This window comes from Erythrobacter sp. R86502 (genome assembly GCF_042466465.1).
Classification (GTDB): Bacteria; Pseudomonadota; Alphaproteobacteria; order Sphingomonadales; family Sphingomonadaceae; genus Erythrobacter.
In genome coordinates this window covers 2,911,329-3,022,509 of the sequence record NZ_JAXHCJ010000001.1, presented here as the reverse complement: position 1 = coordinate 3,022,509, position 111,181 = coordinate 2,911,329, and the positions used below count along the sequence as shown (strand labels likewise).

The following is a 111,181-nucleotide window of genomic DNA, read 5'->3' as shown; positions in this document are numbered from 1 at the left end:
GGATTCGATTGCTGGCCGGTTCGACATGATCACTGCGGTGCTCAGCACGGTCATGGTCCGGATCGAGGCATCGCAACTGCGCGCCGAAAGCGCGTTGCTGGCGGAACTGTTTGTCGAGGACATGGATGGCCAGCTACGCGAATTCGGGGTGAACGACGTGGTGGTAGGCAAACGCATCGGCAAGCTGATGAGCGTGCTGGGCGGACGGCTTGGCGCGTATCGCAGCGCGCTCAACGCAGGCGATATGGACAAGCTGACCGGCGCCATCCAGCGCAACGTCACCTTTGCCGCGCATGTCGACGAAGCGGCCAGCGCCCGTGCCGTGGCGACGCGGATCATGAAGCTGTATGAGCGGCTGGGCCGCTTTTCGGATGAAGAGATGCTGAAAGCGAGTGCAATCTGGTGAATACGCCCCTGCCCCCTTCGGAATTGAGCCGCATGATCAAAGCCCGGCCGCTATCGGGAGAGCCTATGGCGATCGAAGCGACCGCAGCAGAACGGCTTGCGCTGGCAAAGCGGTTCGGCCTTGGCGCGGTTGACCATCTGCGCGCTGATGTCCGTCTGGAACAGAAACCCCGCGCGATCCGCGCCACCGGTCGCCTGACAGCCGCGATCCAGCAACCCTGCGCCATCAGCGGTGAAGATTTCCCGGTCACGATCGACGAGCCTGTCGATCTGCGCTTTGTCGAAAGCGATGCCCGCCCATCCCCCGACGATGCCGAAATCGAGCTGGAAGCCGATGACTGTGACGAAATCGAGTTTTCAGGCGACATGTTCGATCTGGGGGAGGCCATTGCACAAACGCTGGGTCTGGCCATCGATCCCTATGCCGAAGGCCCCAACGCCGATGCGGCGCGCAGGGCCGCGGGCATCGTGAAGGAAGGCGAACAGGATGGCCCCCTCGCCGCGCTGCTCGCAGGGCTGAAGCGCGGTTGAACGCAGCGTCCGTTTCCAGACGAGGTAATGGTTGGCGCGGATGACCGGATGAGGGTGAGATGTTGCCGCGCCGGATCGGTTGACTTCATCAGGCGGTTGCCGCCCGAACGTTTCATCGGCAATGCGCGTTCATGAAACTGCTGCGCAATCCGATCCGGCTGGTGCCGAGTCTGTTTCTCATCGCGATCGCCTTGGGAACCGCGGTGCTCTGCCTGCCAATGGCGACGGCCGACGGGGTCCGCGCTCCGTTTCTTACAGCCATGTTCACCGCCACATCGGCAGTCGCCGTGACCGGGTTGGTTGTGGTCGATACCGGCAGCTTCTGGCCCCCATTCGGACAAGTCGCCATCTTGCTGATGTTTCAAATCGGCGGCCTTGGGATCATGACCGCGGCAACCCTTTTCGGGCTGATCGCCGGTCGCGGCTTCGGCCTGCACGATCACATGGCAACACAGGTTGAACGCGGGCGGCTGGAAACCGGCGATGCCCTGTCCGTGCTCAAGCTGGTGTTCGCCATCACAATCGCGGTCGAGGCAGTGGTGGCCGCAATCCTCGCGCTGCGGATGATGGCGAGCTACGATATGAGCGTGGCCAGCGCGCTGTGGCACGGCGTGTTCCATTCGGTCAGCGCCTTTAACAATGCCGGTTTTTCCACGCACGCGGACAGCGTGATGGGCTATAATTCCGACCCGGTGATCCTTGTGCCGATCATGCTGGCTGTAATCCTGAGCGCGCTGGGCTTTCCGGTGATGCAGGATGTGCGCGACAAGCGGTTCGCGTGGAAACGCTGGTCGCTGCATTCCAAAGTCACAGTCTATGGCACAGTGGCCCTGCTGGTGATCGGTTTCGCCGCAATCCTGGCAATGGAATGGACCAATGACGGAACACTGGGGCCGATGAGTGTGGGACGCAAAATGCTTAACGCTGCGTTCCATTCGGTGATGCCGCGCACCGCAGGGTTCAACAGTATCGATGTCGGCGCGTTTCACGATCAGACGCTGATGGTCAATTATCTGCTGATGTTCATCGGCGGCGGCAGCGCGGGCACGGCGGGCGGCATCAAAGTGACCACCTTCGTCGTGCTGTTTGCGATCGTGCTGTCTGAGGTATTAGGCCGCCGCGACGCCGGCTTGTTCAATCGCCGCTTTGGCAGCGAAGTTGAAAGGCAGGCTTTGACAGTGACAGTGCTGGCGGCCAGCCTGATCTTTGCTGCAACGACTTACATCGCCTCGATCACAACGCTTGCGCTTCCGGAAATCCTGTTTGAATGCATATCGGCCTTTTCCACCGTGGGCATGTCCACGGGAATCACTGCCGATCTGCCGCCATCTGGGCAGGTGGTGATCGTGCTGCTGATGTTCATCGGCCGCGTGGGAACCATCACTGTTGCCACCGCGCTTGCTGTCGGACGGCCTGTGCGGCCCTATCGTTATCCGAAGGAGAATCTCATTGTCGGCTGACAAGCGCAAACCCGTTCTGGTGGTCGGCCTGGGCCGCTTCGGCGGCGCGGTTGCTCGCACGCTCAACAGCATGGGCAGCGAAGTGCTGGGCGTTGATAGCGATCCGCATCTGGTGCAGGAATATGCCGCAGACCTGACAAAGGTCGTTGAAGCGGATTGCACGGATGGCGAAACGCTGAAGCAATTGGGGGTTTCCGATTTCGAGGCTGCGGTGGTTGCCATCGGCACCGATATTGAAGCCAGCGTGCTGACGGTGCTGGCGCTCGCCGATCTGGGGCTTACGAATATCTGGGCCAAAGCGAGCAATGCCAAGCACGCCCGCATCCTCGAACGCATTGGCGCGACTCACGTCGTATTTCCCGAACAGCGTATGGGGGAACGTGTCGCGCATCTGCTCAACGAACGACTGCTCGATTTTATTGCCTTCGACGATGAATTCGCCATTGCGCGTCTTTGCGCGCCCGAACCGATTGTCGGCCTGCCGCTGATCACAAGCGCGTGCCGCAAGAAATACGATGTGACCGTGGTGGGTGTGAAACGCACCGGTCAGGCCTTCATCCACGCTGTCCCCGACACGATCATCTTCCCCCATGATGAACTGGTGGTGTCAGGCCGGATCAAGGATATCGAACGGTTTTCGTCGATCTGACACGATATCGCTCGGCGCAAAAGTTACGCGATGAACCCGTTGCTGCCCTTTTCTGGCATTCGCTCTTAGCGAAAATCCGGCCTAACCTGCGTCCGCGATCAGAACGGGATATCGTCGTCCAGGTCATCATAGCCGCCGCTGTTGCCGCCGGATGTGCTGCCGCCAAAGCCCCCGCCTGACGCGCCGCCGGATCCGGAGCTACCGCCCTGATCCCAGCCGCCTCCGCCGGCGCCAGCGCCGCTGCCGTAACCACCGCCTGAACGACCGCCGCTGCTGCCACCGCCACCCATACCGCCGCCGCCCGATGCGCCATCAAGCATGGTAAGCGTCCCGCCAAGGCCCTGAATCACGATTTCGGTGCTGTAACGGTCCTGGCCGTTCTGGTCCTGCCATTTACGGGTCTGCAGCTTGCCTTCGACAAAGACCTTGCTGCCTTTCTTGAGGTAGCGTTCCACCACGCTCACCAGACCTTCGGAAAAGATCGCGACCGTGTGCCATTCGGTCTTTTCCTTGCGCTCGCCGGTGTTCTTGTCCTTCCACTGTTCGGACGTGGCGATGCGCAGGTTGGCGACCTTGCCGCCGTTCTGGAAGCTGCGAATCTCCGGGTCAGCCCCGAGATTGCCAATCAGCATAACCTTATTGAGCGAACCCGCCATTGAAACGTCCCTTCCCGTCTGAAATCTGCCCACGCCGCAGCGCGAATCTGGCATGCTCCATAGGACATGAAAGCGATGGAGACGACAAGGGGGTGGGTTCCTATCCCCGATTCAACGCGCCGGGTAACGCAGCCGTCCCAGAAAGCGTGTCAGGCTGGGGAGTTCGCGGTCCCTGCCCACCAGTTGCGCTTTGACCTTTTCAAATTTCATCACGCCATCGATGCGCCGTTCGAGAAACGCATGGGTGTCCGCCTTGCCTTCGCTATCGTCGTTCACGAACACTGCCAGCGTCGCCGAATAGATACCCGCCAGGATCGCACGCTTGGTGTAGTGGTTGTAATCGGTCGCAGTATCACCGGCGAGCCGCCACATGATATCCGCCGAATGCCAGCCCAGTTTCAGCGACCGGGCAGCGTTCTGCGGCTGCGCCATGATCGCCAGCGCCCGGCGCACGGCTTCGTCGATATGCGCAACGGCATCGAGCCGGAAGGCCACAAGCACGCGGATGCGTTCGCGAATTTTCAGCGTAGCGAGCCGTTCGGCCGGCCATTCAGTCTCCATCGCCTGATCGACCGAGGCAATCCACGCCTCAATCATGTCCATCGGCCGTGCGCCCGGAAAGGCCAGCCGCGCCACATCGATGTCACAGCCCGCCATGTCAGCGGCCGCAACCAATGCGGTTTCGTTCCAGCCATCGAAGATCGCCGAGGCGGCAATATCCGGCGCAAGCGCGACGCGCAGTTCATCAAGCGTGAGATCGGCGAAATGGTGTGTCTGGTTCATATCAGAAGGAAGGCCCGTATTCGCGCTTGGTTCCCGTTTCGGCGCGTTTGGCGTCGGCATCGGTGAATTCCTGCTGCATCAGCGTATTTCCGCTCATCAATTCCATGTAATCGCGGGCTGAACGGCCCGAATTGTCGTTGTGATCGGGGTCAGCGCCCTTTTGCAGCAGCAACCGCACCATGGCGACATCGCGTGAATGCACCGCCGCGATCAGCGGGGTTTCGCCTGTCTGGTCGGAAACATTGACGCTTGCGCCGCCCTTTATCAGCGCCTCGGCCCCGTCGACAAAGCCCATCGCGGTCGCCAGTTGCAGCGGCGATATGCCCTTGCGATTGCGAATGTTCGGATCAGCGCCGCGCTGCAACAGGAAGCGTATCCACACCACATCGGTGCGCGCCACAACCAGGTGCAGCGCCGTATCACCGCTGGTGATGTCACGGGTGTTGACGATCTGCGTGCCCGGCTTGTTGAGCATATCCATCGCCGCATCGCCTTCACGTTCCTTGACCGCTTCAAGGAACTGGAATCCTTCGGACTGGAACTGTGCACTGGCAGGAACCGCCAGCGACAACGCAAGAAGCGGTGTGATCGCACTGGCAATCCTGCGCCAAGGCCCTAATTTGCGCAAAACGTCAGAAGCCACGGTTTGATCCTTTCGCATTTCCTGTCACACAATCTTGTGTGCCCATGGGCGCGGGGCGAGCCTTTTCGCAGCCGCTGCGCCTGTCGCAAGCAACCAGTTAGCAGAGCATGAACCAGATCAACAACCCCTCCCCCCTTCGTATCCTTCTGCTTGCCGGTGCAATGGTTCTGGCAGGGTGCAGCGCCGCCGCGCCGGTTGAGGAACCGCCGCTGGCTGGCGCAGCGATCGGCGGTGATTTCGCGCTCACCGGAAGCGCGGGGCAAACCGTGCGCTGGGATGATTTTGCCGGCAAATACCGCATCGTCTATTTCGGTTACGCCTTCTGCCCCGATGTCTGCCCCACCGATATGCAGCGCGTCGCGCAGGGTCTGAAGGTGCTCAAGGCCAGCGATCCGGCCAAGGCAGCGATGATCCAGCCGATCTTCATTTCGATCGATCCGGAACGCGATACGCCTGCCGTGGTTGGGGAATTCGCCGCGGCCTTTTCGCCAGATATCATTGGCCTTACCGGCACGCCCGATCAGATCGCCGCGGCTGCCAAGACGTTCAAGGTGTTTTATGCCAAGGGCGAACAGGTGAACGGCGGCGGCTATTTGGTTGATCATTCCAATATCGTTTATCTGTTCGGCCCCGAAGGCCAGCCGCTTGCGACGCTGCCCGTCGATCAGGGCCCTGATGCGGTTGCAGCGGAACTGGACCGGTGGGTGAAGTGAGGGATCGGTTCTGGGAGCTGCCGCTGGGCGCGCTTACCCGGCCCGAATGGGAAGCCTTGTGTGATGGATGCGGGCGCTGTTGCCTGCACAAGATCGAAGATGAGGATACCGGCGAAATCCTTGACACCAACATCGCCTGCCGCCTGCTCGACACCCGCACCGCGCAGTGCAGCGATTATCGCAATCGCAAGGCTTTTGTACCCGATTGCCTGCGGCTGACCCTGCGCATCGTCGAACAGGTCAGCTGGCTGCCCGCGACCTGCGCCTATCGTCTGCGCGCCGATGGTGAACCCCTGCCCAGCTGGCATTACCTGCTGTCGGGCGACCGCGATGCAGTGAGCCGCGCGGGAGTTTCCATCACGGGCCGGGTAGTGAGCGAAACCGAAGCGGGGCCGATGGAACATCACATCGTGCAATGGCCCGCGCCGCGGGATTGGCCCATCCGCGAAGACGCGGCATCGTCCAGCAAGGACGCGTGATGATCGATTGGCTGCGCGGCGACACCGAAAGGCCTGCGTTTGATACCGATATTGATCTTGGCGACCAACGCCTGCCGATCGTCCTCAAACGCCTGCGCAATGCGCGGCGCCTGACGCTGCGGCTGGCGCCCGATGGCAGCGAGGTTCGCATCAGCTTGCCCGCTTGGGCGCAAAGTCGCGAAGCGCTTGCCTTTGCGCATTCGCGTAGGGACTGGCTTGCTGATCAGCTGTCCAAGCTGCCACCGCGCCAGGTGCCCGGCCCCGGCAGCACGGTGCGCTATCGCGGCGCGGGTTTGATCGTCGCATGGGACAAGACCGCACCGCGCCGTCCGGGTGTTGCAGGAGATACCCTGCTGATCGGGGGGCCCGACAACGGGATTGAACAGCGGATCCGCCGCTGGCTCGAAGCCGAAGCGCTGCGGCTGGCCGAGGCGGATATGCGCGATTACTGCGCGGCTGCGCAGCTCGGTCCGGTACCGATTGGCCTGACCCGCGCTTTGCGCCGCTGGGGTTCGTGTTCGGACAAGGCGCGCATCCGGATCAACTGGCGTCTGGTGCAGGCTCCCGATCATGTGCGGCGTTCGGTGGTCGCGCATGAAGTCGCGCACCTTGTGCATTTCGACCATTCGCCCGCGTTCCACGCCTTGCTGGCGCGCATCTTCGAAGGCGACATCGCCGTGGCCGACCGCTGGCTGAAAGATCACGGGCGCGGGCTGTATACCAGCTTTGGGTGACGCGAAGCATTTGGCGTTCGCGCCTGCACGTCCTATATCTGAGTCATGCTTTCCAAATCGCGCTTCAACCCTGTCAACGGCTTTGCCGATTTCTGGAACGAAATCCGGCGCCCTCAACCCTATCGCTGGCCGATCCTTGCCCTGTCGATCCTGCCTGTAGCCGGGATGCTGTATTGGGGGGTCAATAGCACCCAGTATGGCGCGCCCGAACGACCCAAGGTGACGTACATCACCACGCTGGACCCGAACCGCACCGATGCCGAAATCGCGGCTGAGAATATCGACAACCAGGAGCTGAAGGATCTGCGCGCCGCAGAAGAGGCGCGGATCGCCGAGGCCAAGCGCAATATCTACAAGGCTCTGGGCCGGGCAGCAGGGATGGATGTCGAAGCAATGGAACGCGAAGCGGCAGCCGAACGCGCTGCCGAAGCCGCCGCGCCGCGTCCGGGCGAAAGCGCGCCGCGATAGCCGCAAGCCTGCCTCGCGACGATCACGAATGGATGGCCGCCGCCGCCCGTATGGCGGCGCGCGCGCGTCCGCTTTCGCGCCCTAACCCCGGTGTTGCGGCGCTGGTGGTCGCCTCTGCCCTGACCGAACGCGCGCATATCGTCGCACGCGGGTGGACGCAGCCCGGCGGGCGTCCGCACGCTGAAGCTGCGGCGCTGGCAGGACTGACGCCTGCGCAACTGGCCGATGGCACGCTGTACGTTACGCTGGAACCCTGCGCGCATCAATCAGCCCGCGGCCCCGCCTGCGCAGACCTGATCGTAGCCGCCAACCCTGCTCGCGTGGTCATCGGCCAGCACGATCCCGATCCGCGCACCGCGGGCCGCGGAATTGCCCGGTTGCAGGGCGCAGGGATTGCAACACGTTTGCTGGATGATCCGGTATCCGCCGCCAGTCTTGCCGGGTTTCTGACGCGGCAGCGGCTGGGGCGCCCGTGGGTGACGCTGAAGCTTGCGACCTCACTTGACGGCTGCATCGCGCTTGCCGACGGGACCAGCCAGTGGATCACCGGTGCACCGGCCCGCGCCCATGTGCATGCACAGCGCGCACGCCACGATGCCATTCTGGTCGGGGGAGCAACATGGCGAACCGATAATCCGCGCCTTGATGTGCGCCTGTCAGGTCTGGAGGCCCGATCGCCGCAGCGGGTCGTGCTGACCCGCAATGCAGCCCCGGCGGACGGTGTCACGGCGATTGCCGCACCCGAAGCGATTGCCGATCTTTCCGGCGTGCTGCACCTTTACGTCGAAGGCGGCGCGCAAACCGCCGCGGCCTTCGTGGCCGCCGATCTGGTCGACGAACTGCATCTCTACACCGCCCCTATCGTGATTGGCGAAGGTCGCCGCAGCCTTGGTGCGGTGGGGCTGACCAGCCTGCCCGACGCGCATGGGCGCTGGCGGATCCACGACAGCCGCCAGCTTGGCAGCGATCACTTCACCGCCTATCTGCGCGTCCGAAACTAGAAAGGAACGCCCCGCATGTTCACCGGCATCGTCACCGCCATCGGCACCATCGCCGCCGCCGAGCAGCGCGGCGATCTGCGCCTGCGTATAGCCGCCCCGCTTGATCCGGCGCGGATCGACATCGGCGCCTCGATCGCTTGCTCGGGCGTCTGCCTGACCGTGGTGGAACGCGGCGGGACCGAGGGCGATGCCTGGTTCGATGTTGACCTGTCCGGGGAAAGTGTCAGCCGGACTGTGCCCGGCATGTGGAACGTGGGCGCGCAGCTCAATATCGAACCCAGCCTGCGTCTGGGGGATGAACTGGGCGGACATATCGTGACCGGCCATGTCGATTCGGTGGGCGACGTGGTGAAGGTGGCGCAAGAAGGAGGCAGCTGGCAGATCGCGATCCGCGCGCGCGCCGACATGGCGCCCTTCGTTGCGGAAAAAGGATCCATCACGGTCAACGGCGTGTCGCTCACCGTCAACGACGTGCGCGACCGCCCCGATGGCACGTGCGATTTCCTGCTCAACATCATTCCCCACACCGCCGCCGTGACCACTTTGGGCGCGCTGGCCAGGGATGACCGGGTCAATCTGGAGATTGACGTTCTGGCGCGTTACCTGAAGCGGATGCAAAGCCTTGCCGCGATGCGCGGCCAGCCTAACTGACCTGCCCCTTCGGCGCGTATGGACCGCCAGCGCGTGCTGGCGGGAACGCATGCGACTGTATCAGACAGCGACCGCTGAAAGCGCGTTGATGAATTTGGGCAGATTGGCCGTGGTAAGACCGGCAATGTTGATCCGGCCCGACGCCGCCATGTAAATGGCATGATCTTCACGCAGGGTCGCGACCTCTTCCTTCGTAATGGGAAGCATCGAAAACAGGCCGTTCTGCGAGCCGAGCGGGGTCAAATCGATCCGACCAGCGGTGCCCGCCTTCGCCAGAGCATCGCGCACCGTGCGCATCCGGGCGCGCATATCGTCAAGCTCGCCCAGCCATTCCTTGGTCATGTCGGGATCGCGCAGGATGATCCGAACCGCCGCACCGCCATGATCGGGTGGCATCGACCACGCCGCACGGGCCAGCGCGTTGGCATTGGAAAACGCCGTGTCGAGCGTGGCCTGATCCTGGGCAAGTACGTAGAACGCGCCCACACGGTCGCGGTACTGCCCGAAATTCTTGTCGCAGCTATAAGCCACGAAGGCTTCGGGCACCGCGGCCAACACTGTGCGCATCCCTGCGGCGTCTTCGTCCATTCCCTGCCCCAGCCCCTGATACGCGGCATCGATGATCGGGAAGGTGCCGCTTGCAGCAAAGGCCTCGGCAATTTTGGCCCATTGTTCGTCGGTATAATCGATGCCGGTGGGATTGTGGCAGCATGCGTGCAGCAGCACAGCTTCGTCGTCGCCCGCCCCATTGATCGCAGCCAGCACCGCATCAAGATTGGCCGTGCCATCAGGGTTGGCGTGATCGAAGGCGACCAGCTCCATCCCGAGATCGGCAAGGATCTGCGCGTGGTTGGGCCAGCTGGGAACACCCATGTGAACCCGGCGTACGCCCGCTTTTGATGCCAGCGCTAACGCCAGGCGCACAGCACCGGTTCCGCCCGGGGTCTGCATCCCAGTAATCCGCCCGCCCATCGTCGCATCACGGCCAAAGATATAGGGCATCAGCGCGTTCACGAAGCCAAGATCGCCCTCTGGCCCGAGATAGGATTTGGATTCCTGCTTGTCGACCAGCACCTGTTCGGCCGCCTTGATCGCGGCAAAGACGGGGGTGGCGCCGTCTTCGGTGCGATAGACCCCCACGCCAAGGTCGATCTTGTCGTCGCGCGAATCGGCAGCGTAGAGGCGGATCAGGGCGAGAAGGGCGTCGGGCGCCTGCGGGCTGAGTCGGTCAAGCATCATGTGCTGCGCCATGGCGCGGAGCGAGCATCATCGCAACCAGGATCGCGCCTTACCCGATCAGAAAGGCGACCACTTCTGTTCCTTGGAGAACTTCATGTACCCTGCATTGATGCCCAACCGCAGACCCGCACCCACCCGGATCGGGATAAGCACAACGTCCCCGCGGCGCAGGTAGCTCGCATTGAGCCCGCCGACGAAATAGGCCTGCCCTTCCCCGGCCGGGAACCGCTTATAAAGATCTTCGGTGTCGTAAAGATTGTAAACCAGCACAAAGGTGTTGGCAGCATTGGCGCCTATGTCGAAACCGACCGAAGGCCCGGTCCAGTACACCGGCAGCGTGCCTTCGACCTTGTGATGCAGCGTACCTGAACCATACCGGGCGCCGACGATGAAGGCCCCGCCCGCTTCGCGCCCGACGATGTAGCCATTGGGTTCGCCCTGCTTTTGCAGCAAGTCTTCGATCAGTTTGGCAAGACCTTCGGCGCCTTTGCCAAACACGCCCTCTGCGGCGCCGATCAGGTCATCCTCGCCATAAGTCTGTCCGCTGTTTTGCGCTGCGGTGGTCACAGGCGCGACACTGTCATTGGGAACGGAGGGAGCAGGGGCGGGGTAAGTTCCGAATTCACTGTTGAACGTCGTATCGTTCTGCGGTGCCTGAGGCGGCGCAGGTTGCGCCTGCGGCGTTACCAGATCGCCATCGACCCCCGAACCGCCGTCCTGCTGGGTGTAGGCTGCATCAGGATCAAAGGTTTCCAGATCCTGCGCGGCGGCCTGCGCCGTCAGCGAAAGCGCGGCCAAGGCGCCCAGCGCAAAGCCCGCGATGCGGCGGCCCAACGTTGGAAAACGGGCGTTCATCATGCTCATCATGCAGCCTTTCGCAGCGACGTGTCTGCCCCGGATCAATGCGCACGCAGCAGAATCGCTTCCTGCGGTGCGTGCAACCGCTCGTCGTCGGGGCGAATCGGAATTGCGACGAGCCGTGCCGGGGTAGGGGGGCAAATCTGAACACGGGACGAACCGCACGCGCGCCAATGCGCCGGGCCTGTTCGCCTTTTTTTGCAAGCCACCTTGCCGCTGGCAAATAGGCCGACTATAGGCCCGCCTTCACAGCCTCGCTGTTGCCCGGAGACGTGGGTGAGTGGCTGAAACCAGTTCCCTGCTAAGGAACCGTACTCTATCAGGGTACCGAGGGTTCGAATCCCTCCGTCTCCGCCACTGGCCTTTTGATAAAACGAAATATTTCCTCTCAAGGGCTCCGGCCAGGTTGCCATTTATATTTAGGTGGTTCGCCAGCAACGCGGTTTGCTGATCAGCGCCGTTTCAAAATCAGGTACAGCGCGCCTTCCCCACCGTGACGGATGTGGGCGCGGCGCACGGCACTGATCGCGTCGGAATGACGGCTCGCGGCGAGCCAATCGAGCATCTTGGCACGGATCGCCCCGCGTTTTGTCATGCGGTCTGCCGGATCGACCGGACGTTCGCGTCCTGCCACCACCAATACCACACGTGCGCCCATCATGCGCGCCTGATCCAGCCCGGCCATGATCCGGTCATACGCCGTGTCGAGCGTGTGTCCGTGAAGATCAAGCGTGAGGTCAGGATCGAGCCTCCCCGCCTTCACCCGGCGGTCCCAGTGGGAATCGAGCCCCGGCGTGCTCGGCGGCGGCGCAACGGGCGGCGCTGCAGCGATCTTGCGTGATCGCGGCTCTGCTATAGGCGTTGCAGCAACCGTGCGAACCAATGCTGGCTGGGATGAAGGCGAGGCTGGATTGATTGCGGGCGGCGCAGGACGGGTCTTGCCGGGAAGCGGTCTCACGCTTGAAGCCAGATGCGCCCAAGCCGCCTGCTCACCAGTTGACAGGCCTCTTGGTGCCTTCATCGTGGCACCGCGCCCAGACGCTGGGCCGATGCGCGGGGAAGCAGGACATAGGCCCGGCCACGCCCGCTCATACCACCTGCAATGCGGCGCGCATCTTCGCCCGCACCCCAAAAGGTATCAAACCGGTTCGCACCCTTGATCGCGCCGCCGGTATCCTGCGCGATCCACAGCCCATTGGCTTCCGGCCGATCAAGCTGAAGCCAGACCGGCGCGCCCAGCGGCACGAAAGCCGGATCGGCCGCGACTGAATTCTCGCGCCGCACCGGCACGCCAAGCGCACCGAGCGGCCCGTCGCCTTTCAGTTCGGTAAAAAATATCCAGCTTTTGTTGAGGCGCATCAGATCGCGGCCATCGCGCGGATTTTCGCGGATATAAGCCATGATCCCCTGCATCGATCCCGAATATTTGCCCGGCCCATCACCCAGCAGGCCGCGTTCGCGCATTACGCCCCCGATGCCGACATATTCGCGCCCGTTCTGCCCGGCATAGCCAATACGGATTACCTCACCTTCAGGGGACCGCAACCGCCCAGACCCCTGTATCTGAAGGAAGAAGAATTCCACCGGGTCAGCTGCCCAGGCGATGACCGGCGCCTTGCCCGCCAAGGCGCCTCGCTCAATCGCGGCACGATCATGATACAGCACGAACCGTCCGCTTTCGTCATAGCGGCCCAGCGGAGGGCGCCCGCTGCGTTCGGATAAGGGGACGGTGTCAGGCCAGGCCCGCACCAGATCGGCGGGCATGGCATAGACCGGGACATCAAAACCCGGCCGGCGCGTGCGGCTTCCGGCTATTTCAGGTTCAAAATAACCGGTTGCAAAGGCGCGGCCATCACCGATCTGAACGGGAGAGAAGTGCTCGGCAAAGAACGTGCGCGCCTGCGCTACCGGATATGCGCGTGCGGCATCGCAAGGCACTCGCCAATCTTCACGCCGCGTCAGCCCGCTGGTGTCGTCGCGCGACAGCACCCGCGGGCATGATTCGATAAAGCTTGAAAGGGCGCTACGTGCGTCGGCGTCAGCCAGCGCCAGCGACGCGACGGCCGGGCCGATCGCTACGCCGCTCAACACTGCATTGGCGGCAAGGGTAACGGGTGCGGATACCGGCGGGGGCGTAACCCCTGTCGGGGGCGGAACACTGGCTTGCGGAACCACGCGCCCGCATGCCCCCAGTGCCAACACCATCACAAGGCCAAGCCATCGCCGCATATCGGATCTTTCAGGAAACGGGCGCAGGCCGCGCCATCATCCTTCGTCGGTTTCGTCGAGCACCCAGTTCGGATCACGCGCCGCGACATTGCGTGAGAACGTCCATACATCGCGGCTTTCGATTGCGTCATCAAGCGACCCGGCAATCACCGTGCCATCCTTGTCACGTGTAACCGCGGCAATGTCAGCTACGAACAACATTGCGATGCGGGCTGTCCGGCCGTCAAGCGACGCAGAGTGAACCCGGGTTTCTTCGACACGGATCAACTTGTTTTCCATTGTCTCGCCTGCCTGTTCGCGGGCGTCGATCGCGGCAATAAAACCGGCATAGACGTCATCATCGCACAGTTCGCGCAAGGTATCCCGATCGCCTTTCCAGAACGCTTCAAGGATCATGCGGTAAGCGCCACGCGCGCCATCGAGAAACTGTCCGAGATTGAAGCTGGAGTCCGCTGCGGCGATTTCGCGGAGGCCGCGTTCGACTGCGGGCATTACGCCTTCAAGTTCGGCAGGACGCGTCTGCGCCACCGGGGTTGGCATGGCCGCGGGGCGGATACCCGCAGGCTTACCGTCCGCTTCAAAGCGCTGCGGCACCGATTCTTCTTCTTGTTCCGCACGGCGCCCCAGCACCGAATACAGGCGCAGGCCGAGAAAGGCGGCAACCATGGCAAGGACAACGATTTCGAGCACAGCAACAATTCCGATCTTCGTACAGGACAGGGTCAAAGGACGCATCAACCAGGCCCAAGGACGCCAACACTGCCTTATGTGGGTATCGATTACAATTCGCCAACGCCCAATAGGTTGCAGCGCGGGGTGAATCTTCGCAACCCGCGATGACGTTGGCCTGCAGTTGCGACCGGGCCGCACCCCTGCTAGGCGCACGGCGAAGCGAACCTTGCACGCCGCACGTGCAAGCGGCGCACGCCCTGTTACCTTTATTGAAAGACAAGCGCATCATGGCCGACGAAGAAGGCGTCCTTACCAATCTTGACAACACCGGTGCCACCGGGCCGCAGCCCAACGGCGTTGACACATCACCCGCCGTCGGGATCGTCACGCAATATGTGAAGGATCTGTCGGTCGAAAACCCCAGCGCACCTGATGTGTTCCAATGGCCCGAACCGCCGCAGGTCGATGTTCAGTTCAACATCGGGGCGGATGCCATTGCGCCCGATATGCATGAAGTGACGCTGAAGCTGACGCTGACGGCTACGTCGCAGCGCGGCACGATGTACATTGTCGACCTGGCCTATTGCGGGCTGGTGGGTATGCGCAACGTGGCCGAAGATCAGGCCCACGCCTTCCTTTACGCCGAAGCGCCCCGCCTTCTGTTCCCGTTTGCCCGCAGCGTCGTGGCAAGCGCGGTGCGCGATGCCGGCTTCCCACCGCTGATGGTTGATCCGGTCGATTTCAATGGGATCTACGCGCAGCAGCTTTCCGCCCGCCGGGCCGAAGAAGCCGCGGGTGGCAAGCCGATCGATCCTGTAACAGGCAACGCCTGATTCCTACGTCCAGCAGGGGCGCTCGGGAATGAGCCTTCTCAGAAATGTCGGGACCATCGGCGGTCTGACGCTGGTGAGCCGGGTGTTCGGGTTTGCCCGCGACATCCTGCTTGCCCGGGTTCTGGGCGCAGGGGGCGTCGCAGATGCGTGGCAGCTGGCCTTCCAGCTGCCCAACCTGTTCCGGCGCCTGTTTGCCGAAGGTGCCTTTGCTTCGGCCTTCGTGCCGCTGTTCAATCGCCACATGGCCGAAGATGAGCACGCGGCAAAACGGTTTGCAGGTGAAGTTCTGGCGGTGCTTCTGCCGATCCTGGTTGCATTCGGCGCAGTCATGATGCTGGCGATGCCGTGGGTCTTGTGGGCTTTTGCCAACGAAGACCTGCGCGCTGACACGGCCACATATGATCTGGCAGTGACGATGGGGCGGATCGCCTTTCCCTATCTGATGTTCATGAGCCTGGCGACGCTGGTGGCAGCGATCCTGAATTCGCTGTCTCGGTTTGCCGCAGCAGCAGCGGCTCCGATCCTTCTCAATATCTGTTTGTTGACCGCATTGATCTGGGGTGCGTTCCAGCCGGGGGGTGAAGCAACCCGCGCCGCAACCGGGGTCGGCCTTGCCATCGCGGTGTCGGTTAGCGGCCTGCTGCAATTGCTGTGGCTATACTGGTTCATGCGCCGCGCAGGCTTCCGTATCCCTCGCGCCGCCCCCAAGGTTACAGCCCGCGTCAAGGAAATGGGCGTGCTGATCGTACCCGCTATTTTTGGGGCCGGCGTGTATCAGATCAGCCGCTTCATCGATCTGGCCTTTATCCGCGTTCTGCCAGACGGAAGCCTGACCTACATGGCGATGGCGGACCGCTGGAACCAGCTACCGCTCGGCATTATCGGCATTGCACTGGGCACGGCCATTCTGCCTGCCTTGTCGCGCTACATCTCCAAATCCGAGGATGATGAGGCCGTTCGTCTGCAAGCCAATGCGATCGAGCTGGCGATGCTGCTGACACTGCCCTGCGCCGTGGCGCTATTCATCACCGGCTTTGCCTTTGTCAAAACCTTCATGGAGGGGCAGGCTTTCACGGCAGAAGATGCCCGCGTCACGGGGATGGTCACATCGGCCCTCGTCGTGGGATTGCCCGCCTATGTGCTGGTCAAAGTGCTGACGCCCAATTTCTTTGCGCGCAAGGACACCCGCACCCCTGTCTACACCGCCGCCGCTTCGCTGACGGTGACTGTGGCGTTGAACTTTGCGCTGGTGCCGACGCTGGGCGTGGTTGGCCTTGCGCTGGCCGGCGCGGTAGGCGCTTGGGTCAATATCGCGTTGCTGGGCGCGGTTCTGGCACGGCGCGGATACTTCCGCCTCCCCGCTCGCGTGCTCGGGCGGATCGGACGCATTGTGCTTGCGTCGGCGGTGATGGGCGCAGCGCTTTTCGGATTGATGCGCTTCATCGCACCGTGGCTTGACGGAGCCTTTGCCACACGGCTGATGGTGATCGGTGCAATCCTTGCAGTCAGCTTGGTGACATATGGCATAAGCACCGTCGTGCTCGGAGTTCTCGACAAGGCGACGATCCAGCGCCTAATGCGCCGGACCAGTTAGGCAATCAGGATCAAACATGCGCGTCGTCTCCGGCATCCAGCCCACGGGCAAACCCCATCTTGGCAATTATCTTGGCGCGATCCGCAATTATGTCGCATTGCAGGATGACGCCTATGCCGCCGGCGGCGAATGTCTGATTTTCATCGCCGATCTTCATGCCCTGTCGATGACGCATGATCCGGCCGAACTGCGATCCTCGACGCTGGAACTGGTGGCGACGCTGGTGGCTTGCGGGCTTGATCCCGACAAGGCGATCCTGTTCAATCAGGCCCAAGTCCCGCTCCACCCCGAAATGCAGTGGCTGCTCAACGGCACGGCGCGCATGGGGTGGCTCAATCGCATGACACAGTGGAAGGACAAGGCGGGCAAGAACCGCGAAGGCCAGTCGGTCGCGCTGTTCACCTACCCCGTGCTGCAAGCCGCCGACGTGCTGTTGTATCAGGCGACGCACGTGCCTGTGGGCGAAGATCAGAAACAGCATCTGGAACTGGCCCGCGACATCGCGCAGAAGTTCAACAACGACTTCGGCACCGAAGACGCGCCGATCTTCACCCTGCCCGATCCGATCATCCCCAAGGAAGCTGCGCGGATCATGAGCTTGCGCGATGGCAGCGCCAAGATGAGCAAGTCCGACCCCAGCGACATGAGCCGTATCAATCTTTCCGATGATGCCGACACCATGGCGCAAAAGGTGAAGAAGGCAAAAACCGATCCGGAAGCCCTGCCCTCCGAAGAAGCCGGGCTGGCCAACCGGCCCGAAGCCAAGAATCTTGTCGGCATCTACGCTGCTCTCGCCGGCCAGACACAGGCCGAAGTGCTGCGCGAATTCGGCGGACAGGGCTTTGGCGCTTTCAAGCCTGCACTGGCTGATCTTTTGGTGGAAAAGCTCTGCCCGATTCGCGATCGCTTCGTCGCGTTGAAGGACGATACCGAGGCGCTCGACGCGATCCTCGCACGCGGCGCGGCGAAGGCCCGTGAACGCGGTGCGCCGACCCTGACCGCGGCTTACCGGGCTTTGGGCCTCGTACGGCACTGACAAGCCATTTTGCGTTGAAACGAGGCATGAAATCGGTGAATATTCAATCCCCGTTCATGCTAATGCAATATGTTGCGCAGGGTAAACGTCGCGGCGAATGCTGCGCCATCAACCAGACAAGGATTGTATGATGTTGTCTCCTGTGTCGCCTCTGAAGTCGCTAAGCCGCGTTGCGTTCCCGCTGGCGCTTGTGATCGGACTGTCGGCTTGCGCCACGCCTTTCAAGGCCGATGTATCGCGCTTTGCCGTTCCTCTGCCCGCACCCCAGGGCCAGACCTTTGCTGTCGTGGCCGAAGACCCCAGGTTGGCAGGCGGTCTTGAATTTGCCACCTACGCCAACAGCGTGGCGGCTGAAATGACCCAACTCGGTTACACGCGCGCGGCTACGCCCGAAGCGGCCGATATGCTGGTACGGTTCGACTACACAGTCGATAATGGGCGCGAGCGGGTGCGGACCGATTTCAACGGCGCAGCCGGCTTTGGCCCCTGGGGCCGTTGGGGCGGCTGGGGCGGCGGCTTTGGCGCATGGGGTTACGGCTTTAATGATCCGTTCTTCGGCGGCCCGAACGTGCGAAGCTTCACCGTCTATACCAGCGCCATTGATCTGAAGATCGACCGCAGGGCTGATGGACAGCGCCTGTTCGAAGGCAAGGCCGAAGCCGTTTCGCGTTCGAACCGCCTGCCACGCCTGGTTCCGAATCTGGTCGACGCCATTTTCACCGATTTTCCCGGCAGTTCGGGTGAAACCGTGCGGATCACAATCCGCGATGATGGCGAAAATACCGTGCGCCCTACCGATTGATGGTGTAGGACGGCGTTCAAGAGACCCTTGGACGGGAAAAAGAGAAGGCGGCGCAGGGGATCGCGCCGCCTTTTTTTGTGCGTCTCTCAGATGACATCTGCCGAGCGCTTACAGTCGGGCGTGACCGCCTGTCGAACCAAAGCCGCCTGTACCCCTCGACGTTGCATCCAGTTCCGCCACCTCGTCCCATGTTGCCTGGACCACCGGAGCAAGCACAAGCTGCGCCACGCGGTCGCCGCGCTGCACCACGAACGGATCGGTGCCATGGTTGATAAGGATCACCTTCAGCTCCCCGCGATAGTCGCTGTCGATCGTGCCGGGCGTATTGGGGACGGTGATGCCATGCTTCAGCGCCAGTCCCGATCGCGGGCGCACCTGAATTTCGTAGCCTTGGGGTATCGCCATCGCCAGACCGGTTGCGACCGCGTGGCGGCCGCCCGGTGCCAGCGTGACATCCTCTGCGCTGACGACATCCATTCCGGCCGCGCCACTGGTGGCATAGGCGGGTAATGGCAGGCCTGCACCGTGAGGCAGGCGTTGCAGAGCAACCGAAATGCTCACTGCGCATCCTCCGCCTGAAACACCGCAGCGATCCGTTCGGCAAGCGCCATTGCCACGGCGCTTTTGGGCATGTCGTCGAGCACTTCGATCCCTTCGCCTGTTACAATCGTGACCCGGTTCCGATCGCCGCCCATCACGCTTTGGCCGCTGGGTCCGCTGACATCATTGGCAACGATCCAGTCCGCGCTCTTGCGCTTGCGTTTCTGCCTGGCATTTTCGAGCACATTGTCAGTCTCGGCGGCAAAACCAATCACCAGCGCCGGGCGCTTGGGTCCGCCTGCGACATTGGTCAGGATGTCGGGATTTTCCGTAAGCATCAGCGCAGGCGGAGCATCGCCGCGCTTCTTGATCTTTTCGCCGCGGTATTCCTTGGGCCGCCAATCGGCCACTGCGGCCACCATCACAGCCACATCAGCGGGAAGCGCGCGCTTCACCGCCTCGGCCATGTCACGGGCGCTTTCGACATCGATCCGCCGGACACCTGCCGGAGTCTTGAGCGCGACGGGGCCTGCAACCAGTGTCACGCGCGCACCAAGCGCCGCTGCAGCGGCTGCAATGGCAAAGCCCTGCTTTCCGCTTGACCGGTTGGCGATATAACGCACGGGATCAAGCGGCTCCCATGTCGGCCCGGCCGTGACCAGCACGTGGCGACCGGCCAGCGGACGATACGATGCCGCCATTCCGAATTGAGCGCCTTCGGCCACCTCGCCCAGATCCGCCTCAATTTCATCCGGCACTTGGGGCGCGAAGACTTCGGGCGCGGATTTGCGCGGGTCAACTTGGTGATTGATCGCACCGGCATCAATGGGCGGCGCGGCGCTTGCCTTGCCTTTGCGCGCCAGCAACGGCCCGCCGAAATCTGGCGCAAATTCGGGTGCAGGCTCATCGGGCGCGGCATAGGTTTCGCCCTCTTTGTCACCCACGTTGCTATTGTCTGGTTCTGGCAGCTCTTCGTATTCGGCTTCGATCTCGTCGTGGGTGCGCTTGGCGGTCGAACGCGGGATGATACGCGACAGAAATCCGCCAAGACCCCCCGCGGGCATAGCCGCGCTCCCATCATCCTCTTCTTCGGGCTCCAGCGCTTCCACCGGGATGGGCGGAGCGGCAAGTTGGCGCGCTGGCGCTTCAAGGAGCTGGGGTTCACGGTGCTGCGGTTCGGGCACATCCATCCCGAAGTGCGCCGCGATGGCCTGCCAGATCGCTTCGGGTTCGGGCAACCGGCCATACCCGAATTCACCGCAAGCCATCGGCCCTTCATCGGGATGCAGAACATTGACGCCGGCCGCCTTGAGCAGCGCAATGTTGCGCTGGGTCGCTTCGTGCTCCCACATGCGCACATTCATCGCAGGCACGGCCATCACCGGTTTGTCGGTCGCAAGTATCAGCGTGGTCGCCAGATCATCGGCAATACCCGCCGCCATCTTGGCGAGCAGATCCGCCGTCGCCGGACACACCACCACCAGATCGGCTTCGCGGGAAAGCTGGATGTGGCCCATCTCAACCTCGTTCCTGAGATCAAACAGACTGGTATACACCTGATTTTCGCTCAACGCGGCGAGCGTCAGCGGTGTAACGAACTGCTGGCCGCCCTTGGTGACGACACAGGTTACATCGCCCCCGCCCTTGCGAATCAGCCGTACCAACTCGCAAGCCTTGTAAGCCGCGATTCCGCCGCCCACGACCAGCAGGATGCGAGGATGAAGGCCCGCTTTCGCCTCCTGTGTGGTCATGTTGCTTTCTGCCTCTCGCGCCTGCCTGCCGGATGCCCGCCATAATGCATCGGCCACCCATCGCAAAGTTTGGTTAAGTTTGCCTTGATACCCGGCCCGCGGCGCTCTGCCAAAGATCAAACAGGCTGCGCGGTGCAAATGCCAGGCCGATCCCATACGCTGGCAGCACCAATTGCGCCCAATAGAAATTCTCGGGCCGCGCAAACAGCGCGACCATCGTGAACAGCCCGGCAAACCACAGGGCAGCAAACAGCCCAAACCGACCGCCCAGCCCAACCCAACCAACCTGCGGCAGAATTGCGAGCGGCGCAGCCAGTGCCATCGGCAGCAGCGCAAGGCCTGTCAGCCGCGACACCGCCATCAGGGGCAATCCAAATCCGGCGAACGCATTCCAGCCTTGCGAAGCCGGGTCGCCCGGCAGACGCCCTGCTTCCACCGCCATGTAGTGCAGCGCCATTCCGACCGCGAAGACAGCCAACACGCCTGCAACCCCTGCCGCCTCGCGCCAGCGCCGCGCCACCACCGCAAACACCAGCCACAGCAGCACGAACGGAACCGCCAGCTCACGCACTGCCAGCGCCATCGCCGCTGCGAACAATGCAGGCCACCAGCGATCGGGGCGATAGACAAGCAAGGCCAGCGTCAGCCACAATCCCGCCCACAATTCGTGGATCAATCCGGCCAGTGGCACAATCACGGCCGCGCCCCCCAACGCGAGCAGAACCAGCGCGGCCAACCGTTCCGGGGTTGAAACCAGCGCAGCCAGTCGCAGGTTCGCTGCCCACAGACACGCGATCACCAGACCCATCTCTGCAAAGCGCACGCCGCCGACCCCGATCAGCGCCTGCAACCAAGCCAAGGAGGGCTGCCGGACTGCAACAAACGGACGCGTTGGGTAATTGCTTGCGCGTTGTTCGTCCATTGCGGCGGGATAGTACCCCTCCCCCGCAGATACGCGCGCGGCAATCCGCGAATACAGCGCAAGATCGCCCTTTGCCTTGCCCGGCTGTGTATGAACGGCCTTGGCTGTAATGCGCTGCCGTTCGGCCTGATCGACTGGCGCAGCGGCAATCGCGCTCCATACCATCAGCGCCGCAAGAACAACCAGAATGACGCGCGCGGCCCCGCGTGGCAGCACACGAAACGGACGCCCCAGCGCCTCCCAGCGATCAAGCAACGCCACACCGCCCGGCAGGCGGGCAGAGTGAGGGCTCATCCGATCCAGCCGAGCGCTGTCGCCCCCCAAACGCCGACCGCACCGGCGGCAATTGCAACCGCATAGCCAAACCAGCCGCGGCCTTCGCGCTTATCAGTAATCAGTTTGATATCGGGAAGCGGCGGAGTTTCGGGCGCGCCGCCTTTGGGGGGGTATTTTTCTTCCAACCGCCGGATAAGTCCTGGCAGACGCAGCAGCGTTTCGGTATCCTGCTTGATCCGTTCAGCCAGTGCGGCCTCTGGCCCCAGCTCGTCACGTATCCAACTGCGCACATAAGGTGCCGCTGTGTCCCACATGTTGATATCGGGGTTAAGCTGCGTAGCGATGCCTTCGACCATCACCATCGTCTTTTGCAGCAGCAGCAGATGCGGCTGGGTCTGCATGTCGAAATCGCGGGTGATGGCGAACAATCCATCGAGCATCTGGCCGACGCTGAGTTCCTTCACCGGCTTTCCGCGCATCGGTTCGCCCACCGCACGCAGCGCAGTGGCAAATTCGCCGACCGAGTGATAGCTCGGCACGTACTGCGCTTCGAAATGGATTTCGGCGACACGTTGGTAATTGCCCGTGGTCAGGCCGTAGAGTATCTCCGCCAGCCATTGCCGCGCCCGCAGATCGATCCGCCCCATGATGCCGAAATCGATCGCCACGATGGTCCCATCGTCTTCCACGAACAGGTTGCCCTGATGCATGTCGGCATGAAAGAACCCGGCACTGATCGCTTGGGTTAAAAAGCTGATGACGAGTTTTTCGGCCAGCGCAGGAAGATTGTGTCCGCGCGCCTGCAATTCGTCGATCCGGCTGATCTTGATGCCATCGATCCATTCGATCGTCATCACGCGGCCATTGGTGCGATCCCAGTCCACCGCTGGAATGCGATATCCCGGAACGCCCGCCATCTGTTCGGCAAGTTCGCTAGCAGAAGCCGCTTCGCGCCGCAGGTCGAGTTCGGAGTTGGTCCAGCGCTTGAAATTGGCGATCGTCAGCCGCGGTCGCAGCCGGCTTGCTTCGCCGCCCATCGCCTCAACATGCGCGGCAGCCCATTCATAGGTGGTGATGTCGCGGGCGAATTTTTCCCGGATACCAGGGCGCAGCACTTTGATGGCGACCTTGCGGCCACAGGTGGTGACACCTTTGTGAACCTGCGCAATCGAGGCTGCACCAACCGGATCGGGGTCAATCTCGGCAAACATCTTTTCGATTGGCTGGCCAAAGCTTGATTCTATCGCGGCCTTGATCTGGGCGAAAGGAACAGGCGGAAGGCTGTCCTGCAGGCTGAGAAGATTGTTGGCGGCATCGTCGCCGACCAGATCCGGCCGCGTCGCAAGGCTTTGGCCAAGCTTGATCGCGGCGGGCCCGATCGCACGAAAGGCATCAGCATAATCGCGCGGCCCCTTCTTGCTGGTCAGGGCGGCGAGCCGCGCCACCCGGACCAACTGGCGTAGCGCCGCTGGAGCGTTCGGATCGTTTTCGACCCCCACCAGCGCACGGCGCCGCGCAAGCGTAACGCCCCAGCGCGCAAGGCGCACCAAATGAACAGCAGAAGATGCCACGCGGCTAGATCTTCCAGCCGGAATGGATCGCCACAAGCCCGCCCATGATCGGTTCGACCTTGGTATTGGCAAAGCCTGCAGTGCGAATCATCTGTTCAAAGGCAGGCATTGGCGGAAACTTGCGGATTGATTCGGCAAGGTAGCGATAAGAATCCGCATCCCCCGCGATCGCCTGGCCCATGCGCGGAAGCAGATGTTCAGAATAGAGGTCGTAGGCCTCCTTCAAACCCGACCATTCCACCGTCGAGAATTCGAGGCAGAAGAACCGTCCTCCGGGCCGCAGCACACGCATGGCTTCGGCCAGCGCGCGGTCAATATGGGTCACATTGCGAATACCGAAGGCAATGGTGTAGGCATCGAAGGTGCCCGAAGCAAAGCTGACCTGCTCTGCGTTCTGGCAGGTAAAAACAAGGCTACCGTCGTCCGCATCGGCGCCGCGTTCCAATGCGCGTTCTGCCCCCACGTCCAGCATGTCCTGATTGATGTCGGCCACCGTGATATGCGCGCCGCGGGCCGCCATGCGAAACGCGATGTCGCCCGTGCCGCCCGCCATATCGAGGATCTGTTCGCCCGGTTGCGGCTTCACCCGCTTGACGAAGCGATCCTTCCATAAACGGTGCATTCCCCCCGACATCGCATCATTCATGATGTCGTATTTGCTTGCGACGCTGGAGAAGACCTCCCCGACCTTGCGGGTTTTTTCCTGCGGCGTGACCTGGGTGTAGCCAAAGGAGACGGTGTCATCGCTGGTATCATTCATGCCGCGTTCCCTAGAGCCAATTGCCGCCGAGGCAAAGAGTGTTAGAGGAGACTCAAATGCCTGAGCTCCCAGAAGTCGAAACAACTGTCCGCGGCCTTACAAGGTTCCTCGAAGGTGAGCGGATCACGCGGGTGGTGCTGAACCGCGCCGATCTGCGTCGCCCTTTCCCAAGCGACCTTGTGCAGATCATGACTGGCGCAACCGTGACATCGCTGTCGCGACGAGCCAAATATGGCCTGATGCACCTTGATCGCGGCGCGACGATGATATTCCATCTGGGGATGAGCGGTCGCTGGCGGATCGATCCTGACAGGCCCGAACCGCACGATCACCTGTTGCTGGAAACCGCACGCCACCGGTTTGCCCTGTGCGACCCGCGCCGTTTCGGTTCGGTCGATTTGGTGGCAAGCGAGTCCCTGGCACGCTGGCCGCCATTTGCAGCGCTTGGCCCTGAACCGCTTGGCCCCGGGCTGACTGCGAAGCATCTGAAAATCGCGCTCAAGGGTAAGACCCAATCGATCAAGCTTGCGCTGCTCGATCAGCGGATTGTTGCAGGGCTTGGCAATATCTACGTCTGCGAGGCGCTGTGGCGTGCGCAGATCCGGCCCACCAGGCTGGCGGGCAAGGTTACGGGGCCGCAGCTTTCCAAGCTGGTTCCCGCAATTCGTGATGTGCTCGAAGCATCGATCCGCGACGGAGGATCAAGCCTGCGTGACTATGCCCGGCCCGATGGCGAACTGGGCTATTTTGCGAGCTCCTTCGATGTGTATGGCCGCACGGGGGAATCCTGTCACCGCGAGGATGGCGGCACGATCATGCGGATCGCCCAAGGCGGACGCAGCACATGGTATTGCCCGGTGTGCCAGAAGTGAGGGAATCATTGACCTTGCGCGCCGCTTTGACTATGCGCGCTGCTTTCCGGCGGTTGGGCCATGAGTCCGCTCGTCCGTTTTCGAGCAAACCGTCAACCATTTCCCGGCTGCCTGAAGCAGCCCGAAGCAAACGCGAGACAGACACGAATTATGGCCAATACGCCGCAAGCCAAGAAGCGCATCCGTCGCAACACCAACCGCGCTGAAATCAATGGCGCCCGCATCAGCCGCATTCGCAGCTTCGTCAAGAAGGTGGAATCGGCCTGTGAAGCTGGCGACAAGGAAGCCGCGACAGCCGCCCTCAAGGCTGCGCAGCCTGAAATGGCCCGCGGCATTGCGCGCGGTGTGATGCACAAGAACACCGTGGCCCGCAAAATGTCACGTCTGACGCGTCGAGTCGCCGCGCTCTGATCCGATTCGCTGCCACATCGATGATCGTACGCTAGGTACGATTGCCGATGACGAAGCCTCCGAATATCCGACGGGCCGCGCTCACAAAGCGCGGCCCGTTTCGTTTGCGACAAATGCAACAAAAGTCCGCGCTACAAACGTCAGGATTCCCCGCGATTCGCACGCTTTTTAACACCTAAATTCAATTGAATCAGACACTTCAACGCAACTCTGCGGGGTAGGGTCGAGTCAACAGGATTATTTCACTTTTTTTAAAAGTCCGCGCTTGCGCAAAGGCCCTCGGCGCTCTTTACATCATAGGCATCCGGTGCGGGACAGCCCGGGTGCCTTACTAACCAGCCGACAGGGGGAACCTGGAAAAGCAATTTCCGGGGCGTGGGAAGGTATAGCCTGTCGAAGCGAATATTGATGAGTCTGCGGCCTTGGGGGGTCAGACAGGCAGCGTGTGAATCGGGGAAGAGCTTGTGCACAGAACAGACAAAGCGCGGACAGGTAGCCGTCAGGCTGACGAACATTTGATGGAAGATTCTGAAGCTGTAAATCTCGCTGCCGACTGGTCCGATATCAGTCAGGGTCTGCGCAAGGATCTGGGACACCAGCTGCACAGCCAGTGGATCAAGCCGATCCAACTTGGCGCGCTGAACCGCGAATCGGGCGCACTCGATCTGTATCTGCCGACAGAATTTTCGGCCAACTGGGTACGCGACCGTTTTCATGATCGTCTGCAGCTCGCCTGGAGCATTGCGCGCAGCGAAGTGCGCAAGGTCAATATCGTGGTTCATCCCGGCCGCCGCCAGCTGCCTGACATCCGCCTCGACGATGGCCGCCGGCCGGCCAATGATGGTGCCAGCGCGATCGCGATGGCGGCAGGCGCGCTTGGGGATGCGACCTTCATATCGTCAGTGGGGCTTGATCCCTCGTTGACCTTTGCGGCGTTCGTCACGGGCGAGGCCAACGTGCTGGCCTGCAACGCAGCGCAGCGCATGGCAGCGTTGGAACAGCCACAGTTCTCGCCCCTCTATCTCAAGGCGGCGACAGGTCAGGGCAAGACCCACCTGCTGCACGCGATCGGCCATGCCTATCTGCAAACGCACCCGCGCGCCCGGATCTTCTACTGCTCTGCCGAACGCTTCATGGTCGAATTCGTCCAGGCGTTGAAGTCCAGCCAGACGATCGAGTTCAAGGCGCGACTGCGCAGCTTCGACCTGCTGCTGGTGGACGATATCCAGTTCATCATCGGGAAGGCCAGCGCGCAGGAAGAACTGCTCTACACAATCGATGCGCTGCTCGCTGAAGGCAAGCGGCTGGTGTTCGCCGCCGACCGCGCTCCGCAGGCGCTCGACGGGGTAGAGCCGCGCCTGCTTTCGCGCCTGTCGATGGGCCTTGTCGCAGACATCCAGCCCGCCGATATCGAGCTGCGAAAGAAGATCCTCGTGTCGAAGCTCACTCGCTTTGCCGCGATCACCGTACCCGACGACGTGGTCGATTTCCTTGCACGGACGATCACGCGCAACGTGCGCGAGCTGGTAGGCGGTCTGAACAAGCTGATCGCCTATGCCCAGCTGACCGGGCAGGACGTATCGCTGCAACTGGCTGAAGAACAGTTGACCGATATCCTGTCCGCCAATCGCCGGCGGATCACCATTGACGAAATCCAGCGCACAGTGTGCCAGTTCTACCGCATCGATCGTGCCGAGATGAGCAGCAAGCGCCGCGCACGCGCCGTTGTGCGTCCGCGTCAGGTGGCGATGTATCTGTCCAAGGTTCTCACTCCGCGCAGCTATCCCGAGATCGGGCGCAAATTTGGCGGCCGCGACCATTCCACGGTCATTCACGCGGTGCGCCTGATCGAGGACCTGCGTCAGCGCGATGCCGACATGGACGGCGATGTGCGCAGTCTGCTGCGTCAGCTCGAAAGCTGACCGATCGTCTTGCTGCGGGGCCCGGCGCGAACAGCGCGGGCGCCCGCGGTTATTTTTCAGCCAAGGCCGTTCTGCGTTCAGCAACTACTTGCCCGCTGTGGGTCATAGCACACCAAGATCAGGTAAGGTCTGCTTATGACATTTGCCACTTTCCCGTTACGGGCCGCTGACCCGGCTCGACAGGCGCAGCGCAAATCGCCAAAGCACGCACCATGGCCCCTGATCCCACGCGCTACAATCTTCCAGACTCTTTCATCGCGGCGCTGCTTCGCGGAGCGCGTGGCCGTTGTCCACGCTGCGGCGAAGGCGCGGTGTTCCGCAAATGGCTGAAGCCGCACGACCATTGCGGCGTGTGCGGGCTCGACCTTTCAGTGCAGCAGGCGGATGATTTTCCCGCCTATATCGGCATTTTCGTTGTCGGCCATCTGCTCGCGCCGATCGTGATTGCCATGATCGGAACGTACGGCCTGTCGGCATGGTTGACGCTGGCGATCATCCTGCCGGTAGCGGTGATCATGCTGCTGGTCATGCTTCAGCCTACAAAGGGGGCGGTAATCAGTTTTCTTTGGTGGCACGGGATCGGTGCATTCAAGCGGGAGCGCCGCTTGCCCGAGGACGAGCCATGAGCCTGAGCCCTGCCCGGCTCGATCGGTTTGCGCGCCATATCGTTCTGCCCGAGGTTGGCGGTGCGGGGCAGGTGCAGCTGGCAGAAGCGCGAGTGGCGATCATGGGTCTTGGCGGGATTGGCAGCCCTGCCCTGCAATATCTCGCCGCCGCCGGTATTGGCCGGTTGACCCTGATCGATGACGATGTTGTCGATGTGTCGAACCTTCAGCGCCAAACGATCTTCACAACCCGCGATGTCGGCTACGGCAAGGCTGTGTCTGCGCGCCGTTGGCTGGCAAACTTCGATGACACGCTGATGGTCGACGTGTCCGATACGCGCATCACCGCAGGCAATGTCGCCGGGATGATCGCGGGGTGCGATCTTGTGCTTGATGGGACAGACAACTTCGCCACGCGGCTGGCGGTATCGGATGCCTGCGTTGCGGCAGGCATCCCGCTCCTTTCGGCGGCGGTGGGGCGCTTTCAGGGGCAGGTCGGTGCTTTTGCAGGGCATCGACCTGACGAGGCCTGTTACCGCTGCTTCGTCGGCGACGCCTTCGATGCCGAAGATTGCGATACCTGCGCGGATGACGGGATGCTGGGCGCAATGGCGGGTTGGGCTGGCAGCCTTGCTGCGCTTCAGGCGATCAAGGCGTTACTTCAGGGGCGCAGCAGCCTCGGCGATCCGGGCTGGGGGCGGCTTCATATCATGGACGGGCTTCAGCCCGGTCTGCGAACGATTCGGATTGCGAAGGATGCGATGTGCAAGGGTTGCGGCTCAGTCGCGGTCTAACGCGGGAATCTCACCCTGACCGATTCGGGCCACGGTGCGGCCCATCAATCAGCATCCGACGGAACATTGGCTCGTGCGATCAGGTCTTTCCCTGTCTGAAGAGGAGAAAGCAGATGAACGGCAATGTTGTCATGATCCTTTCGATGTTCACTCTGGGCGCGGTGTTGGTTATCGCTATCGTATCCTGGCTGCGCGCCAAGAAAGCCAAGGATCACCACGAAGACGCCGCGGCTGCGCATGGCACCCACAACGCCAGCGCGCTCGATCACGATCCTGCGCAGGATGCAGACGATGGGCGGACATGGAGTGAAGAGCGCGGCGCCAATCCGCCGACGCCTGAACACCCGATCCCTATGCCTCCGCGCAACTGAGCACGTCGTCGACCCAGGCAGGCACCAGCAGGCTTGCCGGGCCGAGGCGGCTCTCGTCAAACAAGCGGGACCCTTCGCTGGGTTCCAGGTTCAAGTCCAGCGTGTATGCGCCTGCAGCGCGGGCCTCCTGAACGAAGCCTGCTGCTGGATACACCGCGCCTGATGTGCCGATACTGACAAACAGGTCGCAACTTTCCAGCGCGGAGTAGATCCGGCCCATCTCGTAAGGCATTTCGCCAAACCACACAATATCCGGCCTGAGGCTGCGCGCCTGACACACCGGGCACGGCGGGCGATTGCGCATCGTGTCATGCCAGCGGGTGCGCACTTCGCACGATGTGCAGAGCGCGGATTGCAGTTCGCCGTGCATGTGAAGCACACGGAAGCTACCGCCGCGTTCGTGAAGATCATCGACATTCTGCGTTACCAGCAACAGTTCACCGGCAAATTCACGTTCCAACCGCGCCAACGCCACATGCGCAGGGTTGGGCGATGCCGAAGCCAGCGCGGCGCGGCGCTTGTCATAGAAACTCAAGACCAGATCGGGGTTGCGGGCGAAGCCTTCGGGCGTTGCGACATCGTCGATCCGGTGCTGCTCCCACAATCCTCCTGCGGCGCGAAACGTATCGATGCCACTTTCTGCCGAAATGCCTGCGCCGGTTAGGATGACGATGCGTTTGAAGTCTGCCATGGGGCCTTCAAGCATGATCGGCAGAGGCGAAGCAATGGCACAGCGCAAATTCGGAGTGATTGGGCACAAAGGCCGGATGGGACAGGCGCTGGAAACGGCGATTGTCGATGCCGGACATGCGATGTGCGTCGGTATCGATGCAGGTGGCAGCATTGCGCCGCATACGGGCCAGTGCGACGCGCTGATCGATTTTTCCTCGCCTGATGCGCTTGGGGCTACATTGCGTGCAGCCCAAGACGCAGGCACGCCGATCGTGATTGGAACCACCGGGCTGGAAGACCATCATTTGGCGATGCTGGACGATGCCGCGCGGACGGTGCCGGTTCTCCAATCGGGCAACTTTTCTCTGGGTGTCACGCTGATGGCGCATCTGGTGCACGAAGCGGCGGCGCGGCTGGGGCCGGACTGGGATATCGAAATTCTGGAAATGCACCACCGGATGAAGGTTGATGCGCCTTCGGGCACTGCCAAATTGCTTGGCGAAGCGGCGGCTTCGGCGCGCGGGATCGGTTTGGCCGACAACATGGAAAGCGGGCGCCATGGCATGACGGGAGCCCGCGAGCCCGGCGCGATCGGCTTTGCCGCGCTGCGAGGCGGCACGGTCGCAGGCGAACACAGTGTGATCTTCGCCGGAAGCGAAGAACGCCTGACGATTTCCCATTCGGCTGAAAATCGCATGATTTTTGCACGCGGCGCGGTGCGCGCGGCCGAATGGCTTATCGGTCAGGATGCGGGCCGCTACACCATGCAGGACGTGCTGGGGCTGTAGGGCGTTCATGACCAAAAATCAGATTTTCGAATTCTTCCGTAGGCTGGCCGAAGATAACCCCTCGCCCCAGACTGAGCTTGAATATGGCAACGCCTATCAGCTGCTCGTGGCCGTTGCGCTGAGTGCGCAGGCAACCGATGTGGGCGTGAACAAGGCGACCCGGGCGCTGTTTGCCGTGGTCGAAACACCGCAACAGATGCTCGACCTTGGCGAAGATGGGTTGAAGGCGCACATCAAGACGATCGGGCTGTTCAATTCCAAGGCCAAGAATGTGATCGCTCTCAGCCGCATCCTTGTTGAACGGCACGGCGGCGATGTTCCCGATACCCGCGATGAACTGGTGATGCTGCCGGGAGTTGGGCGCAAGACGGCGAATGTCGTGCTCAATTGCTGGTTCGGGCAGGAAACCTTTGCGGTCGATACGCACATCTTTCGCGTCGGCAACCGGACGGGGATGGCCAAGGGCAAGACACCCGAACAGGTTGAGGCCAAGCTGGAGAAGCGCGTCCCGCAACCCTTCCGCCGCGATTCGCACCACTGGATGATCCTGCACGGGCGCTACGTCTGCAAGGCGCGCACGCCGGAATGCTGGCGGTGCACAGTCGCTGATCTGTGCAGCTTCCGCAAGAAGGTGACAGAACCGCCCAAAGGTCGCACACCAGCGAGGACTGTGCCGGATTAAGGTGCGGTTCAATCGCATGACCGACACTGCGTGTTCGCTTTTCGGAGAGTTGCCATGATCACACGCGCGCTTGCCTTTGCCTCGCTGCCCCTTGCCGCTGCATCCTGCGCTCCGGCCGATCCAGCCGCCGATGCCGCGCGAGCGGCTGCGGCGATTGCTGCAGCGCCGGAAGCGACGATCACCGGGCCGGGCCAGAACTGCATCGACACCTCGCAGATCCGGCAGGCCGCGGTGCGCAGCGATCGGGTGATCGATTTCGAGATGACCGCTGCAAAGGTCTATCGCAGCGTCTTGCCAGCCCCCTGCGCGGGCCTGGGGTGGGACCGCGCCATCGCCTATGAAACGTCCTTCCCCCAGCTGTGCAGGCAGGAGATCGTCTACAGCCTCACCACCGTTGGCGGCGTGCCGCAACGCGGTGCGGCGTGTGCTCTGGGCGAGTTCGTCCCCATCGCCTACGTCAAGGACTGATTTCCGCGCCTAGACATCATCGGCGCTGATCAGCTCTGCCGAATCAAGTTCGCCCGTCATGCTGGCGACTGTCACCGCCACCGCAGCATCGCCGGTGATATTGGTGGTGGTGCGCATCATGTCCATGATCCGGTCCACCCCGGCCACAAAGGCGATGGTTTCAAGCGGCACATCCACCGCGCTGAACACCAGCGCCATCATGATCAGGCCCGCGCCGGGAATTCCCGCCGCGCCGACAGCGCCCAGCGTGCCAAGCAGCGCGATCATGCCGTAATCGCCCCAACTCAGATCCACCCCGAAGATTTGCGCCCCGAACAATGTGGCAAGGCCCAGATACATCGCAGTGCCGTTCATGTTCACCGTCGCGCCCAGGCTGATGATGAAGCTGGCGACCGAATTCGACACGCCCAGATTGCGTTCGGCACAGCGCAGGGTGACAGGCAGCGTCGCGTTGGAACTGGCGGTCGAATAACTCACCGCAATCGCATCGACCATTCCGCGGAAAAAGCCGATCACCGGCATCCGGGCGATAAACTTGATCATGCCGCCGTAAATCAGCGCGATGATCAGGAAGCAGCCGAGGTAATTCAGGAACACAAGCTTGCCGAGCGCGGCGAGCGCATCGAAACCGAGCGTTCCGGCCACCCATGCCATCAGTGCAAAGACGCCGAACGGGGTCAGTTCCATCACGATCATCGTGACTTTCTGCATCACCACAGAACCGCTCTCGAAGATCTTGAGCGCTGGCTCACCCTCTTCCCGCGCCATCAGGATGCCGATCCCGATCAGCAGCGAAAACACGATCAGCGGCAACACGTTGACGTCCGCCATCACCTGCACAGGGCTTTGCGGGATCATGCCCAACACCATTTCGCGCCAGCTGGTTTCGGTGGGTTCAGGCGCTGCGCCAAGCGTCAGCGCCGAAGTATCAACCCCCACGCCCGGCGCGATAAAGGTGCCCAGCGCCAGGCCAAGCCAGACCGACATCTGCCCTGTCACCACGAACAGCAGCATCGCCCGCCAGCCGACAGAGCCCAGTTTGCGCAAATCGCCGATGCTGGCCACACCTGCGACCAGACTGAAGAAGATCAGCGGCACCACCAGCATCTTGATGAAGGCGACAAAGACATCGCCGATGATCTTGATGCTTTCTGCCCCCGGCCCCCACAGGCGTCCGACGATGATGCCAAGGACAAGTGCGGCAATGACACGTTGCCACAGAGGTATGCGGAGCCAGGCGCCCAATTTACTGTCCTTTGTCCAATGCCAGTGCCTGAACGGCAATGCGGGTATAGATTCGGGTAAGCGCCGCCAGATCGGGGATCGCCACCGCTTCATCGCGCTTGTGCATGGTTGCATTGCACAGGCCGAATTCGATCACCGGGCATACGGCCCGCAGGAAGCGGGCATCCGATGTGCCGCCAGTGGTGGACAGTTCGGGCGTAATACCGGTCTCCGCGGCCACCGCATCGCTCACCAACCGGGAAAATTCACCAGGCTCGGTCAGGAATGGTTCGCCCGAAATCACCGGCCGCGCCGTTCCGCCATGGCGCTGGGCAATCGCCATGACCCGTTCGGACAGGCTGTGGCCGGTATGCAGATCGTTGAAGCGGATCGACACCCTAGCGGTGCCCATCGCCGGGATCACATTATGCGCCCGGTTGCCCACGTTGATATCGGTGATTTCGAGGTTGGAGGGCTGGAACCAGCGGGTGCCGGTGTCGAGTGTCAGCGCATCCAGTTCGGCCAGAATCGCCACCAGCTTGGGCAGCGGATTGTCGGCAAGGTGCGGATAGGCGACATGGCCCTGCACGCCTTCGACATCGATGAAGATGTTGACCGAACCGCGCCGACCGATCTTCACCATATCGCCCAGCCGGGCGACGCTGGTGGGTTCGCCGACAAGGCACAGATCAGGCTGGATACCTTTTGTCGCCATGTAATCGATCAGCGCGCGGGTGCCGTGCAGCGCCGGACCTTCCTCGTCACCGGTGATGATGAAGCTGATCGTGCCCGCGTCGGCAGGCACGTCGGCCACGGCAGCGACCATTGCGGCGATGGCGCCTTTCATGTCGACCGCGCCGCGACCGTGAAGCAGGTCGCCGCGCACTTCGGGGATGAAGGGATCAGTCGCCCAGCCTTCACCGGGGGGAACGACATCGAGGTGTCCTGCAAAGGCGATGTGGCGCGCGCCGGGCGGGCCGGTGCGGATGGCGAACAGGTTTTCGACCGGTGCCTCGTCGCTTCCCTCGGGTCCATCGCCCCGGGTGAAACGGTGAATGGCAAAGCCCAATGGTGCCAGCATCGCTTCAATTTCGCCAAACACCGCGCCGGTTGCAGGTGTCACGCTGGAAGCGGCCATCAGCCGCTTGGCAAGGTCGAGAGGATCAAGCATTTCTGTCTGCCTAGCAGGAGTTTGCGGCATTGCCCAAGCGCGATTGGGCGACGGGTTCCCCTTGCCCTGCCATGATGCTGCGGTGCGCGCGGCGACGGGCGTTCATTCGCGGCGCTCCGGCTCTGGCAGCGCACCCGGCGCAAATGCGCTGGCAAGCAGATCGGCGATCCGCACCCCGGCCTGCTGCACCCGGCGTTTGGCGATCGGCACACCGCGGACGATGTCATCCTGACTGAGCACAGTTTTTTCCGCCAAGGGCGCGGCGCAGACATCATCGGTGTCGAAGGCGGTGGGATAGACAAAGCTGCGCGCAATCTCCCAGCTTTCGCGGCCCCAATCGTCCGGGTTGCCTCCGCCCAGTTCGGCGCGTTCGGCAGGGGTGTAGCGCCGCACCACCGGATCGGCCGGATCGGTGATGGCGCGTTCGGCCAGCGGGCCATCCCAGATTGCATGGAGGTTGTACCCCGGCCTGATCCCGTAATCCGCCTCGCGGTCATTGCCACCGCGGTCCTCGTGATCGCCCGAATGCAGCGGCATATGCACATCACCGGTAAAGTGAACCAGAAAAGCCAGTGCTTCCAACCGGATCGGCGCGGGCAGGCGTTCATCGGCAAGCATGCGGTGCGCCCGGTTGACCTGCGCGGTGACGCAATTGCCGCCCGAACAGTTGGCGCGTGGGTTGAACGTCTGGCAAATCGGTGCGGTGCGGTAATGCCACGCGGCGGTATAGCCCCAGCGCCACCCCTCGCCGCGCACACAATCGGCCCAGACGGCGGCGTCCTGCAGCGTCTTCAGCGGGCATTCGGGCGTGCCCAGCGCCTTTTCATGGGCGAGCAGCGCACGGATTTTGGCGCGCACTTCGGGGGTCACATTCGCCTCGGCAATCGCGGCGGTCTGGCGGTGGGCGTAAAAGCCCCAGGCGTGCGCAGGCGCAGGCAGCAGCGCCAGCATCGCCATGCAGATGGCAGCAAGACGCATCATACTGCTGCTTCCCATTGTTCGATCACCCATTCTTCCTGCTCGGCGGCATCGCACCATTCGCGCATCCAGTCATGTTCGAGGATCGCTTCCATATAAGCCTGCGCAAAGCCCGGAACGCTGATGCCGTAGGTGACGAAGCGCGTCACGACAGGTGCGTAGAAGATGTCGGCCGCGCCGAACGTGCCGAACAGATACGGGCCGGTGCTGCCATGCCGGGCGCGTGCTTCGGCCCACAGGCCAAGGATGCGTACGATATCGTGGCGGGTCTGTTCAGAAAGGCCGGGCAGCTCGATCCGACGGCGGATGTTCATCGGCAGTTCGCGGCGCAGCGCCAGATAGCCCGAATGCATTTCGGCCACCATCGCGCGCGCCATGCCGCGGGCTGCGTCATCCTTGGGCCAGAACCGTTCGCGCCCCACCTTGTCGGCAAGGTATTCGAGGATCGCGAGGCTGTCCCACACCACGGCGTCCCCGTCCCACAGCACGGGCACCTTGCCACTGGAAGGTTGCACTTCGCCCATGTCCTGCTTCAGCCGATCCCACTCCTCGCCCATCAGCGGAACGGTCAGTTCTTCGAAATGCAGGCCCGATTGCTTGGCCGCAAGCCAGCCGCGCAGGCTCCAGCTTGAGTAGTTCTTGTTACCGATGATCAGTTTCATGCCGCCGCGTGCTCCACCTTGCCGGGCCGTATCCGGCACTCGCCCTAGCCGTTCATCCATGCGCTGTCGACGCTGAACGAGGTGACATGTGAGACACTGTCCAGAAGGGGAAATCGCGCTGGCGCGCAAGCCATCGAGCCTTGCAGCGAAGTCTTCGCGGCTGAGCGGCGCGGCGATGGGGCGGATGGATGGTCGGCGCATGGCAGTGTCCGGGCTGGCACAGCGACGGCGTGTAGGAAAACGCGTTCCCTTGCAAAGCGCGCCGCGCTAGTTGGTCAGGGTATGACCTTGCCTCCGTTCCATCTCGCCTTTCCGGTCGATGACCTTGCTGCTGCACGCGCGTTCTATGGCGGGGTGATGGGCTGCGCCGAAGGGCGTTCGAGCGCGGAGTGGATCGACTTCGATTTTCACGGGCACCAGATCGTCGCCCACCTCGCCCCCGGTCAGGCAGGTGACCGTGCGCGCAACCATGTGGACGGGCATGGGGTTCCGGTGCCCCATTTCGGACTGGTGCTGGGCATGGCGGAATGGCGCGCGCTGGCGCAGCGGCTGCGCGATGGCGGCGCGGACTTCGTGATCGAACCGACCATTCGTTTCAAAGGCCAACCGGGCGAACAGGCCACCATGTTCCTGCGCGATCCGGCGGGCAACGCACTGGAATTCAAGGCATTCATCGATATGGAAAAGCTGTTTGCAAAATAGGCTGGCGACAGCGTTGCAAAAGATCGAGCCGCAGGCTTACGGCCGGCAACGGCTGACTAAAGGTGTCCATTATCAATGAGTGCGCGGCTGGAACATGTCGCGTACCGTTTGGTATATGACGCTATGAACCTGCGCAGACTTCCGTCATTGCCACATTGGCTCCTGCCATCTGCGCGCCTGAGGGTCCGTCTTACCTATCTGTGGCGCCATGGCCGGCTTCCCAACCTTGGCAATCCGACGCGGTTCACCGAACTTATCCAGCGCCGCAAACTCCTGGACCGTGACCCGCGGATGGGTTTGTACGTAAACAAGGTAACGGCCAAGGCTGCGGCGGCGCGCCTGTTTGGGGAAAACTGGATCATTCCCACAATATGGACAGGAAATTCGCTTCCCGAAAACCCGGATTGGACGTTTCCTTTCATCCTGAAAGCAAGCCACGGATGCAATCAGAATGCCGTGTGTTACGACGCATCAGATTACCAGATCGCGCGCCGGCGGGCATCAAAATGGGCCGACAAGCCTTATGGCTTATGGTTGGACGAATGGGCTTATCGCGATATCCCGCGGGGTTTCATCGTCGAACCTTTCCTGGGTAACCGGGCAGCCCTTCCTGTCGACTACAAGATCTATGTATTCGGAGGCGTTGCCGCTTTCATTCAGGTGCACGTCGACCGAGTCAAAAACCATCGTTGGGTTCTTTATGATCGGCGCTGGAACCAGATTTCCAAGTTCGACGAAGCACCGGTAACTGCCCCGACAAGTCTGGACCGAATGGTTGCAAATGCAGAACGGATAGCAAGCCCATTCGACTTTGCGCGGGTTGATTTCTATGAGATCGACGGGATGCCCAAATTTGGAGAGGTCACGTTTTATCCCGGGTCTGGATTGGATCGCTTCGATCCAGAAGAACTGGACGCGCTGATCGGAAGCCGCTGGGCGGAAGCACTCAATACCCGACCCTGCCAAGCTGATGTGCCATCATATCAGGCAGCAGCGATGTGACCACTTCCCAACCATGCATCGCGATCCGCGCACAACCGTTGCAGTCGCGCAAAGTTGAGGCTTTATCCCGCCCAGTTTTCGCCCAGGGCATCTGATACAACCGCGGCACGCAGAGCGGCGATGCCCATGCCTTTTTCGCTGCTGGTCAGATGGAGTTCGGGATAGGCGGCCACGTGCTTGCGCACTTCGGCAGCGGTCGCTTCGGCCACCTTGTCCAGATCGCTCGCCTTGATCTTGTCGGTCTTGGTCAACACCACACGATAGCCGACTGCCGCTTCGTCAAGCATGGTCATCATCGTCCGGTCGACGTCCTTGATACCGTGGCGACTATCTACCAGCACCAGCGTTCGTGACAGGACTGCACGCCCGCGCAGGTAGGAGTTGACGAGCGCCTTCCACTTGTCGACCACCTTCACCGGGGCTTTGGCAAAACCGTATCCCGGCATGTCAACCAATCGGAACAGCGGCAACGCGCCATCGTCTTGCGGGCGGCCGACATCGAAGAAATTGAGCTCCTGCGTGCGGCCTGGGGTCACCGAAGCCCGCGCAATCGCACGCCGACCCGTCAGCGCATTCAACAGCGAGGATTTGCCCACGTTGCTGCGCCCGCAAAATGCGATTTCGGGCACGTCGGGGTCAGGCAGGAATTGCAGCTGCGGGGCAGAGCGCAGGAAATCCACTGGCCCCGAAAACAGCCGCGATGCCGCTTCCTCGCGGGCGATATAATCATCGTCATCGGTCACAGCGTCACTCTGCACCCTTCTTTTGTGCCGCGGCCGCCGCGTTTGCGGCCTTGAGCTGCGGGTGCTTGGAATAGAGATAGCTCTGCTGGGCCAGCGTCAGGATGTTCGATGTCACCCAGTACAGCAGCAGACCTGCGGCAAACGGCGCCATCACGAACATCAGGATCCATGGCATGATCGCAAACATCTGCTTCTGCACAGGGTCCACCCCGGTCGGGTTGAGGCGGAAGGTCAACCACATCGTGATGCCAAGCAGAATGGCCAGCGGGCCAATCGCAAGGAAGCCCACCACCTCGTAAGGCAGCAACCCGAACAGGTTCAGGATATGCGCCGGATCGGGCGCGGACAGATCGCGGATCCACAGCGCAAAGGGTTCGTGCCGCATCTCGATCGCCAGCACCAGCACCTTGTACAGCGCGAAGAAGACCGGGATCTGGATCAGCATCGGCAGGCAGCCGGACAAGGGATTGACCTTTTCATCCTTGTAAAGCTTCATGATTTCCTGCTGCTGGCGCTGCTTGTCGTCCTTGAAGCGTTCCTGGATCTCTTTCATCTTGGGCTGCACGGCTTTCATCGCCGCCATCGAGGCAAAGCCCTTTTGCGCCACCGGGAACATCAACCCGCGAATGAACACGGTCAGCAGGATGATGGCTACGCCGAAATTGCCCACCAGACCGTTGAGCGTGCGCAGCAGCCACAGGATCGGTTTTTCGACAATCTCGAACCAGCCCCAGCTGATCGCCTTGCCGAAATAGGTGATGCCGTCTTCTTCATAGAGATCGAGGATCTGGCTGTCCTTGGCCCCCGCATACAGCCGCGACTGCTGTGTCAGCGTGCCGCCTGCCGGAACAGTTGTGGCCGCGTAAAGCAGATCGGCGCGGAACAGCGTGTTGCCCAGCGAACGGAAGCCGGCATTGTCGACCCGTGCATTGCCATTGCCATCACCCGGAACCAGTGCGCCCAGCCAGTACTGATCGGTAAAGCCCAGCCACGATGGCGCGCCTTCGGGGGTTTCGCCGCCCAGTTCGGCCAGTTCGTCATAGGAATGCGGGTCCCACAATGTCCCGCCGAACACGCCGACCGGGCCGGCATGGGCCACGAACTGGTCGATCGTGGCGTTGGTGCTGGTACGTTTGATCAAGGCAAAGGGCTGCACCACCGCAGCCGCAGCGCTCGCGTTGCGCACGGTCTGCGTGGCGGTGATCATGTAGTTCGCATCAACGGCAAAGCGGATGGCATAGGTCACGCCGCCCGCATCCGTGCGGGTCAGCGTGACAGGTGTGGTCGGCGTAAGCCGGGCGCCATCAGCCTGCCACAGAAGGTTGGAAGGCTGGCGCGCGCCGTTGCTGACAAAGCCGAATTCCGCAAAATACTGTGCGGGCGTGCCTTCAGGGGCAAACAGGCGGACGGGGCCTGAATCCTTGTCCACCGTTTCACGGTAGTCCTTCAGCACGATGTCATCGATGCGCGCACCGACAAGATTGATCGATCCGGCCACCCGCGGGGTATCGATGTCCACCCGATTGGGGCTGGCAAGCGCGGTTGTCATGTCCACCTTGCGCGCGGCTGCCGCCTCTGCGCCCAGATTGCCGGTACCGGTCACCGGCGCTTCACCGGCAATCGTGCCATCGGCCGCCCGTTCCGTGGGCAGGGCCTGCGTCGATATCGCGGCCTCTGGGTAGAAATAGCGCATGCCCACGTCCCACCCAAGGATGAGCAGACCCGAAAGCACGACGGCGAGCAGAAGATTGCGATTGTCCAAGATAATGCCCTGAGTAATGCGTGACGCGGTGTATTATGGAGTTAAGACAGCGAAATTTCCAGCCCTAGGGGACCGGATCATGCCCATGCCCGCCCCACGGGTGGCAGCGCAGTAGCCGCTTAAATGCCATCCATCCACCCTTGAGCGCACCATACTTGCCAATCGCTTCGATCGCGTATTGGCTGCACGAGGGGGCATAGCGGCAAGATGGCGGCAAAATACGCGATGGGCCCAATTGCCAGCCGCGCGCGATAAGGATCAGAACGCGCTTCACCGCGCCTTGGCCCCTTGGCGATTGCCCTTGCGCGGTCGCCGTCCGCCCGACGGATCGCCGCGGCCCTCGCGCGCCCGTTCCAGCGCCTTGGCCAGTTCGTCCGCCATCACGCCAAAGTCGCGTTCCACCCCGCCTGCACGTCCGATCAGCACATGATCATGATCGGGCAGGCCCAGGGTTGGCAGCGCAGCGCGCAGCAATTCGCGAAATCGCCGCTTCATCCGGTTGCGCACCACGGCGTTGCCGATTTTCTTGGTCACGGTGATTCCGAAGCGGACGCCCTGCCCTTCGTTGGGGCGGGTGAGCAACACGAATCCGGCCCGCGCATTTCGCAGGCCGCTGTTGGCGCGCAGGAAATCGGCACGCTTGGTGATGACGGAGATCATGTTCGGTGTGGTAACGAAAACGGGCCCCCGGAGGGAGCCCGCAAGCGCGACCGCGCGCCCGCAGCGACGGGGCCTTCAGGCCCCGCGAGCGAGAATGCCGCAGCCCACAGGGGCTGCGAAAAACAAGTTACGCGCAGAGCTTCTTGCGGCCGCGGTTGCGGCGCGCACGAAGAACCTTGCGGCCACCGGGGGTTGCCTTGCGTGCAAAGAAACCATGGCGACGGGCGCGCACGAGATTGCTGGGTTGGAACGTCCGCTTCATATCATCCTCGAAAAAGCTACCGGCCGTTCGGTATCGGGGTAATGACCCATACCGCAACCGTGGCCGCGCAAACGCGACCGGAAATCAGATCGGCGCCGTTATGGGAAAGCCGCATGAGAGTCAAGCAAACCCGCGACCGGACCTGCACCAATATCGCCATATGCGATCCGCGGCGCGAGTGCGATTGCAGCATTTGTCCCGCGCGCCAGGCGCAACGGGGTGCGCAGCGCATCGACCAGCGCCCCGCCCGACCGTGCCAGCACAATGCGGAGCCCGGCTTCGATCGCAGCGGGACGCTGCGTCTTGGGCGCGACCGTCGTCGCAGGAGCTATCCAGCGCGCCATGTCCGCGCCTTGCAACCACAGCGCACCAGCATGGGGCACCGAATTGGTCATGGCGTAGAAGGCACGCGCCTGATCGCCGGGCATGCCCATTTCGCCATAATAATCGAGGTAGAGCCGGTTTTCCGGCGCGTCAGGCGCGAAATCAGCCGGCTCCCGGCCGCGTTCATCGCGCCAGGAATGCACGGCAAACAGCGCGCCTTCCTCCATCGTCCGCCGGGTGCCGGCCAGAAACAGTTCCACCGCACCCGATCGCGCAGATCCGCCTGCGGGCACATGCGTTGCCAGCCCCGCGGCGCGAATCGCCCGGCCCAGCCGCAGGTTCGCCAGATCGTGGCTGGTGCCCGGAGCATCGGCAAATTCGATTGTTTTCAGCCCCGGATATGCGGCCAGCATTGCGGCAAACGCCTGCGGGCTTTCGGCATCGGTAGACGCCACCAAAGCTGCGCGTTGCCCGTCGATCACGCGGAAGGGGCCAAACCGGGCAATCCCTGCCATCTGCGAAGGGGCGTGCGGTGCCGATGCGATAAAACGCACCGGTTGGTGATGCACGGTTTCGGTAACCGCAAAGCGACCCGATTGCAGGCTGGTAGCCACCGTATCGCCATGCGAGGCGGGGTTGTAGCTCGCGGGCGTATCATCGACACGCACCCACTGGCCCGTTGCCGGGTCCCATTCTTCGACCCAACTGACCCGTTCCACCACGCGGGCGCCCGATTGGGCATGCGCTGCCACTGCTGGAAGCAGCAGCGCAAACGCAAGCATCAAAGGGGCCCACACGCGGATCATGCCACAGGTGTGCGCCCGCGGCCTTTCCCAATTCGCAAAGATTTATGCTTTAGAAAACCCTTAACACTGTCACGCGGGCGCTCGACAAGCCTCTCTTAAGACTGCACTATCCGGCAACGGGGGACGCAAGGGTCAAGTTGATGGTCGCGCTGGTACGAACGGTCGCCTATCTCGGGCTCGAAGCGCGCGCGGTCGAGGTGCAATGTCAGGTTGCCCCCGGAATGCCGCGTTTCAGCGTGGTGGGCCTGCCCGACAAGGCGGTCAGCGAAAGCCGCGAACGGGTGCAATCGGCCTTGTCTGCGATGGGCCTTGCGCTGCCGCCCAAACGCATCACGATCAACCTTTCGCCCGCCGATCTGCCCAAGGACGGATCGCATTACGATCTTCCCATCGCGCTGGCGCTGCTCGCGGCGATGGGCGTGACCGATGCCGAACAACTGGGAGACTGGATCGCGGTGGGCGAATTGTCGCTGGATGGCCGCGTGATCGCCAGCCCCGGCGTGCTGATCGCAGCGCTGCATGCCAGCGAATCGGGAACCGGCCTGATCTGCCCTGCCGAACAGGGGCCCGAAGCGCGCTGGGCGAGCGGCGTCCCGGTGCTCGCCCCGCGCGATCTCACCAGCCTGATTGGCCATCTCAAGGGCAGCCTTGTCCTTCCGGAACCAGCCCGCGGCACGGTGGCCGACAGCGTGGCTGGCAAAGATCTGCGGCAGGTCAAAGGGCAGGAAACCGCCAAACGCGCGCTCGAAATCGCAGCAGCAGGCGGACACAACCTGATGATGGTCGGCCCGCCGGGGTCGGGCAAAAGCCTGCTGGCGTCTTGCCTTCCGGGTATCCTGCCCGACCTTACGCCAACCGAAGCCCTGGAAGTGTCGATGGTGCAATCGGTCGCCGGGACGCTGGAAGCGGGCCGGATCAGCCGGGCGCGCCCATTCCGTGCGCCGCACCATTCGGCCAGCATGGCGGCGCTGACGGGCGGCGGACTGAAGGTTCGCCCCGGCGAAGTCAGCCTGGCGCATCTGGGCGTGCTGTTTCTGGATGAGCTGCCCGAATTCCAGCGGCCCGTGCTCGATTCGCTGCGGCAGCCGCTCGAAACGGGCCGTGTCGATGTGGCTCGGGCCAATGCGCATGTCAGTTTCCCCGCACGGGTCCAGCTGGTCGCTGCGATGAACCCGTGCCGCTGCGGGTATGCCGGCGATCCGACGCGCAACTGCACCAAATATCCCCGCTGTGTCGGCGATTATCAGGCGCGCCTGTCCGGTCCGCTGCTCGACCGGATCGACCTGCATGTGCATGTCGGCGCGGTCAGCGCGATGGACATGGCGCTGCCCCCGCCCGCGGAAGGCAGCGCCGAAGTAGCCCGAAGGGTCGCCGCAGCGCGCGCGGTTCAGGTGGCGCGGGGGGTACGATCGAACGCCGAACTGGAGGGCGAATTGCTCGATCACCATGCCAGCCCCGATGACGCTGGCCGCGCGCTTTTGCTGCAAGCGGCCGAAAAGCTGCGGCTGTCCGCACGAGGATATACCCGGATGTTGCGGGTAGCGCGCACGATTGCCGATCTTTCGGGCGCTGAAACGATCGGTCGCACCCACATCGCCGAGGCGCTATCCTATCGCCTGATGACAGGTTAAAGAGCGGCCCAATCCGGGTTCCCCCTCCCGGGCGACGCAAGGGCGCATTGGCAATTCCGGACGATCCTTCAGCGATGGCGACGGCTGAACCGCGTGGTATCGCAGCGCTGTGGCAGGCGCTGCGGGATGCCCCACGTCGCCGCAAGCTGGCGAGCCTTGCAATCGCTTTGGTGCTTGAAGCCCTGATCCTGCTGCTGTTGCTGACTCTGGGAACCCGGATCGGCGGTAACGAGGACGGGCGCGCGGTCGAAACGATGACGGCGATCGAACTCCCCGCCGAGCCGGAGTCCGAGCCGGCCGAAGAGCCCGCCAGCGCCAGCGCGCCTCAGCCCGATACCCCCGTGCCGCCCGTACCAACCGAGCCGCTGGACAGCGAGCCGCTCCGCCCTACCCCACTGGTCTTGCGGCCCAGTCCTGCGGCCCAGCCTGCTGCACCGCAAACCCAGCCGCAACCACAGCCGCAGCCACAGGCCAGCGCTGCGCCGCCGCGGATCGGCGCGCGGATCAGGCCGGGACGCACCATGGGCCCTGCTGACACCGGCAATCCGCGCACCGCAGGTGACAGTCAGCGCGTCGGCACCGCGCCCAATGGCGAACCGCTGTATGCAGCCCGCTGGTATCGGGAACCAACCGATCAGGAGCTTGCCGGCTATCTTTCGACCGCCAACGGCCCCGGCTATGCGCTGATCGTCTGCAAGACCGTGCCCGATTACTATGTCGAGGATTGCGTCTTGCAGAGCGAAGGGCCGCAGGGGTCCATGATCGGCCGTGCCGTGCTGGCGGCGGCATGGCAATTCCGGGTGCGCCCGGCGCGCATCGGCGGACGCGAACAGTTCGGTTCGTGGGTTCGCATCCGGATCGACTACACGGTTTCGCGGGCGCCGCGCTAACGGTTCACGTGATCGCGCACCACGGCAATGAAGTCGGGGCCCCAAGTTTCGAGCTTCTTGGTGCCCACGCCCGCGATCGTTCCCAATTCGGCCAGCGTTTCAGGGCATTGGTTGGCCATGTCGCGCAGCACCGAATCATGGAAAATCACATAGGCCGGAATGCCGTGCTCGCTCGCAAGCGTCTTGCGCTTGTGCCGCAAGGCTTCAAACAATGGATTGCCGATCGGATTGGGCGCATCGCCGCCGCTGCGCCCCCGCCGACCGCGGCGGGCGCGGACGGGCGGTTCGGCAATGCTGACCGGCGCCTCGCCCTTCAGCACGGCGCGCGCTTCTGGGCCGAGCATCAGCCCGCCGTGTTCGGTCGCCGCCAGCATTCCGCGCGCCACCAGCGTGCGCGTCAGCGGGCGCAACAATCCCGCCTCGCCCGAACTGACGATCCCGAATACCGAAAGCTGATCGTGCCCGCGACTGGTGATGCGGTCATCGTTCTGTCCGGTCAGCACTTTTTCGACATGCCCGATCCCGAAGCTCTGTCCGGTGCGGTAAACGGCGGATAGCAGCTTGCGGGCAAGCTCGCTCGCGTCGAGCACCTGCGGTGGGTTTTCGCAATTGTCGCAATTGCCGCACTGCGCAGGCGGCTGTTCGCCGAAATGGCGCAGCAGGATCGCACGGCGACAGGTCGGTGCTTCAACCAACTGCGCCAGCGTATTGAGCCGCGCCTGTTCACCCGCCAGCCGTTCCGGCTCCACATCGCCGAGCCATTGGCGGGCGCGGGCAAAGTCGCTGACACCCCAGAACATGTGCGCTTCGGCGGGGTCGCCATCACGGCCTGCGCGGCCAGTTTCCTGATAATAGGCCTCAATCGATTTGGGCAGGCCTGCGTGGATCACAAAGCGCACGTCGGGCTTGTCGATCCCCATGCCGAATGCGATGGTGGCAACCATCACCATGCTTTCGGACGCGACGAACTGCGCCTGCACCGCTGCGCGGCGTTCGGGTTCAAGCCCGGCGTGGTAGAACGCGGCCTCTCGCCCGGTGCGGGCGATCTGCGCGGCGATATCCTCGGTCGCCTTGCGGCTGGGCGCATAGACGATGCCCGCGCCGTCCAGCCGCGTAAGGAGATCGTTGATCTGCCGTGCGCCATTGTCGCGCGGGGTAATTGCGTAACGGATGTTGGGCCGGTCGAACCCGGCAACGATCAGCCCGGCATCCGGAATGCCAAGCTGGCGTAGGATATCGGCGCGTGTCGCCTGATCGGCGGTTGCCGTGAGCGCGAGACGGGGGACATCGGCAAACCGGTCGAGCATCGGTTTAAGACCGCGATAGTCCGGGCGGAAATCATGTCCCCATTCGGACACGCAATGCGCCTCGTCGATCGCGAACAGTGACAGGCGCGATTGTTCCAGCAATGATTGGAAACCGGGTGTGGCGGCGCGTTCGGGTGCGACATAAAGCAGATCAAGCGCGCCTTGGCGAAACGCCTGCGCGGTGGCGGCATTGTCGCTGTCGGCCGATGTCATCGATGCAGCGCGGATACCGGCGGCGCTGGCGGACCGGATCTGGTCGTGCATCAGCGCGATCAGCGGCGATATGACAATCGCGGTGCCTTCGCGGGCCAGTGCCGGCACCTGATAGCACAGGCTTTTGCCCGCGCCTGTCGGCATCAGGGCCAGCGTGTGCGCGCCGGCCATGACCCGCCCGATCACCGCCTCCTGCTGCCCGCGAAACGCAGGAAAGCCAAAGGTCCGGCGCAGGACATCGTGACATTCAGGAGGAGCGGCCGCGTGCATCGCCGCCGCCCTAGCCGATACGGCGGCGACAAGGCACCCGCGCCAGGCGGGCTATCGACGGAAAAAGGGCAAAGCGCGCCTACCGTGCGCCGGTGGCTCTTACCGCGGCGAGTTCGCGCACCTCGGCGCTGGCCCGGCCCGCGTCAGGAGTTGCAAGCGTGCCATCAGCGCGTTTGCCAAGGTTTTCGGGCCGGATCAGCGACAGATCCTGCGGCCCAAGGATACGCCCATCATGCGCAAGGATGGACACCGCGCCGATCGGCAAACGGTCGCGTTCGTCGACCAGCACCGGGTCTTCAACCACGATTTCACTGCCGTATTTCTGACCCCACTGGCGCAAGGCCAGCATCGCGGGAAGCAGATCGAGCCCTTTTTCGGTGAGCCGGTATTCGATCTTGCGGCGATCATTCTCGCACGGTTCGCGTTTGAGAATGCCGTGCTCCACCAGCTTGGCAAGGCGATTGGACAGGATGTTGCGCGCAATCCCGAGCTCGCTCAGAAATTCTTCGAAGTGCTTGAGACCATTGAAACTTGCACGCAGGATCATGAACGACCAGCGTTCACCCATCACTTCGAGCGCTTGCGGCAGACCACATTCGATCAGTTCGCGCAGCGGCTCTCTCAATTCACCCATATGCCCAGCTTCCTTCCCCGTCAGGGGCTGTGTGTAACCGCTTTTTGGCAGCCTCACAAAAAGTTTCACTTATCAGTTGCAACCCGCAACCTAGTTATGTAGGTAGCGAATAGCAACTGGTTTCGAATCGAAATGTTGCGTTGCAAAATAAGATAACTGAGACCAAGGGGCCACGGCCCAAATATAAAGCAAGGCAAAGGATACCCCGATGATCAACACCCTCTCGATTCCCCGCACCGGCAAGCTTGCCATCCTCGCTTCGGCTGTTGTGTATGCCGGCCTCAGCTTCGGCGTGGTCGCAGGCTCCGCTCCAGCCAATGCAGCAGGCGCGCCCTATTACAGCGCCACGCTGTCAGCCCCTGCAAAGGACACGCGCGCCGTCGCCGATGGCGTGGCCTGGGCCTGCAAGGACGCCACCTGCGTCGCCCCCAAGGCCGCTGCCCGTCCGCTTCGCGTGTGCCGCAGCCTGAACCGCAAGTTTGGCGAAGTGGCCAGCTTCAAGGTCGATGGTGAAGATCTGGCCGCAGAAGAACTGGCCAAGTGCAACGGCTGATTTCGGCCTGAATGATGTCCCCCCTCTGTGCGGCGCCCCTCTCCCCGCCGCGACAGAGCACCGCGACCCCCGGCGCCCGCTTGTCCCGCAGCGTGCAGCCGGGGGTTTGGCGTTTTTGGGCGCGGAAAATGTACCGTGACGCGCCTGTCAGCGACCCAGGCTTACCAGTTCACAGCAGCCCGGCGGTCTGGAGCTGCGCACTCAGCCCTTCGGCATCGACAAACAGGTGCGCATCCCATCCGCGTGCGCGTGCGGCCGCAATGTTGGCGGCGTTGTCATCGGTGAAGAACAGCGCAGCGCCGCTGCGACCGGTGCGCTGTTCGACGATTTCGTAAATGCGCGGGTCCGGCTTGGCGACCTTTTCAACGCCCGAAACGATGATGTCTTCGAATGATCAAAGATCGGTTCGGAAGGGCGGAAGCCCTGCCAGAATTCATCGCCGAAATTGGTCAGGCAGAATAGCGGTACACCTTCGGCCGCAAGCCGCGATACGATCGCGTGCGTCCTAGGGACTGGCCCGGTAATCGTTTCGTTGAACCTGTCGCGATAGGCGCGGATATGTGCGGCATAGGCGGGGAACAGCGCAGCGCGTTCGGGGATCATGTCCGCCAGCGCCCGCCCGCGATCATGTTCGAAATGCCATTCTTCAGTCACGACGTGATCAAGAAACCAGTCAAGTTCCTGCGGATCGTCGATCAGCGTTTCGAACAGCGCACGCAATTGCCATTGAAACAGCACCCGTCCGACATCGAACACCACCGCCTTGCGCACGCCGCCTGCTCCTCAAATGCGTGCGGCCCGCGCTCCGGTCAGGAGGCGGGCCGCCAATTCCATCAGCTGCCGATCACCGGCAGCCGCGCCAATCAGCCCTGGCGGGCCTTGAAACGGCGATCGGTCTTGTTGATGACATAGGTGCGGCCGCGGCGTCGGATCACGCGGTTGTCGCGGTGACGGCCCTTGAGCGACTTGAGGCTGTTGACGATCTTCATGGCTCTCAGCTTTCAAATGAAAACGCGCCGGATCGGGCCCGACGCGCGAATAATTGAACTGAGCCGTTAGCGGCCTTGGCCCTTCGCGTCAATGCGCTTGCCGGGGCTTGCGATCATCCGGCCCGCAGATCGGCCAGTTTCCGTTCCCAAGCAAGCGCATGGGCCACGATCGTGTCCAGTTCAGCATGCTTCGGTGACCAGCCAAGCGTCTGCTTCAGTCTCGTAGGATCGGAAATCAGCGAATTGGGGTCGCCCGCGCGGCGGCCTTCGATCCGGCGATCAAGCTGCTGATTCGTCACCCGGTCGACCGCGTCGAGCACTTCCTGCACCGAAAACCCGCGGCCATACCCGCAGTTCATCGTAAGCGACCGCGCAGGGTCTGCCAGCAGCGCCTCCAGCGTCAGCACATGCGCAGCAGCCAGATCGCTGACGTGGATGTAGTCGCGGACCCCGGTACCATCAGGCGTGGCGTAGTCGGTGCCGAACACGCTCACCGATTCGCGAAGCCCCAGCGCCGCTTCAATCGCCACCTTGATGAGGTGCGTCGCGCCTGCGGTCGATTGGCCGCTGCGCGCCTGCGGATCGGCCCCGGCCACGTTGAAATACCGCAGCACGCCGACGTTCATCGGATGCGCGGCAGCGACATCGGCCAGCATCTGTTCGGTCATCAGCTTTGACCAGCCATAAGGATTGATCGGCCGCTGCGGCGTATCTTCGCTCACCGCGGCGACTTCGGGGACGCCGTACGTGGCTGCGGTGGACGAAAAGATGAAATGCGCAATGCCTGCCCTGACTGCTGCATCGATCAGCGAGCGGCTTTTGGCGGTATTGTTGTGATAATACTTAAGCGGGTCGGCCACGCTTTCGGGTACCACGATCGACCCGGCAAAATGCATGATTGCCGCGGTCTTCTGTTCGGAGAAGATGCGCGCGAGCAGGCTGGCGTCGGCGACGTCGCCCTCATACAGCGGCACATCATCGGGAATGGCGAAACGAAAGCCGGTCGTCAGATTGTCGATCACCGCCACGGGCCAGCCCGCGTCCCTCAGTGCCAGCACCGCGTGGCTGCCGATATAGCCTGCGCCCCCCGTTACCAGCACGGATGGTTTGCCCGATGATGTCATGCCCTTGCCCCTGTCATCCAACCCGGTTTCACCCGCAATTCACAAACTGGATCACAAACACACGGGCCTGTGCACAGCGCTTTGTGCGTCTTATATGTGCCTCTACACAAAAGGAACCCTGCCATGATGCCAACCCGAATGCTTGCCTCTGCGGCGCTTGCCGCTGCCATGACATTGTCGGCATGCGCGACATCGCCCTATACCGGCCCGGTTGAAGTCACCCGGTTTGTGGCGCCCAGCCCATCGGGTCTTGGACAGGGCACCATCGCGGTCAGCTTTCCCGAAACGATCAGCAACGAAGCCGCGCGGCGCGCCTTTGCCGCTGCAGTCGGCGGCGAATTGACCGCGCTTGGCTACACCGTGGTGACCGATACCGCGGGCGCAGGTCAGATAGCGGCCGTACGCACCAGCCGCGCCCCGATCACCGCCGCGCCCGTGCGCGATCGCGGCCCGGTGAGTGTCGGGGTCGGCGGTCAGACAGGCGGCTTCGGGTCGGGCCTTGGTCTTGGCGTCGGCGTGAACCTTGGCGGCGGGCGTGAGGATGCGAGCGCGATCACGGAACTGTCTGTCCGAATCACGCGCACCGATGGCACGACCCTGTGGGAAGGCCGTGCGCAGCAGGCAACGGGGATCAAATCACCCTATTCGCAGATCGACGCCAGCGCCCGCACGCTAGCAGCCGGGTTGTTCCGGGACTTCCCCGGTGGCAATGGCGAAACCGTTACGATCGACGTGAAAAACCTACAGGCGGCCAAATGACTTCTCTTTTTATCGATTCCGGGTTCGACAGCGGAAATATCGACGTGTTGGGGATTGATGGCGCCACTGCGCGCCTCGCGATCCGGCGCGACAAGGATTCTGAATTCTTTCAGTGGTTCCATTTCCGTGTCACAGCCCCCGCTGGCCAGGACGCGGTGCTCAAAATCACCGGGCTGAACGAAAGCGCCTATCCGGGCGGCTGGCCAGATTATGATGCCTGCGTTTCGGAAGACCGTGCCTATTGGACGCGCGCATCTTCGACCTTCGACAAGGACGAAGACGGCGGCACGCTGACCATCCGTTATACTGCGTCCAGCGGTGTGTTCTGGTGCGCCTATTTCGCGCCCTATTCGATGGAGCGCCATCAGGATCTGATTGCCGAGGCCGCAGCGAGCGATGGGGTGGACTACATCCGACTCGGTACGACGCTGGATGGTCAGGCGATCGATTGCCTCGAAATGGGCGAAGGCGATATGCGGGTGTGGCTTTATGCCCGTCAGCATCCGGGCGAAACGCAGGCCGAATGGTGGATGGAGGGCGCCTTGGCGTGCCTGACCGATCCCGCCGATCCGGTGGCGCGCGCGCTTCGCAAGCATTGCCGGATCCATGTCGTTCCCAACTGCAACCCCGATGGTTCACGCCGCGGGCATTTGCGAACCAATGCGGTTGGCACCAACCTGAACCGCGAATGGGCCAACCCCACCGCTGAACGGTCCCCCGAAGTACTGGCGATCCGGAACCGGATGGATGGAACAGGGTGCGACTTTGCCATGGATGTGCACGCTGATGAAGCCATCCCGGCGGTGTTCATTGCCGGGTTTGACGGCATCCCCTCATGGACCGAAGCGCAGGGCGCAGGCTATGATCGCTATCAGCGCATCCTTGATCGCCGCACGCCCGATTTCCAGACCAAGCTGGGCTACCCCAAAGCCGCCGCGGGTCGCGCAAACCTGTCGATGAGCACCAACCAGCTCGCCGAACGCTTCGGCGCAGTCGCGATGACGCTGGAGATGCCCTACAAGGATCTCGCCGATTTCCCCGAACCCGAACAGGGCTGGTCCCCGGAACGCTGCAAGATGTTGGGACGCGACTGTCTGGCAGCGCTGGTCGAATGGCTGGAGGGGCGCGAAGCCTAGCCGAGGTGGGAAGGCCCAAAGGCGTGCGGCAGCAGCGCGGATAGTGTCACGCGCCGCACGTCGTCGTTGCTGACACACAGCACCAGCGGATCGGTCGCGCCCAAGGCCGCAACTTCGTTCAGCACCTGACGGCAGCGACCGCAGGGGGTAATTGGCGCATTATCGGCCTTGAGGCCCACCACTGCGACCGCCGCCAGCCCGCCGCGCCGCCCTTCGCCAAGTGCCTTGGCGACCGCGACCGTTTCGGCGCACAGGGCCAGGCCGTAGCTCGCGTTCTCGACATTGCACCCAGTAATCACCGCGCCGTCATCGAACAGCAGCGCCGCGCCCACGGGATAGTCGGAATAGGGGGCATAGGCGTTCTCGGCCGCAGCATAGGCTTCCGCGATCAGCGCCTGCTCCTGTGTCTGCGTCAGGTTCATTTCTGCACCACCACCCATTCGACCGGCTCCTCGCTCGCCTCGGTAACAAGCGCGCTGTTGGCGCTCCATAGCAGCCACGGACGTCCGGCATAGTCCGGCCGCGCGCGATCACGCGCCAGCCACAGATCACGCGCCAGCGTTGCTGCGGTGCCGTGGCGATCCTGAAACGCGGGAGCCAGTTTGAGTATCGCTGGACGGCCCGCATGAATTTCGATCTGGTTGATAAGGGTCATCAACTCACTTTCGACCGCGGCGTCGCTCACCTTGGGCGCGCATCCATCGGCCAATCGGCTCAGCCCGATGGCGGGCGGCAGCAGGTCGGCATCGCGCGGCACCATCTGCGCAAACATGCCGCTTTGCGCATCGGCGCCAAGGCAGGGGTCGAAATCAAGCATCACGCCGACTTGCAGCCCCGCCGTACGCGCGCGGGCAAAGCGATCAGGAAACCCGCCGGGCGCATTGGCTGCAAGCGGCAGATACACAAATTGCGCGCCCACCGCCTTCAGTGTGGCGAAGCGAACTTCGGCGCCGCCCGCGGGCACAAACGCCCCCTGTTCCGGATAGCGGGCCGCGTCCGGCCGCCAGCCGCGCATGTCCCACCATAGCCAGGCGGCAAAGGCGATGCCGAACAGCGCCGCCAGTGCAGCGACGCGCAGCATCCACCGCCGTCGGCGTGCGCCGCGGCTACGCGACCGCTTGGCGCCTGGTGCGCGTGTTGCTGCCATGTGTCTGGTGCCCCTCGCCTAACCCTTGATGTGCAGCACGCAGATCAACGTGAACAAACGGCGTGCGGTGGCAAAGTCGGTATCGACTTTCCCCTCCAGCCGTTCCAGCAGCAATTCGGCGGCATTGTTGTGGATCCCGCGCCGCGCCATGTCGATCGTCTCGATCTCGGTCGGGGTCGCCTTGCGGATCGCCTGATAATACGAATCGCAGATCGCAAAATATTCGCGGATCGGACGGCGGAACCGGGCCATCCCGATCAGCAGCGTTTCAAGCAGCGCGTCACCTGTATCGCGGATATCCATCGCCAGACGGCCATCGGTGACGGACAGGTGCAGATGATAGGGCCCCTGGCTGCCGCGTTCTGCCGAACGGACGGGCGTGAAACTGTTTTCTTCGATCAGATCATAGATCGCCACGCGCCGTTCCTGTTCGACATCGGCATTGCGCCACAGGATCGTCGCTTCATCCAGCGTGACCTTGGCAATGCGCTGCGCCCCCGCAGCACCGGGCGCGGAAGAAAGCGGCAGGGAATCGGACGGCGGATCGGCCATTTGCCTGCCTTCGCAGATGGAGGGGCGACACTTCAAGCACTTCGACAAACTCTCCCCACTATCCACAGCGTCGCAAATAAATATTGCCCGCAAATACCCTTGCGCACAGACGCCCTCAGCGCGCATCTGACCCGCATGGCCGAACCCGAAAAAGTGACCCCGATCAAACTGCAAGCCGCCGAAGCCGACGCGGTGGCACGCAAGCTGCCCTACAATCTGGACGCCGAAGCAGCGTTTCTGGGCGCCGTGCTGATCGACAACCGCGTGCTGGAAGAATTGCAGGTGCCGATTCGCGCCGACCACTTCTTCGAAGGCCTGCATCAGCGCATCTACACCCGTGTTCTGGCGCTTTTGGAACGCAACGCCACAGCCTCGCCTGTGACGCTGCGCCCCTATTTCGAGGCGGACGAGGCGTTGAAGGAACTGGGCGGCACCAGCTATCTGGCGCAGCTCACCGCCAGCGGCGCAGGCCTGCTAGCTCCGCGCGAACTGGCGCAACAGATCTACGACCTGGCCTTGCTGCGCGAATTGGTAAGCGTGGGGCGCGGGCTGGTTGAAGGCGCGCTCGACACATCCGAAGACACCTCCCCGCTCGACCGTATCGCGCAGGCCGAAGCCGATCTGTTCCGCGTGGCCGAAGGCGCAGCGACGGGGCGCGAAGCTGCCACTTTCCGCGAAGCCGCGATGCACGCGATCAAGCTGGCCGAAGCTGCAATGAATTCGGGCGGCGGACTTTCAGGCAAGACCACGGGCCTCGACACGATCGACCAGAAGACATCGGGCCTGCACAATTCCGATCTTATCATTCTTGCCGGTCGCCCCGGTATGGGCAAGACCTCGCTCGCCACCAACATCGCCTTCAACTGCGCCGAAAAGCATCTCGAATGGCAGCGCGACGGGGGCGAATTCAATTATGGCGCGCCGGTGGCCTTCTTCAGCCTCGAAATGAGTGCGGATCAGCTCGCCACGCGTATCCTTGCCGAACAGGCTGAAATTTCCTCCGAGGCGCTGCGCAGCGGCAAGCTGACGCGCGAGGATTTCCAGAAGCTGTCCTATGCCAGCCAGCGCCTTGCCGAATTGCCGCTGTATATCGACGATACGCCAGCGCTGACCATCGGCAGCCTTCGCACCCGCGCCCGGCGAATGAAGCGGCGGCACGATATCGGTCTGATCATCGTCGATTATCTTCAGCTGCTTCAGGGATCGGGCCGCGCCAACGACAACCGCGTGAACGAAATCTCCGAAATCAGTCGCGGGTTGAAGACGCTGGCCAAGGAATTGCAGGTTCCGGTGATCGCGCTGTCGCAGCTGTCGCGTGCGGTGGAAAGCCGCGAAGACAAGCGGCCGATGCTGTCCGATCTGCGCGAATCCGGCTCGATCGAACAAGACGCCGACATGGTGTGGTTCATCTTCCGCGGCGATTACTATCACCTGCTGGTGAAGCCCGACACCCCGGACGCCAGCAGCACCCCCGATGTGCAGGAAAAATACCGCCTGTGGGAAGAAAAGTTTGAAGGTCTGGTGGGCCGCGCCACGCTGATCGTGGCAAAACAGCGTCACGGTTCAACCGGCAACGTGCCGCTGCACTTCCAGAGCGACATCACCAAGTTCACCTCGCCCAACTTCAAGGACTATTCCGACTGGGGTCAGGAATAGGGCGCCGGCTCAAACCTGTTGGCCTGCGTCAGCGCAAGTTAAACCCAGATCCGTCTCATGATCGGTCGTAGTGCGACAACATAGGCCGCAATTTTCCTGCACACGGCACATAAATGATTGCTGGATTGTAACTGCTTCTAACAATCTTCGACAAGCTGCCCCTGACAGAATTTTACGGGTAGATAGCTACGTCAGATCGGGGGTTGTGCGGCAGATACGTCCCCGTCCGTCTTGCGCCATTTAAGCAGCAGCCATGGCACACGGTCGGGTGCAAACTGCGTCCGGCTTTTCCGATCGAAATAGGGCGGCATATGGTCGCCGACGAAAAGGATGTCGGTGGGCGGAAAGTCGGCTGCGGTGATTTCGCGGACCATGGCAGCATCAATCGAATCCCATATCGCAATCTGGCGACAAATGAACGGATGTTCGTTTGCCAGCCGGGGCGACAGTCGTGCGCAATCCTCTGTGCGCAGATTGTTCTTTTCGGGCACAGGCAGATGGCTGTTGACCGTCAGCCAGTAGACAAACTGCGGCTTGTTGGCGGCCTTCAGGTGCGCTGCAAGCTGGCGCGGAACATCGCGGTCGCAAACGCCGGGAAACACCCCGCCGCAGGTTTCCGCGCCGCCCTGCAGCAGGTCATTGCGGAAGAACTGCTTGTCGAAACCGGTATTGGGATACCATTGTTCGCGGTCGAAAAAGTGTCCGCTAAAACTGTGATAAGCTGTCGTCTCATATCCCTGCCGTGATAGCTGTGCGGGCAGGCAGGTGGTGTCCCGGCGCGTCACCAGTTCATCATAATCGCCCCACCGACCGCACAATTCGCGGATTTCGCCCGACGTGGTGGAGCCGAAAAAGGTCGTCGTGCCGTGGCTTATGGCAAAGCGCGAACGTACCGCGCTGTCCTTGTACCGCGCAAAGATCAGCCGCTGCATTTCGCGGTTCGACACGGGCGCACCCAGCGACTCCACCATCACGATCAGCAAGTGCCGCCTGTCTTCGCTGGCGCCTGCGACCAAATCGGTTTGAGATACGGCAGACGAAAACACCGCATCGGCGCTATGGACCCGTTTGTAATGACCACGCGCGCCCTGCGACACGGCGACATCAAACAACATGACCACCGCCACGCAAATCGCGGCGATGGCGATAGCCCGCCAGTCATCCAGCTTTGCCGGGCGACGCAACAGCCACACGGCGGTGACCACAATCCCGGTCAGTCCAGCCCCGATCGCGACATATTCGGCCGAATTGAGTGCGTTCAATTCGCTCATGAATACTATCGAACGGCTCAGCGCAAATATCGAAAGGTTGAATAGCGAACCGACCGACAGGATCACGGCATAGGCCAGTGCAGCGATGAAGGTGAGGCAGCGCACCCACCAAGGTTGATTGCGCACCAGCAGCCCCGCCGCGCCAAATACGAAGATCGACATGACCCGCGGCGGTCCGCCTATCGCATACAGCAGGCTGAAACCGATATTGGCCAGCAGCACCCAGACCAGAAGCCAGTTTATCAGCGCTGCGCGTGTAGTAGGTGCGATGGGCCGGGACGGGAATCGGATCGGAAGGGCATGCTGCACGGTCGCTTGGCTCCTGGTCCCCAGCGCCCGGACGCGCTGCGTGCTTGGGGCCAAACGACCCGGTGCGCAGACGCGGGGACAATCCCGCCTCTGTTGCCAAAGCCATTAACCAAACAAGGTTAGGATGCGGTTAAATTGCCGCTGCTGCAGCCATAAGGGCTTACTGCGCGCTCACTCGACTGATGCGATAGTCGGCCAATGACATCCAATAGGCCAATCGCCACCGCATCCGATTGAAGAACGTGCTTTCACGTTTGTACCGTTCACGTGTGATCGGCACGCTGGATGCTTCCATGTGGTCGATCAGTTCACGCAGCTTTGCTGCAAGACCGGCATCCTCGATCCGCACCATCAGCTCCACATTGATGCGGAACGACCGCTTGTCCATGTTGGCGCTGCCCACATAGCTTGCATCATCGACCACCATCAGTTTCATGTGCAGCTTGCACACACCGAATTCGGCAATCTTGACCCCGGCTTTCAGCAACTTGCCATAAAGCAGCCGGGCCATGTCGATGGCGGCCGAAATATCGGATTTGCCTGCAAGAACCAGACGCGCATTCCCCCTGCGGCCCACCTTTCGGATCAGCCGGCGATAGCTGCGCGGGGGTGAAAAATAGGCAGAAACGGCATCAAAGCGCTGCGCCTTCATCAGATCCTGTTTGAGCACCCACGCCCAATGGCCGCGCCGCACCAGCGGGCCGCCGACCAGCAGGCGCACCGGCCCCTCCCCGCCTTCCCAATCCTTTACGATGTCACGCAGACGCCTCAGCTTTTTGCGGCGCCCCAATTCCTCATTAGCAACCCAGTCTGACAAAAGGCCGAACCACGCACTGAACTGCTCAACCACAGGGCCGTCGATCCGAACCGAAAGATCACACCAGCCATTGTCGGCGGGGATGGCGAAATAGTGGTCGGACACATTGGCCCCGCCAGTCATCACCCGCTTTTCATCCACGATCACGAATTTCTGATGATTGCGCACCAGATACCGCCGCGTGAGACGGCGTGAGAAGATCGCGAAGCTGCCACCTGCGTCGACCAACGGATCGAAGAACTCGCTGCCCGCGTCATTGCCGAAATCGTCAATGATCAACGCCACCTTGACCCCGCGCTGCGCTGCCGCGACCAAGGCGTCACGCACCATCGTGCCAGCGGTATCGCTATCGAACAGGTAATAGAACACCTTAAGTTCGGTTTTGGCACTGTCGATCACCTCGACCAGCGCCTTCAGCCGATCCCGCCCGTGGGGGTAGAATTCAAATTCGTGCCCCGCTGCCGAAATCGTGAACGGCTCCAGATCACAATAATCAGGTGCGTCCGAGTTGGAATCGGCAGCTGAGGCGAAGATTTGATCGTGGGCCATGCGCAGCACCATAGCGCCAAGGCAGCGTCATGTAACAATCCAAAAAGCACGCGGGCGCCGATTTGTCTGACCAGGCCAGCATCGGGAAACGGGGTGATGCGCGTGGTAGCCGGGTCACGTCGGCGGCCGATCACGCGTTGCCTTTCTTGACTTCCCATGCCCTTGCGCCTACCTGCGCGCTTTCGTTCCCGTCCTGATTCTGACAAAAGGCTGCCCATGGCACGCGTTACCGTTGAAGATTGCGTTGACAAGGTTTCCAACCGGTTTGACCTCGTCCTGCTTGCCGCCCAGCGCGCGCGCGAGATTTCCGGTGGGAGCGAGCTGACCATTGATCGCGACCGCGACAAGAACCCGGTCGTTGCCCTTCGCGAAATCGCTGAAGAAACCGTGGGCCCGCGGGCGCTGCATGAATCGCTGGTGACCAGCTTGCAGAAGATCCTTCCCGATGATGAAGACGAAGCCGATGAAATCGGCTCGCTCAGCCAGTCGGCCGAAGCGTTGCGGATCACCGCGTCAGCGCCTGCCCGCACCACGTCGCTTGGCGGTGATTACGACGGGTAAGCGTTTCGTAGCAATATCTTGCCTTCATCAAGGGGCGGGTCAGGCCGGGATATTCCGGGTCTGACCCGCCCCTTGATCGTTTCAGCCCTGCAATTGACTGGTTCATGACCTGCCCCAGCGGATGCTTGCCATCGGGAGGCAGCGCGCTATCCCGTGTGGTGTAACGCAAGGGTCACAAAAAGGGTTGCACGGACGTATGGCATCGATTGCGGTCTACAGCGTCAAAGGCGGGGTCGGAAAGACTACGCTTGCGGTCAACCTTGCATGGTGCGCCGCCAGCATTTCGCGGCGCAAGACGCTGCTGTGGGATCTTGATGCGGCCAATGGTTCAGGCTTCCTGCTGGGTATCGATCCGAAGAAGAAACGCAGCGCTGACAGCATGTTCGCCGACGGGAGCGATCCTGAAAGGCTGATACAGCCCACCGCCTATACCGGGCTTGACCTGTTGCCTGCCGACGAAAGCATCCGCGCGATCGACCGGCAGCTTGACCGTATCGGCAAGAAGAAAAGGCTGGCCAAGCTTACCGCCCATCTGGGGAAGAATTATGATCGGATCATTTTCGACTGCCCGCCGGTTCTGAATGAACTCAGCGCGCAGATCATCCGTGCTGCGAATCTGGTGATTGTGCCGCTTCCGCCCTCGCCCCTGTCGGCGCGAGCATTCGACGTGGTGGTCGATGAGGTCCGCGGCAGCGGCAAGGGGCATCCCCCCATTCTGCCAGTGCTCAACATGCTGGATTTGCGCCGGACGTTGCACCGGCAAGCGCGCGAAGCCAACCCCACGTGGCCCGCCATCCCGCTTGCCAGCGCGGTCGAACAATGCGCGGTGGAACGCCGACCCGTTGGCGCGTTTGCCCCGCGTTCACCAGCCTCGCGCGCGATTGCGCAACTGTGGACCGCAATTGAGCGCAAGCTGTCGACCTAAATCGCCTTTCGTGATGGCAAAGAATGCGCCAATAGCGCAGCGGTTCGGCTTCACAGAGGCGCGCAGCATGAGCGGTATTGGCGAAGGGATCGGCACGGCAATAGAAGGCGGGTTGCTTGGCCGCGCAATAGAGCCCCAAACAGGACGCGGCGACGCTGATCGCGACAGCGCGGCATCCTGCGCCAATTGCGCCGCGACATTTCTGGGACATTACTGTCCGGAATGTGGTCAAAAAGCGCATATTCATCGCAGTCTTGCCGCGATCGGCCATGACATCGTGCACGGGGTGCTGCACCTTGACGGCAAGCTGTGGGACACACTGCCGCTGCTGACCTTCAAGCCGGGCGATCTGACCCGCCGCTATGTTGCCGGCGAGCGGGCGAAATTCGTCAGCCCGATGGCGATGTTCCTGTTCACCGTGTTTGCGATGTTCGCGGTGTTCCAGATGGTCGGCATTTCGGCCCCGGCTGATTTCGGCAGCAGGTTCACCGATGGATCATCGGCCTTCCAGACCAGTATCCAGCAGCAAATCACCACACTTGAACAAGAGCGCGACCGCCTTCCGAAAACCGATGCGCGCAGGGAATCGGTCGACGGCGAACTGACCGTCCTTCGCCGCATACTAACCAACACTGGCAAACCGGAAACCGTCCGGTTTTCGTCAACCGGTATCAGGTTTCTCGACGATGGCATCATCGCCAAATGGCAGCAGAACCCCAGCCTGATGCTCTACAAATTGCAATCGAACGGGTACAAGTTCAGCTGGCTGCTGATCCCTTTGTCGGTGCCTTTCCTTTGGCTGATGTTCGCATGGCGCCGCCAGTTCAAAGCCTACGATCATGCGGTATTCGTCACCTATTCGCTCAGCTTCATGTCCTTGCTGTTCATAGCCATGTCGATCATCGGCACGGTTCCTGGCGGCACCATGTGGGCTGGGCTGTTATTTTCTGTGGCAGCCCCCCTACATCTCTATAAGCAATTGCGGCATGCTTACGGCCTGACCCGCTTTTCCGCACTGTGGCGATTTTGCGTACTCCTGTTCTGCACGCAATTCGTGTCGCTTCTGTTTCTTCTGATTTTGGGAATTCTGGGCGCGTTTTAAGGTTGAGGGGGGCGATCTTCGGGCAAGAAGCAAGCCCTACCAAGATGATAAACGCGCCACCCCAATTGCGAGGATCGCGATGCTGGGCGAAATCATCGGGCTTGAACCGTGCAAGCGCCGCGCCGTGAACCCCGCTGCCGGTGGTCGGACCAGTGCCAAGCATCGCAGATGCGCGATAAAACCTGCGTTCACCGCAGCTCAGCGTGAAAGGGGCGTTCCAAAGCCCAGGCCTCGCCGGCTTGAGCCGCGGCGCTATTTTGCAACGCGCAGATTCTGCTTGAAGGTTCTCAGCAGTGGCGGCGCGCTTTCAGCCGTGCCCCGCCGCGATCGCCAGACTTTAAGCCCGCCAGCAAGCATCCGTGATATGACATCGGCGCCGGATCTACCGGCGCCGATGATCACTGCGTCCCAGAAACACGTATTGAAGGCTTTTGAACCGAGTTCGTTCTCGCCGCGAATCGCTGTAGTTCAGGCGCCCTGCGGAGCTTCGTCACTCTTGCCGCCAAAACGCTTGCCGGCCTTCGGGATCGCCGAACCGCGAACCTGTGTCGGTACGCTGGTGCCGCGAGGTGCGTCAGGCCGGTCGATCTTGCCATTTTCCAGCAATGCGTTGATCTCGTCACCCGTCAGCGTCTCGTATTCCAGCAAGGTCTGCGCCAGCAAATGCAGTTGCTGTTCGTTCGACTTGAGAATCTCCGTGGCACGTTGATGCGCGCCTTCAACGAGGGACTTGATCTCATTATCGATCAGTTCGTTGGTCGTGCTCGAACGGAAGGTGCGCTGTGCCGCGCCCGCACCGAGGTAGCCTTCGGACTGTTCTTCGTACTGCAACGGGCCAAGCTTTTCTGACATGCCCCATTGCGTCACCATGTTGCGAGCAAGGCTGGTGGCGTACTGGATATCGGACGATGCACCCGAACTGACCTTGTCATGACCGAAGATAATTTCCTCAGCCACACGGCCGCCCATGCTGACCGAAAGGTTCGCATGCATCTTGTCGCGATGGTATGAATAGCTGTCACGCTCCGGCAGACGCATCACCATGCCCAGTGCGCGGCCGCGCGGGATGATGGTAGCCTTGTGGATCGGATCGGAGGCAGGCTCATACACGGAAACGATCGCGTGACCCGCTTCGTGATAGGCGGTCATTTTCTTTTCGTCGTCGGTCATCACCATGCTGCGACGCTCTGCGCCCATCATGACCTTGTCCTTGGCGTCCTCGAACTCCTGCATCGCGACAAGGCGCTTGTTACGGCGCGCAGCAAGCAATGCAGCTTCGTTGACAAGATTAGCCAAATCCGCGCCCGAGAAGCCCGGGGTGCCGCGTGCGATCACACGCGGGTTCACGTCGGGCGCCAGCGGCACCTTCTTCATGTGCACGCCGAGGATCTTCTCGCGCCCGTCGATATCGGGGATCGGCACCACGACCTGACGGTCAAACCGGCCCGGACGCAGCAGCGCAGGGTCCAGCACGTCGGGGCGGTTGGTCGCCGCGATAATGATGATGCCTTCGTTGGCCTCAAATCCGTCCATTTCGACCAGAAGCTGGTTCAGCGTCTGTTCGCGCTCGTCATTCGAATTGCCAAGACCGTGCCCGCGCGAACGCCCGACCGCGTCAATTTCATCGATGAACACGATACAAGGCGCGTTCTTTTTGGCTTGTTCGAACATGTCACGCACGCGGCTTGCGCCGACGCCCACGAACATTTCAACGAAGTCCGAACCCGAGATGGTGAAGAACGGTACGCCCGCTTCACCCGCGATGGCGCGGGCGAGCAGGGTCTTGCCGGTGCCGGGCGAGCCGACCAGCAGCGCGCCCTTGGGGATCTGACCACCGAGCTTCGAGAAGCGTTGCGGATCGCGGAGGAATTCGACGATTTCCTGAAGCTCTTCACGGGCTTCATCGATGCCAGCGACATCGTTGAACGTCACCTTGCCCGACCGTTCGGTCAGCAGCTTGGCCTTGGACTTGCCAAAGCCCATCGCGCCGCCGTTGCCGCCCTTCTGGACCTGACGCAGCGCGAAGAAAGCGATCCCCAGGATCAGCAGGAATGGAAGCGAATTGAGAAGGATGAACAGCAGGACATTCTGTCCTTCGCGCTGTGTGCCGGTAAAGCGGACGCCGTTCTCTTCCATAAGATTGGTAATCTCGGCATCGTTGGGCACCGGGACGGTGGTGAACGCCTCACCATTCTTGAGCGTGCCTGTAATGAGTTCATCACCCATCTGCACATCCTGCACTTCCCCTTCAGCGACAGCTGCGCGGAAGTCGGAATAACGGATAGCGGCGCCAGTGTTCTGGCCCGCGTTGCTGAACATGGTGACCACGAGCAGCAGGGCGAGAAATATCCCGCCCCAGATCATCAGCTGCTTGACCCAGGGGTTGGGGCCTTCGCCTTGCGGCTGGGGATCGGTTGGCTGACTCATTGCAGGGGATTCCTTTCGTCACCGGGCAATGTAGGATGCATGCAGTGAATGGCAAGATAATGCGCCGCCTTGCAGGTGATGCTAATTTTCGAACAGCATCATGCGAATTATCGATCTTGCGGTCGCTGCACATGTGCTGATGCGCCATAAGCGGCAAGGAACATGTCAACTGCAGCGACAATACGCCGCTCGCGCTGCTCTGCAGTAACACTCGCTCCGAACCGTCGTTCGACATCCCCCATGCCCTTGCACAGCGACACGAATTGTTCGGCGGCCATTACCGGGTCGGGGATCATCAATTCGCCCGCCGCCATTTCCTGACATAGATATTCGGCAAATCCGTGCTTCATCCGCCAGGGCCCAGCCTCCAGGAACGCCTCCCCGATTGCGGGATCGGCTTCGGTTTCGGCAGCGATACGCCTTTCGAACTGGATCATTTCAGGACGAAAGAGGAAAGCCAGTATGCCTTGGCCGATTGCTAGCAAACGTTCGCGGATCGAACCGGGCACGGCATCATCAAGGGTGAAATGCCCGCGCATTTTTTCGCACTCGCGCCCTACGGCCGCAGCGAAGAGAGCGCGCTTGTCGCCAAAATGGTTATAGATCGTGACCTTCGACACGTTCGCATCTGCGGCGATCTGTTCGATGGCGGTGGCAGCGTACCCGTGATGAAAAAACTGGCGAGCAGCCGCTTCGATGATCGCCGTCCTTTTTGCCGCATCCAGCGGCCGCCCCGCCTTGCGACGAGCGGATTTATTTTCAGGTTCAGATGAACCGCAGATTGACAAAATGAACGACTCCGTTCAGTTAAACGATACCGTTCACAAATGCGCGGACAATTCGTTTTCCGCAACCCCGCTTCCCGATAAAGGTTCCTGCCAACGTGCTCTGGATCGCTATCAGAATGCTCACCGGGGATGCCCAGAAATTCTATGGGTTATTGTTCGGAATCGGCTTTTCCACGTTACTTATCACCCAGCAGATGACGATTTTCGTCAATCTCGTCGAACGTGGTGCCAGCGGCGTCTACAACGCGCCCGAGGCTGAAGTTTGGGTGATGGACCCCGTCAGCCGCACCACCGATGTAAGCTACGCGCTCCCCGGAACCGCGCTCGACAGGGTGCGATCAGTGCCTGGCGTCGAATGGGCTGTGCCGCATTTGCGCGCGCAGGCCAACGTGCGCACCTCCGACGGGGATCTGGAAGGCGTTGGTGTTATCGGGGTGGATGATGCCACACTGATTGGCCTACCCGAACGCATGGCCATCGGCGACAAGTCTGTGTTGTTTTCACCCGATAGCGTCGTGATTGACGATGTTGGCACCACACGTCTTTTCCCAGACGCGCAGAGCGCAATGGGATCGCGCCTGGAACTGAACGACCAGCGCGCCGTGATCCGCGGCATCTCCGATGCGATCCCCAGTTTTACGAGCACCGTGGTGCTCTACACACGCTATTCCAACGCGCTGAATTTCGTTCCCGGAACCCGCAACCGGCTGTCGTTCGTGCTGGTGGGGATCAGCAAGGGCGAAACGCCTGAAGCGGTGGCGGCCCGGATCGAGGCGGAGACAGGACTCAAGGCCGAAACGCGCAACGAATTCGCCAAAGCGGGCGTCGACTTCATCATCGAGAACACGGGCATTCCGACCAATTTTGGTATTACCGTGTTTCTCGGCTTTGTCGTCGGCATTGCAATTGTCGGCCTGACGTTCAGCCTGTTCCTGCGCGACAATATCAAGCAGTTCGGCGCGCTGAAGGCGATTGGGGTGACCAACGGCAAGATCGTCCAGATGGTCGGCGTGCAGGCGGGAATGGTGGGGATGATCGGCTATGCGCTGGGGGTGATCGGCACCGTCGCCTTCATCAAGGGCTTTAGCGGAAACCCGTTTTTCAAGGGCTTTTACATTCCTTGGCAGATCCCCTTGATAAGCCTTCTAGCCGTGGTGATCATCCTCGCCATAACCGGACTGATCGCGATCCGCAGTGTGCTGAAGACCGAACCTGCCTCGGTGTTCCGGTGAGCGAAGGAATGATCATGGACCTCGCGCCCCGCGAACAGGCCGTCCCCGAAGCCGCAATCCGTGCGCGCGGCATCACCCGCGATTTTGAGGCCGGACAAACCACTATTCGTGTCCTGCATGGCATCGACACCGACATTCGCTCTGGTGAGATGACATATGTGGTGGGTGAGAGCGGGTCGGGAAAGACGACGCTGATATCGATCATGTGCGGCATCCTTTGGCCGACCGAAGGTGAAGTGCATGTCTTCGGCACCGATATCTACAAGCTGTCTGACACCGAGCTGGTCAGGTTCCGGCTTCAGAACATCGGTTTCATCTTCCAGCAGTACAATCTCATCCCTTCGATCGATGTCGCCAGCAACGCCGCAGTGCCGCTGATTGCGCAGGGCATGCCGCGCGATAAAGCGCGCGAAAAGGCCAAGGTTTTGCTCGACAAGCTGAATATCGGCAATCAGGCCGACAAGCTGCCCCGCCAGTTGTCTGGCGGGCAGCAGCAACGTGTCGCGATCGCCCGCGCATTGGTGCACGAACCGCGACTGGTGGTGTGCGATGAACCGACCGCCGCGCTCGACGCCTCATCGGGGCGCCGCGTGATGGACCTGCTGCGCGAGGTCGCCGTCGCACCCGACCGCGCGTGTATCATCGTGACGCATGACAACCGGATCTTCGATCTCGCCGACCGTATCATCGTTCTGGAAGACGGGCGCATCACCCATGACGGCACGGACATGCCCGATGATCACTGATCCCGCCACCAACGTCCCCTTTTTCACTTTTTTGACCGCGCTGAGGACACCATGTTCCGCAATCTAAGCTTCGCTCGCCAGATCCTGCCGATTGCCGCGCTGATCGGCCTTGCCGTGGGTGCGTGGCTGGTCTTTGTCGGCCTGCCCAATCGCTCCACTGCCGAACCGGTCGAACAGCCGCCAAAAGCCGTGGGGCAGCTTGCAAGTGCGCCGCGCGTTGCAGGCGCTGGGATTGTCGAACCGGCGAGCGAAGTGATCGACATTGGATCGGCACTGTCAGGCCTTGTAACCGATGTTCGCGTGCGTCCGGGCGAACGCGTGGCAAAAGGTCAGGTGCTGTTTGTGGTCGATGGCCGTGCCGCTCGCGCTGCGCTTGATCAAGCCAATGCCGCCATCAACGAAGCACGCGCAGCAATTGCAGAGGCCAGCGCTGCGCAGAAAACTTCGCGTCAGCAACTCGCATTGTACCGCGATCTGTCCGACCCGGCTGCAGTAAGCCGTGCCGAAGTGATCCGCGCCGAAGGCGAAGAAGCCGCCGCCACCAGCCGCGCCGGCGTTGCGCGCGCCCGCCTGTCCGCGGCGCAATCCGCTGCGGCGGCAGCGCGCACCGAAATCGAGCGCTTGATCGTGCGCGCGCCCATTTCCGGCGAGATCCTTGCTGTCAACATCCGACCCGGAGAATATGTCGCGACGCAAGGTGGAGGCAACGCCCAGCCCTTCATCCAGATGGGTGAAACCAACCCGCTTCATGTCCGCGTGGACATTGACGAGAACGAAGTGGCGCGGGTTGCTTTGGGCGAGCCTGCTGTAATCAGCCCGCGGGGCGCAGCCGAGCTACACGTCAACGCGACCTTTGTCCGCGCTGAGCCTTTGGTGGTTCCCAAGCGGTCGCTGACCAACAGCGCTGCGGAACGTGTTGATGTGCGCGTGCTTCAGCTGATTTATGCCCTGCCGCCATCGGATGCGTTCCGGGTGGGCCAGCAGATCGATGCCTTCATCCCGGCACGGCCTGGCTCTTCGGGTGCAAGCCCGGCCAAGCAGGAGAATTGAGGCGATGCGCCGCTTTCCTGCCGTGATGGTTGCCGCATTGCTGCCGTTGACTCTAGCGGCCTGTATCGCCAACCCCGCGCCCGAAGTCGCGACTCCAACCCCGCAATTGCCCGGTGCGTTTTTCTTCCAGCCGCAAGCTGAAACACGATCAGATCTTGCCGCATTGATGCCCGTGGGCGATCCCGCCTGGCGCACCTTGTCCGAGGCAGCGCTGGCCAACGGGCCCAGCCTTGCCGAAGCGCTTGCCCGGATCGACAGCGCGCGCGCCGGCGCCCGCCGCGCGGGGGCAGAACGGCTGCCGAATATCGCAGCCGATGGCAATGTCACCCGCAATCGAATCAATCCCGCGCAATTCGGGCAAGCCGGTCAGCAAGGTATTATTCCCGCTGAACAGACTTCGTACGGAGCGAACATCGTTGCGAGCTGGGATCCGGACATTTTTGGCCGCCTTCAGGCGCAGGAACGCGCGGCCCTTGCTCGGATTGACGCCGCAAACGCCCAGGCACAGGGCGTGCGGATCAGCCTGCTTGCAGAAATTGCTGCCAGCATCACTGACTGGCGCGTGCTTGATGCCCGTGCCGCCGCGATCGACGCCGACGCCGCTGCTGCGCGCCAGCTTGCCGCGTTGGCCAAGGTGCGTGAAGACGCAGGCCTTGCGCCCGGGTTCGATCGGGTGCGCGCCGAGGCAACTGCCAGTTCGTCAGCCGTGCGCCTCGCCGCATTGGATAGCGAAAAGGCACGGTTGCTGGGGCGGTTGGTGGCGCTGACAGCGCAAGACGCTGCAAGCGTGAGGGCTGCGCTGGCAGAACCAGCACTGTCTTTCGAATTGTCCCCTGCGCCAGCGGCCCTGCCATCCGATCTGCTTGCAAACCGACCCGACGTGGCTGCCGCATCGGCATTGCTTGCAGCAAGCGATGCGGATCTTGCTGCCGCCGCGCGCGCACGGTTTCCACGGATCACGTTGAGCGGTGTACTCGGCCTGTTGGCCTTCGACCCTGAAGACCTGTTCGATGACGAATCGCTGGTGGGCACCTTGGCCGCTGGCATTGCAGGCCCATTGCTCGACTTTGGACGGGTAAGCGCTGGTATCGACGCGGCAGCCGCCGACAAGCGTGCCGCCTTTGCCGCATACCGCGGCGCGGTCTTTACAGCATTAGGTGATGCCGAAGCGGCTTACGGCGTGGTCGCAGCCGCTGACAACGAAGCGCGCCTGTCAGTTACTGAACGCGATCAACTGACCCGCGCTGCAAGCCTTGCGGAAACCCGGTATCGTGCGGGTCTGGCAAGTTTTCTTGAAGTGCTCGAAGCCCGGCGCGCTGCCGATGCGAGCGGTGAACGCGCCGCTGCGGCGCTGGGCCGGACGCAGCGCGCACGCATTGTGCTTTGGCAAGCACTCGGCGGTGAACCTGCGCGCAGCGATCCGCCCTTTGGTCAGACAAGCCCGTGAAACAGCATTAGCGAAGTATCAGCCCTTGCGCTGGAGCAAGGCTGTCCGTTCGCAGCGGCACACAATCTCGCCGCGCTGGTTCCACATTTCATGCCCGAATGTCACAATCCCGGCATCAGGCCGCGACTTGCTGGCGCGCAAATCCTTGATCTCACTTACCGCGTGTAGCGTATCGCCGATGAACACCGGGTTGGGCGTAACCACCTTATCGAACCCGAGATTGGCGACCAGCGTACCCAGCGTGGTTTCTCCTACCGAAAGCCCGACCAGCAGACTGAAAGTGAACGTGGAATTGACAAGGATCTGCCCGAATCCGCTCGCCCTGGCCGCCTCCACATCAAGATGCAGCGGCTGCGGATTGTGCGTCATGGTCGAAAACAGAAGATTGTCGGTTTCGGTCACGGTGCGGCGTATGGGGTGTTCGATCCGGTCGCCGACGGTCCATTCGTCGAAGAATTTGCCCGCCATCAACCGGCCTCCATCCAGCGCGCAACGACATCCGCGCCGTCATCCGCGCTCGAACGCACAATACCCGGCGTGCGGCTGAACCGCGGCGCGGGCGCGGTGTGCCAGATGCCGTCATGCTCCACATAGGCTTCGCGCGCTTTCATGTGCGGATGGTTTCGTGCGTCATCCATTGCGAGCACAGGTGCGAAGCACGCGTCTGAACCTTCGAGAAGCGCGCACCATTCGGATTGTGTTTTCGTTAGAAACATCGCTGCTAGCTTTTCGGTGTAATCGTCCCAGTTGGCAGGGTTCATCTGTCCCTTCGCCAGTTCCTCCGGTGCACCAGAACGTGCAAGCATTTCAGCATAGAACTGCGGCTCGATCGACCCAAGGGAGATCTCCTTGCCATCGGCACATGCAAAACAGCGATAGAAATGCGCCGCTCCCCCCAGCATGCCCTTGCCGCGTTCCGCGCTAAGGTGCGGCATGTGACGCATGCCGAAGAAAAAGCTCATCAAGCTGGTCGTCCCATCGACAATCGCGGCATCAACCACCTGCCCCTTGCCCGACCTTTCGCGTTCATAAAGCGCGGCCATGATCCCAAAGGCGCAATACATCGATCCGCCGCCGAAATCGCCGACAAGGTTCTGCGGCGGCGTTGCAGTCTCACCTTGCTTGCCGATCGCAGCCAGCGCGCCGGTGATGGCAATATAATTGATATCGTGCCCGGCCGCCTGCGCCAATGGGCCATCCTGCCCCCAGCCTGTTATCCGGGCGTAAACAAGACGTGGATTGGCGCTGTGCAATGCGTCGGGCCCCAGTCCCAGCCGCTCCATCACGCCGGGACGAAAACCTTCGATAAGCACGTCAGCTTTTTCCGCGGCGGCGCGAACCTGCGCCTTGCCGTCATCACTTTTGAGATCGACCGCCAAGCGATGACGCGCACGTTCCACCACCGGATTGCCAGGGGCAACGCCGGGTCGTTCGACCCGAACCACGTCTGCGCCCAGATCAGCCAACAGCATGGCAACATGCGGCCCCGGACCGATCCCGCTGAATTCAAGGACTCGCAGTCCGGCCAACGGCCCTGACGGATGGCTCATATCTCTCTCCCTTTGATGACAGCCTTAAGCGTCACGCCCGATCAAGAGCAAGCGTCCTAATTGCTCTGCACCCCCAAGGCCCACCATCATTGCACAAAGCCAAATTTGCTTGTCGTGCGCCATGCAGCGTGTAGCATTTCGCCCCATGCGCAGTCTGACCCATCTCGAGCGGCTCGAGGCCGAAAGTATCCAGATCTTCCGCGAAGTCATGGCTGAGGCGGAAAGCCCTGTCCTGCTCTATTCGGTGGGCAAGGATTCTGCTGTCATGCTGCACCTGGCACGCAAGGCTTTCTATCCTGCACCCCCTCCGTTTCCGCTGCTGCATGTGGATACCACATGGAAGTTCAAGGACATGTACGCTTTGCGCGAAAAGGCGGCGCGGGATGCTGGAATGCAGCTTTTGGTTCATCAGAACCCCGAAGCGATCGCGCGGGGCATAAATCCGTTCGAACACGGCCCGCTTCACACCGATATGTGGAAGACCGAAGGGCTGAAACAGGCGCTTGATCTTCACGGGTTTGACGTCGCTTTCGGCGGTGCGCGCCGCGACGAGGAAAAAAGCCGTGCGAAGGAGCGCATGTTCAGTTTCCGCACGGCAAGTCATGCTTGGGACCCCAAGAACCAGCGGCCTGAATTGTGGAGCCTTTACAATACCCGCAAGAAAAAGGGCGAGAGCATACGTGTCTTTCCCATCTCCAACTGGACCGAGCTCGACATCTGGCAGTATATCATGAATGAAGGCATCGAGATCGTCCCGCTCTACTTTGCGGCCGAACGACCGACTTTCGAATATGAAGGCGGCTTGTTCATGGCAGATGATCTTGCCCGATTGGAAGAAACGATGGGCTATCGCCCCGAAATCACGATGCGTTCGATCCGTTTCCGCACATTGGGCTGCTTCCCGCTGACCGGCGCTGTCGAAAGCACAGCCTCCACCTTGTCTGAGGTGGTGCAGGAAATGCTGCTGACCACCACCAGCGAACGCCAGGGTCGCGTGATCGACAAGGACGGCGGTGACGCCAGCATGGAGAAGAAGAAGCAGGAGGGGTATTTCTGATGGATACGCCCTCCTCCTTCCAAACCGATGCTCTCATTGCCGAAGATATCGACGCCTATCTCGAAGCGCACCAGAACAAAAGCCTGCTGCGCTTCATCACCTGCGGCAGCGTGGATGATGGCAAGTCGACCCTGATCGGGCGGCTGCTTTACGATTCCAAGATGATCTTTGAAGATCAGCTCGCCGCGCTGGAAAGCGACAGCAAGCGCCACGGCACGCAAGGACAGGAGATCGATTTCGCGCTGCTGGTCGATGGCCTCGCCGCCGAGCGCGAGCAGGGCATCACCATTGATGTCGCCTACCGCTTCTTCGCGACCGAAAAGCGTAAGTTCATCGTTGCCGACACGCCGGGTCACGAGCAGTACACCCGCAATATGGTGACCGGCGCGTCAACCGCCGATCTCGCCGTGATTTTGATCGACGCGCGCAAGGGCGTGCTGCAACAGACCCGGCGGCATTCGTACCTCGTCCACCTGCTTGGTATCCGCCACGTGGTGTTGGCGGTGAACAAGATGGACCTGATCGGATACGATCAGGCAACCTTCGATGCGATCGTGGCCGATTACCGCGCTTTTGCTTCCAGTATTGGAATTGATGACTTTACCGCCATTCCCATTTCGGGTTTCAAGGGCGACAACATCACCACCGCGCCATCGGACCACACCCCTTGGTATGCAGGGCCCGCGTTGATCGAACATCTCGAAACGGTCGAGATCGATACGCACACAGCGCAAGGCCTTGCCTTCCGAATGCCGGTTCAATGGGTCAATCGGCCCAATCTCGACTTTCGCGGGTTTGCAGGCCAGATCGCCAGCGGCACCGTGAAGCCCGGTGACGCCGTGCGGATTGTGCCTTCTGGCAAGACCAGCACTGTCAGAACCATCACGACCTTCGATGGCGATCTGAACGAAGCTGTCGCTGGACAATCGATCACGTTGACGCTGACTGATGAGGTCGATTGCAGCCGCGGCGATCTGATCGCAGCCGCGGGTGACCCGCCGCAAGCATCCGATCAGTTCTGCGCGACTTTCGTGTGGATGGACGAAGATGCGCTCAAGCCGGGTCGCGGCTATTGGTTGAAACTCGGCACACAAGTAGTGACCGCAACGGTTCAGCCGCCAAAATACGAAATAGATGTGAACAGCCTTGAGCATCTGGCGGCCAAAACGCTGGGACTGAACAGCATCGGCGTGGCGGAATTTGCGACAGACCGGCCGATCGCCTTCGAACCCTATGCGACCAGCCGCGAGCTTGGCGGGTTCATCCTGATCGACAAGTTCACCAACGCCACCGTCGCTGCCGGTATGATCGAATTCAACCTGCGCCGCGCCGATAATGTGCATTGGCAACCGGTTGCGATCACGCGGGATGATCACGCGGGGATGAAGAACCAGACCCCGCGAGTGCTTTGGTTCACCGGTCTTTCTGGCAGCGGCAAATCGACCATCGCCAATGAGGTCGAAAAGCAGCTATTCCTGATGAACCGCCACACCTTCCTGCTTGATGGCGACAATGTGCGTCACGGCCTCAACCGCGACCTTGGCTTTACCGAGGCGGACCGGATCGAAAACATCCGCCGCGTGGGCGAGGTTGCCAAGCTGATGGTTGATGCAGGACTGATCGTGCTTACTGCGTTCATCAGCCCCTTTCGCGCCGAGCGCGAGATGGTGCGCCAGATGCTGCCGGAAGGCGAGTTCATCGAGATCTTCGTAGACACGCCGCTGGAAGTCGCCGAAGGGCGCGATGTAAAGGGGCTCTACAAGAAGGCACGCGCCGGCGAACTCAAGAATTTCACCGGGATCGACAGCCCCTATGAAGAACCCGCGAGCCCGGAGATCCGTGTCAACACCGTGGACATGACCCCGACAGAGGCGGCACGTTACATCATCCAGAAAATTCTGCCGCTAAAATGAGCGCGGCCGATCTGAGCGACGCAGCGCTGGCTGGGCAGCTGGCCGAAGCGGCTGGCCGCCTGTTGCTCGAAGTGCGAGCGAGCGGGATGTTCGATGGCAAGGCGCTGGGCGCAGCCGGGGATGCCACCGCCAACCAGTTCCTGTGCCACGCGATCCGCGCCATGCGGCCCGATGATGGCCTGCTTTCCGAAGAGGAAAAGGACAGTGCCGCGCGCCTGGACAAGGACCGGGTCTGGATTATTGATCCCGTGGATGGCACCCGCGAATATGGAGAGGCGCGGGCCGACTGGGCGGTGCATGTTGCTCTCGCGGTACAAGGTGTCGCCGAGGTTGGTGCTGTTGCCCTGCCGGGGCGTGATGGCGGCGTGGTGTTGCGCAGCGATGCTCCACGCGCCCTTGCCCCGCTGGCCGGGCGCCCGCGCTTTCTGGTGAGCCGCACCCGCCCGGCCCGAGAAGCGGAGGCGGTTGCGGCGGCGCTGGGCGGCGAGCTCGTGCCGATGGGCAGCGCCGGGGCCAAGGCGATGGCGGTGGTGCGCGGCGAGGCGGAGATCTATCTCCACTCCGGTGGACAATATGAATGGGACAGCTGCGCCCCCGTCGCCGTGGCGGCCGCGCATGGGTTGCACTGTTCGCGCATTGACGGGAGCCCGCTGGTCTACAATCAGGCCGACACCTACATGCCCGACCTGCTGATCTGCCGTCCCGAATGGGCCGAACGGGTACTGGCCGAAGTAGCCCGCTTGTAAGAGCTAGGCGACGCCCCGCCCCACGCTGACATAGGTGAAGCCAGCGGCAGCCATGTCATCGGGCTTGTAGATATTGCGCAGGTCAACCAGCACGGGCGCTTTGGCGAGCTCTTTCACGCGCCGGAAATCCAAGGCGCGAAAGGCGTCCCACTCGGTGACGATCACGACTACGTCCGCGCCTGCGATTGCGTCGTAGGCGTTGTCGCACATCGTAACGCCGGGCAGCAGCGGGCGCGCCTGTTCCATGCCTTCGGGATCATAGGCGGCCACTGCAACGCCCGCATCCATCAGCGTCTGCGCCACCGCAATCGCCGGGCTGTCGCGCATGTCGTCGGTGTTGGGCTTGAAGGTTAGGCCGAGCAGCGCCGCCTTCTTGCCGCGCGCCTGTTCGAAGCCGCCCAGCGCATCGACGACCTTGCGGCCCATCGCGCGCTTGCGGGTGTCGTTGGTCTTGACCACCGCTTCGACGATCCGCACCGGGCTGTCGTAATCCTCAGCGGTCTTGAGCAGCGCGAGCGTATCCTTGGGAAAGCACGATCCGCCATAGCCCGGCCCGGCATGCAGGAACTTCGATCCGATGCGGCCATCCATCCCGATTCCGCGGCTGACGTCCTGCACATTGGCGCCGACCTTCTCGCACAGATCCGCCATTTCGTTGATGAAGGTGATCTTGGTCGCGAGGAAGGCGTTGGCGGCGTATTTGATCAGCTCGCTGCTGCGGCGCGAGGTGAACAGGATCGGGCTTTCGTTGAGGAACAGCGGGCGATAGACCTCGCGCATCACCTCGCGGCCGAACGCGTCCTCGGCACCGATGACGATCCGGTCGGGGCGCTTGAAATCGCCGATCGCGGCGCCTTCGCGCAGGAATTCGGGGTTTGAGACGACGGCGGATTTGTGCTGCGTGCCGGTCTCGCGGATGATGCGTTCGACCTCGTCGCCGGTGCCAACGGGGACGGTCGACTTGGTGACGACCACCGCGTCATTGTTCAGCTTTTCACCCACTTCGCGCGCGACTTCGTAAACGAAGGTGAGATCCGCGTGGCCATCGCCGCGGCGGCTGGGCGTGCCCACCGCGATGAAGATCGCGTCAGCCCCGGCAATGCCTTCGCCCAGATCGGTGGTGAAGCTGAGGCGGCCCGCCTTCACATTGGTGTCGACCAGGGCATCGAGACCCGGCTCGTAGATCGGCATCACGCCTGCATGGAGCCGGTCGATCTTGCCCTGATCCTTGTCGATGCAGACCACGTCATGCCCGAAATCAGCAAAGCACGCCCCCGACACGAGCCCGACATAGCCCGAACCCACCATCGCAATCTTCATGAACCACTGCCCCTAACCGAAAAACCTGACGCCGAAATGACCCGCGCTTCTGACGCATTCGCAGCGTTTCGTGGATCACCCCCGGCGGTGAAACAAGCGTGTTGACACACCATCTGCAGCGCCCATACGCGGATTTTCTTCAATGGTGCACTGCAAAATGGATGTGAAGGAATGACGATCACCCCGATCAAGGTGCTCGCGGTCGCATCGGGCGGCGGACATTGGGAGCAGCTGATGCTGCTGCGTCCGACGCTGGCGCAATACGACATCCGGTTCGCCACGACCGATCCGGCCGTGGCCGCCAAACACGGCATCACCGATGCCGAACGCCTGCCGGACTGCAACCAGAACAAGCCCCTGCAATCGGCGCTGTGCGCACTCGTCGCCTTGCGCATCGTGTTCCGGCACCGGCCGCAGGTGGTCATATCGACCGGCGCCGCGCCGGGGTTCTTCTGCATTCTGGCCGGCCGTCTGATTGGGGCCCGCACCTTGTGGATCGACAGCGTTGCCAACGGCGAGGAACTGTCGATGTGCGGCAAGCTGTCCAAGCGGTTCGCAAACCAGTGCTGGACGCAGTGGGAACACCTCGCCGGGCCGGACCAGCCGCGCTATCACGGAGCGGTGCTGTGATCGTCGTAACCGTGGGCATGCAGCTCGGCTTTGACCGGTTGATTGCGGCCATGGACGATCTGGCGCCCCGGCTTGGGATGCCGGTGATCGCACAGACCGGCAAAGGCGATTACCGGCCGCGCAACATGGAAGCGCGGGTCAAGATCGCTCCTGCCGAATTCGAAACGCTGGTCGAACAGGCCCGCCTGATCGTCAGTCATGCCGGGATCGGCACGGTCCTGACCGCGGCCCGCTGTGCCAAGCCGATCGTGCTGTTCCCCCGCCGCGCGGATCTTGGCGAACATCGCAATGATCATCAGCTCGCCACCGTCCGCAAACTCGCCGGCCGTCCAGGGATTCTGGTGGCACAGGACGAGGCGGCGCTGGCCGACCGGATAAGCGAAGGCCTGGCGCTGAAGGATCATGCCGCCGCGCAATCCGCCACCGCGCACGCGCTCCATGGCGCCTTGGGCGCCTTCATCGAAGGCCGGCTACTCTAGCGCGTCCGTGCCGCACCATGGTGAAAAGCATGGTTAGCCTAACGCGATCTTAAGGGCTTTGCGGCCAAGGTTCCGGCGGAAACCGGGACACGATTTTACATGAATGCTCCTTTTGACGCCACGGCCACGCTCGGACGCAAGGCTTCTGATCATCCGGCGCCGGACCATCAGGTCGCGGTCATCGGGCTGGGTTATATCGGCCTTCCGACTGCGGCGCTGCTCGCCTCCTATGGCTGGAGCGTGTGCGGCGTGGATGTGTCGCAAAAGGTGGTCGACACCGTCAATGCAGGCGGCGTGCATATCGAGGAGCGCGATCTCGACAAGCTCGTCCATGATGCCATCACCGCGCAGACGCTGGTCGCTGCAACCCAGGTTCCCACCGCCAGTTTCTACATGATTGCCGTGCCCACGCCGCTCGGACCGGACAACACCCCCGACATTTCCTATGTCGAAGCCGCCGCGCGCGCGATCGCGCCCCAGATCCTGCCGGGTGCCTGCGTGATCGTCGAGAGCACATCGCCCGTCGGCACGACCGAAAGGGTGGCGCAGATCATCGCCGAACTTCGCCCCGATCTGGCGGTCCCGCGCGACGGGAGCACCGATGATGCGGACATCGCGCTGGCCTATTGCCCCGAACGGGTGCTGCCCGGGCGGATCGTCAACGAACTCGTGCACAATGATCGCGTGATCGGGGGCGTGACCGCAGCCTGCGCAGAGCGTGCGGCGGTGCTCTACACCAGCTTCGTGAAAGGCGATTGTCTCTATACCACCGCGCGCGTGGCCGAGACGGTCAAGCTGGTCGAAAACAGCTTCCGCGACGTGAACATCGCCTTCGCCAACGAATTGTCGATGATCGCCGACGTGATCGGCGTGGATGTGTGGGATGTGATCCGGCTCGCCAATCGCCACCCGCGCGTCAACATCCTGCAGCCCGGCCCCGGTGTGGGCGGCCATTGCATCGCGGTCGACCCCTGGTTTCTGGTCGCAGGGGCGCCCGAGGCGGCGCGGCTCGTAAAGACCGCGCGCGAGGTCAACGACCACAAGGCCCTGCACACGCAGAACAAGATACGCGCGCTGCTGAGCGCCGCGCCCGAAGGCAAGGTCGCGCTGCTGGGCTTGGCTTTCAAGCCCGATATCGACGACTTCCGGGAAAGCCCCGCGCTCGAAATCGCGGAAAGCCTGGCGCACACGCATGGCGACCAGATCCTGGTGGTGGAGCCGTTCACCGATGAACTGCCCCAGGCCTTTGCCGGAACCGGTGCGACACTGGTGACGCTTGACGCAGCGCTGCGGGAAGCCGAAATCGTGGTGGTGCTAGTCGATCACACCGCGTTCAAGCATCTCGCCCCTGCCGATCTGGCGGGCAAGCTGGTGTTCGATACGCGCGGCATGCTGCGACGGTGAGCGGTTCGCGCATGTCCGGCGGCCGGCTGCCCCGCATCCTTGTGACCTTCGGCACCCGGCCCGAAGCGATCAAGATGTTCCCGGTCGTCGCTGCCTTGCACGAAACCGGGCAGTTCGATGTCAAGGTCGTGGTGACCGCCCAGCACCGCGAACTGCTCGACGGGGTGCTGGCGATGGCCGGGCTGGTGCCCGACGTCGATCTGGACCTGATGCAGCCCAACCAGTCGCTCGACGCGCTTTCGGCGCGGCTCATTGCGCGTTTCGGTGCCGTCCTCGACGACTTGTCGCCCGATCGTGTGCTGGTGCATGGCGATACGCTGACCACGATGATGGCGTCGCTGGCGTGCTATTTCCGGCGCATCCCGGTCGGCCATGTCGAGGCAGGATTGCGCAGCGGCGACATCTATTCGCCCTGGCCCGAAGAAGTGAACCGCAAGGTCACCGGCGTGATCGCCGACCTCCATTTTGCGCCGACGGACATCGCCGCAGCAGCGTTGCGCGCTGAAAACGTGGATGAAAATTCGATCCACGTGACCGGCAACACGGTGATCGACGCCCTGCTGTTTGCGCGCGAGAAAGTCGCCTCTGCGCCCCATCTGGCCCCTGCGATCGCGCCGCTCAGGCAGCGGTTCGCCGGCCGGCGGATCATTGCGGTCACGGCGCACCGCCGTGAGAACTTCGGCGCTGGCATGCAGAACGTTGCCTCGGCATTGCAGACGCTGGCTGGGCGCGATGATGTCGCGATCATCTATCCGCTCCATCCCAATCCCAACGTTGCCGGCGTGATGCGCCCCGCACTGACCGGCCATGCCAACATCGCGCTGACCGATCCGCTGGACTATCTCGATTTCGTCGCGATGATGGAGGCGTGCGATCTCGTCCTGACCGATTCCGGCGGTATACAGGAGGAGGCCCCAGCCTTGGGCAAGCCGGTCCTCGTCATGCGCGACACGACGGAACGCCCGGAAGGTGTCGCAGCCGGTACCGCCAGGCTGGTCGGATCGAATGCGTCTGTTATCGTGGCAGAAACTGTCCGATTGCTGGAAGATGCCGCAGCCTATGAGACCATGGCGCGCGCGCACAACCCCTATGGCGACGGCACGGCCGGCCGCCAGATAGCGGCAATCCTTGCGCCATCGAAAGCGCAGCCATGAATCAGGGCCGCGATTTCACGATTCGTATATAGGCGACCGCCGCGAGCATCACGGCAAGGCTGGCTCCAAGGTCGATCACCCAATTCAGTTTCAGCCCATACAGCAGGGCATCGATGGCATGCAGCGATGCGAGCCTGAGAACGATCAGGAACAGCATCGCGAGCGACGCGAATCCGGCCACCAGCAAAGCGACATTCCTCCGCCCCCGCAGGCGCCGCGTCGCGCGATGCAACAGCGCCAGCACGCCAATGCCGGCGAATACCAGGATCGCGGCAACAAGCGGCCCCTGGAATTCTCGCCGCTGGTCGTAGTCGCCGCTCGCCCTCAGCGATGCGCGCAGGCTTTCGCGAAGCAGATCTTCCGCCGCGGTCAACCGCAGCGCGATCAGGACGACAAATACAGTGGCGAGGATCAACCACGTCCCGAAATGGTTTGGCGCCTGATTGAACCGTCGTGACGTGATGGCTGCAGCGACACAAGCGAGCACAACGAAGGCATAGACGCCGCTCGCCGCAAGGCTGAGCGTGCTAACGACGGCTTGCATTTGCAATCTTCCGTAAAAACGTGGGAGTAACTTGGTCCCATGCGACAAATTCTGCGGCTCTTCAAGAATTAGCGAGCAGCAGCCAGCTTGCAACGAATGGGCAGGCAAATCTCGCGCATGACGGCGATCAATTTTCCGTGCGGTTTCGTGGCAAAGCGCGCGGGCCAACGTTCATGCTTAAGTGTTGCACTGCGGTATGTCGACGTCTAAGCGCGAACGGGGATCGTTTCTACGCAAAATTGCCTATTTAAGGAGAGCGCCATGACGTCGCTGAAGGCCAAGACTTTGTGGAAAGCATCAGTGATGAGCGCCGGGCTGGTGGTATTGGCTGGTTGCGCGTCAACGCCTGAGCCCAAGATCGGTGTAGCGGCTTCAGAACCCCGTGCGGATTTGGGCCAAGACGCCTTTACCTTCGCAAGACCAACAACATATTTGCTGCGCCCGTCAGACCAGATTTCGGTCAATGTTTTCCGCGAACCCGACTTCTCGGTCGAGAGGGTGATGATCGGCGTGGAAGGCAACGTGTCACTTCCGATGCTCGGGTCCATCCCTGCTGCGGGCATGACCGCCAAGCAATTCGAGCAGGACGTCGTTCGCAGATTGGCCGCGGCGGGTATCAAATCGCCCCAGGTTAGCATCAACATCAGCGATTTCGCCTCACACTTGGTGACGGTCGAAGGTGCGGTGAACAGTCCCGGGGTCTATCCTTTCCAGCCGGGTTCGCGACTGTCTTCCGCAGTTGCCTTGGCGAAGGGATTAAAGCGGTCCGCCAAGACAGATCAGGTCGCCGTTTTTCGTGAGAGCCCGCAAGGCATCCTGATTGCCAAATTTGATTATCAGCAAATCAGTCAGGGCACCATGCTGGACCCCGTGCTCCAGCCGGGCGATCGCGTCGTGATGGGCACCGATGGCCTTTCGGTGTTCTGGGAGGACCTATTGAAGGCTCTGCCCGCCTTTGGAGTGTTCGCGGCCGCTGGTGTTGGGAACTAACTTCAATGAATGATCGATCAATAGTCCATGCGCCCGACGCTCATCGTCAGGGCGACTGGCTTGATGTTTACTCACCGGAAGGGCAGCTTGGACCGGTAGCGCCGCGAGCACAGTTTTTCAATTTTGCGGCGATCCGCGGCATCATTTACCGTCAACGATGGTTGGTGGGCACAGTTATCGTGCTGGCCTTGATAGGCGGACTGATTGTCACTTTGCTTGCGACGCCGATGTATCAGGCCAATACGAAGGTCAGCGTCAAGCCTTTCGGCCAATATGTCGTCGAGGGGCAGAATGTGGAGCAAGGCTACAACCCCAACCAGATTTACGATTTCCTCGCCACGCAGGCGGAAATCATCAAAAGCCGCAGTATCGCCGAAACGGTTGCAACTGATCTCAATCTGGCTTCGCGGTACGATTTCGTCGGAAAGGATGTCGACGAGGGTCGCGCGCCTGGCATGACCGACGAGCAGTGGCTCAAGGCGAAGCAGGAAATTGCTGTTACGGCTCTGACCAATGATGTCGTCGTTGATGTACCCACGGAAAACTGGATCATCGGGATCGGCTTTCGGTCTGAAAGCCCGATCCTCGCCGCCGAGATCGCAAATGCTTATGCTGACGCATTCGTCGCAACGGGCGCGCGCAATTCGGTTGCCGGCAATCAGTATGCCCTCGATTATCTGAAGGACCAGATCGATGAGACGCGCCAGCGTCTCTCTGAAGCTGAACAGGTTGCGAATTCCTATGCCCGCAACAGCGGCATCATTTTGGAGTCGTCTAGTTCGGGGGAGGAAGGTCAGGCACCTTCGACGTTACGCTCGGTCAATTTGTCCAGCATCAATGAACGCGTGTCTGCAGCCCGCGCGGCACGGATTGAAGCCGAGCAACGCTGGCGTGCCATTCAGAGATTGCCGGCGGCCGAGCTGCCCGAAGTGCAGTCAAGCCCGGTGCTGCAGGCACTTGTTGCGGAACGCACGAGCAAGCTTGGGCAGCTGGTCGAACTGCGGCAGCGTTACAATGATGATTTCCCTCAGATCCAGAACCTGCTGACACAGATCAGGTCGCTTGAGGCGCAGATTGAACGCAGCAGTAACGACGTCAAGGCAACCGCCCGCAGTCAATTCCTTGTAGCGCAGAGCCAGGAACAGGCTTTGGAAGCGGAACTGGCATCGCTGACGGGTGAAAGGCTGGTCGAACAGGATCAGCAGGTCGAATTGAGCGCCCTAGATCGTGAGGCACAGGCCTTGCGGGATCAGCTCAAGTCGCTCCTTGACCGCTTCAATCAGATTAACAGCGCGTCCACGCTGGACCCGGGCACCTTGGACAAGATCGATTCCGCGCTGGTTCCGCGTTCACCGTTTGCACCAAGCATCCCGCGCAATATGGGCTTGGCGCTGGTGCTCGGTATTGCGCTCGCTGCCGCCTTGGCCGTTTTGCGCGAAGTGCTCGACGACCGGATCCGCTCGCTGGAAGATGTCGAAGACAAGATCGGCATGCCCCTTCTGGGTCACACCCCGCACGTCGAGGACCGCGATCTGGAATTGCATAACACCAAACAGTTCAGCTCTCTGATGGAAGCCTATTCGTCGATACGCTCGTCGATCGATTTTGCCATGCCGCGCAATCGCAATGTGATCCAGCTGACCAGCAGTCAGGCTGGCGAAGGCAAAAGCACGACAGCGGTCATCCTGGCGGAACTCTTTGCCAAGCTGGGTCGCAAAACATTGCTGGTCGATGCCGATCTGCGGCGGCCCTCGGTTGCCAATCTGATGGACATCGAGCGGCCCAAGATCGGTCTCGTTGAGGTGCTTCTAGGACATGTCGAACTTCACCAGGCGGTGGTAAAGGGCGTTCACGACAACCTTGAAATTCTTCCCATCGGGGCAATTCCGCCCAATCCGGCCGAGCTTCTTGCATCGCAGGAAATGCACGATTTCATCGAACGGTACCGCCAGGAATACTCGCTGATCATCTTTGACTCCTGCCCCGTGCTCGGTCTTGCCGATGCCACGATCCTGGCCAATCTTGTCGATGGGACGGTTTTTGTCCTCGAGGCCAACCGTCTTTCGCTGGGCCAGGCGCGCAATGCCATCCGCAGGCTGGCCCAGGCCGGTGGCAACATGATGGGTGTGGTGCTGACCAAGTACCGTGCGCTCGAAGCCGGCCAGTCATACGGGTACCAGTACGGCTACTACGAATACGGACGAGAAAAGTAAGAATCGCATCCCGGCGCCTCACGGTCGATCACCCGATCAGCGAGGCCCGGGGGCGCCGATGGATAGCGCCAAGCCCCTGATCGGGACAGGACGGAACACAAGCGATGCTTGAGAACGGGACCTTCACGGTCATCATCCCGGCGCATAATGAAGAGTCGGTGATTGCCCGGTGTCTCGCCACGATTCAGCGTGACGACCACGATGGTCATGCCATGACCATCGTGGTCGCTGCCAATGGTTGCAGCGATCGCACCGTCGAGGTCGCACGCGCTGCTGCCCCCGATGCTCTTGTGCTTGATCTGGCTCATGGCTCGAAAACGGGCGCGATCAACGCCGCCAATCGTCACGCGCTGCCGTTTCCGCGCATCGTTCTCGATGCGGATGTCGAGTGCGGGTTTCATTCGCTTGCCGCACTTGCCCAAGTGCTTCGCCAGCCGGGTATCATGGCCGCCGCGCCCCAGATCCGGATCGATCTGGCCCACTGCAACTGGGCGATGAAGGCCTATTACAGGGTCTGGTCGCGCCAGCCATATGCCAGGGCCGGCAAGGGCGGTGCGGGCTGTTACGGGCTTTCGGCCGCCGCACTTTCGCGCATCGGCGAATTTCCTGCGATCATCGGTGATGACTTGTGGATACACACGCGCTTTGCCGATCATGAACGGTGTTACGTCAGCGAAGATACAGAGGGACGGCCCGTTTTTTCAGTGGTTTACCCCCCGCGAACGGCAATCGAACAGATCAGGATCGAGGCGCGCCGCTTCATCGGCACCGCCGAAGTGCATCGCCTGCATCCCAGTCCCCATGTCGCCATCAGCGAAGAGAGCGGCGGGCTGGCGGCCTTCAGAAATAGCGGCAATATCAAGGATCTGCTGGTGTATTTCACGATCAAGATCAGTGCCCGGCTGCTGGCGAAATGGCGCCTGATCCGCGGCCGCGGCAGGAACTGGAGCCGTGACGTCAGTTCGCGCGTGCTGGCCAAGACCGATGCCTGAATTTCCGCCCGAAACGCCCGACGTCAGCATCCTGATCGTCGCCTATAATTCGGCCCAGGTGATCACCGCCTGCATCGATTCCATCGCAATGGCCTGCACACGGCACGCCTATGAAGTGCTGATGATCGACAACGGCGACGGCACCACGGCGGCGCTGGTGGGCCAGGCCTATCCGCAGGTCCGGATCATCCCCGGTCGCGGCAATATCGGCTTTGCGGCCGGCAACAATTGTCTCGCTGCCGAAGCGCGGGCGCCGATGCTGCTGCTGGCCAATCCCGATCTCGAAATGCACGCCGGCGCCGTCGATGCCCTGCTCGACGGGGCTGCGCGGCACAGTGCGGCTGCGGCCTGGGGCGGCGTCACGCTGAACCGCGCGGGGCGCCCCGATCTCGGCAACAGCGTTCATGTCCCGTCCTTGCGCGAGATGGCCTCGCGACTGGTGGGGCGGTCGCTGGCCCGGGTCGACGCGAGTTCGACCTTCGCGCATGACGAGCAGGTGGATGCGCTGTCGGGTGGATTCGTGATGTTTTCCCGGCAGGCATGGGACGCGGCCGGCGGCATGGACGAGCGCTACTTCCTCTATTGCGAGGAAGTGGATCTGTTCTACCGATTGGCGCGCATGGGACACGTCTTCTGGCGGATTGGCGACGCGCGGGCCTTCCATGATATCGGTCACGGAGCGCCTGCGTCTCGCACCCGCCAACTCTATCTCATTGCTGGGATAATGGAGTTTACCCGTATCCATTGGAATGGATATCGCCGGTTTACTGCCTTCGCATTGATCTGGCTTGCCTCATTGATCCGCTATGTCCTTGGCAAGATGGCTGGCGTTCTCACGCCCAAAGGCAAAGAGCTGGCGAGAAAGCATGAGCTTATCGCGCTAAAGCCTGGTCATTGGCGCTACGGCTATCACCCGAGCAAAGGTCTTCTCGCCAAACTCAAGCGTGCGCCGCTCTAGCTTTGCACTAAAGGCTCTTGCGCTTGTGGCTGGCGAGCAGGTCGCTGGTAAACGCGCATACGACGAAGCGGTGGCGTCCCCAAGCTGACCGTGATTCCGATCAGCATAAAAAACCAAACCAGCGCACCCATCCAGAGCGTGACCGAGTTCAGGCCGAGCGCGAACACCGCCAGCGAAATCGCGATCCCTCGCAGCAGCCGAGCATCGTGCAGCGGCAAATCACGCGATCGCGTCACGACCATCACCAGTGCGATCAGTGTAGCTGCCAGCAGGAAGAATGCCGAAGGAATGCCGAAGCGGAGTGCCGAAATCAGCCAGAAGTGGTCGAACGACCCCCAGTGCATCCACTTTGGCCGATCCCAGTCGGCATAGCCGATCCCGAACCACGGATGCTGGGCAACGTTTTCTACGCCGAAGTCCCAGATCAGGATGCGGTTGTAAGCCGATCCCGTGTTCAAAGACGCATACTTGATCAACAATCCATAGAACCCGGAATTGCTGGTCAACTCCACGGAGACATAAAGGACAATCACAATGATCATGAACAGCCGCCAGGTCACATTGGCGATGCGCTCGGTAAGCCAGTCATAAGCAACTAGGCCCCCGCCGACCACCACTCCGAGCATCGCCGCCGAGCTCATGGAAAAAACCCCAAAGCCCCCCGCGATCACGCCCAGGATCTTGGGCCACCCGCGCAGGCCGGACATCAGAAAGATCGGCAGGAAACTGGCCATGACGATGCCTGCCAGAATCGGGTGCGGGAAGGATGCCGTGCCGCGCAGCAAGCCCATGCGGATTTCATAATTGATCGGCATGGGCTGGCCGGTCAGGGCCGATGCGATAGGTTGCAGGATATAGGCGCGGCCGAGCGCTTCGGCGGCGATCACGCTCCCGATGATGAAAATTCCCGGTGTGATCAGGACGAGCAATCGCCGCAAATCCGTCGGCGTCCGGATCGTCGCGCGCGCGAAAAAGTAGGCAAGCCCCATATCGACAGTGTGAGAGCCGCCCATTTCAAGCGCCGTCAGCACAGAACCGCTACTCATGTACGAGGCCAGCCAGATCCACGCCACCGCCAGGATGACCATGAGATCGGGCCAGGCGAACCGCAGGTTTTTCTGAAGCGCGTTCGAAAGCACATACAGGCTGCCGCCCAGCAGGAAGACGCGGAACGCCGAAAGATAGATTCCGCCAAGGGTTATGTTGAATTGCTGGGGGATCAGCAGCAGATACACCAGTACCGCCGCCAGGGTGACCGGCAGCGCGCTTGCTGTGCGCTGCGGCATGGCAAAGCCCCCTCGCCGGTGGGCGGGAACTTGGCGATAGGTGGCATCCATCCGGCTCATCATCCTTCCAACCTGCCATCCTCCATGCGGGGAAAGCGGGTCACAATGTCCCGGCATCGCCGGACACACGCCCGATAGCCGGGACTTACTACCGACGCGATTTCCGAACCGAATAGGCTGCTTCGCTGTCAGGCGGACGCGATTAGCACCGTTTCGGATGGCTTTCTACAAGGAGATGGCGAGCGGCATCGCTGGCGCCGGACTGACGGCCACGACCGCCGCGTGAAGGGCAATCACCACAAATCAGAACAAAGTGCTTTCCTACACTTTACCAATTTGGTTCATTGGCATTGAAATTCTAACGAAAGAGGTTGTGCGATGCCAGATGAATTCCAGAACGCTGTCCAATCGGCCCTGACACCGAGCGAAGACGCCTTTGCCGTTTCCCCTCACGACAATACGCCGCTGGTTGCGGTCCCGAAGTACCTTTACGTCGGCGGTGCGGGGCGGGTCACTCTGCGCGCTCTGGATTCGACCGCTGATGTCGTGTTCGAGAATGTCCCGGCGGGCGGCTATATCTATGTCCGCGCGAGCCATGTGCGTGCCACCGGCACGACCGCGACCGCCATCGTCGGCTGCGCCTGATGCTCGCGCGCATGATCATCGGCGGGCAGGCCATGCTCGCCGGTGCGGGCCAGGGGCCGGTCCCGGACGCGGCCGATTACGTCGTCAGCAATGACGGCGAATGGGACGCGGTGTTCGCTAACAGCGCCGCCACTCTTTCCGGCAAGATCGTCGAGGTGCGGGGTAGCAGCTTCACGCCGCGCACGATTACCAATCGCGACATGCACGCGCAAGGCGCGTCGCTGACACTGCGCTGTGCCGATGCCGCTTCCCGCATTCCCGCCCTGACGCTCAGCGGCACGGTGCGCGGCATCGACTTTTCCGCCTTCAACTTCCAGATGGCGGGCTGGCCAAGGCTGGCAAGCGCCTGCTTGACCTTCGGCACTGGCACCTTCGGCAAGCTGCGCTTCATCAACGGCACCAGGTTCCGTCACGGTTACGGCGCCGGTCTTGCCGACATTGATACCAGCGCGGAATTGCCCGAATATGCGCGCATCGCACATGTGCAGACCGCTACCACCACCAGCGCGACCTATCCGCTGACGTGGCAGAACCCTGCGAGCAGCGGCGGCATTATTGAGTTCTTCAATCGCGGCACAAACAGCGTTCGTGTCGCTGTAGGCGGGGATGGCGTCGTGGCTACTGGTTCCAGCCAGCTTGTTGCACCGGGCGCACGTTACCGCTTCACCGGACTGGTGCCAGCGAGCGCAACGCACTTTGCCGTGCTGGCAACCACCGGAACCAGCGAGGTCAATGCGCGCGCCGAAATCGGGTTGGGTGGATACCTTGCCGACGCCTTCGCCGCTTCGGGCGCGGCTGATGTTGAAAGCCTGTATTTCCGCAACGTGGTGATGCGCGACCTCAGCAACGCCTTCAAGAGCATGGGCCAGCCCAACTCGCTCGTCATCATGGATTGCGACATTGATCGCATCTATCAGGACATCATCGCGTCCGTGCCTCGTCCCGGCACTGGTGTTGCCTATTACCTGCGCAACATCGAGAGCCTGCCCTTTGCCCGTTCCGGTATCGGTGAAAGCGAGAACGGTGATGCAGGCGATCCGCATGGCGACCAGTTCCAAGGCTTCGCAAACGGAAGTGGTGCGGTTGGCCCGATCTATTTTGCAGGCAATCGCGTCCATCCCGGCAACCTTCGCAGCGATGTTCAAAGCCAAGGCGTGCTGATGCGTGATAACGCTTTCAGCCCCTCCTATAAGAACGCCTACTTTATTTCGAGCATGTGGGTGGGCGGCGCGCCGATCGGCATGGCGATGGGCTTCACCAAATACCCCGCCGTCGATACCCTGATTTACGGCGCGTTGATTGCCAACTGGCGCAATCCCGGCGATGTGAACACGCGCCTGATCCTCTACAGCGACGACAGCGGGAGCCTCTATGTAGGCAAGACGCTGACTGCGGAGTATCAACCGCTTCTCGGCACCATCGTTACCGATGACCTGTTGCGCATTCTCGACACCCCCGATCCCAGTGCAGTGTTGCCCGCCATTGCCGGCTTGTCCGGGGTGGCCCGCACACGCGCCGCTATCGAAGGGGTCATTGGCACGGCGGCGGAAGGCACCGGCCTTGGCCCCGTGGCAACCGCAAACGCGGTCGACTGGACCACCGGCGATCACACCGCGGTCATCCTGTGGGAAAACGTGCCGAGCGGCGCGCATTGGAACGGGTTGACGCAGCAACCGCTGGGCACGCTCACCATCCTGCCGCTGCGCAAGATCCTGAACCGGCGCGCATCGCAGGCTGTCAGCGTTGGCCCCGGCACCGAATGGCGCAGCGTCGACACGGATGGCACGACCCAATTGCAGGGATGGACGACCAGCGCGGGAACCATCCAGCCCGATCAGTTCATTCAGATCAGGGCGACAAGCGCCAGCGTCGGAAGCACGGTTGTCAGCGCCTCGGTGACGATCAACGGCTTTGCACAGAGCGTCGATATTACCACGGCCAACATTCCGGCTGTCTCGCTTGTCATGCCCTCACCCGCCGCCCGCTTTGAGGACACGGCCAACACGCCGGCGCTGACGAACCGCATGACATTCCGGGGCAAGTTCTTCTTCCCCGATACAGCGTCAATTGGGAATGGCGACCGGATCGTCTCGCAGGGCTTCAACAACTGCTATGTCGATCTGGTTGGTGGCGGCGGGCCTGTGCGTATCAATTTGACCGACAGCGCGGGAGCCTCGTTGCTGAGTAGCAGCACGCTGCGCTTCACCGGGGGTATTGTTCCTGCAACGTGGCTCGATATCGTCTTCGATGTGAACATAGCGCTGGGGCAAGCGACCCTTACCATCAACGGCGTGACGGAAACCTACCCGTTCCTGACACCGGGCAACGGCCAGTTCGCCACGGCCAAGTTCAACATGCTGGCACGCGGCGCAGGCTTGGTTGAGGTGAACCCCGGCGTGCGCTTTGCTGACCTGTCCATCGACTTCAACGGCGCGCTGCGCAAGGCGATCCCGAATGATGCCGCGGCGGCCAATGCTGATGCGTGGAAGCAGGGAACCGGGGTGTTCACGAATGCCTAGAGCCGCAGGCTGGCCCTCCGCCATCGACTCGTTCAGACGTGAGCAACTTGGTGATGGCGAGAATTCTGCCTAGCTGCTAGTCGCCCGTCGCACAGCGGTGTTGGCCATCGCCTGATCCGCTGTGATTGACCTGCGCAGCAAGGGACGTTCAATGCGTACGCTTCTCGCTAAATCAAGGCATTATCTGGCATCACGCGGACTCGCTATTCGTCCCTACACGCATCGCCTTACTGGTCATTACAGTGGTTTTTCATTATCGTGGGGACGCGACCTTGAGGGGCTTTCCCGGGGCGCGGTAAGCCGGGTGAGCCACCAACGAGGCGAGGCGTTGTTCTTTGTCGAGAACGAGCGGGACTTCATCCAACAGATGCACCTCCATGGCCGCTTTTACGAGTAAGAAGAACTCCAGATAATCGCCGAACATTTCGCAGGCGGAACCTACCTCGATGTCGGGGCCAATGTCGGCAACCATGCTGTCTTTGCCGGACTGTTCCTGCCCGTCGACCGGATCATCGCGATCGAGCCTAACCCGCGTCCGGCGAGGATCCTCGAGATGAACTTGCGCCTCAACGGCCTGTTCGCGAAGAGCGAGATCAAGCGGGTCGGCCTGTCTGACAATGCGGCCGAAGCCAGCATGATCGTCCATCTCGTCAATAATATCGGCGCAGCCCATGTCGGCGCTCCTGGGGCAGGCGACACCGCGATTCAGCTAGTCCGCGGCGATGACATTCTTGGCGATGCAACCATCGGCTTCGTCAAGATGGACATCGAAGGCCACGAACTGCGCGCGCTGACCGGCATGCGCTCGGTTCTGGAACGCGACAAGCCGACAGTGCTGGTTGAGGTCGAGGCCCGCAACGATCAGGGCGTTTTTGATTTGATGACGGGGTTGGGGTATCGCCGCGAACGGGTCATTCGGTTCGCACCTGACCGCGCCAACCAGCTGTTCATCTACCCCTGAACCTTGGCTATTGAACCTGCCTCGCGCACGTCGAGGCAGGTAATCCGCTATGTGCGCGGGACCCGGCGACGGCCCATTATCCGGCGGAGCATCCGCCGCGGGCCGTAGACCGCATCGAACAACGCCGCGATGGGCGCGCCGGCCAGGGCAATGCTGCCGAGGCCCGACCGGCGAAGCGCTGCGCCTGCGCGCGATGCCGGGGCAAGCCATGCGAAACGAAGTCCGGGCTGAAGATACTTCTCAACGAACATGATGTAGGCCGAGGTGTCCTGATAGATGGCAAACAGGCGCCCATACCACTGCCGCTGGGACGCCGCGCGTTCCACCTTCCAGGGCTTGGTGCCCTGCGCATGGATGATCAGCGGAAGCCGGCCAAAGCCGATCTGCAGGCGTTCCCGGATCGTGAAGCCGAGCGGGCCGAACAGTTGCAGGATGTGCTTTCCCCGGCGCATGAAACGCAGCTCGATATGCTGGAACGCGTCTGCGCCGAGCAGAGCGGTGAGCACGTCCTGATCGCCGATCATGTGCGGCGGACGGGTGCTCCAGTCGGCCGCTTGCGCGGCGATGTAGGCGGGGCTTGACAGCAGTTCCTGCCATGCCGCAATCAGGCCGCGATGGGCCTGGGTCACCCGCAGGACACAGGAATTGGTGGTAAAGGGCAACTGTCTGCCGGGTTCCAGCCCCCAGCCCCGCGTGCGCAGAAAATCGCTGTCGTCCCACGAACCCCAGCTGGCTTCCTCGGTGGCGATCAGCGCATCGGCCGGTGCCGCCGCCAGAAACGGGAAAAAGTCCCGTGCCACCAGCAAGTCCGCATCCAGCCAAAGCGCCTGTTCATGGCCATCATCGAGCGCCTCGGTCAGGACATGCGGCTTCACGTTCCATCCCGTTGATGCCGGCAGCGTCGCCGGTCGCCACTCGATTCCCGGGAACTGGCCGATCCAGTCGGCAAAGTCCGGGCTTGCGGGATTGTGATACAGCCGCAGCCGGGCATCGGGCATCGCCCGTTTCAGGCTGGCGACCAGCACGCGAACGCCGTCTTCGCATTCGGGCCTATTCTCGTAGCAGACGATCAGCGGGACATTACGGTGTTGCATCGCTTCCCCATTCGCCCCGCGCGGGCCCGGCAGCCCAATCGCCGACGTCGCATCGCCGAGCGGCTGCGCGGGCTTAGTCAGGAGGCTGGCGTTAGACAAGCGATGCGCTCACGCCGTTCGCATCGGCAAGCGGGACAGCAATTGCTGCCGCAGCGCGGCCGGCAAGCACGCCCATGCCCAGATCGTTGCCGGAGCGCCGAAGGCTGCGGCAATGACATAGGGCGCAAACGCATGGTCCCACATCCGGATCGCAGCGAGCGCCGCCAATACAACAAGTGCGGTCGGCACCAGTCTTGCGGCCACCCATCGGTCAAGCATCCTGGCCCGATAAAGCAGTGCCAGCAGATCGCCTGCACACCGCACCACGAAAGCTGCCGCAACCCCTGCCAAGCCAAACGCACTGCCCAGCAGCACCAGCACGGCGAAATAGATCGGCAGTTCCGCCACATGCAGCAGGCCGGTGAATTTCGGGTCGCCGCGTGCCTGGATGAAACCGAACGGCACTTGCGCGACCGCATTGGCCCACAGTCCGACCATGATGACCTGCGCGATGAGGATCGATCTTTCGTCAAGTCCCGCACCCAGCCACAGCCGCAGCAGCGGTTCGGCCAAGCTGATAACCCCGATCACCACCACTGCGTAAACGGACCCGAGCACCACCATGTATTCGCGGGCGTTGGCATGCGAGCCGGTATCGGTTCCACGCACCAGCTTGGGGAACATGACCTGCATCACCGCATAGGGGATCATCATGGTCCGGTTCGCGACCTGGAACGGGATGGTATAGACCGCGACCGCCACAGCCCCCAGAATCGCGCCGATCAGGAACCGGTCGGAAATCACCAGCAGCGGGCTGACCAGCCCTGTCACCATCACCCACGACCCGAAGCGCGCGAGATTGCCGATCTCGGCTCGTGAGCTGCGGGTTGGCTGGTTCCGCAGGAACTGCCGCCAGCACGCCGCCACAGCAGGAGCGGTCACCGCCAACCGGGCGAGAAAGGCGGCAAACACCAGCGTCGAAAGGTCGACGGCCACAAGATAAGCCGCCGCAAGCGGAAACAGGGTCAGACACAGCGAGCTCGAGAGGTGAAACGTAGCGACCAACTGCACCCGCTCGGCCCCGAGCAGCGCGCCCACCGCCACACTGTAAATATTCACCAGTGGCGTGCTGACGGCCAGCATCAGCGCGACATAGGTGAATTCGTCGGCGATTTCAGGATCGATCTTGAACGGTCCGCCAAAGAACCAGTCCACCACCACAAACACGACGAGCGCCGCGACCGCCCCGATCGCGGACGCCACCAGCAACGCCGACCAGATCGCGCGCGCCGACTGTCCGGCATCGCCATCGGCCCCGCGCAGGGCTGCCACGCGCTGCGTGATCGCGCGCGACATGCCGAAATCGGCCTGCCCGGCATAGCCCAGCACCAGCCACGCAATCGCAAGCGCCCCGTAGCGCTCCGCGCCGATCTGCGCGAGAAACAGCGGAACCGAGATGATCGTCACGATCACCACCACGGCCATGGTCGCAAAGCTGAAAGCTATGTCCTTGACGCTTTGCATTGACTACTTTCCGAGAGGAGCGCCTAAAGCGCGCGCGGGGCATCGCACATCGATGTCATCGTTTCAATGCCGACGCGGACCGCTGCGCTGCATGTTGCGTCGGCTAGGCGCAGTATGCGCTGCAGGCAAGCGTCCCCATGTCAAAGCGTGATGATGGCGGCACCATTTGCGCCGAAAGCCACGCCGCTGGATCGGCATGGCGATTGCCGCCCGCCTTACTCGTACCCGGCCTGCCGGGCTGCCTCGCTCGACACGGCAGCCAACCGCCCGCGCTCTGTCTGCGCCTTGCGGCGACGCCATTGCGTGCGCCACAGCGCAAGCGGGTTGTAACTGATCTTGCAGATGGTGGTGAAGATCGGCAGCCTGCGCCGCCACTTGCGCCGGGCGTAACGATAGCTCGCAACATAACCCTTCCCGAGCGACGAATAGGGCCGGTTATTGTGGACCACCGGCAGTTCCACGGCAAAGGCGCTCTTGCCCGCAGCCCACGCGGTCTGGACCAGATCCGCGCCATAGAGATGAAAGTCGGGCAGTTCGGGATCAAAGGTGAACCACGGCTGGCGCTTTACGATGAGCAGCAGTTCGTCGAGCGCTTCGATCGGCGTGGGTTCGAACGCTGTCTCGCCCAGAGCCATGCCCATCGCCACATCCCAGATCCGCCCGACATGAATGCCGTTCTTGCGTACGCCATAGGGGCCAGCCACCATCCAGTCCGGATGATCCTGCTCCAGCCGGCCAAGCACCTCGACCGCGCGCTCCAGCCAGCCCTCGGGCAGATAGACATCCTGATGGGCGAACAGACAGATCGGGCGATCGGTCTGGGCAAAGCCGCGGTTATAGGCTTCCGACATGGATCTGGCGTTGCGAATGATCGTCAGCGGCAACGCGCCGCTGGCGATGTCGGGCGACCGCGCCAGACAATGGTCGAGGATCTCATCATCATTGACAGCAGCGATGACGCAGAAATCGGAGGTGCTGATCAGGGGCAATGCAGGTTCCGTCGGCCGTCGGGAGGAGGTCGGCTCCCCCCTCCGCGCCGGGCCATCCAAAGTCAAGACGCGGCCGCAGGCTCCTGCCGCAGCCGCGCTGCACACGTCAGCAGCATCCGCGCGCGTTCGGCCCCCACGGCGCGGTATTCGAAGCGGCCGACCTGCCGGGTCGCCTTGATCGACATGCGCCGCCGCAAGCTTTCGTCGCTGGCAAGGCGCTGCATCGCCGCAGCGAGCGCCGGGGCATCGCCGCTGGGAACGATCGATCCCGTCCGGCCATCTTCTACCAGCCGCGCTGCTCCCATCGGGGTGGTGATGACCGGCAAACCGCAGGCTGCCGCCTCATAGGTGACCTGCGGACCTCCCTCTTCATGGGTCGGGAACACGAAGACATCGCTCGATCGATACAGCGAGGCGACATCGCTGACATGGCCAAGATGGCGCACGCGCTTTCCCTGGCATGCCTTCTCGATCAGGGGCTTGAGGCATTCCTCCGGCGCCCCTGCCAGCACGAGTTCACCGTCAAGACCGGCAATGTCCCACGCTTCGAGAAGGGTCGGAATACCCTTGCGCACATTCATCAAGCCCACGAAGACCGCCCGGAAGCCTGTCTCATCGCCTGAACTGGCAGGGCTTTCAAATCTCGGGAAGCGCGCCTCGGTCCAACCGAAGCTGGAGACAAGTATGCGCTCCTCAGCAATCCCGAGCGTCCGCAGTGCGGCATCAACTTTGGCATTGGACGAGAATACATAGTCATACAGTGCCAGCTCGTCGGTTTCGTGGGCAACCATCGCTTGCGTAATGCCGTGCGATGGCTCCAAGCCTGCGTTTTTGTAAGCACTATCCAGAATCGGCTTGGCCGTTGCTAAAGGGCTATTGATCATTTCGCGCACGCAGACGAGGCCCTTCCGCTTCGCATAATGCACCAGTTCGACAGGGGAATCCGGCCAAAAATAGGCTATGGTCCCGGCTTGCGCCTCATCGATCGCTCGCTGGAACTTTTGGTTGAGACGGAACCGTGAAACCTGCGCAATCAATCGGAACGGAAGTTTCCGCATCAAACTTCCGCCCGCTTCCACAACAGTGATGCTTGATGAAATGGGCGCCCTAGCCCGATACACAAAGACGGTTGGCTCGACCCCCTCCGCAGCGAAGGCTTCGATGATCCGGATGCAGCTTTCGGCGGGACCGCGACCCGTGTACGAGTGGGGAAGATAGACCAGACACTTCATATCCCACTCCTGTTCAATCCGTATTTTTGGATCGCCCTGCGCATTTACTGGCCCAGCCGATTGGGAAGACCGGCTGCTGCCGGGTCCGTCGCCCGAAGCTGTTGCTCGGTATCGTCAGCCTCGATGAAGCGACCATAGGTACCAACCTCGATTTCGGAGCGGATGATCTTGGCCGGATTGCCGGCGACGATCGACCGCGGCGGCACGTCCTTGGTCACCACGCTGCCGGCGCCGATGACGCAATTGTCGCCAATGGTCGTACCGGGAAGAATGATGCTTTCTCCGCCGATGAAGCAGTTTCGGCCGATGCGGGTGTGGACATAAAGGCCGCGGGTTCGGTCATGCGTCAGGATGCGGGCATTGAACGCGACGTAGGTGTAGGCGCCGATATGCACGCCCCGGGGGAAAGTCATGTCGGGCTTGGCGCTCAGCGACATCTCCACGCTGGGGTGGATGTCCATCTTCATCACCCCGCGAAAGAACCGCAGACGCGCGCCGGTCAACAGCTTGCGCAGGAACGCCAGCCTGGCGAGACTCACAGTGCTTCTCCCTCGATTGCGCCACCGCAGCGCACCGGGCCGCTTGACCCAAAATCCCCATAGGCGCAATTCCCAAAGGGTGCAGACCCGGCAGACCCTTGTGACTGGACGCAGAGCGTGCGTGCTGGTCTTGTCAATTGTGCTGGCAGGTTTGGCCAGCCTTCTCTGGCCCGAGGTGCCGGCATGGCGGATCGCCGGGACGCGCAGTACGCCGGCGTCATCGGTCAGCTTTGCCAGCGGACCGCTCGGTTGCCCGCGTGCAGGCGCGACGATCGCGGTGATCGGTGACAGTCATGTGGCCGGAAGCAGGGTGGACAATGGCGGTGGCGAACCTTTTGGGCAGGTGTTCGCGCAGGCCCTGGGCGGGCGCGTGGCCATCAGCCTGCATGGCGTTGGCGGCGACACCGCCGCCATGGGGGAGCAGAGATGGCGCGGGCGAGACCTGCCCGGTACCGACCTGGTGATCCTCGCCTTCGGGACCAATGATGCAGCGCCGCGCGGCTGGCTGCGGGAGAAGCAGCCTGTGGCCATCGCCGATTACGCTGCTGCGCTCAGCCGCCAGATCGCCCGATGGCGTGCGCGCGGGCAGACAGTGATTTTGCTGGCACCGCCACCAGGTGGCAGCCGGGCGATTACGGCACGCCTGCAGCACTATCGCCGTGCGGCGCGCGATGTGGGCCGCGCCAACGCGTTGGCGGTGCTTGATCCGGCCGACGCCTTCGCATCGTGCCCGGCCTCCCAGCCCGTATTGAGCCGCGATGCGGTTCACATGAACGCGGCAGGCCATCGATGCCTCGGATTGTGGTTGGCACGGCAATTCTGCCCCGCCGTCCGTTGAGGATCAACGCGCAAGCAGCGGGCGCCACCAGGCTTCGTTGTCGAGATACCAGCGCAAGGTCTGCCGCAGGCCTTCGTCAAATCCATGAGCCGGGGCATAGTCCAGTTCGGCGCGCGCCTTGGTTTCGTCGATCGCGTAGCGACGGTCATGCCCGGCGCGATCGGTGACGAAGGTCTTGAGGGTCTCGGTCGCCTCGCCCTTGGCGGCCGGGGCATCGGGGTAACGCTGCGCCAGACCTTCGACTTCGGCAAAAGCGCGGTCGACTTCGCGGCAGATCGCGGCGATCACTTCAAGGTTGGGCAGTTCCGCCCCGCCCCCGATATTGTAGGTCTCGCCCGGCTTGCCGTTGACGAGGCTGGCCTCGATCCCGCGGCAATGATCCTCGACGTGCAGCCAGTCACGCACATTCATGCCGTCGCCGTAGATCGGCAGGCTGCGGCCATGCAGCGCATTCAGCAGGAACAGCGGGATCAGCTTTTCGGGATATTGATAGGGCCCGTAATTGTTCGAACAATTGCTGGTCGTGACATCGAGCCCATAGGTATGGTGATAGGCGCGCACCAAGTGATCGGACGCCGCCTTGCTCGCCGAATAGGGCGAATTGGGCGCATAGGGCGTGACTTCCGAGAACGCCGGATCGTTTGGTCCCAGCGATCCGAACACCTCGTCGGTCGAGATGTGATGGAACCGGTGCGGCTGGCCGCTGCCCGCCAGCCACACGGCGCGGGCGGCCTTGAGCAGGCTGTTGGTGCCGAGGATGTTGGTATCGATAAACGCGTCCGGCCCGGTGATCGAGCGGTCGACGTGGCTTTCGGCGGCAAAGTGCACCAGCGTGTCGATGGCGTGGTCGCGCAGCAGAGTTTCGACCAGCGCGGTATCGCGGATGTCGCCTTCGACCAGCTCGGCCTTGCTGCCTTCCACGGTCGAGCGGTTGCCCGCATAGGTCAGCGCATCGAGGACCACCACCCGATCCTCGGGGTGCTTGGCGTTCCAGTAGTGAACGAAATTACCGCCGATGAAACCGGCGCCGCCAGTGACGAGCAGATTAGCCAAGCTTTGCTTCCTCTTTGAGCATCAGGCGCAGATTGGTGCGCCAATGAACCGCGTCTTCGCCCAGCGCCGCCCGGGTGGCGCGGCAATCGAGCAGGGAGAACGCCGGACGCTTTGCCGGCGTCGGGTAATCGGCGGTCGTGAGCGGCCGGAGGACGGGTATCCGCGTCAGCAGGCCAAGGGCTTGCGCCTCTTCGGCGATGGCGACGGCGAAATCGTACCAGCTGGCAACGCCTGCGTCGCTATGGTGGAACGTCCCGGTCGCCTTGTTTTCGGCCAGACCCCAGATCGTACGAGCAAGACCGCTCGCCCAGGTCGGTGATCCGATCTGGTCCGCCACGACGCCCAGCTCGTCCCGCTCCTTCATGAGCCGGATCATGGTCCGCACGAAATTGGCGCCGCCCGCTTCGTAGACCCAGGCGGTGCGCACCAGAAGGTCCTCGCTGCGCAGTTGATCCTCGCCCTCGGCCTTGGTGCGGCCATAGGCTGACAAGGGATTGCGCGTCGCCGACGGATCATAGGCGGCGCTGGAGGTGCCATCGAAGACGAAGTCGGTCGAAACATGGACGACCTTGCCACCCGTGTCGGCCATCGCCGCAACCATCGTGGCGACGGCGCCGGCATTGATCGCTCGGGCGCGCTCCTCGTCGGCTTCGGCCTTGTCGACCGCGGTATAGGCGGCCGCGTTGATGATGATGTCGGGCGCTTCGACCACCAGCCGCGCGGTCAGCATCCCGGAATCGGTCAGATCGCAGTCATCGACATCGATGGCGCTGATCTCGGCCCATTCCGGCGCAAGCCGCTGCAAGGCTCCGCCAAGCTGGCCATTGGCTCCCGTGATCAGAACTCTCATGCGAACACCGGAACCTGATCGAGGGAAAGACCGCGGGCATCCTTGTCCGAGATGAGCGGTTCGACATCACCGACCGGCCATTCGATCCCCACGGCCGGATCGTTCCAGGCGAGCGTGAACTCGCTTTGCGGCGCGTAGGGCGCGGTGCACTTGTACAGAAAGTCGGTGTCATCCTCGAGCGTGAGGAAGCCATGCGCGAAGCCTTCGGGAACCCAGAACATCCGCTGGTTCTGCTCGCTCAGTTCCACACCGACCCACTTGCCGAAATGGGGCGAGGATGCGCGAAGATCGACGGCGACGTCATAGACGGCGCCGCGCGCCACGCGCACCAGCTTGCCCTGCGGGCCGGGGTTCTGGAAATGCAGCCCCCGCAACACGCCTTTCTGCGAGCGGCTGTGGTTGTCCTGCACGAAGGTCAGGCCCAGTCCCGCGCCGGCAAAGCCAGCCGCGCTCCACGTCTCCATGAAGAAGCCCCGCGCATCGCCGAACACCCGCGGTTCGAAGATCAGCACGCCAGGCAGGGCGGTTTCGATGATGTTCATGGGAGCACCGGGGTTTCGAGGAGCTTGATCAGATATTCGCCATAGCCGGACTTGCGCAGCGGCTCGGCGATCTCGCGCAGGCGATCACCGGTAATGAACCCTTGTCGCCACGCGATTTCTTCGGGGCAGCAGATCTTTAGGCCCTGCCGTTCCTCGGTGATCCGAACATAGGTGGCGGCATCCAGCAAAGAGGCATGGGTGCCGGTATCCAGCCAGGCAAAGCCGCGCCCCATGATCTCGACCGACATCTCGCCTTCGTCGAGATACAGCCGGTTGAGATCGGTAATCTCAAGCTCACCGCGCGGTGACGGCGCAAGGTCGCGCGCCCGATCGACGACGGTGTCGTCGTAGAAATACAGGCCGGTCACGGCATAGTTGGATTTCGGATTCGCAGGCTTTTCCTCGATCGAGACGGCCTTGCCGCTTGGATCAAACTCCACGACGCCAAAAGCATGCGGATCATTGACGCGATAGGCGAAGACCGTTGCGCCGGCATCCCGCGAATTGGCGCTTTGCAGAAGGCCCGGAAGACCGTGGCCGTAGAAGATGTTGTCGCCCAGGATCAGCGCGCTCGGGCCGCCGCGCACGAAGTCAGCGCCGATGTGGAAGGCCTGCGCCAGTCCTTCGGGCTTGGGCTGGGTTTCATAGCTCAGCGAGATCCCCAGATCCGACCCATCGCCCAGAACGCGCTGGAACTGGACGGCATCTTCGGGCGTGGTGATGATCAGGACATCTCTGATCCCCGCCAGCATCAACGTGCTGAGCGGATAATAGATCATCGGCTTGTCGTAGATCGGCATCAACTGCTTGGAAACGCCGCGGGTCAGGGGGTAAAGGCGTGTGCCCGAACCGCCTGCCAGAATGATACCGCGCCTTGTCTTATCGAGTGCCATTGCGACCGCTACGCCTTTTCATTTTGTGAACTTTCGGCCACCGCGTGCCGCATTGCAGCATGATGTTGCCGGGTCAACCGCGAATTGTGAACCGTATTGCACGCCTTCCAATTTCGTCTAACGCACGAGGGACGGAGGGATCGAAGCTCCCAATTTGCAGGCGTCGCGCGTAATTGAAACACAAGATGCCGTTAACATGCAACACGATGCCAAAATTTCGCAGAACGAAGACCCGATGACCGAAGCGATTGACCGCTTTCTGGGTGCGGCATTGCGTGCGGCCATTCATGCATCCCCCCTGCCTACATGGCCTCCCCATTGGCCTTGCGCAGCTGATGTCGCGGACGCCGTTTTCAAACGGATCGCGTTTCACGGGATCATGCTGTTCCTTTTGAACGACCCGGCAAAGCTCGAAGGCTGGCCAGCATCGCTGCGCACAGCGATGGGACAGGAAGCCCGGGCGCAGACATTCTGGGAACTGGGGCATCGCCAGGTTCTCACCCGGCTCGTGGTCGCCCTTGGCGATGCGAGAGCAGGCTGCGTTATCACCAAGGGGACTGCTTTGGCCTATTCGGTCTATCCGGACCCTGCGACGCGGCGGCGCGGGGATAGTGACCTGTTGCTGCGCGATGTGCGACGCAAGGACGTGCGCCGAACCCTGGCAGCAAACGGGTTTCATCCGGTGGGCGACAAGCGCCCCTTGCAGGAAAGCTGGTCGCAAACCTGCCCGATGGGGTTCGATCACGTGTTCGATCTGCACTGGCGGATCAATGCCAGTCCCTTGTTGGCATACCATCTGGAAAGCGCCGGGGTAGGTTCGCACAAGGCGCCCCTGCCGCGCCTATCCGACCGCGCCTGGGCGATCGCCCCGGCTGACAATCTCGTGCTTGTCGCAATCAACCGCGCCGCGCATGGTACCTTTGGCTACACGTCAGGAGACGACAAACTGTTCGACCGCGAACGCCTGATCTGGGCGGTGGATTTTGATTTGATCTGCCGGTCCCTCGCCCCGGGCGACTGGGATGACTTGATCGCGGTGGTGAGGGCGAGCGGAACGGCGCCGCTGGTGCGATCGGCGCTGGCCTATGCCCAGCGGGTTCTTGGCACCCCCATCCCCGATGCCGTCAGCCGTGAACTGGAAACCATGCCGGGCAAGCGTGAAGTGATGCGCTATTTCGAGGCGCTGTCAGGGCTCGATCGGCTCAGGCTCGATTTCGCGGCCAGTCGGACCTGGGGGGAAAAGTTGCATGTGGCCCGATACACTTTTTTCCCCGGGACCGAGGTGCTCCACGAACGCTTCGCCGATGCGACGCACTGGCCGCTGCCGATCCTGCAGGTCCGACGACTGGCCGGCGGCTTGGGCCGCGTGTTGACAGGGCGGCCCTGACATGGGCCTGCAAGCGCTCTGGCGATGGACGCTGAGATATCGCAGCGAACTGACCGTGATCGGCGGTCTTTCGCTGTGTACCTCCTTGGCGACCCTGACCCTGCCCTGGCTTGCCGCGCAGCTGGCTGCAGGCATTTTCGGTTATGCGGCGTTGAATATGGGGGCCACCCTCACACTGCTGGGTGCAGCGCTCGTCGGTCTTGCCGTCACCAGCATCCTGATTGCCTTTCTTTCGGAGCAGGCGTCGGGAAAGATCCTCGCCGGGCTGCGACGCGAAGCCTATGCCCATATTCAGGCGATGCCGATCTCGTTTCATGATTCCAGCCGTCAGGACGATCTGTTTGCGCTGATGAGTTACGAAGTGCAGTATCTCAGCACCTTTCTCACCGCCACGCTGGCGCAGCTTCCCGCAATGGCGATGACCGCCGTTGGTGCGGTGATCCTGATGTTCCTGATCGACCCCGCAATGGCCTTGCTGGTTCCGGCCCTCGTCGTCGTGTTCTACGTCGGCACAAGGCTGCTGTCCCGCCGATTGCGCATAATGGGAAGCGCCGTTCGGCAGGCAGAGATGGAAGTCTTCGCCCATGCCGGAGCCGACCTCGAAATGCTTCCGGCCATCAAAGCCTTCGCGGTCGAGGATGTCCACGCCGCGCGCTATGCCGCCGCTATCGAGCGGGCCCGCAAGCTGCGTCTGACGCAATCGCGGATCACCGCCTTCATCGGGCCAAGCGTCACGCTGATCGCGGCGCTGGGCGCCATTGGTGTGCTGGTGACGGGCAACGCCGGGATTGCCGCGGGAACGCGAACGCCCGGTGAACTGTTCGCCTTCCTGTTTTATGCTGCACTGCTGACCCGCCCGGTCGGAAGTCTGGCGGGCACGTATGGCAGCTATCAGCTGGCACGGGGCGCGTTGGGGCGGCTCGAAACGGTTCTCGCCCTTCCCCCCGAGCCGGGTTATGCGCAGACGCAAAGGTTGGGCCGCGCCAACGGTGGCATTGCGTTCGAACAGGTCGACTTTGCCTATCCCGCGCGCACGCCGGTGCTCAAGGGTTTCGACCTGGCGATCGCTCCCGGCGAAATCGTCGCCCTCACCGGCGCAAACGGGGTGGGCAAGTCCACCGTGGTCAATCTGCTGCTGCGGTTTTACGAACCCGAAGCCGGGCGGATCACGCTCGACGGAATCGATATCACATCACTCGACGTGAAAGCGCTGCGGCGGCAGTTCGGATTTGTCCCACAACGCCCTCTTCTGCTCGATACAACCATTGCCGAGAACATTGCCTTTGGCTTGCCCGATCCCGATCCCGCAAAGCTCGAACGCGCGGCGAAGATGGCACAGGCGTGGGACTTCATCACGGCCCTGCCAGAAGGGTTTGCCACCCGCATTGGCGACGACGGCGTGAGATTGTCGGGCGGTCAGCGCCAGCGCATCGCGCTCGCCCGTGCGCTGCTGCGCGATCCCCCGATCTATATCTTCGACGAAGCTACCAGCATGTATGATCTCGACGGCGAAGCTGCCTTTGTCGAGGAATGCATCACCGAACTGGCGGGCCGGACGGTTATCATCATCACCCATCGCCCCGCCAGCCTTGCGCTGGCTCACCGCATCATCACGCTTACGCCCGTAAGCAGTGGCGCGATTGAACCGAAGGCATGAGCGGGATCTGCGCCGTCCTTCGGCTCGATAGCCGCCCGGCCGCAGCCGAGGATGCGGCGCCGATCCTCGCAAAGCTGGCGCCGCGCGGCCCGGATGGCGCGGCGCTCAGGGCCGATGGCCCCGCTGCGCTTGGCCATGCGCTGCTGGCAACCACGCCCGAAGCGCGTGATGCGCCATTGCTGCTGTGTCATGCCCCGACCGGATGTATCATTGCCGCCGATGTCCGCCTCGACAACCGGGCAGAGCTGATCGCGACGCTCGGGATCGATGTGGCCGGTCGGGTGGTAGGTGACGGCGAGCTGATCGTGATGGCCTATCTCAAATGGGATCGTGATTGCCCGACGCATCTACTCGGCGATTTTGCCTTCATCATCTGGGATCCGCGCCATCAGCGCCTGTTCGCTGCGCGTGACAAGGTGGGAATGCGCCAGCTGAGCTACCATTACCGGCCCGGCAAACTCTTTGCTTGCGCCACCGATCCCGAAGCCCTGCTTGCTCATCCGGATGTTCCGAAGCGGATCAACGAGCGGCGCATCGCCGACTTTCTTGAGCAGCTTGAAGCAATCGACCATGTGTCGACTTTCTATGAAGGCGTTCTGCGCCTGCCACCGGCTCATGCGCTGATCGTTGAGGAAGGAGCACTGCGGATCTGGCGCTATTGGCAGCTTGAGCCTCGGTCGCCTGTCATCCACCGGGTCAACAACGCCGATTATGAAGCCGCCTTCCTTGATGTTTTGACCGAGGCGGTCCGCGCACGGCTGCGCTCGCCCGATCCTGTCGGATCCATGTTGTCGGGAGGAATGGACTCGGGCTCCGTCACGGCCATTGCCGCGCGGTTGCTGCAGCAGGCCGGTGCACCGCCACTGATGACCTTTTCCGGCGTCGACGATGATCCGGCCTGCCGGGAAAGCGCCTGCATCCGCGATTCCATCGCGGCTATACCGCATATCGCGCCGCGCCTCGCCTCGCTTGGACAGCCCGAGGCGTTTTGCTCCGAGGTTCGGCAATACGCCGAGAACCAAAGTGATCCCTTTGATGGGAATATGACGGTCATCCGGGCGATTTATCTTTTCGCCAGCCAAGCGGGGGTGAAAGTCATGCTCGATGGAGTGTCCGGAGATACTACGTTGGGCACCGGCAGCCTGGTCGATTTTCATCTGCGCCGCGGCAACGTGCTCGCTGCTTGGCATGAGGCCCACGCGACAGAATCTTTTTGGAGCAACGGATACCGCAGTGCTGCCGCGGCATTTGGCTCCGCTGCCAAAAATATCCTCGTACCCGCGTCCCTACGCGCAATGCGGAGGAAGCGGTGGGAGATGGTTGTCGCCCAGAGAGATGAAAAGCTCAGTATCGTTCACCCCGCCCTTGCCGCGCGAATTGACATGGCTGCGCGCCGACGTGAAAATCAAGCGCACGTGGCTTTGGGGCCAAGCTGTGAACAGGGGGCCCATGCGCGACGGATGCTGCACCCCTACACCATCGTTGCGCGCGAACGTTATCACAGGGTGGCAGGGGCTTTTGCGATCGAACCTCGAGATCCATTTTTGGATGTCCGTCTGCTTGAGTTTTGCCTGACCCTGCCGCCAGAGCAAATTCATGCGAATGGTTGGGCCAAGCTGATTCTTCGGCGATCGATGGCAGGTATGCTGCCCGATTCGGTGCGCTGGAAGTGCGGCCGCCATCATGTTGGCTGGCGCTTTACCGAAGCATGCCTCCCGAACACGCTTTCAGACATGGACGAAGCGGAGTTGGTGCACCTGCGTGATTATGTTGCGTCATCGCCTGATGGAACAATATCGGTGCCACGTTCAGACATGTCCACGCTTGAACGAGAGAAGGAACTGATCTACCTGCTGAACTGGTTATCACGTTTTTAATTTTTCATGACTCGCAGGAGATTATCATGTCCAATACTGCAAGTGCCCAAAAGGCTTCCTATTCTGCGCCTAAGCTTCTGATTTATGGCGGCTTTTCCGAACTTACCGCGGCCGGTAGCTCAGCTAACGTTGAAACTCGCATGGGCATGAGAACTCCCCGCGCCTAATTTATAAAGGCGATTGGGTGTGATTGTGGCTTCCCAAGTTCCGAGCTCATTGCGCCCTTTCCGCCACCCCTTGTTAAAAGACTGGTCTGTAGCTGAAGGCTCAAACCTTTCTTTTGATCCGAACAACATGCGATACATAGATGAGGATTGGGATATTTTCCCGTCCTCATCTGTCGCTATGGGCGATCAATTCGTCATTTCGTTCAGTGGGCTGGTTAAGATCGCTGTCGATTTTGGGCGTCGGGTTATTATTCCCTTTGATCGATCGCCAAACCTGACCGCTGCCGACTTCCATCATTTTCTGTTCGACCATGTCGCGCCGCGTATCATTGCCGGGCTAGAATTCGTGGTGCTGCACGGGGCAGCTATTTCAATAAATGGTAAGCTGGCGGTGCTGATCGGGGAAACAGGCGCCGGAAAATCCACGCTCGCTGCAAGCCTGAAGTACCAAGGCTATGACCTGCTCGGGGACGACGCAGTGGTGGTGACCGAAAGGAATGGTGTATTTTATGGCGACGCAATTTATCCCAGCCTTCGCCTCTTCCCGGAGTCTTTAAAGGCCATCTACGCTGGTACCGTAGAAACATCGGAGATGGCTCATTATTCAGACAAGTTGCGGGTCGACCTGCCGCAGGAAACGGCGATAACGGGAAAATGTCTTCCGATATCGGCGATATTCCATGTTTCCAAAGATGGCATATCTGATCGCGCGCAATCAGTTAAACTGACACCGCTGGAAACTTGCATGAAATGCACCGAGCAAAGCTTCGCTATTGACCCTCACGACCCTTATGCTGCTGTACAGCGTCTAGGTCGGGTGTCGAAATTAGCGTCCCTGGTTCCAGGGTTTACGCTGCGTTACCCGCGTCAGTTCGAATTCTTGTCTGACGTTCACAAGCTTATCCAGAACTGTATGGCCACCCCCACAGCTCGGAAATCCTACAGCGACCAAGCGTAAGAGTAATGAGCGGACACCTAGCCTACAGCCTATTCGATTACGGCAAAATGATCGAGTGCGAGCCGCGGATGAGCATTTATGCCGAAGCCTTGCGCCGGGCCGTGACGCCTGGCTGCACAGTGATTGACCTCGGCGCGTCTTTCGGCATGTTTGCCCTACTCGCATGCAAGTATGGCGCGGGTAAGATTATCGCAATTGAGCCCGACCCCAGTATCGAATTGCTGATGCCGTTGGCGAAAGCCAATGGATGTGCCGACCGGATCACGGTGATCCGCGACATGTCGACAAAATACACCCCCGATGCCAAGGCGGATGTAATTGTGTCCGATTGTCGCGGAACAGTCCCGCTGTATAAGCAGCACATTGCAACGCTTGTCGATGCCCGAGCGCGCTTGCTGGCTCCCGGCGGCACGCTGCTACCGATGCGCGATACATTGCGTATCGCTCTCGTCCGATGGCCCAAAAGTTACCGCGCCACCGAGCGTCCTTGGCTTGTCAACAAGTTCGATCTCGATCTAAGAGCGGGCCATCGCTACGCCTCCAATACGGAGACCAAGGCCTATCTCAAGCCGCGATCTTTGATGTCTTCGGCCGTAAGCCTGGCGGTGCTGGATTACCGGTCGGTCACTGAGCCCAACCTTGATCAAACTGTAGAACTGTCCGGAGATCGGGACGGCCGGGTCGATGGCTTGCTGATCTGGTTCGATGCCGAGATTGCCGAAGGCCTGTCCTATTCTAACGCCCCGGGTCAGCCGGAACTGGTTTACGGCCAGCTCTATCTTCCGCTTGAACACGCGCCGCAGCTTTCAAAGGGTCAGCAGATCAAAGCGCGTATCCGCAGTACGCTGATCGACGGCGAATACATTTGGAATTGGGACTGGCAGGTGCACGATGTTGCCGGGCAGCCCATCGGCGGCCTGACCCGGCAATCCAGTTTTCTGGCAGGGGTACACGCGCCCAAGGCGCTTGGCGGAGTGTCGAATTGGCACACACCGCAACTGAACGACAGGATCGTGCTGGATCGAGACTGTCTGGCACTCGTGGGCGAAGGAAGAACGCTGGACGACATCGCCAGATCACTGCAGGAACGTCATCCTGGCTTGCTGCCGACGATCAAGGCAGCGCGCGATCATGCAGCGCGGTGTCTGAGACGCTACGCCGGCTGAAGCGGAAAGCGCCATCGGCGCAAGTCCGACGCGATTCCAATTGCCTTTTGACTTCCGGAGGAACCACAGTGTCTGATGTTCTTGAAACTCGCTGGCGCGTCAGCGATCAGGCAATTGCCAATGCCGTCGCCGACGAGACAGTTATCCTGCACTTGGGCAACGGAACCTATTACGGACTCGATCCGATCGGTGCGCTCTTGTGGAAGGCCCTGGTCGAAGGCGACGTGCCTGCATCGATCTGCGATTCGATTCTCGAAACCTACGATGTCGAACCTCAGCAGCTTGCCGCCGATCTTCGCGCGCTACTTAACGATCTGGTTGACAATGAGTTGGTGGAACCAGCCTGACCGTCAAAAGCTTGACCCGCCGTTGGGGCCAGTGGCATGGCGATAGAATGAAGGTCACGCGCTACTCATGGCCTGAAAAGCTGATACTGGCAGCCGAGGCGTTCATTGCGATGGCGGTGGCGCGGATGGCACTGCATCGCACCAAGCCCGCTGATATCCTTCGACGCAATTTCGAAGTGGGGGCCCGAGTCTGGGAAAAGGTTGAAAAGCCCGAAGGTCCGATCGCGAAGGTGGCCTTTATCATTCCTCAGATGGCCCAACGCCTTCCTTGGCGCAGCGATTGCCTCGTTCAAGCTCTGGCTGCTCAGGCGATGCTGCAGCGGCGCCAGATCGCCAGCCAAATCATCGTGGGCACAACCAAGCACCCCGATGGTAGGTTCGAGGCTCATGCATGGCTCCGGTCTGGCAGCAAAACCATCATCGGTGGCGATGTCGCCCGGTTCGAACCCTTGCTTGGATCGATGCAAAGCCCGGTTGCCCCGCGTTGACCCTTACCAAGCCCGAGCCGCATGGGCCGGCTTCGGCCCGGCAGTCCGGCCCGCAAGGAACACGCATCGACACGGCGGGTTTACCATTTTGTGCGATGCAGAGGTTGCCAAGCGTGCTGCAGTGCACTACTCACAATTGAAGAAATTTTTTGAGGACTCAGAGATGATCAAAATCGCGACCCGCATGATGGCTGCTACTGCAGCACTTGGTCTTGTTGCTGCGCCGATGGTGGCCAGCGCCAACACCCGTGCTGGCGACAGTGCTTCGGCAGTGAGCGCTGCACCGGGTCTCGGCCGTGCCGCTGGAGGTGAAGGCCAGAGCGAAGAAGGTGGTGCAGGTGTCCTCCTCCTCGGCGTGGGCGCCGCCGCAGCGATCGTCGCTGGCGTCCTCATCGCCACCGACGTGATCGGTGATGACGACGGTGATTGCGCATCGCCGGGCGCTTGCTGATCAGTTTTGACTGACGCTTAATTCTTTGAGAACCCAGTTGAACGCCCGGTACGCAGTGCCGGGCGTTTTCTATTATTCGCAGCTCTGCCCCCGCGGTGACTGCCTCCTGATGCGCGAGACAGGTTTTGGATAAGATCGCGGCAGATCGCAGTGCGCCCGCGCTGCTGGCCTTTCTCCTGCTGGTTGCCTTCGTGTGCGGCGGCGGCGGGATCGGCGCGGCACTCGCGAACCTGTCGGTCCAGTTGACCGCGCTCGCAGTCCTCGCGTTTCGCCGCGAATCCGCGGTGCGTTTCTCGGCCGACGCGCCCTGTGCGCTGCGGCTGCTGATCATCGCGACCTTGGCACTGCCCTTGCTGCAACTCGTCCCCTTGCCCGAATCGATCTGGTCCGCGCTGCCCGCCCGCGACTTGGTCAGTGGTTCGCGGGATCTGGCGAATGGCGCAGGCTGGGCACCCTTCAGCGTGGCGCCTTTGCGCACGCTTCTGGCCGCGAGCGCGCTCATAACCCCGCTCGCCGTGCTGCTGGCCGGCTGGACCCTGCCACGCGAACGGCTGATCCAATGCGCGTGGCTGGTCGTGGTCTTCGGCATTGTCACCGTGCTGATGGGCGCCGTCCAGCTTGGCAGCGGCACCGAGGTCGGCACGCTCTATGGTTCGCGATCACCAGGCAAGATCCTGCTTGGCACCTTTGCCAACCGCAATTCGACGGGCCTGTTTCTGGTTTTCGGGATGGCACTGGCCGCGCTGCTGCCAGCACCGCGGCCGCACCCTGCCATCATAGCGGCACGCCTGGCCGTCTGCGCCTTGCTATTGCTCGCCATCGTTCTGACCCAGTCGCGCACCGCATTGGTGCTCGCGCTTGTTCCGTCAGTGCTTGGCGTGCTGCGTGGCATCGAATTTGTCGATGGGAAGGCGCAACGGCGTGCGACGGGGCGCAAGGCCATGCTGGTTCTCGGGTCGCTTGGCCTGCTTGGCGCCGCAGCCGTCGCGGTGGTGGCCGCCGCGCCGGACCGGATTGCCTCCACGCTTGAGCGCTTCGAGGCGCGGGACGATTCGCGCCGGTTCATCTGGGAGGACGCAACGTACAGCGCCGGTCGCTACTGGCCGCTGGGCGCCGGGACCGGGACCTTTGACGAAATCTACCAGATCGACGAGTCGCTGGAAAACATGACCCTTCGCCGCGCCGGGCGCGCGCATAACGACTATATCGAACTGACGATCGAGGCCGGCCTGCCCGGAATAGCGCTGGCAGTGATGTGGCTGGCGCTGGTCGGCTGGTTGTCATGGCAGGCGCGCCGGTCATCCCAGCGTTGGGTCGCGTGGGCGGGGAGCGCCTTTCTGCTTTGCATCGCCTTGCAATCAGTGACCGATTATCCGCTTCGCGCTCAGACGATCCTCGCCTTTTGCGGATTTGCGCTGCTGCTGCTCAGCCGTGTTGCCAGCGATCGTGCGAGGGCACGGACATGATCGGACGGATCATCTGGTTTGCCACGCTTGCGGCCCTCGCGCTGCTGACAGCCGGACTACAGCTCGACATGCAATCCAAAGGCACCGCCCAGCTTGCCCGGGCCGTGCCTGCCCCGCTGCGCAGCTATGCCCAGACCCATATCGCACACGCCGCCCTTCAGGCCGGGGATGCGCAGCTTGCCGTGGCCGAAGCCAAGCGGCTGGTTCGCCGCCGCCCGTTGCCGGCGGAGAACCTGACATTGCTGGCCGCCGCCCATGCCAGGGCAGGCGAGGTCGATCAGGCCACGCAGGCCATCCGGATCGCAGGCCAACGCGGCTGGCGCGAAGGCGCAGCGCAAGAGGCTGTCCTGCGGCTTGCGCTGAGTGCCGGTGACGATGCCGAGGCCGCCCGCCGATACGCCGCGCTTTTCCTGCGACCGCAAACCCCGGACCGCCTGCTCGAGGAACTCGGCCCCGCCGTTATGGGTGAGGCGGGCGGGCTTGGCCAGCAAACCGTGATCGCCGTCGTAGTCGGTGGGGAACGCTGGCATCCGCAATTCCTGCGCCGCGGCGCAAGCGTTATGCCGCCGGCCGCCTTCAGCGCGATTGCCGCTGGCAGCTTGGCAAAAGGGGCACAATTCGATTGCACACAGCTCAAGCAGAGCGCCGCTGCGATCGCTCAGCGCGATGCCGGTGCCGCATCGACCCTGCGCGCTGCGGCAGCGCGGCGCTGCCCCGACATTACCGGCTGACCTGCGTCATAACGTGCGGATGATGCCGGAGAAATCCGTCGCGGCGTTATCCTTGGCAAAGGCTTCGTAGATCGCGCGGGCGTGTTCGCCCAGTTCGACTTTCGCGCCTGCTGCTTGCGCCGCTTCGATCGCCAGACGCAAATCCTTGAGCATCAAACCCGCAGCAAACCCGCCTTGGTAGTCGTTGTCGGCGGGGGTCACCGGACCGACGCCGGGGACGGGGCAATAAGAGGTCATCGACCAGTTCTGGCCCGATGAAACGCTCGAAATATCGTAGAAGGTCTGCGCGTCCAGCCCCAGCTTTTCGGCCATCGCAAAGGCCTCGCAGGTGCCGATCATGTGTATCGCCAGCAGCATGTTGTTGCAGATCTTGGCCGCCTGCCCGGTGCCCGCGGCCCCTGCATGGATCACCGCCTTGCCCATCGCATCGAGGATTGGCTGGGCGCGGGCAAATGCTTCGTCGCTACCGCCGACCATGAAGGTCAGCGTGCCGCCATTGGCCGCCGCGATCCCGCCCGAGACCGGCGCATCGACCATCTGATAACCGCCTGCCTCGGTGCGTTCGATCACGGCGCGCGCGGTGGCGACATCGATGGTCGAACAATCGAGCAGGATCGCGCCTTGCGGGGCGTGGCCGATCACGTCGTTTGCGTAAACCGCCTCCACGATCGCGCCATTGGGCAGCATCGAGACGACCGCCTCGGCGCCTTGGCAGGCATCTTTCGCCGTGTCGAAGGTGGCGCAGCCCGCCTCACGCGCAGCGGCGAGAGCGGCCTCGCTGAGGTCGAAGGCGCGCACGTCATGCCCCGCCTTGACCAGATTGGCGGCCATCCCGCCGCCCATGTTACCGAGGCCGATAAAGGCGATTTTCATTTTAAACCTGCTTTCGCAAAAAGACCGTAGGTGCTGACAGCAAGCAGCGTAAGGCCGAAAATCACCGCCCTTTCCACTGCCCTTCCCGCTTTTCGATGAAGGCGGCCATGCCCTCGGCCTTGTCCTCGCTCGCGGTCAGGATCTGGAAGATCCGGCGTTCGACGATCAACCCCTGATCCAGCGTCATTTCGAACGCCGCATTGACCATTTCCTTGTTCGCGATCGTCGCCATCGGCGGCATCGCGGCAATGGCAGCAGCGGTCTTCATTGCCTCGGCGATCAGGTCGTCATGCGGCACCACACGGGCGACCAGGTTACTGCGCTCGGCCTCTTCGGCGCCCATCATCCGGCCCGTCAGGCACATTTCCATCGATTTCGACTTGCCGATCGCGCGGGTCAGGCGCTGGCTGCCGCCCATGCCCGGCGCCACGCCCAGC

General features: G+C 62.1%; 116 protein-coding genes and 1 tRNA gene (2 of these 117 only partly in view). 65 read left to right on the top strand and 52 right to left on the bottom strand.

Annotated features, from left to right (window positions below; all coding sequences use genetic code 11):
- The 4 genes from SJY33_RS14480 to SJY33_RS14465 all read left to right on the top strand — a co-directional run.
- Positions 1–406, top strand: partial view of a ubiquinol-cytochrome C chaperone family protein gene (locus tag SJY33_RS14480; RefSeq protein ID WP_379923481.1) — the 3' portion only. The gene continues 122 nt to the left of window position 1, outside the view; the window shows 406 of its 528 coding nt (coding positions 123–528); the start codon falls outside the window, past its left edge; the stop codon is at positions 404–406.
- Positions 407–438: 32 nt separating this feature from the next.
- Complete coding sequence (locus SJY33_RS14475) at positions 439–936, top strand: YceD family protein (RefSeq protein ID WP_379923607.1); 498 nt, start codon at positions 439–441, stop codon at positions 934–936.
- A gap of 131 nt (positions 937–1,067) precedes the next feature.
- Entirely contained in the window at positions 1,068–2,396 is a 1,329-nt protein-coding gene (locus tag SJY33_RS14470; RefSeq protein WP_379923480.1) for a TrkH family potassium uptake protein, read from the top strand.
- Positions 2,386–3,045 (top strand): potassium channel family protein, encoded by a 660-nt coding sequence (locus tag SJY33_RS14465; RefSeq protein ID WP_379923479.1) that lies wholly within the window; start codon positions 2,386–2,388, stop codon positions 3,043–3,045. The genes SJY33_RS14470 and SJY33_RS14465 overlap by 11 nt, the downstream gene beginning before the upstream one ends.
- A gap of 98 nt (positions 3,046–3,143) precedes the next feature.
- On the opposite strand, the gene ssb is transcribed toward SJY33_RS14465, so the two are convergent.
- From ssb to SJY33_RS14450, 3 genes are all read right to left on the bottom strand, one after another.
- A complete protein-coding gene (gene ssb, locus SJY33_RS14460; protein WP_379923478.1) occupies positions 3,144–3,701 on the bottom strand; it encodes a single-stranded DNA-binding protein in 558 nt (185 codons plus the stop codon).
- Between the two features lie 111 nt (positions 3,702–3,812).
- Complete coding sequence (locus tag SJY33_RS14455) at positions 3,813–4,484, bottom strand: COQ9 family protein (protein ID WP_379923477.1); 672 nt, start codon at positions 4,482–4,484, stop codon at positions 3,813–3,815.
- A gap of 1 nt (position 4,485) precedes the next feature.
- Positions 4,486–5,127, bottom strand: coding sequence for an ankyrin repeat domain-containing protein (locus SJY33_RS14450; RefSeq protein WP_379923476.1), 642 nt, complete (start codon positions 5,125–5,127; stop codon positions 4,486–4,488).
- Positions 5,128–5,234: 107 nt separating this feature from the next.
- Between SJY33_RS14450 and SJY33_RS14445 the strand changes: the two genes are divergently transcribed.
- The 6 genes from SJY33_RS14445 to SJY33_RS14420 are packed head-to-tail and all read left to right on the top strand — an operon-like array spanning position 5,235 to position 9,173.
- Positions 5,235–5,840 carry an SCO family protein gene (locus tag SJY33_RS14445; protein WP_379923475.1) on the top strand — a complete coding sequence of 202 codons (606 nt, stop codon included), beginning with the start codon at positions 5,235–5,237 and terminating at the stop codon, positions 5,838–5,840.
- On the top strand, positions 5,828–6,319 hold the full coding sequence (locus SJY33_RS14440; protein WP_379923474.1) for a YcgN family cysteine cluster protein: 492 nt from the start codon (positions 5,828–5,830) through the stop codon (positions 6,317–6,319). The genes SJY33_RS14445 and SJY33_RS14440 overlap by 13 nt, the downstream gene beginning before the upstream one ends.
- Positions 6,319–7,053: a M48 family metallopeptidase gene (locus SJY33_RS14435; RefSeq protein ID WP_379923473.1), complete on the top strand. Its 735-nt coding sequence runs from the start codon at positions 6,319–6,321 to the stop codon at positions 7,051–7,053. Before SJY33_RS14440 ends, SJY33_RS14435 begins: the two co-directional genes overlap by 1 nt.
- Before the next feature lie 45 nt (positions 7,054–7,098).
- Entirely contained in the window at positions 7,099–7,521 is a 423-nt protein-coding gene (locus SJY33_RS14430) for a hypothetical protein (RefSeq protein WP_379923472.1), read from the top strand.
- Positions 7,522–7,529: 8 nt separating this feature from the next.
- Positions 7,530–8,522, top strand: a complete 993-nt coding sequence (gene ribD / locus SJY33_RS14425) for a bifunctional diaminohydroxyphosphoribosylaminopyrimidine deaminase/5-amino-6-(5-phosphoribosylamino)uracil reductase RibD (RefSeq protein ID WP_379923606.1) — start codon at positions 7,530–7,532, stop codon at positions 8,520–8,522.
- Between the two features lie 15 nt (positions 8,523–8,537).
- Positions 8,538–9,173, top strand: coding sequence for a riboflavin synthase (locus SJY33_RS14420; protein WP_379923471.1), 636 nt, complete (start codon positions 8,538–8,540; stop codon positions 9,171–9,173).
- A 60-nt stretch (positions 9,174–9,233) separates the two neighbouring features.
- Here the strand turns inward: SJY33_RS14420 and SJY33_RS14415 are convergent, their stop codons facing one another.
- The gene (locus tag SJY33_RS14415; protein WP_379923605.1) at positions 9,234–10,409 is read right to left on the bottom strand and encodes an aromatic amino acid transaminase; all 1,176 of its coding nucleotides are present in this window, start codon (positions 10,407–10,409) and stop codon (positions 9,234–9,236) included.
- Positions 10,410–10,469: 60 nt separating this feature from the next.
- A complete protein-coding gene (locus SJY33_RS14410; protein WP_379923470.1) occupies positions 10,470–11,276 on the bottom strand; it encodes a DUF1134 domain-containing protein in 807 nt (268 codons plus the stop codon).
- A 260-nt stretch (positions 11,277–11,536) separates the two neighbouring features.
- Here SJY33_RS14410 and SJY33_RS14405 point away from each other — a divergent pair.
- A tRNA-Ser gene (locus tag SJY33_RS14405) sits at positions 11,537–11,627 on the top strand.
- A gap of 94 nt (positions 11,628–11,721) precedes the next feature.
- Here SJY33_RS14405 and SJY33_RS14400 read toward each other — a convergent pair.
- From SJY33_RS14400 to SJY33_RS14390, 3 genes are read right to left on the bottom strand one after another with little or no spacing between them, the layout of a single operon-like run.
- Complete coding sequence (locus tag SJY33_RS14400; RefSeq protein WP_379923469.1) at positions 11,722–12,228, bottom strand: Smr/MutS family protein; 507 nt, start codon at positions 12,226–12,228, stop codon at positions 11,722–11,724.
- Between the two features lie 59 nt (positions 12,229–12,287).
- Positions 12,288–13,499, bottom strand: coding sequence for a murein transglycosylase A (locus tag SJY33_RS14395; RefSeq protein ID WP_379923468.1), 1,212 nt, complete (start codon positions 13,497–13,499; stop codon positions 12,288–12,290).
- Positions 13,500–13,535: 36 nt separating this feature from the next.
- A complete protein-coding gene (locus SJY33_RS14390; RefSeq protein WP_379923467.1) occupies positions 13,536–14,234 on the bottom strand; it encodes a Tim44/TimA family putative adaptor protein in 699 nt (232 codons plus the stop codon).
- Positions 14,235–14,458: 224 nt separating this feature from the next.
- On the opposite strand from SJY33_RS14390, the gene secB reads away from it, so the two are divergent.
- The 4 genes from secB (at position 14,459) to SJY33_RS14370 (ending at position 18,436) form a co-directional block, all read left to right on the top strand.
- Positions 14,459–15,004 (top strand): protein-export chaperone SecB, encoded by a 546-nt coding sequence (secB, locus tag SJY33_RS14385; RefSeq protein WP_379923466.1) that lies wholly within the window; start codon positions 14,459–14,461, stop codon positions 15,002–15,004.
- A 28-nt stretch (positions 15,005–15,032) separates the two neighbouring features.
- Complete coding sequence (murJ, locus tag SJY33_RS14380; protein ID WP_379923465.1) at positions 15,033–16,598, top strand: murein biosynthesis integral membrane protein MurJ; 1,566 nt, start codon at positions 15,033–15,035, stop codon at positions 16,596–16,598.
- Positions 16,599–16,614: 16 nt separating this feature from the next.
- On the top strand, positions 16,615–17,634 hold the full coding sequence (trpS, locus tag SJY33_RS14375) for a tryptophan--tRNA ligase (RefSeq protein ID WP_379923464.1): 1,020 nt from the start codon (positions 16,615–16,617) through the stop codon (positions 17,632–17,634).
- Between the two features lie 130 nt (positions 17,635–17,764).
- Positions 17,765–18,436 (top strand): DUF4136 domain-containing protein, encoded by a 672-nt coding sequence (locus tag SJY33_RS14370; RefSeq protein WP_379923604.1) that lies wholly within the window; start codon positions 17,765–17,767, stop codon positions 18,434–18,436.
- A gap of 108 nt (positions 18,437–18,544) precedes the next feature.
- Here the strand turns inward: SJY33_RS14370 and dut are convergent, their stop codons facing one another.
- From dut to SJY33_RS14345, 5 genes are all read right to left on the bottom strand, one after another.
- Entirely contained in the window at positions 18,545–18,997 is a 453-nt protein-coding gene (gene dut / locus SJY33_RS14365) for a dUTP diphosphatase (protein ID WP_379923463.1), read from the bottom strand.
- Positions 18,994–20,727, bottom strand: coding sequence for a phosphopantothenoylcysteine decarboxylase (locus SJY33_RS14360; protein WP_379923462.1), 1,734 nt, complete (start codon positions 20,725–20,727; stop codon positions 18,994–18,996). Before SJY33_RS14360 ends, dut begins: the two co-directional genes overlap by 4 nt.
- Positions 20,728–20,800: 73 nt before the next feature.
- A complete protein-coding gene (locus tag SJY33_RS14355; protein WP_379923461.1) occupies positions 20,801–21,943 on the bottom strand; it encodes a hypothetical protein in 1,143 nt (380 codons plus the stop codon).
- The gene (gene ubiB / locus SJY33_RS14350) at positions 21,940–23,496 is read right to left on the bottom strand and encodes a 2-polyprenylphenol 6-hydroxylase (RefSeq protein ID WP_379923460.1); all 1,557 of its coding nucleotides are present in this window, start codon (positions 23,494–23,496) and stop codon (positions 21,940–21,942) included. The genes SJY33_RS14355 and ubiB overlap by 4 nt, the downstream gene beginning before the upstream one ends.
- A 4-nt stretch (positions 23,497–23,500) precedes the next feature.
- Positions 23,501–24,256, bottom strand: coding sequence for a class I SAM-dependent methyltransferase (locus tag SJY33_RS14345; protein WP_379923459.1), 756 nt, complete (start codon positions 24,254–24,256; stop codon positions 23,501–23,503).
- Positions 24,257–24,312: 56 nt separating this feature from the next.
- Here SJY33_RS14345 and mutM point away from each other — a divergent pair, with 56 nt between their 5' ends.
- The 6 genes from mutM (at position 24,313) to SJY33_RS14315 (ending at position 29,231) form a co-directional block, all read left to right on the top strand.
- Positions 24,313–25,128, top strand: coding sequence for a bifunctional DNA-formamidopyrimidine glycosylase/DNA-(apurinic or apyrimidinic site) lyase (gene mutM, locus SJY33_RS14340; RefSeq protein WP_379923458.1), 816 nt, complete (start codon positions 24,313–24,315; stop codon positions 25,126–25,128).
- A 150-nt stretch (positions 25,129–25,278) separates the two neighbouring features.
- Positions 25,279–25,539 (top strand): 30S ribosomal protein S20, encoded by a 261-nt coding sequence (rpsT, locus tag SJY33_RS14335; RefSeq protein ID WP_379923457.1) that lies wholly within the window; start codon positions 25,279–25,281, stop codon positions 25,537–25,539.
- 518 nt (positions 25,540–26,057) lie between these two features.
- Positions 26,058–27,461, top strand: coding sequence for a chromosomal replication initiator protein DnaA (gene dnaA, locus SJY33_RS14330; RefSeq protein WP_379923456.1), 1,404 nt, complete (start codon positions 26,058–26,060; stop codon positions 27,459–27,461).
- Positions 27,462–27,673: 212 nt separating this feature from the next.
- Complete coding sequence (locus SJY33_RS14325) at positions 27,674–28,087, top strand: DUF983 domain-containing protein (protein WP_379923455.1); 414 nt, start codon at positions 27,674–27,676, stop codon at positions 28,085–28,087.
- Entirely contained in the window at positions 28,084–28,860 is a 777-nt protein-coding gene (locus SJY33_RS14320) for a HesA/MoeB/ThiF family protein (protein ID WP_379923454.1), read from the top strand. The genes SJY33_RS14325 and SJY33_RS14320 overlap by 4 nt, the downstream gene beginning before the upstream one ends.
- Positions 28,861–28,973: 113 nt before the next feature.
- Positions 28,974–29,231: a hypothetical protein gene (locus tag SJY33_RS14315; protein WP_379923453.1), complete on the top strand. Its 258-nt coding sequence runs from the start codon at positions 28,974–28,976 to the stop codon at positions 29,229–29,231.
- On the opposite strand, the gene SJY33_RS14310 is transcribed toward SJY33_RS14315, so the two are convergent.
- Positions 29,212–29,922, bottom strand: a complete 711-nt coding sequence (locus tag SJY33_RS14310) for an NAD-dependent deacylase (RefSeq protein WP_379923452.1) — start codon at positions 29,920–29,922, stop codon at positions 29,212–29,214. The genes SJY33_RS14315 and SJY33_RS14310 overlap by 20 nt on opposite strands.
- 13 nt (positions 29,923–29,935) lie before the next feature.
- On the opposite strand from SJY33_RS14310, the gene dapB reads away from it, so the two are divergent.
- From dapB to SJY33_RS14295, 3 genes are read left to right on the top strand one after another with little or no spacing between them, the layout of a single operon-like run.
- Complete coding sequence (dapB, locus tag SJY33_RS14305; protein ID WP_379923451.1) at positions 29,936–30,691, top strand: 4-hydroxy-tetrahydrodipicolinate reductase; 756 nt, start codon at positions 29,936–29,938, stop codon at positions 30,689–30,691.
- Positions 30,692–30,698: 7 nt separating this feature from the next.
- Positions 30,699–31,373, top strand: a complete 675-nt coding sequence (gene nth, locus SJY33_RS14300) for an endonuclease III (protein ID WP_379923450.1) — start codon at positions 30,699–30,701, stop codon at positions 31,371–31,373.
- Between the two features lie 54 nt (positions 31,374–31,427).
- Complete coding sequence (locus SJY33_RS14295) at positions 31,428–31,841, top strand: hypothetical protein (RefSeq protein ID WP_379923449.1); 414 nt, start codon at positions 31,428–31,430, stop codon at positions 31,839–31,841.
- A gap of 9 nt (positions 31,842–31,850) precedes the next feature.
- On the opposite strand, the gene SJY33_RS14290 is transcribed toward SJY33_RS14295, so the two are convergent.
- The 4 genes from SJY33_RS14290 to SJY33_RS14275 form a co-directional block, all read right to left on the bottom strand.
- On the bottom strand, positions 31,851–33,086 hold the full coding sequence (locus tag SJY33_RS14290; protein ID WP_379923448.1) for a dicarboxylate/amino acid:cation symporter: 1,236 nt from the start codon (positions 33,084–33,086) through the stop codon (positions 31,851–31,853).
- Position 33,087: 1 nt separating this feature from the next.
- The gene (gene dapE / locus SJY33_RS14285) at positions 33,088–34,236 is read right to left on the bottom strand and encodes a succinyl-diaminopimelate desuccinylase (RefSeq protein WP_379923447.1); all 1,149 of its coding nucleotides are present in this window, start codon (positions 34,234–34,236) and stop codon (positions 33,088–33,090) included.
- 102 nt (positions 34,237–34,338) lie between these two features.
- Positions 34,339–35,217: a S1/P1 nuclease gene (locus tag SJY33_RS14280; protein ID WP_379923446.1), complete on the bottom strand. Its 879-nt coding sequence runs from the start codon at positions 35,215–35,217 to the stop codon at positions 34,339–34,341.
- Positions 35,214–35,876, bottom strand: coding sequence for a glutathione S-transferase family protein (locus SJY33_RS14275; RefSeq protein WP_379923603.1), 663 nt, complete (start codon positions 35,874–35,876; stop codon positions 35,214–35,216). The genes SJY33_RS14280 and SJY33_RS14275 overlap by 4 nt, the downstream gene beginning before the upstream one ends.
- Positions 35,877–36,158: 282 nt before the next feature.
- Here SJY33_RS14275 and SJY33_RS14270 point away from each other — a divergent pair, with 282 nt between their 5' ends.
- Both SJY33_RS14270 and SJY33_RS14265 read left to right on the top strand, forming a co-directional pair.
- A complete protein-coding gene (locus SJY33_RS14270) occupies positions 36,159–36,578 on the top strand; it encodes a VOC family protein (RefSeq protein ID WP_379923445.1) in 420 nt (139 codons plus the stop codon).
- Positions 36,579–36,653: 75 nt separating this feature from the next.
- Positions 36,654–37,580, top strand: coding sequence for an ATP-grasp fold amidoligase family protein (locus SJY33_RS14265; RefSeq protein ID WP_379923444.1), 927 nt, complete (start codon positions 36,654–36,656; stop codon positions 37,578–37,580).
- Positions 37,581–37,642: 62 nt separating this feature from the next.
- Here the strand turns inward: SJY33_RS14265 and yihA are convergent, their stop codons facing one another.
- The 6 genes from yihA to SJY33_RS14235 form a co-directional block, all read right to left on the bottom strand.
- Entirely contained in the window at positions 37,643–38,323 is a 681-nt protein-coding gene (yihA, locus tag SJY33_RS14260; protein WP_379923443.1) for a ribosome biogenesis GTP-binding protein YihA/YsxC, read from the bottom strand.
- Positions 38,324–38,327: 4 nt separating this feature from the next.
- Positions 38,328–40,085, bottom strand: coding sequence for a membrane protein insertase YidC (gene yidC / locus SJY33_RS14255; RefSeq protein WP_379923442.1), 1,758 nt, complete (start codon positions 40,083–40,085; stop codon positions 38,328–38,330).
- Between the two features lie 64 nt (positions 40,086–40,149).
- Positions 40,150–40,359, bottom strand: coding sequence for a membrane protein insertion efficiency factor YidD (yidD, locus tag SJY33_RS14250; protein ID WP_379923441.1), 210 nt, complete (start codon positions 40,357–40,359; stop codon positions 40,150–40,152).
- Positions 40,356–40,745: a ribonuclease P protein component gene (rnpA, locus tag SJY33_RS14245; RefSeq protein WP_379923440.1), complete on the bottom strand. Its 390-nt coding sequence runs from the start codon at positions 40,743–40,745 to the stop codon at positions 40,356–40,358. Before rnpA ends, yidD begins: the two co-directional genes overlap by 4 nt.
- Positions 40,746–40,872: 127 nt before the next feature.
- Entirely contained in the window at positions 40,873–41,007 is a 135-nt protein-coding gene (gene rpmH / locus SJY33_RS14240) for a 50S ribosomal protein L34 (RefSeq protein ID WP_036801591.1), read from the bottom strand.
- Between the two features lie 98 nt (positions 41,008–41,105).
- Positions 41,106–42,137 (bottom strand): hypothetical protein, encoded by a 1,032-nt coding sequence (locus SJY33_RS14235; protein WP_379923439.1) that lies wholly within the window; start codon positions 42,135–42,137, stop codon positions 41,106–41,108.
- Between the two features lie 140 nt (positions 42,138–42,277).
- Between SJY33_RS14235 and SJY33_RS14230 the strand changes: the two genes are divergently transcribed.
- Both SJY33_RS14230 and SJY33_RS14225 read left to right on the top strand, forming a co-directional pair.
- The gene (locus tag SJY33_RS14230) at positions 42,278–43,768 is read left to right on the top strand and encodes a YifB family Mg chelatase-like AAA ATPase (protein WP_379923438.1); all 1,491 of its coding nucleotides are present in this window, start codon (positions 42,278–42,280) and stop codon (positions 43,766–43,768) included.
- Between the two features lie 74 nt (positions 43,769–43,842).
- Positions 43,843–44,658, top strand: a complete 816-nt coding sequence (locus SJY33_RS14225) for a hypothetical protein (RefSeq protein ID WP_379923437.1) — start codon at positions 43,843–43,845, stop codon at positions 44,656–44,658.
- Here the strand turns inward: SJY33_RS14225 and recQ are convergent.
- Positions 44,655–46,448 carry a DNA helicase RecQ gene (gene recQ / locus SJY33_RS14220; RefSeq protein ID WP_379923436.1) on the bottom strand — a complete coding sequence of 598 codons (1,794 nt, stop codon included), beginning with the start codon at positions 46,446–46,448 and terminating at the stop codon, positions 44,655–44,657. The genes SJY33_RS14225 and recQ overlap by 4 nt on opposite strands.
- A gap of 79 nt (positions 46,449–46,527) precedes the next feature.
- Positions 46,528–47,082, bottom strand: a complete 555-nt coding sequence (locus tag SJY33_RS14215; RefSeq protein WP_379923434.1) for a winged helix-turn-helix transcriptional regulator — start codon at positions 47,080–47,082, stop codon at positions 46,528–46,530.
- 208 nt (positions 47,083–47,290) lie between these two features.
- Between SJY33_RS14215 and SJY33_RS14210 the strand changes: the two genes are divergently transcribed.
- Positions 47,291–47,635, top strand: coding sequence for a hypothetical protein (locus SJY33_RS14210; RefSeq protein ID WP_379923433.1), 345 nt, complete (start codon positions 47,291–47,293; stop codon positions 47,633–47,635).
- 169 nt (positions 47,636–47,804) lie between these two features.
- Here the strand turns inward: SJY33_RS14210 and SJY33_RS14205 are convergent, their stop codons facing one another.
- The 3 genes from SJY33_RS14205 to galE form a co-directional block, all read right to left on the bottom strand.
- Positions 47,805–47,963 (bottom strand): hypothetical protein, encoded by a 159-nt coding sequence (locus tag SJY33_RS14205; protein WP_379923602.1) that lies wholly within the window; start codon positions 47,961–47,963, stop codon positions 47,805–47,807.
- A gap of 535 nt (positions 47,964–48,498) precedes the next feature.
- Complete coding sequence (gene ykgO / locus SJY33_RS14200) at positions 48,499–48,624, bottom strand: type B 50S ribosomal protein L36 (RefSeq protein WP_017666014.1); 126 nt, start codon at positions 48,622–48,624, stop codon at positions 48,499–48,501.
- A 113-nt stretch (positions 48,625–48,737) separates the two neighbouring features.
- On the bottom strand, positions 48,738–49,748 hold the full coding sequence (gene galE / locus SJY33_RS14195; protein WP_379923431.1) for a UDP-glucose 4-epimerase GalE: 1,011 nt from the start codon (positions 49,746–49,748) through the stop codon (positions 48,738–48,740).
- 123 nt (positions 49,749–49,871) lie between these two features.
- On the opposite strand from galE, the gene SJY33_RS14190 reads away from it, so the two are divergent.
- Positions 49,872–50,507 carry a hypothetical protein gene (locus SJY33_RS14190; RefSeq protein WP_379923430.1) on the top strand — a complete coding sequence of 212 codons (636 nt, stop codon included), beginning with the start codon at positions 49,872–49,874 and terminating at the stop codon, positions 50,505–50,507.
- Entirely contained in the window at positions 50,504–51,643 is a 1,140-nt protein-coding gene (locus SJY33_RS14185) for a M14-type cytosolic carboxypeptidase (protein WP_379923429.1), read from the top strand. The genes SJY33_RS14190 and SJY33_RS14185 overlap by 4 nt, the downstream gene beginning before the upstream one ends.
- On the opposite strand, the gene SJY33_RS14180 is transcribed toward SJY33_RS14185, so the two are convergent.
- From SJY33_RS14180 to SJY33_RS14170, 3 genes are read right to left on the bottom strand one after another with little or no spacing between them, the layout of a single operon-like run.
- A complete protein-coding gene (locus tag SJY33_RS14180) occupies positions 51,640–52,083 on the bottom strand; it encodes a cytidine deaminase (RefSeq protein ID WP_379923428.1) in 444 nt (147 codons plus the stop codon). The two genes, SJY33_RS14185 and SJY33_RS14180, sit on opposite strands and share 4 nt — an antisense overlap.
- Positions 52,062–52,790 (bottom strand): glycoside hydrolase family 25 protein, encoded by a 729-nt coding sequence (locus SJY33_RS14175; protein WP_379923426.1) that lies wholly within the window; start codon positions 52,788–52,790, stop codon positions 52,062–52,064. Before SJY33_RS14175 ends, SJY33_RS14180 begins: the two co-directional genes overlap by 22 nt.
- Before the next feature lie 18 nt (positions 52,791–52,808).
- Entirely contained in the window at positions 52,809–53,342 is a 534-nt protein-coding gene (locus tag SJY33_RS14170) for a UPF0262 family protein (protein WP_379923425.1), read from the bottom strand.
- Positions 53,343–53,477: 135 nt separating this feature from the next.
- Here SJY33_RS14170 and SJY33_RS14165 point away from each other — a divergent pair, with 135 nt between their 5' ends.
- Positions 53,478–54,998 carry a replicative DNA helicase gene (locus SJY33_RS14165; protein ID WP_379923424.1) on the top strand — a complete coding sequence of 507 codons (1,521 nt, stop codon included), beginning with the start codon at positions 53,478–53,480 and terminating at the stop codon, positions 54,996–54,998.
- Between the two features lie 191 nt (positions 54,999–55,189).
- Here the strand turns inward: SJY33_RS14165 and SJY33_RS14160 are convergent, their stop codons facing one another.
- Together SJY33_RS14160 and SJY33_RS14155 are read right to left on the bottom strand one after the other, a co-directional pair.
- Positions 55,190–56,578 carry a sulfatase-like hydrolase/transferase gene (locus SJY33_RS14160; RefSeq protein WP_379923423.1) on the bottom strand — a complete coding sequence of 463 codons (1,389 nt, stop codon included), beginning with the start codon at positions 56,576–56,578 and terminating at the stop codon, positions 55,190–55,192.
- A gap of 160 nt (positions 56,579–56,738) precedes the next feature.
- Positions 56,739–57,944, bottom strand: a complete 1,206-nt coding sequence (locus SJY33_RS14155; RefSeq protein ID WP_379923422.1) for a phosphatidylserine/phosphatidylglycerophosphate/cardiolipin synthase family protein — start codon at positions 57,942–57,944, stop codon at positions 56,739–56,741.
- Between the two features lie 216 nt (positions 57,945–58,160).
- Here SJY33_RS14155 and rpoZ point away from each other — a divergent pair, with 216 nt between their 5' ends.
- The 3 genes from rpoZ (at position 58,161) to SJY33_RS14140 (ending at position 60,532) form a co-directional block, all read left to right on the top strand.
- Positions 58,161–58,505: a DNA-directed RNA polymerase subunit omega gene (rpoZ, locus tag SJY33_RS14150; protein WP_379923421.1), complete on the top strand. Its 345-nt coding sequence runs from the start codon at positions 58,161–58,163 to the stop codon at positions 58,503–58,505.
- A 196-nt stretch (positions 58,506–58,701) separates the two neighbouring features.
- Positions 58,702–59,430, top strand: a complete 729-nt coding sequence (locus SJY33_RS14145) for a ParA family protein (protein WP_379923420.1) — start codon at positions 58,702–58,704, stop codon at positions 59,428–59,430.
- A 13-nt stretch (positions 59,431–59,443) separates the two neighbouring features.
- On the top strand, positions 59,444–60,532 hold the full coding sequence (locus SJY33_RS14140; RefSeq protein WP_379923419.1) for a DUF3667 domain-containing protein: 1,089 nt from the start codon (positions 59,444–59,446) through the stop codon (positions 60,530–60,532).
- 468 nt (positions 60,533–61,000) lie between these two features.
- Here SJY33_RS14140 and ftsH read toward each other — a convergent pair whose 3' ends face one another.
- Both ftsH and SJY33_RS14130 read right to left on the bottom strand, forming a co-directional pair.
- Positions 61,001–62,959: an ATP-dependent zinc metalloprotease FtsH gene (gene ftsH / locus SJY33_RS14135; protein WP_379923418.1), complete on the bottom strand. Its 1,959-nt coding sequence runs from the start codon at positions 62,957–62,959 to the stop codon at positions 61,001–61,003.
- 107 nt (positions 62,960–63,066) lie between these two features.
- A complete protein-coding gene (locus SJY33_RS14130) occupies positions 63,067–63,747 on the bottom strand; it encodes a TetR/AcrR family transcriptional regulator (protein WP_379923417.1) in 681 nt (226 codons plus the stop codon).
- Between the two features lie 95 nt (positions 63,748–63,842).
- Between SJY33_RS14130 and SJY33_RS14125 the strand changes: the two genes are divergently transcribed.
- Genes SJY33_RS14125 through SJY33_RS14110 form a run of 4 tightly spaced genes read left to right on the top strand, consistent with a single transcriptional unit; the run spans position 63,843 to position 68,222 of the window.
- On the top strand, positions 63,843–64,979 hold the full coding sequence (locus SJY33_RS14125) for an ABC transporter permease (protein ID WP_379923416.1): 1,137 nt from the start codon (positions 63,843–63,845) through the stop codon (positions 64,977–64,979).
- Between the two features lie 14 nt (positions 64,980–64,993).
- Positions 64,994–65,725 (top strand): ABC transporter ATP-binding protein, encoded by a 732-nt coding sequence (locus SJY33_RS14120; RefSeq protein ID WP_379923415.1) that lies wholly within the window; start codon positions 64,994–64,996, stop codon positions 65,723–65,725.
- 51 nt (positions 65,726–65,776) lie between these two features.
- Positions 65,777–66,775, top strand: a complete 999-nt coding sequence (locus SJY33_RS14115) for an efflux RND transporter periplasmic adaptor subunit (RefSeq protein WP_379923414.1) — start codon at positions 65,777–65,779, stop codon at positions 66,773–66,775.
- A gap of 4 nt (positions 66,776–66,779) precedes the next feature.
- Positions 66,780–68,222 carry an efflux transporter outer membrane subunit gene (locus SJY33_RS14110; protein ID WP_379923413.1) on the top strand — a complete coding sequence of 481 codons (1,443 nt, stop codon included), beginning with the start codon at positions 66,780–66,782 and terminating at the stop codon, positions 68,220–68,222.
- An 18-nt stretch (positions 68,223–68,240) separates the two neighbouring features.
- Here SJY33_RS14110 and SJY33_RS14105 read toward each other — a convergent pair whose 3' ends face one another.
- Both SJY33_RS14105 and SJY33_RS14100 read right to left on the bottom strand, forming a co-directional pair.
- Entirely contained in the window at positions 68,241–68,690 is a 450-nt protein-coding gene (locus tag SJY33_RS14105; protein ID WP_379923412.1) for a MaoC family dehydratase, read from the bottom strand.
- Complete coding sequence (locus tag SJY33_RS14100; protein ID WP_379923411.1) at positions 68,690–69,772, bottom strand: CaiB/BaiF CoA transferase family protein; 1,083 nt, start codon at positions 69,770–69,772, stop codon at positions 68,690–68,692. Before SJY33_RS14100 ends, SJY33_RS14105 begins: the two co-directional genes overlap by 1 nt.
- Positions 69,773–69,893: 121 nt before the next feature.
- Here SJY33_RS14100 and cysD point away from each other — a divergent pair, with 121 nt between their 5' ends.
- The 3 genes from cysD to SJY33_RS14085 are packed head-to-tail and all read left to right on the top strand — an operon-like array spanning position 69,894 to position 73,488.
- A complete protein-coding gene (gene cysD / locus SJY33_RS14095; protein ID WP_379923410.1) occupies positions 69,894–70,829 on the top strand; it encodes a sulfate adenylyltransferase subunit CysD in 936 nt (311 codons plus the stop codon).
- Positions 70,829–72,742, top strand: coding sequence for a sulfate adenylyltransferase subunit CysN (gene cysN / locus SJY33_RS14090; RefSeq protein WP_379923409.1), 1,914 nt, complete (start codon positions 70,829–70,831; stop codon positions 72,740–72,742). The genes cysD and cysN overlap by 1 nt, the downstream gene beginning before the upstream one ends.
- Positions 72,739–73,488: a 3'(2'),5'-bisphosphate nucleotidase CysQ gene (locus SJY33_RS14085; protein WP_379923408.1), complete on the top strand. Its 750-nt coding sequence runs from the start codon at positions 72,739–72,741 to the stop codon at positions 73,486–73,488. The genes cysN and SJY33_RS14085 overlap by 4 nt, the downstream gene beginning before the upstream one ends.
- Before the next feature lie 3 nt (positions 73,489–73,491).
- Here the strand turns inward: SJY33_RS14085 and SJY33_RS14080 are convergent, their stop codons facing one another.
- On the bottom strand, positions 73,492–74,808 hold the full coding sequence (locus SJY33_RS14080; protein ID WP_379923407.1) for a UDP-glucose dehydrogenase family protein: 1,317 nt from the start codon (positions 74,806–74,808) through the stop codon (positions 73,492–73,494).
- Positions 74,809–74,979: 171 nt separating this feature from the next.
- Between SJY33_RS14080 and SJY33_RS14075 the strand changes: the two genes are divergently transcribed.
- From SJY33_RS14075 to wecB, 4 genes are all read left to right on the top strand, one after another.
- The gene (locus SJY33_RS14075; RefSeq protein ID WP_379923406.1) at positions 74,980–75,438 is read left to right on the top strand and encodes a glucuronosyltransferase; all 459 of its coding nucleotides are present in this window, start codon (positions 74,980–74,982) and stop codon (positions 75,436–75,438) included.
- The gene (locus SJY33_RS14070) at positions 75,435–75,917 is read left to right on the top strand and encodes a glycosyltransferase (protein ID WP_379923405.1); all 483 of its coding nucleotides are present in this window, start codon (positions 75,435–75,437) and stop codon (positions 75,915–75,917) included. Before SJY33_RS14075 ends, SJY33_RS14070 begins: the two co-directional genes overlap by 4 nt.
- 99 nt (positions 75,918–76,016) lie before the next feature.
- Positions 76,017–77,321, top strand: coding sequence for a UDP-N-acetyl-D-mannosamine dehydrogenase (gene wecC, locus SJY33_RS14065; protein ID WP_379923404.1), 1,305 nt, complete (start codon positions 76,017–76,019; stop codon positions 77,319–77,321).
- Positions 77,322–77,332: 11 nt separating this feature from the next.
- A complete protein-coding gene (gene wecB, locus SJY33_RS14060; protein WP_379923403.1) occupies positions 77,333–78,475 on the top strand; it encodes a non-hydrolyzing UDP-N-acetylglucosamine 2-epimerase in 1,143 nt (380 codons plus the stop codon).
- A gap of 1 nt (position 78,476) precedes the next feature.
- Here wecB and SJY33_RS14055 read toward each other — a convergent pair whose 3' ends face one another.
- Entirely contained in the window at positions 78,477–78,890 is a 414-nt protein-coding gene (locus SJY33_RS14055) for a hypothetical protein (protein ID WP_379923402.1), read from the bottom strand.
- 390 nt (positions 78,891–79,280) lie between these two features.
- Here SJY33_RS14055 and SJY33_RS14050 point away from each other — a divergent pair, with 390 nt between their 5' ends.
- From SJY33_RS14050 to SJY33_RS14035, 4 genes are all read left to right on the top strand, one after another.
- Positions 79,281–80,009 carry a polysaccharide biosynthesis/export family protein gene (locus tag SJY33_RS14050; RefSeq protein WP_379923401.1) on the top strand — a complete coding sequence of 243 codons (729 nt, stop codon included), beginning with the start codon at positions 79,281–79,283 and terminating at the stop codon, positions 80,007–80,009.
- Between the two features lie 5 nt (positions 80,010–80,014).
- Positions 80,015–82,222 (top strand): GumC family protein, encoded by a 2,208-nt coding sequence (locus tag SJY33_RS14045; protein WP_379923400.1) that lies wholly within the window; start codon positions 80,015–80,017, stop codon positions 82,220–82,222.
- A gap of 104 nt (positions 82,223–82,326) precedes the next feature.
- Positions 82,327–83,214: a glycosyltransferase gene (locus SJY33_RS14040; RefSeq protein WP_379923399.1), complete on the top strand. Its 888-nt coding sequence runs from the start codon at positions 82,327–82,329 to the stop codon at positions 83,212–83,214.
- Positions 83,207–84,172, top strand: coding sequence for a glycosyltransferase family 2 protein (locus tag SJY33_RS14035; RefSeq protein ID WP_379923398.1), 966 nt, complete (start codon positions 83,207–83,209; stop codon positions 84,170–84,172). The genes SJY33_RS14040 and SJY33_RS14035 overlap by 8 nt, the downstream gene beginning before the upstream one ends.
- Here the strand turns inward: SJY33_RS14035 and SJY33_RS14030 are convergent.
- A complete protein-coding gene (locus SJY33_RS14030; RefSeq protein WP_379923397.1) occupies positions 84,169–85,509 on the bottom strand; it encodes an O-antigen ligase family protein in 1,341 nt (446 codons plus the stop codon). The two genes, SJY33_RS14035 and SJY33_RS14030, sit on opposite strands and share 4 nt — an antisense overlap.
- A gap of 327 nt (positions 85,510–85,836) precedes the next feature.
- Here SJY33_RS14030 and SJY33_RS14025 point away from each other — a divergent pair, with 327 nt between their 5' ends.
- From SJY33_RS14025 to SJY33_RS14015, 3 genes are all read left to right on the top strand, one after another.
- Positions 85,837–86,103 carry a hypothetical protein gene (locus tag SJY33_RS14025; protein ID WP_379923396.1) on the top strand — a complete coding sequence of 89 codons (267 nt, stop codon included), beginning with the start codon at positions 85,837–85,839 and terminating at the stop codon, positions 86,101–86,103.
- Entirely contained in the window at positions 86,103–88,622 is a 2,520-nt protein-coding gene (locus SJY33_RS14020; RefSeq protein ID WP_379923395.1) for a hypothetical protein, read from the top strand. Before SJY33_RS14025 ends, SJY33_RS14020 begins: the two co-directional genes overlap by 1 nt.
- A 409-nt stretch (positions 88,623–89,031) precedes the next feature.
- Positions 89,032–89,583 (top strand): FkbM family methyltransferase, encoded by a 552-nt coding sequence (locus SJY33_RS14015; RefSeq protein WP_379923601.1) that lies wholly within the window; start codon positions 89,032–89,034, stop codon positions 89,581–89,583.
- Positions 89,584–89,630: 47 nt separating this feature from the next.
- On the opposite strand, the gene SJY33_RS14010 is transcribed toward SJY33_RS14015, so the two are convergent.
- The 5 genes from SJY33_RS14010 to SJY33_RS13990 form a co-directional block, all read right to left on the bottom strand.
- Complete coding sequence (locus SJY33_RS14010; RefSeq protein WP_379923394.1) at positions 89,631–90,677, bottom strand: hypothetical protein; 1,047 nt, start codon at positions 90,675–90,677, stop codon at positions 89,631–89,633.
- A 108-nt stretch (positions 90,678–90,785) separates the two neighbouring features.
- Entirely contained in the window at positions 90,786–92,240 is a 1,455-nt protein-coding gene (locus SJY33_RS14005) for an oligosaccharide flippase family protein (protein WP_379923393.1), read from the bottom strand.
- Between the two features lie 215 nt (positions 92,241–92,455).
- A complete protein-coding gene (locus SJY33_RS14000; RefSeq protein ID WP_379923392.1) occupies positions 92,456–93,229 on the bottom strand; it encodes a glycosyltransferase in 774 nt (257 codons plus the stop codon).
- 62 nt (positions 93,230–93,291) lie between these two features.
- Positions 93,292–94,287 carry a glycosyltransferase gene (locus SJY33_RS13995; protein WP_379923390.1) on the bottom strand — a complete coding sequence of 332 codons (996 nt, stop codon included), beginning with the start codon at positions 94,285–94,287 and terminating at the stop codon, positions 93,292–93,294.
- Between the two features lie 218 nt (positions 94,288–94,505).
- On the bottom strand, positions 94,506–95,000 hold the full coding sequence (locus SJY33_RS13990; RefSeq protein ID WP_379923389.1) for an acyltransferase: 495 nt from the start codon (positions 94,998–95,000) through the stop codon (positions 94,506–94,508).
- Between the two features lie 121 nt (positions 95,001–95,121).
- Here SJY33_RS13990 and SJY33_RS13985 point away from each other — a divergent pair, with 121 nt between their 5' ends.
- Complete coding sequence (locus SJY33_RS13985) at positions 95,122–95,838, top strand: SGNH/GDSL hydrolase family protein (RefSeq protein WP_379923388.1); 717 nt, start codon at positions 95,122–95,124, stop codon at positions 95,836–95,838.
- Positions 95,839–95,841: 3 nt separating this feature from the next.
- On the opposite strand, the gene rfbB is transcribed toward SJY33_RS13985, so the two are convergent.
- From rfbB to rfbA, 4 genes are read right to left on the bottom strand one after another with little or no spacing between them, the layout of a single operon-like run.
- Complete coding sequence (gene rfbB, locus SJY33_RS13980) at positions 95,842–96,891, bottom strand: dTDP-glucose 4,6-dehydratase (protein WP_379923387.1); 1,050 nt, start codon at positions 96,889–96,891, stop codon at positions 95,842–95,844.
- Positions 96,884–97,741 (bottom strand): dTDP-4-dehydrorhamnose reductase, encoded by an 858-nt coding sequence (gene rfbD, locus SJY33_RS13975; RefSeq protein WP_379923386.1) that lies wholly within the window; start codon positions 97,739–97,741, stop codon positions 96,884–96,886. The genes rfbB and rfbD overlap by 8 nt, the downstream gene beginning before the upstream one ends.
- Entirely contained in the window at positions 97,738–98,283 is a 546-nt protein-coding gene (rfbC, locus tag SJY33_RS13970; RefSeq protein WP_379923385.1) for a dTDP-4-dehydrorhamnose 3,5-epimerase, read from the bottom strand. The genes rfbD and rfbC overlap by 4 nt, the downstream gene beginning before the upstream one ends.
- A complete protein-coding gene (rfbA, locus tag SJY33_RS13965) occupies positions 98,280–99,176 on the bottom strand; it encodes a glucose-1-phosphate thymidylyltransferase RfbA (RefSeq protein ID WP_379923384.1) in 897 nt (298 codons plus the stop codon). Before rfbA ends, rfbC begins: the two co-directional genes overlap by 4 nt.
- A gap of 196 nt (positions 99,177–99,372) precedes the next feature.
- Between rfbA and SJY33_RS13960 the strand changes: the two genes are divergently transcribed.
- From SJY33_RS13960 to SJY33_RS13910, 11 genes are all read left to right on the top strand, one after another.
- Positions 99,373–100,563 (top strand): nucleotidyltransferase family protein, encoded by a 1,191-nt coding sequence (locus SJY33_RS13960; RefSeq protein WP_379923383.1) that lies wholly within the window; start codon positions 99,373–99,375, stop codon positions 100,561–100,563.
- Position 100,564: 1 nt separating this feature from the next.
- The gene (locus SJY33_RS13955) at positions 100,565–102,220 is read left to right on the top strand and encodes an ABC transporter ATP-binding protein (protein WP_379923382.1); all 1,656 of its coding nucleotides are present in this window, start codon (positions 100,565–100,567) and stop codon (positions 102,218–102,220) included.
- Positions 102,217–104,097, top strand: coding sequence for an asparagine synthase-related protein (locus SJY33_RS13950; RefSeq protein WP_379923381.1), 1,881 nt, complete (start codon positions 102,217–102,219; stop codon positions 104,095–104,097). The genes SJY33_RS13955 and SJY33_RS13950 overlap by 4 nt, the downstream gene beginning before the upstream one ends.
- 26 nt (positions 104,098–104,123) lie before the next feature.
- Positions 104,124–104,264 carry a lasso RiPP family leader peptide-containing protein gene (locus tag SJY33_RS13945; protein ID WP_379923380.1) on the top strand — a complete coding sequence of 47 codons (141 nt, stop codon included), beginning with the start codon at positions 104,124–104,126 and terminating at the stop codon, positions 104,262–104,264.
- A 19-nt stretch (positions 104,265–104,283) separates the two neighbouring features.
- A complete protein-coding gene (locus SJY33_RS13940; RefSeq protein ID WP_379923379.1) occupies positions 104,284–105,222 on the top strand; it encodes a hypothetical protein in 939 nt (312 codons plus the stop codon).
- Positions 105,223–105,227: 5 nt separating this feature from the next.
- Positions 105,228–106,388, top strand: coding sequence for a 50S ribosomal protein L11 methyltransferase (locus SJY33_RS13935; RefSeq protein ID WP_379923378.1), 1,161 nt, complete (start codon positions 105,228–105,230; stop codon positions 106,386–106,388).
- Between the two features lie 68 nt (positions 106,389–106,456).
- Complete coding sequence (locus SJY33_RS13930) at positions 106,457–106,735, top strand: PqqD family protein (protein WP_379923377.1); 279 nt, start codon at positions 106,457–106,459, stop codon at positions 106,733–106,735.
- A 47-nt stretch (positions 106,736–106,782) separates the two neighbouring features.
- On the top strand, positions 106,783–107,223 hold the full coding sequence (locus SJY33_RS13925) for a lasso peptide biosynthesis B2 protein (RefSeq protein WP_379923376.1): 441 nt from the start codon (positions 106,783–106,785) through the stop codon (positions 107,221–107,223).
- A gap of 163 nt (positions 107,224–107,386) precedes the next feature.
- Complete coding sequence (locus SJY33_RS13920) at positions 107,387–107,674, top strand: hypothetical protein (protein ID WP_379923375.1); 288 nt, start codon at positions 107,387–107,389, stop codon at positions 107,672–107,674.
- Positions 107,675–107,799: 125 nt separating this feature from the next.
- On the top strand, positions 107,800–109,140 hold the full coding sequence (locus tag SJY33_RS13915) for an O-antigen ligase family protein (RefSeq protein ID WP_379923374.1): 1,341 nt from the start codon (positions 107,800–107,802) through the stop codon (positions 109,138–109,140).
- A complete protein-coding gene (locus tag SJY33_RS13910) occupies positions 109,137–109,871 on the top strand; it encodes a tetratricopeptide repeat protein (protein WP_379923373.1) in 735 nt (244 codons plus the stop codon). Before SJY33_RS13915 ends, SJY33_RS13910 begins: the two co-directional genes overlap by 4 nt.
- 6 nt (positions 109,872–109,877) lie before the next feature.
- Here SJY33_RS13910 and mmsB read toward each other — a convergent pair whose 3' ends face one another.
- Together mmsB and SJY33_RS13900 are read right to left on the bottom strand one after the other, a co-directional pair.
- Positions 109,878–110,744 (bottom strand): 3-hydroxyisobutyrate dehydrogenase, encoded by an 867-nt coding sequence (gene mmsB, locus SJY33_RS13905; RefSeq protein WP_379923371.1) that lies wholly within the window; start codon positions 110,742–110,744, stop codon positions 109,878–109,880.
- Between the two features lie 61 nt (positions 110,745–110,805).
- Positions 110,806–111,181, bottom strand: partial view of an enoyl-CoA hydratase-related protein gene (locus tag SJY33_RS13900; protein ID WP_379923370.1) — the 3' portion only. Its footprint extends 419 nt past the window's final position; 376 of the gene's 795 nt are visible here — the last part of the coding sequence; the start codon falls outside the window, past its right edge; the stop codon is at positions 110,806–110,808.

What these genes read in the sequence shown, in the direction of transcription:
- SJY33_RS14475 (WP_379923607.1), top strand. Translation starts at nt 439, where the DNA reads ATGATCAAAGCCCGGCCGCTATCGGGAGAGCCTATGGCGATCGAAGCG.
- SJY33_RS14470 (WP_379923480.1), top strand. Translation starts at nt 1,068, where the DNA reads ATGAAACTGCTGCGCAATCCGATCCGGCTGGTGCCGAGTCTGTTTCTC.
- ssb (WP_379923478.1), bottom strand. Translation starts at nt 3,701, where the DNA reads ATGGCGGGTTCGCTCAATAAGGTTATGCTGATTGGCAATCTCGGGGCT.
- SJY33_RS14455 (WP_379923477.1), bottom strand. Translation starts at nt 4,484, where the DNA reads ATGAACCAGACACACCATTTCGCCGATCTCACGCTTGATGAACTGCGC.
- SJY33_RS14445 (WP_379923475.1), top strand. Translation starts at nt 5,235, where the DNA reads ATGAACCAGATCAACAACCCCTCCCCCCTTCGTATCCTTCTGCTTGCC.
- SJY33_RS14435 (WP_379923473.1), top strand. Translation starts at nt 6,319, where the DNA reads ATGATCGATTGGCTGCGCGGCGACACCGAAAGGCCTGCGTTTGATACC.
- SJY33_RS14430 (WP_379923472.1), top strand. Translation starts at nt 7,099, where the DNA reads ATGCTTTCCAAATCGCGCTTCAACCCTGTCAACGGCTTTGCCGATTTC.
- SJY33_RS14420 (WP_379923471.1), top strand. Translation starts at nt 8,538, where the DNA reads ATGTTCACCGGCATCGTCACCGCCATCGGCACCATCGCCGCCGCCGAG.
- SJY33_RS14415 (WP_379923605.1), bottom strand. Translation starts at nt 10,409, where the DNA reads ATGCTTGACCGACTCAGCCCGCAGGCGCCCGACGCCCTTCTCGCCCTG.
- SJY33_RS14410 (WP_379923470.1), bottom strand. Translation starts at nt 11,276, where the DNA reads ATGAGCATGATGAACGCCCGTTTTCCAACGTTGGGCCGCCGCATCGCG.
- SJY33_RS14395 (WP_379923468.1), bottom strand. Translation starts at nt 13,499, where the DNA reads ATGCGGCGATGGCTTGGCCTTGTGATGGTGTTGGCACTGGGGGCATGC.
- SJY33_RS14390 (WP_379923467.1), bottom strand. Translation starts at nt 14,234, where the DNA reads ATGCGTCCTTTGACCCTGTCCTGTACGAAGATCGGAATTGTTGCTGTG.
- secB (WP_379923466.1), top strand. Translation starts at nt 14,459, where the DNA reads ATGGCCGACGAAGAAGGCGTCCTTACCAATCTTGACAACACCGGTGCC.
- murJ (WP_379923465.1), top strand. Translation starts at nt 15,033, where the DNA reads ATGAGCCTTCTCAGAAATGTCGGGACCATCGGCGGTCTGACGCTGGTG.
- trpS (WP_379923464.1), top strand. Translation starts at nt 16,615, where the DNA reads ATGCGCGTCGTCTCCGGCATCCAGCCCACGGGCAAACCCCATCTTGGC.
- SJY33_RS14370 (WP_379923604.1), top strand. Translation starts at nt 17,765, where the DNA reads ATGTTGTCTCCTGTGTCGCCTCTGAAGTCGCTAAGCCGCGTTGCGTTC.
- SJY33_RS14360 (WP_379923462.1), bottom strand. Translation starts at nt 20,727, where the DNA reads ATGACCACACAGGAGGCGAAAGCGGGCCTTCATCCTCGCATCCTGCTG.
- SJY33_RS14355 (WP_379923461.1), bottom strand. Translation starts at nt 21,943, where the DNA reads ATGAGCCCTCACTCTGCCCGCCTGCCGGGCGGTGTGGCGTTGCTTGAT.
- SJY33_RS14345 (WP_379923459.1), bottom strand. Translation starts at nt 24,256, where the DNA reads ATGAATGATACCAGCGATGACACCGTCTCCTTTGGCTACACCCAGGTC.
- mutM (WP_379923458.1), top strand. Translation starts at nt 24,313, where the DNA reads ATGCCTGAGCTCCCAGAAGTCGAAACAACTGTCCGCGGCCTTACAAGG.
- rpsT (WP_379923457.1), top strand. Translation starts at nt 25,279, where the DNA reads ATGGCCAATACGCCGCAAGCCAAGAAGCGCATCCGTCGCAACACCAAC.
- dnaA (WP_379923456.1), top strand. Translation starts at nt 26,058, where the DNA reads ATGGAAGATTCTGAAGCTGTAAATCTCGCTGCCGACTGGTCCGATATC.
- SJY33_RS14325 (WP_379923455.1), top strand. Translation starts at nt 27,674, where the DNA reads ATGGCCCCTGATCCCACGCGCTACAATCTTCCAGACTCTTTCATCGCG.
- SJY33_RS14320 (WP_379923454.1), top strand. Translation starts at nt 28,084, where the DNA reads ATGAGCCTGAGCCCTGCCCGGCTCGATCGGTTTGCGCGCCATATCGTT.
- SJY33_RS14315 (WP_379923453.1), top strand. Translation starts at nt 28,974, where the DNA reads ATGAACGGCAATGTTGTCATGATCCTTTCGATGTTCACTCTGGGCGCG.
- SJY33_RS14310 (WP_379923452.1), bottom strand. Translation starts at nt 29,922, where the DNA reads ATGGCAGACTTCAAACGCATCGTCATCCTAACCGGCGCAGGCATTTCG.
- dapB (WP_379923451.1), top strand. Translation starts at nt 29,936, where the DNA reads ATGATCGGCAGAGGCGAAGCAATGGCACAGCGCAAATTCGGAGTGATT.
- nth (WP_379923450.1), top strand. Translation starts at nt 30,699, where the DNA reads ATGACCAAAAATCAGATTTTCGAATTCTTCCGTAGGCTGGCCGAAGAT.
- SJY33_RS14295 (WP_379923449.1), top strand. Translation starts at nt 31,428, where the DNA reads ATGATCACACGCGCGCTTGCCTTTGCCTCGCTGCCCCTTGCCGCTGCA.
- dapE (WP_379923447.1), bottom strand. Translation starts at nt 34,236, where the DNA reads ATGCTTGATCCTCTCGACCTTGCCAAGCGGCTGATGGCCGCTTCCAGC.
- SJY33_RS14280 (WP_379923446.1), bottom strand. Translation starts at nt 35,217, where the DNA reads ATGATGCGTCTTGCTGCCATCTGCATGGCGATGCTGGCGCTGCTGCCT.
- SJY33_RS14275 (WP_379923603.1), bottom strand. Translation starts at nt 35,876, where the DNA reads ATGAAACTGATCATCGGTAACAAGAACTACTCAAGCTGGAGCCTGCGC.
- SJY33_RS14270 (WP_379923445.1), top strand. Translation starts at nt 36,159, where the DNA reads ATGACCTTGCCTCCGTTCCATCTCGCCTTTCCGGTCGATGACCTTGCT.
- SJY33_RS14265 (WP_379923444.1), top strand. Translation starts at nt 36,654, where the DNA reads ATGAGTGCGCGGCTGGAACATGTCGCGTACCGTTTGGTATATGACGCT.
- rnpA (WP_379923440.1), bottom strand. Translation starts at nt 40,745, where the DNA reads ATGATCTCCGTCATCACCAAGCGTGCCGATTTCCTGCGCGCCAACAGC.
- rpmH (WP_036801591.1), bottom strand. Translation starts at nt 41,007, where the DNA reads ATGAAGCGGACGTTCCAACCCAGCAATCTCGTGCGCGCCCGTCGCCAT.
- SJY33_RS14235 (WP_379923439.1), bottom strand. Translation starts at nt 42,137, where the DNA reads ATGATCCGCGTGTGGGCCCCTTTGATGCTTGCGTTTGCGCTGCTGCTT.
- SJY33_RS14230 (WP_379923438.1), top strand. Translation starts at nt 42,278, where the DNA reads ATGGTCGCGCTGGTACGAACGGTCGCCTATCTCGGGCTCGAAGCGCGC.
- SJY33_RS14225 (WP_379923437.1), top strand. Translation starts at nt 43,843, where the DNA reads ATGGCGACGGCTGAACCGCGTGGTATCGCAGCGCTGTGGCAGGCGCTG.
- recQ (WP_379923436.1), bottom strand. Translation starts at nt 46,448, where the DNA reads ATGCACGCGGCCGCTCCTCCTGAATGTCACGATGTCCTGCGCCGGACC.
- SJY33_RS14215 (WP_379923434.1), bottom strand. Translation starts at nt 47,082, where the DNA reads ATGGGTGAATTGAGAGAGCCGCTGCGCGAACTGATCGAATGTGGTCTG.
- SJY33_RS14210 (WP_379923433.1), top strand. Translation starts at nt 47,291, where the DNA reads ATGATCAACACCCTCTCGATTCCCCGCACCGGCAAGCTTGCCATCCTC.
- ykgO (WP_017666014.1), bottom strand. Translation starts at nt 48,624, where the DNA reads ATGAAGATCGTCAACAGCCTCAAGTCGCTCAAGGGCCGTCACCGCGAC.
- galE (WP_379923431.1), bottom strand. Translation starts at nt 49,748, where the DNA reads ATGACATCATCGGGCAAACCATCCGTGCTGGTAACGGGGGGCGCAGGC.
- SJY33_RS14190 (WP_379923430.1), top strand. Translation starts at nt 49,872, where the DNA reads ATGATGCCAACCCGAATGCTTGCCTCTGCGGCGCTTGCCGCTGCCATG.
- SJY33_RS14185 (WP_379923429.1), top strand. Translation starts at nt 50,504, where the DNA reads ATGACTTCTCTTTTTATCGATTCCGGGTTCGACAGCGGAAATATCGAC.
- SJY33_RS14180 (WP_379923428.1), bottom strand. Translation starts at nt 52,083, where the DNA reads ATGGGTGGTGGTGCAGAAATGAACCTGACGCAGACACAGGAGCAGGCG.
- SJY33_RS14175 (WP_379923426.1), bottom strand. Translation starts at nt 52,790, where the DNA reads ATGGCAGCAACACGCGCACCAGGCGCCAAGCGGTCGCGTAGCCGCGGC.
- SJY33_RS14170 (WP_379923425.1), bottom strand. Translation starts at nt 53,342, where the DNA reads ATGGCCGATCCGCCGTCCGATTCCCTGCCGCTTTCTTCCGCGCCCGGT.
- SJY33_RS14165 (WP_379923424.1), top strand. Translation starts at nt 53,478, where the DNA reads ATGGCCGAACCCGAAAAAGTGACCCCGATCAAACTGCAAGCCGCCGAA.
- SJY33_RS14155 (WP_379923422.1), bottom strand. Translation starts at nt 57,944, where the DNA reads ATGGCCCACGATCAAATCTTCGCCTCAGCTGCCGATTCCAACTCGGAC.
- rpoZ (WP_379923421.1), top strand. Translation starts at nt 58,161, where the DNA reads ATGGCACGCGTTACCGTTGAAGATTGCGTTGACAAGGTTTCCAACCGG.
- SJY33_RS14145 (WP_379923420.1), top strand. Translation starts at nt 58,702, where the DNA reads ATGGCATCGATTGCGGTCTACAGCGTCAAAGGCGGGGTCGGAAAGACT.
- SJY33_RS14140 (WP_379923419.1), top strand. Translation starts at nt 59,444, where the DNA reads ATGGCAAAGAATGCGCCAATAGCGCAGCGGTTCGGCTTCACAGAGGCG.
- ftsH (WP_379923418.1), bottom strand. Translation starts at nt 62,959, where the DNA reads ATGAGTCAGCCAACCGATCCCCAGCCGCAAGGCGAAGGCCCCAACCCC.
- SJY33_RS14120 (WP_379923415.1), top strand. Translation starts at nt 64,994, where the DNA reads ATGGACCTCGCGCCCCGCGAACAGGCCGTCCCCGAAGCCGCAATCCGT.
- SJY33_RS14115 (WP_379923414.1), top strand. Translation starts at nt 65,777, where the DNA reads ATGTTCCGCAATCTAAGCTTCGCTCGCCAGATCCTGCCGATTGCCGCG.
- SJY33_RS14110 (WP_379923413.1), top strand. Translation starts at nt 66,780, where the DNA reads ATGCGCCGCTTTCCTGCCGTGATGGTTGCCGCATTGCTGCCGTTGACT.
- SJY33_RS14105 (WP_379923412.1), bottom strand. Translation starts at nt 68,690, where the DNA reads ATGGCGGGCAAATTCTTCGACGAATGGACCGTCGGCGACCGGATCGAA.
- SJY33_RS14100 (WP_379923411.1), bottom strand. Translation starts at nt 69,772, where the DNA reads ATGAGCCATCCGTCAGGGCCGTTGGCCGGACTGCGAGTCCTTGAATTC.
- cysD (WP_379923410.1), top strand. Translation starts at nt 69,894, where the DNA reads ATGCAGCGTGTAGCATTTCGCCCCATGCGCAGTCTGACCCATCTCGAG.
- cysN (WP_379923409.1), top strand. Translation starts at nt 70,829, where the DNA reads ATGGATACGCCCTCCTCCTTCCAAACCGATGCTCTCATTGCCGAAGAT.
- SJY33_RS14085 (WP_379923408.1), top strand. Translation starts at nt 72,739, where the DNA reads ATGAGCGCGGCCGATCTGAGCGACGCAGCGCTGGCTGGGCAGCTGGCC.
- SJY33_RS14080 (WP_379923407.1), bottom strand. Translation starts at nt 74,808, where the DNA reads ATGAAGATTGCGATGGTGGGTTCGGGCTATGTCGGGCTCGTGTCGGGG.
- SJY33_RS14075 (WP_379923406.1), top strand. Translation starts at nt 74,980, where the DNA reads ATGACGATCACCCCGATCAAGGTGCTCGCGGTCGCATCGGGCGGCGGA.
- wecC (WP_379923404.1), top strand. Translation starts at nt 76,017, where the DNA reads ATGAATGCTCCTTTTGACGCCACGGCCACGCTCGGACGCAAGGCTTCT.
- wecB (WP_379923403.1), top strand. Translation starts at nt 77,333, where the DNA reads ATGTCCGGCGGCCGGCTGCCCCGCATCCTTGTGACCTTCGGCACCCGG.
- SJY33_RS14050 (WP_379923401.1), top strand. Translation starts at nt 79,281, where the DNA reads ATGACGTCGCTGAAGGCCAAGACTTTGTGGAAAGCATCAGTGATGAGC.
- SJY33_RS14045 (WP_379923400.1), top strand. Translation starts at nt 80,015, where the DNA reads ATGAATGATCGATCAATAGTCCATGCGCCCGACGCTCATCGTCAGGGC.
- SJY33_RS14040 (WP_379923399.1), top strand. Translation starts at nt 82,327, where the DNA reads ATGCTTGAGAACGGGACCTTCACGGTCATCATCCCGGCGCATAATGAA.
- SJY33_RS14035 (WP_379923398.1), top strand. Translation starts at nt 83,207, where the DNA reads ATGCCTGAATTTCCGCCCGAAACGCCCGACGTCAGCATCCTGATCGTC.
- SJY33_RS14030 (WP_379923397.1), bottom strand. Translation starts at nt 85,509, where the DNA reads ATGGATGCCACCTATCGCCAAGTTCCCGCCCACCGGCGAGGGGGCTTT.
- SJY33_RS14025 (WP_379923396.1), top strand. Translation starts at nt 85,837, where the DNA reads ATGCCAGATGAATTCCAGAACGCTGTCCAATCGGCCCTGACACCGAGC.
- SJY33_RS14020 (WP_379923395.1), top strand. Translation starts at nt 86,103, where the DNA reads ATGCTCGCGCGCATGATCATCGGCGGGCAGGCCATGCTCGCCGGTGCG.
- SJY33_RS14010 (WP_379923394.1), bottom strand. Translation starts at nt 90,677, where the DNA reads ATGCAACACCGTAATGTCCCGCTGATCGTCTGCTACGAGAATAGGCCC.
- SJY33_RS14005 (WP_379923393.1), bottom strand. Translation starts at nt 92,240, where the DNA reads ATGCAAAGCGTCAAGGACATAGCTTTCAGCTTTGCGACCATGGCCGTG.
- SJY33_RS13995 (WP_379923390.1), bottom strand. Translation starts at nt 94,287, where the DNA reads ATGCGGAAACTTCCGTTCCGATTGATTGCGCAGGTTTCACGGTTCCGT.
- rfbD (WP_379923386.1), bottom strand. Translation starts at nt 97,741, where the DNA reads ATGAGAGTTCTGATCACGGGAGCCAATGGCCAGCTTGGCGGAGCCTTG.
- rfbC (WP_379923385.1), bottom strand. Translation starts at nt 98,283, where the DNA reads ATGAACATCATCGAAACCGCCCTGCCTGGCGTGCTGATCTTCGAACCG.
- rfbA (WP_379923384.1), bottom strand. Translation starts at nt 99,176, where the DNA reads ATGGCACTCGATAAGACAAGGCGCGGTATCATTCTGGCAGGCGGTTCG.
- SJY33_RS13960 (WP_379923383.1), top strand. Translation starts at nt 99,373, where the DNA reads ATGCAACACGATGCCAAAATTTCGCAGAACGAAGACCCGATGACCGAA.
- SJY33_RS13955 (WP_379923382.1), top strand. Translation starts at nt 100,565, where the DNA reads ATGGGCCTGCAAGCGCTCTGGCGATGGACGCTGAGATATCGCAGCGAA.
- SJY33_RS13950 (WP_379923381.1), top strand. Translation starts at nt 102,217, where the DNA reads ATGAGCGGGATCTGCGCCGTCCTTCGGCTCGATAGCCGCCCGGCCGCA.
- SJY33_RS13945 (WP_379923380.1), top strand. Translation starts at nt 104,124, where the DNA reads ATGTCCAATACTGCAAGTGCCCAAAAGGCTTCCTATTCTGCGCCTAAG.
- SJY33_RS13935 (WP_379923378.1), top strand. Translation starts at nt 105,228, where the DNA reads ATGAGCGGACACCTAGCCTACAGCCTATTCGATTACGGCAAAATGATC.
- SJY33_RS13925 (WP_379923376.1), top strand. Translation starts at nt 106,783, where the DNA reads ATGAAGGTCACGCGCTACTCATGGCCTGAAAAGCTGATACTGGCAGCC.
- SJY33_RS13920 (WP_379923375.1), top strand. Translation starts at nt 107,387, where the DNA reads ATGATCAAAATCGCGACCCGCATGATGGCTGCTACTGCAGCACTTGGT.
- SJY33_RS13910 (WP_379923373.1), top strand. Translation starts at nt 109,137, where the DNA reads ATGATCGGACGGATCATCTGGTTTGCCACGCTTGCGGCCCTCGCGCTG.
- mmsB (WP_379923371.1), bottom strand. Translation starts at nt 110,744, where the DNA reads ATGAAAATCGCCTTTATCGGCCTCGGTAACATGGGCGGCGGGATGGCC.